103 protein-coding genes, 7 tRNA genes, 1 pseudogene and 1 riboswitch (2 of these 112 only partly in view) are annotated in these 112,789 nt (G+C 60.5%); of the genes and pseudogenes, 39 read left to right on the top strand and 72 right to left on the bottom strand.

Going from position 1 to position 112,789, the window contains the following annotated elements:
- Positions 1-1,645: the 5' portion of a YbaL family putative K(+) efflux transporter gene (ybaL, locus tag ACRAWE_RS14465; protein ID WP_025160055.1), read on the bottom strand. The gene continues 47 nt to the left of window position 1, outside the view; only the first 1,645 of its 1,692 coding nucleotides appear in the window; it begins with the start codon at positions 1,643-1,645; its stop codon lies beyond the left edge, outside the window.
- Between the two features lie 246 nt (positions 1,646-1,891).
- On the bottom strand, positions 1,892-3,112 hold the full coding sequence (locus tag ACRAWE_RS14460) for an MFS transporter (RefSeq protein WP_063918853.1): 1,221 nt from the start codon (positions 3,110-3,112) through the stop codon (positions 1,892-1,894).
- A gap of 178 nt (positions 3,113-3,290) precedes the next feature.
- Here ACRAWE_RS14460 and ushA point away from each other — a divergent pair, with 178 nt between their 5' ends.
- A complete protein-coding gene (gene ushA, locus ACRAWE_RS14455) occupies positions 3,291-4,943 on the top strand; it encodes a bifunctional UDP-sugar hydrolase/5'-nucleotidase UshA (protein ID WP_154747596.1) in 1,653 nt (550 codons plus the stop codon).
- A 78-nt stretch (positions 4,944-5,021) separates the two neighbouring features.
- Here ushA and ACRAWE_RS14450 read toward each other — a convergent pair whose 3' ends face one another.
- Entirely contained in the window at positions 5,022-5,789 is a 768-nt protein-coding gene (locus ACRAWE_RS14450) for an AraC family transcriptional regulator (RefSeq protein WP_432525515.1), read from the bottom strand.
- A gap of 100 nt (positions 5,790-5,889) precedes the next feature.
- On the opposite strand from ACRAWE_RS14450, the gene ACRAWE_RS14445 reads away from it, so the two are divergent.
- The gene (locus ACRAWE_RS14445; RefSeq protein ID WP_154747598.1) at positions 5,890-7,053 is read left to right on the top strand and encodes an MFS transporter; all 1,164 of its coding nucleotides are present in this window, start codon (positions 5,890-5,892) and stop codon (positions 7,051-7,053) included.
- A gap of 85 nt (positions 7,054-7,138) precedes the next feature.
- Positions 7,139-8,605 carry a D-alanyl-D-alanine carboxypeptidase/D-alanyl-D-alanine endopeptidase gene (dacB, locus tag ACRAWE_RS14440; protein WP_432525513.1) on the top strand — a complete coding sequence of 489 codons (1,467 nt, stop codon included), beginning with the start codon at positions 7,139-7,141 and terminating at the stop codon, positions 8,603-8,605.
- Positions 8,606-8,615: 10 nt separating this feature from the next.
- On the opposite strand, the gene ybaK is transcribed toward dacB, so the two are convergent.
- The 3 genes from ybaK to copA form a co-directional block, all read right to left on the bottom strand.
- Positions 8,616-9,095 carry a Cys-tRNA(Pro)/Cys-tRNA(Cys) deacylase YbaK gene (gene ybaK, locus ACRAWE_RS14435; protein ID WP_019454152.1) on the bottom strand — a complete coding sequence of 160 codons (480 nt, stop codon included), beginning with the start codon at positions 9,093-9,095 and terminating at the stop codon, positions 8,616-8,618.
- Positions 9,096-9,323: 228 nt separating this feature from the next.
- Positions 9,324-10,130: a TraB/GumN family protein gene (locus ACRAWE_RS14430; RefSeq protein WP_063918857.1), complete on the bottom strand. Its 807-nt coding sequence runs from the start codon at positions 10,128-10,130 to the stop codon at positions 9,324-9,326.
- Between the two features lie 131 nt (positions 10,131-10,261).
- Positions 10,262-12,973, bottom strand: coding sequence for a copper-exporting P-type ATPase CopA (copA, locus tag ACRAWE_RS14425; protein ID WP_432525511.1), 2,712 nt, complete (start codon positions 12,971-12,973; stop codon positions 10,262-10,264).
- A gap of 107 nt (positions 12,974-13,080) precedes the next feature.
- On the opposite strand from copA, the gene cueR reads away from it, so the two are divergent.
- Positions 13,081-13,482, top strand: coding sequence for a Cu(I)-responsive transcriptional regulator (gene cueR, locus ACRAWE_RS14420; protein WP_019454137.1), 402 nt, complete (start codon positions 13,081-13,083; stop codon positions 13,480-13,482).
- On the opposite strand, the gene ACRAWE_RS14415 is transcribed toward cueR, so the two are convergent.
- The 3 genes from ACRAWE_RS14415 to allS all read right to left on the bottom strand — a co-directional run bounded on the left by ACRAWE_RS14415 (position 13,479) and on the right by allS (position 15,835).
- A complete protein-coding gene (locus tag ACRAWE_RS14415) occupies positions 13,479-13,940 on the bottom strand; it encodes an NfeD family protein (RefSeq protein WP_197667193.1) in 462 nt (153 codons plus the stop codon). The genes cueR and ACRAWE_RS14415 overlap by 4 nt on opposite strands.
- A gap of 2 nt (positions 13,941-13,942) precedes the next feature.
- Positions 13,943-14,848 carry an SPFH domain-containing protein gene (locus ACRAWE_RS14410; protein ID WP_004940203.1) on the bottom strand — a complete coding sequence of 302 codons (906 nt, stop codon included), beginning with the start codon at positions 14,846-14,848 and terminating at the stop codon, positions 13,943-13,945.
- Positions 14,849-14,920: 72 nt separating this feature from the next.
- Complete coding sequence (gene allS / locus ACRAWE_RS14405) at positions 14,921-15,835, bottom strand: HTH-type transcriptional activator AllS (RefSeq protein WP_019454135.1); 915 nt, start codon at positions 15,833-15,835, stop codon at positions 14,921-14,923.
- A gap of 354 nt (positions 15,836-16,189) precedes the next feature.
- On the opposite strand from allS, the gene ACRAWE_RS14400 reads away from it, so the two are divergent.
- The 7 genes from ACRAWE_RS14400 to ACRAWE_RS14370 all read left to right on the top strand — a co-directional run bounded on the left by ACRAWE_RS14400 (position 16,190) and on the right by ACRAWE_RS14370 (position 23,924).
- Positions 16,190-16,675 carry an ureidoglycolate lyase gene (locus ACRAWE_RS14400; RefSeq protein ID WP_063918865.1) on the top strand — a complete coding sequence of 162 codons (486 nt, stop codon included), beginning with the start codon at positions 16,190-16,192 and terminating at the stop codon, positions 16,673-16,675.
- A 70-nt stretch (positions 16,676-16,745) separates the two neighbouring features.
- Positions 16,746-17,561 (top strand): HTH-type transcriptional repressor AllR, encoded by an 816-nt coding sequence (allR, locus tag ACRAWE_RS14395; RefSeq protein WP_015376892.1) that lies wholly within the window; start codon positions 16,746-16,748, stop codon positions 17,559-17,561.
- Between the two features lie 119 nt (positions 17,562-17,680).
- Positions 17,681-19,462: a glyoxylate carboligase gene (gene gcl, locus ACRAWE_RS14390; protein ID WP_019454134.1), complete on the top strand. Its 1,782-nt coding sequence runs from the start codon at positions 17,681-17,683 to the stop codon at positions 19,460-19,462.
- An 11-nt stretch (positions 19,463-19,473) separates the two neighbouring features.
- Positions 19,474-20,253, top strand: coding sequence for a hydroxypyruvate isomerase (hyi, locus tag ACRAWE_RS14385; RefSeq protein ID WP_154747871.1), 780 nt, complete (start codon positions 19,474-19,476; stop codon positions 20,251-20,253).
- 10 nt (positions 20,254-20,263) lie between these two features.
- Positions 20,264-21,145 carry a 2-hydroxy-3-oxopropionate reductase gene (glxR, locus tag ACRAWE_RS14380; RefSeq protein ID WP_063918867.1) on the top strand — a complete coding sequence of 294 codons (882 nt, stop codon included), beginning with the start codon at positions 20,264-20,266 and terminating at the stop codon, positions 21,143-21,145.
- Positions 21,146-21,399: 254 nt separating this feature from the next.
- Positions 21,400-22,653: an MFS transporter gene (locus ACRAWE_RS14375; protein WP_232094001.1), complete on the top strand. Its 1,254-nt coding sequence runs from the start codon at positions 21,400-21,402 to the stop codon at positions 22,651-22,653.
- Between the two features lie 128 nt (positions 22,654-22,781).
- Positions 22,782-23,924 carry a glycerate kinase gene (locus tag ACRAWE_RS14370; RefSeq protein ID WP_019454130.1) on the top strand — a complete coding sequence of 381 codons (1,143 nt, stop codon included), beginning with the start codon at positions 22,782-22,784 and terminating at the stop codon, positions 23,922-23,924.
- Positions 23,925-23,977: 53 nt separating this feature from the next.
- Here the strand turns inward: ACRAWE_RS14370 and allE are convergent, their stop codons facing one another.
- From allE to allD, 4 genes are all read right to left on the bottom strand, one after another.
- Positions 23,978-24,763 (bottom strand): (S)-ureidoglycine aminohydrolase, encoded by a 786-nt coding sequence (allE, locus tag ACRAWE_RS14365; RefSeq protein ID WP_019454129.1) that lies wholly within the window; start codon positions 24,761-24,763, stop codon positions 23,978-23,980.
- A gap of 57 nt (positions 24,764-24,820) precedes the next feature.
- On the bottom strand, positions 24,821-26,080 hold the full coding sequence (locus ACRAWE_RS14360; protein ID WP_019454128.1) for an MFS transporter: 1,260 nt from the start codon (positions 26,078-26,080) through the stop codon (positions 24,821-24,823).
- Positions 26,077-27,324: an allantoate deiminase gene (allC, locus tag ACRAWE_RS14355; protein ID WP_432525510.1), complete on the bottom strand. Its 1,248-nt coding sequence runs from the start codon at positions 27,322-27,324 to the stop codon at positions 26,077-26,079. The genes ACRAWE_RS14360 and allC overlap by 4 nt, the downstream gene beginning before the upstream one ends.
- A 172-nt stretch (positions 27,325-27,496) precedes the next feature.
- Complete coding sequence (allD, locus tag ACRAWE_RS14350) at positions 27,497-28,546, bottom strand: ureidoglycolate dehydrogenase (RefSeq protein WP_019454126.1); 1,050 nt, start codon at positions 28,544-28,546, stop codon at positions 27,497-27,499.
- A 359-nt stretch (positions 28,547-28,905) separates the two neighbouring features.
- Between allD and ACRAWE_RS14345 the strand changes: the two genes are divergently transcribed.
- The 5 genes from ACRAWE_RS14345 to cfa all read left to right on the top strand — a co-directional run bounded on the left by ACRAWE_RS14345 (position 28,906) and on the right by cfa (position 35,005).
- Entirely contained in the window at positions 28,906-30,573 is a 1,668-nt protein-coding gene (locus ACRAWE_RS14345; protein ID WP_154747867.1) for an acyl-CoA synthetase FdrA, read from the top strand.
- A gap of 9 nt (positions 30,574-30,582) precedes the next feature.
- Positions 30,583-31,848, top strand: a complete 1,266-nt coding sequence (locus tag ACRAWE_RS14340) for a DUF1116 domain-containing protein (protein WP_015376903.1) — start codon at positions 30,583-30,585, stop codon at positions 31,846-31,848.
- Between the two features lie 16 nt (positions 31,849-31,864).
- Positions 31,865-32,734, top strand: coding sequence for a DUF2877 domain-containing protein (locus ACRAWE_RS14335; protein ID WP_432525509.1), 870 nt, complete (start codon positions 31,865-31,867; stop codon positions 32,732-32,734).
- Between the two features lie 21 nt (positions 32,735-32,755).
- Positions 32,756-33,658 carry a carbamate kinase gene (locus ACRAWE_RS14330; RefSeq protein ID WP_019454123.1) on the top strand — a complete coding sequence of 301 codons (903 nt, stop codon included), beginning with the start codon at positions 32,756-32,758 and terminating at the stop codon, positions 33,656-33,658.
- Positions 33,659-33,853: 195 nt separating this feature from the next.
- A complete protein-coding gene (gene cfa, locus ACRAWE_RS14325) occupies positions 33,854-35,005 on the top strand; it encodes a cyclopropane fatty acyl phospholipid synthase (RefSeq protein ID WP_019454122.1) in 1,152 nt (383 codons plus the stop codon).
- A 110-nt stretch (positions 35,006-35,115) separates the two neighbouring features.
- Here the strand turns inward: cfa and ACRAWE_RS14320 are convergent, their stop codons facing one another.
- The 3 genes from ACRAWE_RS14320 to tesA all read right to left on the bottom strand — a co-directional run bounded on the left by ACRAWE_RS14320 (position 35,116) and on the right by tesA (position 37,490).
- Positions 35,116-35,970: a co-chaperone YbbN gene (locus tag ACRAWE_RS14320; protein ID WP_025160052.1), complete on the bottom strand. Its 855-nt coding sequence runs from the start codon at positions 35,968-35,970 to the stop codon at positions 35,116-35,118.
- Between the two features lie 78 nt (positions 35,971-36,048).
- A complete protein-coding gene (locus ACRAWE_RS14315) occupies positions 36,049-36,825 on the bottom strand; it encodes an SDR family oxidoreductase (protein ID WP_063918872.1) in 777 nt (258 codons plus the stop codon).
- A gap of 26 nt (positions 36,826-36,851) precedes the next feature.
- Positions 36,852-37,490 carry a multifunctional acyl-CoA thioesterase I/protease I/lysophospholipase L1 gene (tesA, locus tag ACRAWE_RS14310; protein ID WP_177342846.1) on the bottom strand — a complete coding sequence of 213 codons (639 nt, stop codon included), beginning with the start codon at positions 37,488-37,490 and terminating at the stop codon, positions 36,852-36,854.
- Here tesA and ybbA point away from each other — a divergent pair.
- Together ybbA and ybbP are read left to right on the top strand one after the other, a co-directional pair.
- On the top strand, positions 37,461-38,147 hold the full coding sequence (ybbA, locus tag ACRAWE_RS14305) for a putative ABC transporter ATP-binding protein YbbA (protein WP_004940192.1): 687 nt from the start codon (positions 37,461-37,463) through the stop codon (positions 38,145-38,147). The genes tesA and ybbA overlap by 30 nt on opposite strands.
- Positions 38,144-40,576 carry a putative ABC transporter permease subunit YbbP gene (ybbP, locus tag ACRAWE_RS14300; protein WP_019454119.1) on the top strand — a complete coding sequence of 811 codons (2,433 nt, stop codon included), beginning with the start codon at positions 38,144-38,146 and terminating at the stop codon, positions 40,574-40,576. Before ybbA ends, ybbP begins: the two co-directional genes overlap by 4 nt.
- A 69-nt stretch (positions 40,577-40,645) precedes the next feature.
- Here the strand turns inward: ybbP and purK are convergent, their stop codons facing one another.
- The 4 genes from purK to ppiB form a co-directional block, all read right to left on the bottom strand.
- Positions 40,646-41,713, bottom strand: coding sequence for a 5-(carboxyamino)imidazole ribonucleotide synthase (gene purK, locus ACRAWE_RS14295; RefSeq protein ID WP_063918874.1), 1,068 nt, complete (start codon positions 41,711-41,713; stop codon positions 40,646-40,648).
- On the bottom strand, positions 41,710-42,234 hold the full coding sequence (purE, locus tag ACRAWE_RS14290; RefSeq protein ID WP_019454117.1) for a 5-(carboxyamino)imidazole ribonucleotide mutase: 525 nt from the start codon (positions 42,232-42,234) through the stop codon (positions 41,710-41,712). The genes purK and purE overlap by 4 nt, the downstream gene beginning before the upstream one ends.
- 149 nt (positions 42,235-42,383) lie before the next feature.
- A complete protein-coding gene (locus tag ACRAWE_RS14285; protein ID WP_019454116.1) occupies positions 42,384-43,106 on the bottom strand; it encodes a UDP-2,3-diacylglucosamine diphosphatase in 723 nt (240 codons plus the stop codon).
- A 10-nt stretch (positions 43,107-43,116) separates the two neighbouring features.
- A complete protein-coding gene (ppiB, locus tag ACRAWE_RS14280; protein WP_004940183.1) occupies positions 43,117-43,611 on the bottom strand; it encodes a peptidylprolyl isomerase B in 495 nt (164 codons plus the stop codon).
- A 309-nt stretch (positions 43,612-43,920) separates the two neighbouring features.
- Between ppiB and cysS the strand changes: the two genes are divergently transcribed.
- Positions 43,921-45,306, top strand: coding sequence for a cysteine--tRNA ligase (cysS, locus tag ACRAWE_RS14275; protein ID WP_432525508.1), 1,386 nt, complete (start codon positions 43,921-43,923; stop codon positions 45,304-45,306).
- Positions 45,307-45,372: 66 nt separating this feature from the next.
- Here the strand turns inward: cysS and ybcJ are convergent, their stop codons facing one another.
- Positions 45,373-45,585: a ribosome-associated protein YbcJ gene (gene ybcJ, locus ACRAWE_RS14270; protein WP_019454114.1), complete on the bottom strand. Its 213-nt coding sequence runs from the start codon at positions 45,583-45,585 to the stop codon at positions 45,373-45,375.
- 10 nt (positions 45,586-45,595) lie between these two features.
- The gene (gene folD, locus ACRAWE_RS14265; protein WP_004940177.1) at positions 45,596-46,462 is read right to left on the bottom strand and encodes a bifunctional methylenetetrahydrofolate dehydrogenase/methenyltetrahydrofolate cyclohydrolase FolD; all 867 of its coding nucleotides are present in this window, start codon (positions 46,460-46,462) and stop codon (positions 45,596-45,598) included.
- A 206-nt stretch (positions 46,463-46,668) separates the two neighbouring features.
- Between folD and ACRAWE_RS14260 the strand changes: the two genes are divergently transcribed.
- The 6 genes from ACRAWE_RS14260 to ACRAWE_RS14235 all read left to right on the top strand — a co-directional run bounded on the left by ACRAWE_RS14260 (position 46,669) and on the right by ACRAWE_RS14235 (position 49,703).
- Positions 46,669-46,878, top strand: coding sequence for a hypothetical protein (locus ACRAWE_RS14260; RefSeq protein WP_025160050.1), 210 nt, complete (start codon positions 46,669-46,671; stop codon positions 46,876-46,878).
- Entirely contained in the window at positions 46,857-47,183 is a 327-nt protein-coding gene (locus ACRAWE_RS14255) for a hypothetical protein (protein WP_432525507.1), read from the top strand. The genes ACRAWE_RS14260 and ACRAWE_RS14255 overlap by 22 nt, the downstream gene beginning before the upstream one ends.
- Positions 47,184-47,281: 98 nt before the next feature.
- Positions 47,282-47,358, top strand: a tRNA-Arg gene (locus ACRAWE_RS14250).
- A gap of 133 nt (positions 47,359-47,491) precedes the next feature.
- Positions 47,492-47,818: a gamma-glutamylcyclotransferase family protein gene (locus ACRAWE_RS14245; protein ID WP_025160048.1), complete on the top strand. Its 327-nt coding sequence runs from the start codon at positions 47,492-47,494 to the stop codon at positions 47,816-47,818.
- 82 nt (positions 47,819-47,900) lie between these two features.
- Positions 47,901-48,044 carry a hypothetical protein gene (locus ACRAWE_RS14240; RefSeq protein ID WP_015376917.1) on the top strand — a complete coding sequence of 48 codons (144 nt, stop codon included), beginning with the start codon at positions 47,901-47,903 and terminating at the stop codon, positions 48,042-48,044.
- A 126-nt stretch (positions 48,045-48,170) separates the two neighbouring features.
- Entirely contained in the window at positions 48,171-49,703 is a 1,533-nt protein-coding gene (locus tag ACRAWE_RS14235) for a glycosyltransferase family 39 protein (protein WP_432525506.1), read from the top strand.
- Positions 49,704-49,883: 180 nt separating this feature from the next.
- On the opposite strand, the gene ACRAWE_RS14230 is transcribed toward ACRAWE_RS14235, so the two are convergent.
- Positions 49,884-50,948 (bottom strand): aldo/keto reductase, encoded by a 1,065-nt coding sequence (locus ACRAWE_RS14230; RefSeq protein WP_432525505.1) that lies wholly within the window; start codon positions 50,946-50,948, stop codon positions 49,884-49,886.
- A gap of 97 nt (positions 50,949-51,045) precedes the next feature.
- On the opposite strand from ACRAWE_RS14230, the gene ACRAWE_RS14225 reads away from it, so the two are divergent.
- The 3 genes from ACRAWE_RS14225 to ACRAWE_RS14215 all read left to right on the top strand — a co-directional run bounded on the left by ACRAWE_RS14225 (position 51,046) and on the right by ACRAWE_RS14215 (position 54,704).
- The gene (locus ACRAWE_RS14225) at positions 51,046-51,951 is read left to right on the top strand and encodes a LysR family transcriptional regulator (RefSeq protein WP_432525504.1); all 906 of its coding nucleotides are present in this window, start codon (positions 51,046-51,048) and stop codon (positions 51,949-51,951) included.
- A 118-nt stretch (positions 51,952-52,069) separates the two neighbouring features.
- Positions 52,070-52,621, top strand: a complete 552-nt coding sequence (locus ACRAWE_RS14220; protein ID WP_019454105.1) for a flavodoxin family protein — start codon at positions 52,070-52,072, stop codon at positions 52,619-52,621.
- 634 nt (positions 52,622-53,255) lie between these two features.
- Positions 53,256-54,704, top strand: a complete 1,449-nt coding sequence (locus ACRAWE_RS14215; protein WP_211129992.1) for a GGDEF domain-containing protein — start codon at positions 53,256-53,258, stop codon at positions 54,702-54,704.
- A gap of 23 nt (positions 54,705-54,727) precedes the next feature.
- Here the strand turns inward: ACRAWE_RS14215 and ACRAWE_RS14210 are convergent, their stop codons facing one another.
- Positions 54,728-55,207, bottom strand: coding sequence for a cold-shock protein (locus ACRAWE_RS14210; RefSeq protein ID WP_019454102.1), 480 nt, complete (start codon positions 55,205-55,207; stop codon positions 54,728-54,730).
- Positions 55,208-55,372: 165 nt separating this feature from the next.
- On the opposite strand from ACRAWE_RS14210, the gene ACRAWE_RS14205 reads away from it, so the two are divergent.
- The gene (locus tag ACRAWE_RS14205; RefSeq protein ID WP_019454101.1) at positions 55,373-55,882 is read left to right on the top strand and encodes a VOC family protein; all 510 of its coding nucleotides are present in this window, start codon (positions 55,373-55,375) and stop codon (positions 55,880-55,882) included.
- Between the two features lie 33 nt (positions 55,883-55,915).
- Here ACRAWE_RS14205 and ACRAWE_RS14200 read toward each other — a convergent pair whose 3' ends face one another.
- From ACRAWE_RS14200 to ACRAWE_RS14175, 6 genes and pseudogenes are all read right to left on the bottom strand, one after another.
- Positions 55,916-56,743, bottom strand: coding sequence for an amino acid ABC transporter ATP-binding protein (locus ACRAWE_RS14200; protein ID WP_019454100.1), 828 nt, complete (start codon positions 56,741-56,743; stop codon positions 55,916-55,918).
- Between the two features lie 9 nt (positions 56,744-56,752).
- Complete coding sequence (locus tag ACRAWE_RS14195; RefSeq protein WP_149571638.1) at positions 56,753-57,640, bottom strand: amino acid ABC transporter permease; 888 nt, start codon at positions 57,638-57,640, stop codon at positions 56,753-56,755.
- 30 nt (positions 57,641-57,670) lie between these two features.
- Positions 57,671-58,198 (bottom strand): GNAT family N-acetyltransferase, encoded by a 528-nt coding sequence (locus ACRAWE_RS14190; protein WP_432525501.1) that lies wholly within the window; start codon positions 58,196-58,198, stop codon positions 57,671-57,673.
- Positions 58,199-58,207: 9 nt separating this feature from the next.
- A complete protein-coding gene (locus ACRAWE_RS14185; protein WP_211129991.1) occupies positions 58,208-59,128 on the bottom strand; it encodes an ABC transporter substrate-binding protein in 921 nt (306 codons plus the stop codon).
- Positions 59,113-60,480 (bottom strand): annotated as a pseudogene (locus ACRAWE_RS14180) (LLM class flavin-dependent oxidoreductase); the annotation flags it as partial. The pseudogene ACRAWE_RS14180 and the gene ACRAWE_RS14185, both read right to left, overlap by 16 nt.
- A gap of 189 nt (positions 60,481-60,669) precedes the next feature.
- Complete coding sequence (locus ACRAWE_RS14175) at positions 60,670-61,833, bottom strand: M20 peptidase aminoacylase family protein (RefSeq protein WP_063918884.1); 1,164 nt, start codon at positions 61,831-61,833, stop codon at positions 60,670-60,672.
- Between the two features lie 345 nt (positions 61,834-62,178).
- Between ACRAWE_RS14175 and cspE the strand changes: the two genes are divergently transcribed.
- Complete coding sequence (gene cspE, locus ACRAWE_RS14170; protein WP_004940030.1) at positions 62,179-62,388, top strand: transcription antiterminator/RNA stability regulator CspE; 210 nt, start codon at positions 62,179-62,181, stop codon at positions 62,386-62,388.
- A 57-nt stretch (positions 62,389-62,445) separates the two neighbouring features.
- Here cspE and ACRAWE_RS14165 read toward each other — a convergent pair whose 3' ends face one another.
- From ACRAWE_RS14165 to crcB, 3 genes are all read right to left on the bottom strand, one after another.
- Complete coding sequence (locus ACRAWE_RS14165) at positions 62,446-63,636, bottom strand: multidrug effflux MFS transporter (protein ID WP_019454094.1); 1,191 nt, start codon at positions 63,634-63,636, stop codon at positions 62,446-62,448.
- A 6-nt stretch (positions 63,637-63,642) separates the two neighbouring features.
- Positions 63,643-64,239 carry a TetR/AcrR family transcriptional regulator gene (locus ACRAWE_RS14160; protein ID WP_063918885.1) on the bottom strand — a complete coding sequence of 199 codons (597 nt, stop codon included), beginning with the start codon at positions 64,237-64,239 and terminating at the stop codon, positions 63,643-63,645.
- Positions 64,240-64,527: 288 nt separating this feature from the next.
- Positions 64,528-64,911 (bottom strand): fluoride efflux transporter CrcB, encoded by a 384-nt coding sequence (gene crcB, locus ACRAWE_RS14155; RefSeq protein ID WP_019454092.1) that lies wholly within the window; start codon positions 64,909-64,911, stop codon positions 64,528-64,530.
- A gap of 79 nt (positions 64,912-64,990) precedes the next feature.
- Positions 64,991-65,053, bottom strand: a riboswitch (Fluoride riboswitch).
- A gap of 83 nt (positions 65,054-65,136) precedes the next feature.
- Here crcB and ACRAWE_RS14150 point away from each other — a divergent pair.
- Complete coding sequence (locus tag ACRAWE_RS14150; RefSeq protein WP_025160047.1) at positions 65,137-65,565, top strand: GNAT family N-acetyltransferase; 429 nt, start codon at positions 65,137-65,139, stop codon at positions 65,563-65,565.
- A 1-nt stretch (position 65,566) separates the two neighbouring features.
- Here ACRAWE_RS14150 and ACRAWE_RS14145 read toward each other — a convergent pair whose 3' ends face one another.
- Positions 65,567-66,634, bottom strand: coding sequence for a diguanylate cyclase (locus tag ACRAWE_RS14145; RefSeq protein ID WP_019454090.1), 1,068 nt, complete (start codon positions 66,632-66,634; stop codon positions 65,567-65,569).
- Between the two features lie 218 nt (positions 66,635-66,852).
- Here ACRAWE_RS14145 and tatA point away from each other — a divergent pair, with 218 nt between their 5' ends.
- A complete protein-coding gene (gene tatA, locus ACRAWE_RS14140; RefSeq protein WP_019454089.1) occupies positions 66,853-67,071 on the top strand; it encodes a Sec-independent protein translocase subunit TatA in 219 nt (72 codons plus the stop codon).
- 94 nt (positions 67,072-67,165) lie between these two features.
- Here the strand turns inward: tatA and lipA are convergent, their stop codons facing one another.
- From lipA to leuS, 13 genes are all read right to left on the bottom strand, one after another.
- The gene (gene lipA / locus ACRAWE_RS14135; RefSeq protein WP_025301835.1) at positions 67,166-68,131 is read right to left on the bottom strand and encodes a lipoyl synthase; all 966 of its coding nucleotides are present in this window, start codon (positions 68,129-68,131) and stop codon (positions 67,166-67,168) included.
- Entirely contained in the window at positions 68,124-68,792 is a 669-nt protein-coding gene (lipB, locus tag ACRAWE_RS14130) for a lipoyl(octanoyl) transferase LipB (protein WP_025160045.1), read from the bottom strand. Before lipB ends, lipA begins: the two co-directional genes overlap by 8 nt.
- Before the next feature lie 134 nt (positions 68,793-68,926).
- A complete protein-coding gene (ybeD, locus tag ACRAWE_RS14125) occupies positions 68,927-69,193 on the bottom strand; it encodes a DUF493 family protein YbeD (protein ID WP_004940012.1) in 267 nt (88 codons plus the stop codon).
- A gap of 104 nt (positions 69,194-69,297) precedes the next feature.
- Entirely contained in the window at positions 69,298-70,509 is a 1,212-nt protein-coding gene (gene dacA, locus ACRAWE_RS14120; protein WP_019454086.1) for a D-alanyl-D-alanine carboxypeptidase DacA, read from the bottom strand.
- A gap of 180 nt (positions 70,510-70,689) precedes the next feature.
- The gene (gene rlpA, locus ACRAWE_RS14115; RefSeq protein ID WP_019454085.1) at positions 70,690-71,775 is read right to left on the bottom strand and encodes an endolytic peptidoglycan transglycosylase RlpA; all 1,086 of its coding nucleotides are present in this window, start codon (positions 71,773-71,775) and stop codon (positions 70,690-70,692) included.
- 10 nt (positions 71,776-71,785) lie between these two features.
- Positions 71,786-72,898, bottom strand: coding sequence for a peptidoglycan glycosyltransferase MrdB (gene mrdB, locus ACRAWE_RS14110; RefSeq protein WP_004940006.1), 1,113 nt, complete (start codon positions 72,896-72,898; stop codon positions 71,786-71,788).
- Between the two features lie 8 nt (positions 72,899-72,906).
- Complete coding sequence (mrdA, locus tag ACRAWE_RS14105; protein ID WP_019454084.1) at positions 72,907-74,802, bottom strand: peptidoglycan DD-transpeptidase MrdA; 1,896 nt, start codon at positions 74,800-74,802, stop codon at positions 72,907-72,909.
- Positions 74,803-74,840: 38 nt separating this feature from the next.
- Positions 74,841-75,311: a 23S rRNA (pseudouridine(1915)-N(3))-methyltransferase RlmH gene (gene rlmH / locus ACRAWE_RS14100; protein ID WP_004940002.1), complete on the bottom strand. Its 471-nt coding sequence runs from the start codon at positions 75,309-75,311 to the stop codon at positions 74,841-74,843.
- Positions 75,312-75,314: 3 nt separating this feature from the next.
- On the bottom strand, positions 75,315-75,632 hold the full coding sequence (gene rsfS / locus ACRAWE_RS14095; RefSeq protein ID WP_016928774.1) for a ribosome silencing factor: 318 nt from the start codon (positions 75,630-75,632) through the stop codon (positions 75,315-75,317).
- Between the two features lie 194 nt (positions 75,633-75,826).
- Positions 75,827-76,489, bottom strand: coding sequence for a nicotinate-nucleotide adenylyltransferase (nadD, locus tag ACRAWE_RS14090; RefSeq protein ID WP_432525498.1), 663 nt, complete (start codon positions 76,487-76,489; stop codon positions 75,827-75,829).
- Positions 76,479-77,513, bottom strand: a complete 1,035-nt coding sequence (gene holA, locus ACRAWE_RS14085) for a DNA polymerase III subunit delta (protein ID WP_019454082.1) — start codon at positions 77,511-77,513, stop codon at positions 76,479-76,481. Before holA ends, nadD begins: the two co-directional genes overlap by 11 nt.
- A complete protein-coding gene (lptE, locus tag ACRAWE_RS14080) occupies positions 77,510-78,070 on the bottom strand; it encodes an LPS assembly lipoprotein LptE (protein WP_060440523.1) in 561 nt (186 codons plus the stop codon). Before lptE ends, holA begins: the two co-directional genes overlap by 4 nt.
- A gap of 14 nt (positions 78,071-78,084) precedes the next feature.
- On the bottom strand, positions 78,085-80,667 hold the full coding sequence (gene leuS, locus ACRAWE_RS14075; protein ID WP_432525497.1) for a leucine--tRNA ligase: 2,583 nt from the start codon (positions 80,665-80,667) through the stop codon (positions 78,085-78,087).
- 285 nt (positions 80,668-80,952) lie between these two features.
- On the opposite strand from leuS, the gene ACRAWE_RS14070 reads away from it, so the two are divergent.
- Complete coding sequence (locus ACRAWE_RS14070; RefSeq protein ID WP_019454079.1) at positions 80,953-81,435, top strand: zinc ribbon-containing protein; 483 nt, start codon at positions 80,953-80,955, stop codon at positions 81,433-81,435.
- A gap of 40 nt (positions 81,436-81,475) precedes the next feature.
- Here ACRAWE_RS14070 and ACRAWE_RS14065 read toward each other — a convergent pair whose 3' ends face one another.
- The 12 genes from ACRAWE_RS14065 to miaB form a co-directional block, all read right to left on the bottom strand.
- A complete protein-coding gene (locus ACRAWE_RS14065) occupies positions 81,476-82,180 on the bottom strand; it encodes an FMN-dependent NADH-azoreductase (RefSeq protein WP_063918891.1) in 705 nt (234 codons plus the stop codon).
- 148 nt (positions 82,181-82,328) lie between these two features.
- Positions 82,329-83,261, bottom strand: a complete 933-nt coding sequence (gene rihA / locus ACRAWE_RS14060; RefSeq protein ID WP_309530980.1) for a pyrimidine-specific ribonucleoside hydrolase RihA — start codon at positions 83,259-83,261, stop codon at positions 82,329-82,331.
- 113 nt (positions 83,262-83,374) lie between these two features.
- Positions 83,375-84,100, bottom strand: coding sequence for an amino acid ABC transporter ATP-binding protein (locus tag ACRAWE_RS14055; protein WP_019454076.1), 726 nt, complete (start codon positions 84,098-84,100; stop codon positions 83,375-83,377).
- Positions 84,100-84,774 carry a glutamate/aspartate ABC transporter permease GltK gene (gene gltK / locus ACRAWE_RS14050; RefSeq protein WP_019454075.1) on the bottom strand — a complete coding sequence of 225 codons (675 nt, stop codon included), beginning with the start codon at positions 84,772-84,774 and terminating at the stop codon, positions 84,100-84,102. Before gltK ends, ACRAWE_RS14055 begins: the two co-directional genes overlap by 1 nt.
- Positions 84,774-85,514: an amino acid ABC transporter permease gene (locus ACRAWE_RS14045; RefSeq protein WP_019454074.1), complete on the bottom strand. Its 741-nt coding sequence runs from the start codon at positions 85,512-85,514 to the stop codon at positions 84,774-84,776. The genes gltK and ACRAWE_RS14045 overlap by 1 nt, the downstream gene beginning before the upstream one ends.
- 213 nt (positions 85,515-85,727) lie before the next feature.
- Positions 85,728-86,624, bottom strand: coding sequence for an amino acid ABC transporter substrate-binding protein (locus ACRAWE_RS14040; protein ID WP_019454073.1), 897 nt, complete (start codon positions 86,622-86,624; stop codon positions 85,728-85,730).
- A 391-nt stretch (positions 86,625-87,015) separates the two neighbouring features.
- Positions 87,016-88,545 (bottom strand): apolipoprotein N-acyltransferase, encoded by a 1,530-nt coding sequence (lnt, locus tag ACRAWE_RS14035; RefSeq protein ID WP_019454072.1) that lies wholly within the window; start codon positions 88,543-88,545, stop codon positions 87,016-87,018.
- 7 nt (positions 88,546-88,552) lie between these two features.
- Positions 88,553-89,431, bottom strand: coding sequence for a CNNM family magnesium/cobalt transport protein CorC (gene corC, locus ACRAWE_RS14030; protein ID WP_004939973.1), 879 nt, complete (start codon positions 89,429-89,431; stop codon positions 88,553-88,555).
- An 84-nt stretch (positions 89,432-89,515) separates the two neighbouring features.
- Positions 89,516-89,989 (bottom strand): rRNA maturation RNase YbeY, encoded by a 474-nt coding sequence (gene ybeY, locus ACRAWE_RS14025; protein ID WP_004939970.1) that lies wholly within the window; start codon positions 89,987-89,989, stop codon positions 89,516-89,518.
- Complete coding sequence (locus ACRAWE_RS14020; protein WP_004939969.1) at positions 89,986-91,041, bottom strand: PhoH family protein; 1,056 nt, start codon at positions 91,039-91,041, stop codon at positions 89,986-89,988. The genes ybeY and ACRAWE_RS14020 overlap by 4 nt, the downstream gene beginning before the upstream one ends.
- 234 nt (positions 91,042-91,275) lie before the next feature.
- Positions 91,276-91,611 carry a zinc ribbon domain-containing protein YjdM gene (locus tag ACRAWE_RS14015; protein ID WP_004939967.1) on the bottom strand — a complete coding sequence of 112 codons (336 nt, stop codon included), beginning with the start codon at positions 91,609-91,611 and terminating at the stop codon, positions 91,276-91,278.
- 120 nt (positions 91,612-91,731) lie between these two features.
- Positions 91,732-93,156: a tRNA (N6-isopentenyl adenosine(37)-C2)-methylthiotransferase MiaB gene (gene miaB / locus ACRAWE_RS14010; protein WP_038877474.1), complete on the bottom strand. Its 1,425-nt coding sequence runs from the start codon at positions 93,154-93,156 to the stop codon at positions 91,732-91,734.
- Between the two features lie 197 nt (positions 93,157-93,353).
- Between miaB and ubiF the strand changes: the two genes are divergently transcribed.
- Positions 93,354-94,535, top strand: a complete 1,182-nt coding sequence (gene ubiF, locus ACRAWE_RS14005; RefSeq protein WP_432525496.1) for a 3-demethoxyubiquinol 3-hydroxylase — start codon at positions 93,354-93,356, stop codon at positions 94,533-94,535.
- Positions 94,536-94,622: 87 nt separating this feature from the next.
- Here ubiF and ACRAWE_RS14000 read toward each other — a convergent pair.
- The 12 genes from ACRAWE_RS14000 to nagB form a co-directional block, all read right to left on the bottom strand.
- Positions 94,623-94,697 (bottom strand) — tRNA-Gln (locus ACRAWE_RS14000).
- A 4-nt stretch (positions 94,698-94,701) separates the two neighbouring features.
- Positions 94,702-94,778, bottom strand: a tRNA-Met gene (locus ACRAWE_RS13995).
- A gap of 41 nt (positions 94,779-94,819) precedes the next feature.
- Positions 94,820-94,894, bottom strand: a tRNA-Gln gene (locus ACRAWE_RS13990).
- Between the two features lie 44 nt (positions 94,895-94,938).
- Positions 94,939-95,013 (bottom strand) — tRNA-Gln (locus tag ACRAWE_RS13985).
- 30 nt (positions 95,014-95,043) lie between these two features.
- Positions 95,044-95,128: transfer RNA gene (locus ACRAWE_RS13980), tRNA-Leu, on the bottom strand.
- Between the two features lie 16 nt (positions 95,129-95,144).
- Positions 95,145-95,221, bottom strand: a tRNA-Met gene (locus tag ACRAWE_RS13975).
- 218 nt (positions 95,222-95,439) lie between these two features.
- Positions 95,440-97,104, bottom strand: coding sequence for an asparagine synthase B (asnB, locus tag ACRAWE_RS13970; RefSeq protein WP_019454068.1), 1,665 nt, complete (start codon positions 97,102-97,104; stop codon positions 95,440-95,442).
- Positions 97,105-97,388: 284 nt separating this feature from the next.
- Positions 97,389-98,831: a carbohydrate-binding protein gene (locus tag ACRAWE_RS13965; RefSeq protein WP_063918896.1), complete on the bottom strand. Its 1,443-nt coding sequence runs from the start codon at positions 98,829-98,831 to the stop codon at positions 97,389-97,391.
- Positions 98,832-99,020: 189 nt separating this feature from the next.
- The gene (locus ACRAWE_RS13960; RefSeq protein ID WP_019454065.1) at positions 99,021-99,773 is read right to left on the bottom strand and encodes an HAD-IIA family hydrolase; all 753 of its coding nucleotides are present in this window, start codon (positions 99,771-99,773) and stop codon (positions 99,021-99,023) included.
- A 67-nt stretch (positions 99,774-99,840) separates the two neighbouring features.
- Positions 99,841-101,061: a DNA-binding transcriptional regulator NagC gene (nagC, locus tag ACRAWE_RS13955; protein WP_019454064.1), complete on the bottom strand. Its 1,221-nt coding sequence runs from the start codon at positions 101,059-101,061 to the stop codon at positions 99,841-99,843.
- Between the two features lie 27 nt (positions 101,062-101,088).
- Positions 101,089-102,228 carry an N-acetylglucosamine-6-phosphate deacetylase gene (gene nagA, locus ACRAWE_RS13950; RefSeq protein ID WP_432525495.1) on the bottom strand — a complete coding sequence of 380 codons (1,140 nt, stop codon included), beginning with the start codon at positions 102,226-102,228 and terminating at the stop codon, positions 101,089-101,091.
- A gap of 18 nt (positions 102,229-102,246) precedes the next feature.
- Positions 102,247-103,047 carry a glucosamine-6-phosphate deaminase gene (nagB, locus tag ACRAWE_RS13945; RefSeq protein ID WP_004939952.1) on the bottom strand — a complete coding sequence of 267 codons (801 nt, stop codon included), beginning with the start codon at positions 103,045-103,047 and terminating at the stop codon, positions 102,247-102,249.
- A 334-nt stretch (positions 103,048-103,381) separates the two neighbouring features.
- On the opposite strand from nagB, the gene nagE reads away from it, so the two are divergent.
- From nagE to ACRAWE_RS13920, 5 genes are all read left to right on the top strand, one after another.
- Complete coding sequence (gene nagE, locus ACRAWE_RS13940; RefSeq protein ID WP_025160040.1) at positions 103,382-105,418, top strand: N-acetylglucosamine-specific PTS transporter subunit IIBC; 2,037 nt, start codon at positions 103,382-103,384, stop codon at positions 105,416-105,418.
- 240 nt (positions 105,419-105,658) lie between these two features.
- Entirely contained in the window at positions 105,659-107,323 is a 1,665-nt protein-coding gene (gene glnS / locus ACRAWE_RS13935) for a glutamine--tRNA ligase (protein WP_019454061.1), read from the top strand.
- Positions 107,324-107,899: 576 nt separating this feature from the next.
- A complete protein-coding gene (gene chiP / locus ACRAWE_RS13930; RefSeq protein WP_019454060.1) occupies positions 107,900-109,303 on the top strand; it encodes a chitoporin ChiP in 1,404 nt (467 codons plus the stop codon).
- A gap of 46 nt (positions 109,304-109,349) precedes the next feature.
- Positions 109,350-109,676, top strand: coding sequence for a ChiQ/YbfN family lipoprotein (gene chiQ, locus ACRAWE_RS13925; RefSeq protein WP_004939944.1), 327 nt, complete (start codon positions 109,350-109,352; stop codon positions 109,674-109,676).
- Between the two features lie 13 nt (positions 109,677-109,689).
- On the top strand, positions 109,690-112,347 hold the full coding sequence (locus ACRAWE_RS13920) for a beta-N-acetylhexosaminidase (RefSeq protein ID WP_019454059.1): 2,658 nt from the start codon (positions 109,690-109,692) through the stop codon (positions 112,345-112,347).
- A 248-nt stretch (positions 112,348-112,595) separates the two neighbouring features.
- Here the strand turns inward: ACRAWE_RS13920 and fur are convergent, their stop codons facing one another.
- On the bottom strand, positions 112,596-112,789 hold the final stretch of the coding sequence (gene fur, locus ACRAWE_RS13915) for a ferric iron uptake transcriptional regulator (RefSeq protein WP_019454058.1). It continues 253 nt past the right edge of the window; the window shows 194 of its 447 coding nt (coding positions 254-447); the start codon falls outside the window, past its right edge; it ends in the stop codon at positions 112,596-112,598.

Here is a 112,789-nt window from a genome sequence, read left to right as displayed (position 1 = left end):
GCTGCAGGATGTTCAGCATGCTGTTGGCGATCTCGCGTTCGCCCATCACCACCTGATTGGCGCCGCGATCGGTGATGTAGGCCACCTCGTCGTCGTAGTGGGCGCGGGCGATGATCTCGATGTTCGGCCGCTTGGCGCGCGCCGAGGCGACGATCTCGCCGGCCTCATAGCCGTTCGGGATGGTCAGCAGCAGCCAGCGTGCACAGTCGAGCCGCGCCAGATCCATCACTTCCGGATTGGCGGCGTTGCCCAACACCGTCTTTATGCCCTGCTCGCGCAGCGCTTCCACCCGCGGGCGGGAGTTCTCGATCACCACCAGCGGGATGCCCGCCTCGGCCAGTTTTCCGCCCAGCAGACTGCCGACGCGGCCATAGCCGACCACCAGCGCATGGTTGCACATGTCCACCGGGATCTGCTTCTCTTCTTCCACCGCCTCTTCGAGGATTTGCTCTTCGATGGTTTCGGTCTTGGCCAGATAGCGCTCCAGCAGGGTGAACAACAGTGGGTTGAGCATGATGGACAGGATCGCGCCGGCCAGCACCAGGTTGCGGCCATGTTCCGACATCATGCCCAGCGCGATGCCGAGGCCCGCCAGAATAAAGGCGAACTCGCCGATCTGCGCCAGGCTGGCGGAAATGGTCAGCGCGGTGCGCTTGGAGTGGCCGAACATTTTCACCAGCAGGAACGCGGCGGCGGATTTGCCGAACACGATAATCGCCAGCGTCGCCAGCACCGCCAGCGGCTCGTTAATCACGATCATCGGATCGAACAGCATGCCGACCGAGACGAAGAACAGCACCGCGAACGCGTCGCGCAGCGGCAGGGTGTCGTGCGCTGCGCGGTGGCTCAGTTCGGACTCGTTCAGCACCATGCCGGCGAAGAAGGCGCCCAGCGCGAAGGAAACGTCGAACAGCTTCACCGCGCCATAGGCGATGCCGAGCGCCAGCGCCAATACCGCCAGGGTAAACAGCTCGCGTGAGCCGGTGCTGGCGGTTTTCGACAGGATCCACGGCACCAGGCGGCGGCCGACCACGATCATCAGCGCGATGAAGGCGATGACCTTACCGATGGTCAGCGCCAGCTCCATCAGCAGCTGACCGCTGCTGGCGTTGTCGTTGCCCAGCATGTTGCCGAAGGCCGGCAGCAACACCAGCGTCAGCACCATCGCCAAATCTTCGACGATCAGCCAGCCGATAGCGATTTGCCCGCGTTGGCTGTCGATCAGTTGCCGTTCCTCCAACGCGCGCAGCAATACCACGGTACTGGCGGTAGAGAGGCAGAGGCCAAACACCAGACCGGAGATCAGATCCCAGCCGAGCAGCTTGGACAACCCCATGCCGAGCAGCGTGGCGACGGCTATCTGCGCTACGGCGCCGGGAATGGCGATAGATTTTACTGCGAGAAGGTCTTTCAGGGAGAAGTGCAGGCCAACACCGAACATCAACAGGATAACGCCGATTTCCGCCAGTTCCGGCGCCAGTGAGGTATCGGCGACGAAACCGGGGGTGAACGGGCCGGCGAGCACCCCTGCGGCCAGATATCCCACCAAAGGGGAGATGCGCAGGCGGTTCGCCAGCATACCGAGGAGGAAGGCGAGTACTAACCCTCCGACGATGGTGGTGATGAGCGGTGTTGAATTATGCATCCATACTCCTTCTGGCTATGCATCGCGGCACGGGAGAAACGCAACAAAGTTACGAAAAGATACATTTAGTTTATTGCATTTGTTCGCGGCTTGCTTGGCTAATTTGGCCTTTTTTGTAAAAAAGCAGAGGATTTCGCTTAAGGTACGGCAATGAGGGGATTTTATGCCAGATAAACCAAATAACATTGATTTATCCGTAGGATAAACCCGGATGAATAAATGGTTTCATCCGGGCCGTTCGCGGGGTTATTGCGTTTTATGCTCCATATTGGGCAGTAACGCGGTGATAATGCCGATCAGCGGCAGGAAAGCACAGATTTGGTAGACCAGTTCAATACTGGTCAAATCAGCGACATAACCAAGAACTGCCGCGCCTAATCCGCCCATACCGAAAGCAAAACCGAAGAATAACCCGGAAACCATACCGACTTTTCCGGGGATAAGCTCCTGCGCGTAAACCAGAATGGCGGAGAACGCCGAGGCGAGAATTACCCCGATAATTACCGTCAAAATGCCGGTCCAGTACAGTGATGCATAGGGTAAAACAAGCGTAAATGGCGCCGCACCGAGGATGGAGCCCCAAATAACATATTTACGCCCTATCTTGTCACCTAGAGGCCCGCCGATAATGGTGCCGGCCGCCACCGCAAACAAGAAGGCGAACAGATGAATTTGCGCGTTCTGCACCGAAATGCCGAACTTATGTATCAAATAAAAGGTGTAATAGCTGCTGATGCTGGCCAGATAGAAATATTTAGAGAAAATCAGCACCAGCAGAATGCCCATCGAGTAGGCGACGGTACGTTTTGGCAGCGGTTTCAGCATTGACGGGCTTTTGGGTTGCCCTTTAGCCACCCGATGCTGATGTTGGTACCATTTGCTGACCTGCAGCAACACCACGATCGCCAGCAGGGCCGCCAGCGAAAACCAGGCGACGTTGCCTTTGCCGTAAGGCGCGATGATCAGCGCGGCCAGCAGTGGGCCAAGCGAGCTGCCGAAGTTGCCGCCGACCTGGAACAGCGACTGCGCCAGACCGTGCCGCCCGCCGGAAGCCATGCGCGCCACGCGCGAGGACTCCGGGTGGAACACCGATGAACCGGTGCCCACCAACGCCGCCGCCAGCAGCACCAGCGGGAAGGTGTTCGCCACCGACAGCAGCAGCAGGCCGGTCAGGGTAAAGCCCATGCCGATCGGCAGAGAATAAGGCTGCGGGTGTTTATCGGTGTAATACCCAATCAGCGGTTGCAGCAGGGAGGCCGTCAGCTGATAGGTCAGGGTGATCATGCCGATCTGCACGAAGCTGAGGTGGAAATCGGCTTGCAGGATCGGGTAAATCGCCAGGATCAGCGACTGGATCATATCGTTGAGCAGGTGAGACACGCTGATGGCGCCGAGGATGGAGAAAGCGGTCCCCTTTACCGTACTGCCCTTGGCGGGCGGCATCGCGCTTTGGCTACTGTCGGTCATATTATTATTAGCCTGATAAGGTGTTGAGCACAGAGATGACATCTTAGGCAGCCCGCTCAGTTTTTACCATATCTGAAATAATCAGACTCACCTCGCAAAAATTTGAAATCAACTGTCATTGATTCGCGCTACAATTTCGCCCTCATCATAAAAGCCATTTAATACACGGAGATCCGCCATGCGTTTTTCGCTGAAGACCACCGCATGCGCGTTGGCCGTTTCCCTGACCTTGCTGTCGGGGGCCGCCAGTGCCTGGGAAAAGGATAAGACCTACGCCATCACCATTCTGCATACCAACGACCATCACGGTCACTTCTGGCAGAACGATCACGGCGAATACGGCCTGGGCGCGCAGAAAACGCTGGTGGACGGTATCCGTCAGGAAGTGGCGGCGCAGGGCGGCAGCCTGCTGCTGCTGTCCGGCGGCGATATCAATACCGGCGTGCCGGAATCGGATCTGCAGGACGCCGAGCCGGACTTCCGCGGCATGAACCTGGTGGGTTACGACGCGATGGCGATCGGCAACCACGAATTCGACAACCCGCTGAGCGTGCTGCGCCAGCAGGAGAAATGGGCGACCTTCCCGCTGCTCTCCGCCAACATCTACCAGAAAAGCACCGGCCAGCGGCTGTTCAAGCCTTACGCCTTGTTCGACAAGCAGGGCATCAAGATTGCGGTCATCGGCCTGACGACCGACGACACGGCCAAAATGGGCAACCCGGAGTATTTTACCGACATTGAATTCCGCGTGCCGGCGCCGGAAGCGAAGCGGGTGGTGGAGCAATTGCGCCAGGACGAAAAGCCGGACGTGATCATCGCCGCCACCCACATGGGGCACTACGATAACGGCCAGCACGGCTCCAACGCGCCGGGCGATGTGGAGATGGCGCGCAGCCTGCCGGCCGGGTATCTCGATATGATCGTCGGCGGCCACTCGCAGGATCCGGTGTGCATGGCCAGCGACAACCGTAAACAGGTGGATTACGTGCCGGGCACGCCATGCGCGCCGGATCGCCAGAACGGCACCTGGATTGTGCAGGCGCACGAATGGGGCAAATACGTGGGTCGCGCCGATTTTGAATTCCGCAACGGTGAGCTGAAGCTGGTGCATTATCAGCTGATCCCGGTGAACCTGAAGAAAAAGGTGGAGAAGGCGGACGGCACCAGCGAGCGGGTGTACTACACCCAGCAGATCGCCGAAGATCCGACCATGATGAAATTACTGACGCCGTTCCAGGAGAAGGGCAAAGAACAGCTGAGCGTGAAAATCGGCAGCGTTAACGGCAAGCTGGAGGGCGACCGCAGCAAAGTGCGCTTCGTGCAGACCAACCTGGCGCGGGTGATGCTGGCCGCGCAGATGGAGCGCGCCGATGCCGATTTCGCCGTGATGAGCGGCGGCGGGGTGCGTGATTCCATTGAGAGCGGCGATATCACTTACAAGAACGTGCTCAAGGTCCAGCCGTTCGGCAACACCCTGGTGCATGTCGATATGAAAGGCAGCGAGATTGAGCAGTACCTGGCGGTAGTGGCCAACATGCAGCCGGATTCCGGCGCCTACGCCCAGTTCGCCAACGTCAGCCTGGTCGCGGACGGCAAGGGCGTCAGCGAGGTGAAGATCAACGGCCAGCCGCTGCAGGCGGATAAAACCTACCGCATGGCGACGCTGAACTTCAACGCGCTGGGCGGTGACGGCTATCCGAAGCTGGATGGGCTGCCGAGCTACGTCAACACCGGCTTTATCGACGCCGAGGTGCTGAAGCAATACATCGAGAAACACTCGCCGCTGGATGCGGCGGCCTATGAGCCAAAGGGCGAGATCGTGTATCAATAACGGCGTATCGACGCGGCGCTTCCCAAGGCAAACGGGAAGCGCCGTTCGCCACGCTCCGCATCAAACCTTCTCACCGATTTATTTTCTTCTTGCCATATACGCCCTCGGCGGGCAGCCCACCCTATTCTTGAAGAAAGTGGCGAAGGCGCTGTCGCTGGAAAACGCCAGCCGGCTGGCGACGTCGGATTGACTCAGCCCTGCGGCCAGCATCTCGATAGCCTTGATCAATCGCCATTGCTGGCGCCACTGCTGGTAACCGAGGCCGGTTTCACGGCGGAAGATCCGGCTGATGGTTTTCTCTGAAGCGCCGCTATAGCGCGCCAGCTGATGCAACGGCGGAAGCATGTCCCGATCGGCGAGGTGGCGCAGGCGCCGGTCACAAGGCAGCGGCAGCAACGTCAACTCGCGCGGCGCGGCGGCGATTTCATCCAGACAGACCGCCAGAATATTGGCGTAGGGCCCATGTTGCCAGTCGGTGTCGAAGGCGGCGAACGCGATACGTTCCAACACCTCGCGCAGCAGCGGTGAGGCTGTCAGTACGGCAAGCTGTGCGGGCAGGCAGGGGTAGCGACCGGCGTCGAGATAAAGCGAACGGTAACCGACCACGCCATTGACCTGAACGCGATGCGCCACCCGCGGCGGGATCCAGGCAACTCTGGCCGGCGGCAGCATGCAGATGCTTTGGTTGAGCGTGATGCGCATGCTGCCTTGCTGGCAAAACAGCAACTGCCCCTTCTCATGCCAATGCGTGCCCGAGTCGTGCTGCGCCAGTTCGGCGGCGATCCCGAGCACGCTATTGTCGAGCGCATCCGGATTAAAGCTGTCCTGCGCCTGAAGCCACGCCATAGGATGTCCGATTTTGTAAATTTATTGTCTTTTATATTGTAATCGTCGCCGGGGAGCAGATGCTACCTTGTGCAGCTTATTCTTGGCTGCGGGATCTGTTATGCAACGTAAACTGACGCTGACCTTGGCGACGTCGATGATGATGTTTCCCCTGGTGGTGGAGACCATCTACAGCCCGGCATTGACGCACATTGCTCACGGTTTCCGGGTCAGTGCGGAGATGGCGGCGCAAACGCTCTCTTGTTACTTTTTCGCCTTTGCGCTCGGCGTGGTGGTATGGGGACGGATGTGCGACGTCATCGGACGCCGTCCCGCCATTTTGGCCGGGCTGATGCTCTATCTGCTGGCTTCGATCGTCGCGCTGTTCAGCGGCAGTTTCAGCGTGCTGCTGGCGGCGCGGGGGCTGGCCGCCTTTGGCGCGGCGGTCGGTTCGGTCGGGACGCAAACGGCGATTCGCGATCGCTTCGACGGTTATGAGTTGGCGCGGGTGTTCTCGGTGATGGGGATCGCCATGGCGATCGGCCCAGCGGTTGGCGTGTTGAGCGGCGCCGTGCTGACTCACTATTGGGGTTATCAAGGCGTGTTTGGCGGTTTGGCGCTGCTGGCGGCGCTGTTGCTGGGCTATGCCGGTTGGCAACTGCCGGAAACGCGTCCGCAACAGGTGGTGAAGAATTCATTTTTCGGCACGCTGGGGCGGATGATCAAGGACGGGGATGTTTGGCTCAGTGCGCTGTTGGTGGCGTTGTTCAATATTTGCATGTTCAGCTATTACCAGCTGGCACCATTCCACTTCTCGGCGTTGGCACTGCCGGCGCAGTGGTTCGGTTATACCGGTTTGGTGTTGGCGGCCGGGGTCGGTATCGGCGCGACGATCAACAAGCTTTTGATCGGCAAGCACTGGCTGTTCCCCGCGCTGTTGATGCTGGCCTGCGCGCTGTCGCTGACCGGCGGCTTGCTGGTACTGCTGCTGGAAGGGACCTTGTGGTTCGTTCTGCCGATGATGCTGGTGGTGATGGCGTACGGCATCGCCATTCCCAATATTCTGGCGCGCGCGTTGCGCCATTATAAAGACTGCATGGGCACCGCCGGCGCCATCCTTGGCCTGATGTATTATCTGATGCTAGGCGGTGGCCTGGTGCTGGCCGGGTTGTCGCAGCACTTGGGCGCCGTGCTGTCGCTCTGCAGCCTTGGCGCGCTGCTGTTGGCGTGGCGAGTGGCGTACAGCGAGCGTCGTCTGGTGTTGCCGAGCGTATCTGAGCGATAAGCACGTCGGACATTCTCGCCACCGCCGCCTTCCAATGATAGCCTGAGCGACAATTTGGTTTTGATAACGCAAACAGGAAGATGACATGTTGAAAACCGCAGGCTGGCTGCTGCCCGCCATCGTGGCGCTGGCGGGGTGTTCGTCATCCGGCGAACGCCATGGACAAAACCTCGGCCAGGCGCTGGCGGCCATCGGCCAGGACAAGGCGTTGGTCGGGGCGTCGAGTGGCGTGATGGTGCGCGACGTCGATAGCGGCAAGGTGCTGTATCAGGCGCACGCGGATCAGCGTCTGGCGCCGGCGTCCAACATGAAGATGTTCACCTCTCTGGCGGCGTTCGGCGTGCTGGGCGCCGATTACCGCTTTGAAACCCGGCTGCTGACCAACGGCAAACAGCGCGGCGATACGTTGCACGGGGATCTCTATCTGCAGGGCAGCGGTGATCCTACGCTGCACCCGGACGATCTCGATACCTTCGCCGCCACCTTGGCGCAGCGCGGCATTCGTCATATCCAGGGGCGGCTGATCCTGGACGCCAGCGCCTTTGATCAGACACCATTCGGCCCCGGCTGGAGCTGGGACGATGAACCCTTCGCTTTCGCCGCGCCGATTTCGGCGCTGAACTACGCCTTTACCCCCGGCGGCGATATCAACGTGGTGCAGGTGGCGGTGCGGCCGGGCGCCCGCGCCGGTGCGCCGGGGCAGGTGAGCTTCTATCCCGCCAATGGCGCGGTGACGCTGGTCAATCGCACCACCACCGGCGGTGATACCGCGCTGACGTTCGATCGCCAGCCTGGCGGCAACCGGATCGTGGTCAGCGGCACCATCGCCGCGCAGGCGGAGGCCAGCTCGCGATTGATCACCGTCGATCAACCGGCCATCGTCGTCGGCGCCTTGTTGCAAAATGCCCTGCGCGCGCACGGCATCACTCTGCGCGGTGCCGCTGAAGAGGGCGTGACGCCTGTGGGCGCTCGTCTGCTGGCCGAAAAAACCTCGCCGCCGCTTTCCCGTCTGGTCGTCACCTTCCTGAAAGTGTCCAACAACGGCTACGGCGAGATATTGACCAAAGCGATGGGCCGCAAGACGCAGAGTAAAGGGGATTGGGCCGCCGGCCTGCAGGCGATAAGCCGGTTTGTGCAAAGCCAGGGCATCGAGGCCGGCGCGTACCGCCAGGTGGACGGTTCCGGGCTGTCGCGCATGAACCAGATCACGCCGCAGCAGCTGACGACGCTGTTGCTGGCGGCCAGAAAACAGCCGTGGTTCGCCGATTGGTATCACGCCTTGCCCGTCGCGGGCGAGCCGGGGTTGCTGGTGGGTGGCACGCTGCGAAGCCGCATGGTGAAAAGCCCGGCGGCGGGGCGCGCCCACGCCAAGAGCGGTTCCATGACCGGGGTATCGTCGCTCAGCGGCTATGTCGACTCGGCGACCGGGCGGCCGCTGGCGTTCGCCATCATCAGCAACAACTATCTGGTGCCCGGCGCGCAGGTGAAGGCGCTGGAGGACCGCCTGGTGGAGACGCTGGCGGCCTGTGACGCCACGGTGGTGTGCCGCTAGGAGTGCGGCGTCAGTCGCGTTTGGCGATGTCGGCGAAGCTGCCGGCCAGCAGGCGGCACAGATCGGCGGCGGCCAGCTCGATGTCCAGCCCGCGTTTGCCGCCGGAAACGTAGATGGTGGCGAACGCCTGCGCCGGGCTGTCGATCACCGTCGGCAGCCGTTTTTTCTGCCCTAATGGGCTGATGCCGCCGACCAGATAACCGGTAACGCGCTGCGCCAGCTGCGGATCGGCCATTTCGGCTTTTTTGGCGCCGAGGGCGCGGGCGACCTTTTTCAGATCCAGCTGGGTGGCGACCGGCGTGACCGCCACCGCCAGGTGTTTGGCGTCGCCGTTCAGCGCCACCAGCAGCGTTTTGTAAACCCGATCGGCATCCAGCCCCAGCTTTTTCACCGCTTCGTCGCCGAAGTTGGTTTCGTCGCTGTCGTGGTGGTACGGATGAAGGGTAAAGGCGACCTTTTGTTTCTCAAGCAGAACGACTGCGGGCGTCATGATATGTTGTCCAAAATGTCCCCAGCGGGGAAAGGGTGATAATCAGCCTTAAAAATACAAAAATCCAACCTGCCCGGCAACCTGAGCGGCTGTTACATAAAGCGGGTTGCCAAGATATTCACCGGGTTGCTACCCTGTTTACTGTAACCGTTAACACGGTTGCTATGCGTATAACTAGAATACAAGAAATTCCTCTTTGACTGGCCAATAGCGATATTGGCCTCTTTTTTAACCCTGCGGCTGCAGCATCGCCGGCAGGTTATCCTCGCCATACAGGTGCAACGCGCCGACCGCCACCACATAGTCACCGGCCGGCAGCGCCTCCAGCTGACGCCGCCAGTCGCGATTGCGCTGATGCATCAGCACGTCGTACAGCCCGGCGCTGAAGGTGGCGGGCAGGGTGTCCAGCGCGCCGCGCGGTTTGGCGTTCAGCCACCAGCTCACCATGGTTTGCAGCAGCCGCGCGTTGGTATGCCAGTGCTCCAGGGTATCGCGCAGCAGCGCGATGCCGCCTTCCGGCAATTGTTCCAGCATCGCCAGCTGCTGCTGCGCTCCTTCCAGTTCGATCACCGGTTTGGCCTGTGCCCGGGCGGCCTGCAGCAGCTGATAGTCCACGCCATATTCCGCGCGCAGCCCCAAACGCTGGGCCTGGCGCGCCTGCATCATCAGCGCCACCTGCCAGCCGGGTAGAGTGGTGAAGGTGTGCGGGTCGGCGCCCAGCTCATGGCACAGCGCCAACAACTGTTGATATTCTTCGGCGGACAGGCGCTGTTCCAGCTCCGGCTGCAGTTCGGCGTGGTCGAAGGGCGAGGCGGCGCCGGTGATATCGGCTTCGACGATCAGCGCGTCGGCCTGTTGCAGCCGGGCGGCCAACCGCGCCGGCAACGGCGACATATCGACGGTACCCATATGGATGCTGCCTACCAGATGCAGCCGACGATCGCCCGGCAGGGTGATGTCCAGCGCCGGATAAGCGTAACTCTGGGGCGAGATCAGGCCGAGAAAGGCGGCGAGGCGGCGTAACAATTGACCCATACGGCGTGGCTCCTGAATAACGGGTGCGCGTTTTGCGTGAAAGGCGAGGGAAATCGCCATTCATGCTAAACGCTATCCGCCGCGCAGGAAAGCCCGGAAAACAGCGGGGCGCCATGACGGCGCCCCGGCGATCACTTCCTGGGTTTAAAACGCAGCAGCCGGTTGGCGTTGCTGACCACGGTAATGGACGACAGCGCCATCGCCGCGCCCGCCACCACCGGGCTGAGCAGCGTGCCGGTCAGCGGGTAGAGCACGCCGGCGGCGATCGGAATGCCCAGCGTATTGTAGATAAAGGCGCCGAACAGGTTCTGCTTCATGTTGCGCAGCGTGGCCTTCGACAGCTCCACCGCATCCGCCACGCCGTGCAGGCTGTGGCGCATCAGGGTGATGGCGGCAGTCTCGATGGCGATATCGCTGCCGCCGCCCATCGCGATGCCCACGTCGGCCTGCGCCAGCGCCGGGGCGTCGTTGATGCCGTCGCCGACCATCGCCACGCGTTGGCCCTGTGCCTGCAGCTGCTTGATCGCTGCCGCTTTGCCGTCCGGCAGCACCCCGGCAATCACCCGATCGATACCGGCCTCTTTGGCGATGGCGTTGGCGGTCACCGGGTTGTCGCCGGTCAGCATTACCAACTGATACCCCTGCTGGTGCAGGCGCTGCAGCGCCGCAACGCTGTCCTCGCGCAGCGGATCGCGAATGGCGAACAGCGCGGCCGGTTTCCCGTTAACGGCCAGCAGCACCGGCGTTACGCCGCGCTCGGCCTGGGCGCGCATCGGCGCTTCCAGTTCGGCGGTCGCAACCTGATGCTGCTCCAGCAGCGCGGCATTGCCCAGCAGCACCTGCACGCCGTCGATCTCTCCGCTGACGCCGGCGCCGCGCAGGGTGCGGAACTGCGCGACCTGCGGCAACGTTTGCCCGGCGGCGCGTTCCATGATGGCGCGCGCCAGCGGGTGGTTGGAGCCTTGTTCCAGCGCGGCGGCCCAGCCGATCGCCTGCTGTTCGCTGACCTGATTGAAGGTCAGGATCTCCACCACCTGCGGTTTCCCTTCGGTCAGGGTGCCGGTTTTGTCGAATACCAGGGTGTCCAACTGGCTGGCCTGCTGCAGGGCGTCGGCGTCGCGCACCAGCACGCCGAACTCCGCCGCGCGGCCGACGCCGGAGATGATCGACATCGGCGTCGCCAGGCCCAGGGCGCACGGACAGGCGATGATCAGCACCGTGGTGGCGATCACCAGCGTATAGACCAGCTGCGGCTGCGGGCCAAAGAAGTACCATATCGCTGCGCTGAACAGGGCGATCGCCACTACCGCCGGCACGAACACCGCCGAGACGCGGTCAGCCAGCTGGCCAATAGCCGGTTTGCTGCTCTGCGCCTGACGCACCAGTTTGATGATGCGCGCCAGCGTGGTTTGGCTGCCGATGGCGGCGGCGCGGAACAGCACGCTGCCGTCGTCGACCACCGTCCCGGCATGCACCGTGTCGCCGGCGCCTTTCTGCTGCGGCACCGCTTCGCCGGTCAGCATCGCTTCATCAAGCCAGACTTCACCCTGTACGATTTCGCCGTCGACCGGCACGCGATCGCCGGTAGTCAGCCGCAGCGTCATGCCGAGCTGCACCTCCGCCAGCGGGATATCGCGTTCGCCGTCGTCAGTCACCAGCCGGGCGGTGGGCGGCGTTAGATCCAACAGGCGCTCCAGCGCCTGCGAAGAACGCTGGCGAGCGCGCTGCTCCAGCGCATGGCCGAGGTTGATCAAACCGATGATCATCGCGCTGGCCTCGTAATAGAGGTGGCGCGCTTCCATCGGGAAGAAATCGGGCCAAATGTTGACGGCGATAGAGTAGAGCCAGGCGGCACCGGTGCCGAGCGCCACCAGAGTATCCATGGTGGCGCTGCCGTTCATCAGCGCGCGCCAGGCGTTGCGGTAGAAGTGCCCGCCGGCGAATACCATCACCGCCAGGGTGATGACGCCGACCAGCAGCCAGGGGCGCTGGGTTTCCGGCGTCAGCGTCATGCTGCCGCCGAACAGCCCCCAGGCCATCAGCGGGATCCCCAGCGCCAGACCGAGCGCCGCCTGCCAGCTAAAGCGCTTCATGTTGGCGCGAGCGGTCTGCTGTTGCCGTTCGCGACGTTCGGTTTCGTCCTGGATCATCTCGGCGCCGTAGCCGGCTTTTTCCACCGCCGCCACCAGCGCCTGCGCATCGGCGGCGCCGGTCACCAGCGCGCTGCGCTCTGCCAGATTGACGCGGGCGTGCTCCACGCCGGGGACGCTTTGCAGGGCCTGCTGCACTTTATTGACGCAGCTGGCGCAGGTCATGCCGCTGAGCAGCAGCTGTACGCTGTCGTCCGCGCTGTCGGTTGCCGGAAGGGAAGGTTGCGCCGCTGGCTGAACGTCCGGCAACGAAGGTGTTGCGTCAGTCAACGGCTCAGTTTTTGGGACGACGGTACCCGCCACGCTGGCGTGATAACCGGCGTGTTCTACTGCGGCGATCAGCGCCTGCGGATCGGCATCGCCGTACACTTTCGCGCTGTCGATCTCGACGTCGGCGGCGAACACGCCCGGTACCGCTTCCAGCGCCTTGCGGGTGCTGCCGACGCAGTGCATGCAGCTCAAGCCGCTCAGCTGCAGTTCGGTATCGGCGCGCGGCGCGACTTTGGCCTGATAACCGGCGGCGATCACGCTGTCGATCAGCGCGCTGTCCGGCGCTTCACCGGTCACTTTGGCGTATTGGACGTTAACCTCGGCCTGTTCGACATCGCTGCGGCTTTCCAGGGCTTTTTTCACCCGCTGCGCGCAGTTCATGCAGGACAGCCCCTGTAATGCCAGCATAGTGGTGTGTGACATGATTGGACTCCTTGCTTAAGGGCGGTGTTTAAAGGTTGACCGCCTGACCTGTTTTCACTAAGAATGGAGCTTAAACCTTCCAGCAAGGGTAAGGTCAAGGAGGGAAAATGAATATTAGCGACGTCGCGAAAAAAACCGGTTTAACCAGCAAGACGATTCGTTTTTACGAAGAGAAAGCGCTGATTACCGCCCCGATTCGCAGCGACAACGGTTACCGCCACTATTCCGCCAGGCATGTCGAAGAGCTGACGCTGCTGCGCCAGGCGCGGCAGGTGGGCTTCAACCTGGACGAGTGCCGCGAGCTGGTGGCATTATTCAACGATCCGGCTCGTCACAGCGCCGATGTGAAGGCGCGCACGCTGCAGAAGGTGGCGGAGATCGAAAAGCACATCAGCGAACTGGGTGAAATGCGCCAGCGTCTGCTTACGCTGGCGGAACAATGCCCGGGTGACGAGGGAGCCGAGTGCCCCATCATCAATAATCTGGCGGGGTGTTGCCGTTCGAATTAACGGTTGATGGCGCGGATCACCAGCGTGACGCCTTCCACTGCCACCACTTCCACCTCGGTGCCGGCGGGCAGATCTTCCGCCGCCTGCGCACGCCAACTGCTGTCACCGATATTGATGCGCCCCATGCCGTTGTGCATCGGCTCCGTCAGTGTGGCGCGGGTGCCGATCAACTGCCGGTTGCGCTGGTTGAGCACCGGCGAACCGCCGGATGCGGCCGCCGGGCGCCGGCGCAGCCAGTACCACCACAGGTAGGCGACGACGACGGTCAGGACGGCGAAGATCACGCCCTGCCATTCCCAGGTGAGCGTCGGCAGCAGCCAGATCAGGGCGCCGACCAACAGCGCCGCCACGCCGCTCCACAGCAGGTAGCCGCCGGCGCCGAGCATTTCCGCCGCCAGCAACACGCCCCCGAGGGAGAGCCAGAACCACAGCGGATTCGCCGCGATCAGTTCGAGCATGATTATTTGCCTTTGCTTTCTTTCAGCAGTTCGGTAATGCCGCCGATCGAGCCGAGCAGGCTGCTGGCGTCCAGCGGCATCATCACCACCTTGCTGTTGTTGGAGGAACCGATCTTCTGCAGCGCGTCGGTGTATTTCTGCGCCACGAAGTAGTTCACCGCCTGAATGTTGCCGCTGGCGATGGCGTCGGACACCAGCTGGGTAGCGCGCGCCTCGGCCTCGGCGGCGCGTTCACGCGCTTCCGCCTGCAGGAATGCCGATTGGCGCTCGCCTTCGGCCTTCAGGATCTGCGATTGTTTCTCCCCTTCGGCGCGCAGAATGGCCGCCTGACGCACCCCTTCTGCCTCCAGGATGTCGGCGCGCTTGGTACGCTCGGCCTTCATCTGGGCGTTCATCGAGGCGATCAGTTCCGCCGGTGGGCGCACGTCGCGGATCTCGATACGGGTGATTTTCACCCCCCACGGATTGGTCGCTTCATCGACGATGTGCAGCAGACGGCTGTTGATGCTGTCGCGCTGCGACAGCATTTCGTCCAGTTCCATCGAGCCGAGCACGGTGCGGAAGTTGGTCATGGTCAGGTTGACGATCGCCTGTTCGAGGTTGCTGACCTCGTAGGCGGCGCGCGCCGGGTCGACCACCTGGATAAAGCACACCGCATCGATGGCCACGTTGGCGTTATCGCGGGAAATCACTTCCTGCGAAGGGATGTCCAGCACCTGCTCCATCATATTGATTTTGCGGCCGATGCGGTCCATGAACGGCACCACCAGGTTCAGGCCCGGCATCAGCGTTTTGGTGTAGCGGCCGAAGCGTTCTACCGTCCATTGGAACCCCTGCGGCACAATTTTGACGCCGGCGAACACCACAATCAGTGCGACGACGATCACGATGGGAATAAAAGTAAGCATGCAAACCTCCTGTCAGACATATGTAAACAGATATTACGTCAGCGCCGGAAAAATGCCTACTGATACCGCGACTTAATCCAGGGCGCCGACAAAACCCGCGATCAGCGGATCCCGCGTCTGGAACAGGCTGATAAGGGTGCGCACCGCTTCGCCGCAGCGAGCATCGGACCAGGCCAGCGACAGGGGAGAGGGCTGGCGCGGATATCTGAGCTGCTTGGCCACCAACTCGCCGCTATCAAGATAAGTTTGGCACAGTTGACGCGGAAGGAAACCGATCCCGAGACCGCGCAGATGGCACTCCAGCTTGGTGCGCAGATCCGGCACCTTGATCTCCTGCTGGCCGGACAGCAGCCAGGCGGTGCGCTTGGCCAAATGGCGGGCGGTATCTTCGACGTTGATTGCGGCGTAAGGGCGCAGCTGCGTTTCGCTCAGCGGATCGGCGGCAGCGGCCAGCGGATGCGTCGGCGAAATGGCGAACACCCAATCGATCTTGCCGAGCGGCAGCACCTTGATGCTGTTTTCCAGCGATTCATTGCCCGCCGCGCCGATCGCCAGATGGCAATCCTCATTCAGCAGCGCGTCCCACACGCCCATGTACACCTGGCGGGAAATGTGGAATTGGGTGAACGGGTATTTGTCGTGCAGGTGAGTCAGCAGCCTGGCCACGGCGGCGGCGTCGTACAGCAGGTTGTTGATCACGATATTCACCTGATGCTCTACGCCGTCGTTGATTTGCCGCAGTTCGCCCGGCATGGCGTCCAGCCAGGTGTGCCATTGGCGGCAGCGCTCCAGCAAATACTCCCCGGCCGGCGTCAGGTTGACGGTGCGGGTGGTGCGGATAAACAGCTGCGTGCCGATGCTCTCTTCCAGCGTTTTAATGCGGTAGCTGATGGTGGCGGTGGTTTTGTGCAGCAACTCTGCCGCGCGCGAGAAGCTTTGGCACTCGGCAACTTTGATAAACGAACGAATGGTTTCGTGATCCAGCATGTGGGGTCCTTGGCTGACACCGCCTTTTCGGTTATCGGTGAGAAGAATCTACTTGATGTTGCGGCGCGATAGGCAGTGGCAAAGCCCAACCCCACGATCCCGGTCACAGAATCACCGGATAGCGATGAACATACGCAGCCCTATTATTGTCGATAGTGGATCAGGTGGTTTTTTAATTCATTGATTTCAAGCAATTAATATGGTCTGCCGATCGTGAAATGTGCGGGTGATCTTGTTATGGAAAAATTTTCCAAAAAATTGCTGTCAAATTCGCCATGCGCTGTCTAGAGTGAAGGCGTTGGGTGAAATATCGCCGTTTAATCGTCGTCTGGGTCATGCGCTTTGGAGAATCACATGGATTTAGTCATCGAAGAATTAACGCCGGCGGCCTTTGCGCCTTATGGCGACGTATTGCAGATAGAAGGCTCGCGTTTCTTTCATATCAATGACGGGAAAACCGAGCGTTATCACGATCTCGCCAAGATTGAGGTGTCGGACGGCAACCGGGTGCTGGCCAGCATCAACCGGGCAGAACCCTGCGAGCTGCCGATGACCTTTTCCCTGTTGGAAAAGCATCCGCTCTCGTCACAGGCCTTTGTGCCGATGAACGGCGAACGCTTCGTGGTGATCGTCGCCGAACCGGGCGAAACCATCCCCGTCGGCACGATGCGCGCCTTTATCACCAACGGCAAGCAGGGGATCAACTATCATCGCAACGTCTGGCATCACCCGCTGTTCGCCTATGCGAAAGTCACCGACTTTTTCACCATCGATCGTGCAGGTGCCGACAACTGCGTGGTCAGCCGCTTGCCGGAGCCGTATCGCATAGTTTTGGCATAGCGCTGGCCGCACGCCGCGCAGGGCGTTTATCATAGCGTCAACCATGCCGTCACTGACAAAGGAAGCTTGAATGACCGAATTACGCAGGAAAGGACGACCCGCCACCGAAGCCGGCGCTACCAAAGGGGCACAGGCGTTGGATCGCGGGCTGGAGATCCTCCAGTACCTGGCCAACGCCGGGGGAAGCTCGTCGGTTTCCGTGCTGTCCGAGAAGCTGGAGTTGCCGCTGTCCACCACCTTCAGATTGTTGAAAGTGTTGGAGAAATCGGAATTCGTCTTTCAGGATCCGCAGCTGGGCTGGTGGCATATCGGCATTCAGTCGTTCACCGTCGGCTCCGCCTATATGAACGATCGCGACGTGGTATCGGTGGCTGGGCCGTTCATGCGGCGGCTGATGCTGCTGTCCGGCGAGACTGCCAACCTGGCGATCCGCAACAATTTCGATGCGGTGCTGATTCGCCAATGCGAATGCCAGGCGATGGTGCGCATGTGCGCGCCGCTGGGCAGCCGCTTGCCGCTGCACGCATCGGGCGCCGGCAAGGCGTTGCTGTACCCGCTGGCGGAAGAGGAGATGCTGGATCTGATCGTGCGTTCGGGGCTGCAATCCTACACGCCGAAGACGCTGACCAGCGTGAACCTGCTGCGCAAGGATCTGCATCAGTCGCTGGAGCAGGGCTACACCATCGACGATGAAGAGCACGCGCTGGGCCTGAACTGCCTGGCTTCGGCGATTTTCGATCGCAACAACAACGTGATCGCCGCCATTTCCATTTCCGGGCCCAGTTCGCGGGTCGGCAAGGAGCGGTTCAAAGAGCTGGGTGAACTGGTGGGGGAAGTGGCCAGAGATATCAGCGCCGCGCTGGGTGAATCGCGCAGCAAGGCGTAATCGTCACGCGCCGGGGTGAGCCGGCGCGGAACAAGACTCCCCGTTTGATGAGCAGACGGGTTTTTTTGACGGTATTTTAAAGTTGGAAAAATTTTCCAATAAATTAAGGAGAGCATCACATGGCAATTATGCGAGCGGTAGACGCGGCAATGCACGTGCTGGAAAAAGAAGGGATCACCACCGCGTTCGGCGTGCCCGGCGCGGCGATTAACCCGTTCTACGATGCGATGCGGCGACACGGCGGCATCAAACACTATCTGGCGCGGCACGTGGAAGGGGCATCGCACATGGCGGAAGGCTATACCCGCGCCGCTGCCGGCAATATCGGCGTATGCATCGGCACCTCCGGCCCGGCGGGCACTGACATGATCACCGGCCTTTACTCCGCCTCCGCCGATTCGATTCCGATCCTGTGCATCACCGGCCAGGCGCCGCGCGCGCGTTTGCACAAGGAAGATTTTCAGGCGGTGGACATCGAGTCGATCGCCAAGCCGGTGACCAAGATGGCGGTCACCGTGCAGGAACCGGCGCTGGTGCCGCGGGTGCTGCAGCAGGCGTTTCACCTGATGCGCTCCGGCCGGCCGGGCCCGGTGCTGATCGACCTGCCTTTCGACGTGCAGATGGCGGAGATCGAGTTCGATCCGGATACCTACTCGTCGCTGCCCGCCTATAAGCCGGCGGCCACCCAGGCGCAGATCGACAAAGCGCTGGATCTGTTGTGCGCGGCGAAAAAGCCGCTGATCATCGCCGGCGGCGGCATTCACAACGCCGATGCGGCGGATCTGCTGCAACGGCTGGCGGAGATCTGCAATGTGCCGGTGATCCCGACGCTGATGGGCTGGGGCGCCATTCCGGACGATCACCCGCTTATGGCGGGCATGGCGGGCCTGCAAACCTCGCACCGCTACGGCAATGCCAACCTGCTGGACTCGGATCTGGTGTTCGGCATCGGCAACCGCTGGGCCAACCGCCACACCGGTTCGGTGGACAAGTACACTGCCGGGCGCAAGGTGGTGCATATCGATATCGAGCCGACGCAGATTGGCCGGGTGATCTGCCCGGATCTGGGCATCGTTTCCGACGCGCGCATCGCGCTGCAAATGCTGGTGGACACGGCGCAGCGCCGTTTCGAACGCGGCGAGTTGCCGAATCGCGACGCCTGGTGCGCCGCCTGCCTGCAGCGCAAGCAAACGCTGCTGCGCAAGACCCACTTCGACAACGTGCCGGTCAAGCCGCAGCGGGTGTATGAAGAGATGAACCGCGCCTTCGGCCGCGACGCCTGCTATGTCACCACCATCGGGCTGTCGCAGATCGCCGCCGCGCAAATGCTGCACGTTTTCGAACCGCGTCACTGGATCAATGCCGGTCAGGCCGGCCCGCTGGGTTGGACGCTGCCTGCGGCGCTGGGCGTATGCGCCGCCGATCCGCAGCGCAAGGTGGTCGCGCTGTCGGGCGACTATGATTTCCAGTTCATGATCGAAGAGCTGGCGGTCGGCGCGCAGTTCAAGCTGCCGTATATCCATGTGCTGGTGAACAACGCCTATCTGGGGCTGATCCGTCAGGCGCAGCGCGGGTTCGATATGGATTACTGCGTGCAGCTGTCGTTTGAAAACATCAACAACGCGGAGATTGGCGAGTACGGTGTCGATCATGTCAAGGTGGCGGAAGGCCTGGGTTGCAAGGCGCTGCGGGTGTTTAAGCCGGAAGAGATCGCGCCGGCGTTCCGTCAGGCCCAGGAACTGATGCAGCAGCACCGGGTGCCGGTGGTGGTGGAAATCATCCTGGAGCGCGTCACCAATATTTCCATGGGCACCGAGCTGGATAACGTCAACGAGTTCGAACCGGTGGCGGCAACGCCGGAAGACGCCCCGACCTCGGTCAACTTCTTTGATTACCGTTGAGGAACCTTACCATGCCGAAATTTTCAGCCAACCTGTCGATGCTGTTCACTGAAGTCGATTTTATGCAGCGTTTCCGCCGGGCGAAGGAGCAGGGCTTCAGCGCGGTGGAATACATGTTCCCTTACGACTATCCGATCGCGGCGCTGCGCAGCGAACTGGAGGCGCACCGTCTGAGCCAGGTGCTGTTCAACCTGCCGGCCGGCGACTGGGCGGCCGGCGAACGGGGCATCGCCTGCTTGCCGGGGCGCGAAGCGGAGTTCCGCGACGGCGTCGGGCGCGCGATCGAGTATGCGCAGGCGCTGGGCTGCGATCGCATCAACTGCCTGATCGGCAATCCGGATCCTGCCGTCAGCCGCCACACCACTGACGAACGGGTGAAGGAGAATCTGAGCTACGCCGCCGATACCCTGGCGCGGCAAAATATCCGCCTGCTGATCGAACCGATCAACCGCTACGACATGCCGCAGTTCTACCTGCAAACCTCCCGGCAGGCGATCGAACTGATCGAGGCGATCGGCAGCCCCAACCTGTATCTGCAGTACGACCTCTACCACATGCAGCGCATGGAAGGAGAGCTGACGCAGACCCTCGAGCGCCTGCTGGCGAAGATCGACCACATCCAGGTCGCCGACAACCCGGGGCGGCATGAGCCGGGCACCGGTGAAATCAACTGCGAGTTTATCTTCGCGCAGCTGGATCGTATGGGGTATCGCGGCTGGATCGGCTGCGAATACAAACCGCTTACCACCACGGAAAGCGGCCTGTCATGGATTAAAAAATACCTGTCTTGAGGAGATGAAAATGAAAGTGGGATTTATCGGTCTGGGCATCATGGGCGCGCCGATGGCGGAAAAACTGCTGGCGGGCGGGCACACGCTTTACGCCCACACCCGGCACGAGGTGCCGGCAACGTTACTGCAACAGGGGGCCATCGCCTGCCGCGATCCGCAGCAGGTGGCAGATGAGACGGACGTGATCTTCATCATGGTGCCGGATACGCCGCAGGTGGAGGAGGTGCTGTTCGGTGAACGCGGCTGCGCCGCCGGCAAGCTGAACGGCAAAGTGGTGGTGGACATGAGCTCCATTTCACCGCTGGAGACCAAAGTATTCGCGCAGCGCATCAACCAGCTGGGCGCCCAGTACCTGGACGCGCCGGTTTCCGGCGGCGAAGTGGGCGCCAAACAGGGCACGCTGACCATCATGGTGGGCGGCGAGGAAGCGACCTTCGAACGGGTGAAGCCGCTGCTGGCGCTGATGGGCAAGAACATCACGCTGATCGGCGGCAACGGCGACGGGCAAACCTGTAAGGTCGCCAATCAGATCATCGTGGCGCTGACCATTGAAGCGGTCAGTGAAGCGTTGGTGTTCGCCTCGCGCGCCGGCGCCGATCCGGCCCGGGTACGTGAAGCCCTGATGGGCGGCTTCGCCTCGTCGCGTATCCTCGAGGTGCACGGCGAGCGGATGATCAAGCGGGCGTTCGCGCCGGGGTTCCGCATCTCGCTGCACCAGAAGGATCTCAACCTGGCGCTGCAGGGCGCGAAGGCGCTGGCGCTCAGCCTGCCGAACACCGCCACCTGCCAGGAGCTGTTCAACGTCTGCGCCGCCAATGGCGACGGCGAACTGGATCACTCCGCGCTGGTGCGGGCGCTGGAAATCATGGGCAACCACCGGGTAGCCGGCTAAGGCGCCCGCCGGCATTTAATTTGCCGGCTTATCATTAGAATCAGAGATGTTCGACATTAATAACGCCCTCTTTATGATAAATAAAGAGGGTCCCCGCCAATCCAATAAAAATGATTCAGCACAATAAAAAGTAAAAAGCAGGATGCCAACCCAAGGAGACACTGAATATGGCAACCGATAATGCTGTTATTGATAAAGATATTCTTACCGCCCCTGACAAAAGTCGTTTATATCGAAAAATCGCCTGGCGCATTATGCCCATTCTATTAGTGAGCTATATCGTCGGTTATCTCGATCGGGTGGGGATTTCGTTTTCGAAATTCCAAATGATGCCCGATATTCTGAACGGCAACGTCTCGATGGCCGAAGCCGTTTACGGACTGGGGGCCGGGGTATTTTTCATCGGCTACATCATCGCCGGGGTGCCCAGCAATATTCTGCTGAGCCGCTACGGCGCCAGAAAGATTATCGCGCTGCTGATGGTGGTGTGGGGGGCGATATCGATGCTGAGCATCTTCATCACCAACCCCTGGCAATTCTACCTGGCGCGTTTTCTGCTGGGGCTGGCGGAAGCCGGCTTTTACCCCGGCGTGATCCTCTACCTGACGCTGTGGTTCCCCTCCAGCCAGCGGGCCAAGATGACGGCGCTGTTCGTGTGCGGCATCCCGGTCAGCAACATCATCGGCGGCCCGCTGTGCGGCTGGATCATCGAACACATGAACGGCCTGATGAACCTCTCCGGCTGGCAGTGGCTGTTCTTTATCAGCGGCCCGCGCGCGCTGTTGATCGCCATCGTCATTTTTTGCTTCCTGGATAATACCTATCAGAGCGCCAAGTGGCTCAGCCCGCAGGAGAAGGCGCTGATCAAGGAGGATATGGAGCAGAGCGCGCCGCGTCAGGGCGCCGCCGGCGGGCAGGAGTGGACGATGAAAAGCATGCTGAGGTCGTCCGCGTTCACCAAAATGTGGCTGATTTGCTTCTGTACGGTGATGGGGCAAGGCGGGCTGGCGTTTTGGGTGCCCACCATCATTCGCGACACCGGCGTGACCTCGGTGATGGATATCGGGCTGCTGACCATGCTGCCGTACATGCTGGCGGTGGTGGCGATGCTGGTGGCCGCGCGCAGTTCGGACAAGCATCGCGAGCGGCGCTGGCACATTATCGTGCCGTTCTGCATCGCGGCGGTGTCGCTGATCTTTATCGGCCTGTTCCCGGACAACAAGCATGTGGTGATGGCGGCGCTGTGCGTGGCGGTGGCCTCGAGCCTGGTGCCGTCGCCGCTGTTCTGGAGCTTGCCGAATGCCATCTTTACCGGCACCTGCGCCGCAGCGGGCATCGCGCTCATCAATTCCATCGCCAATATCGGCGGATTTATTTCGCCTTACATCATCGGCTATTTCAAACAGCTGACCCACAGCAATTTGGCGGCGATGTGCGTTTTGTCGGCGATGATGATCGTGGGCGCATTATTAACCTACAGCGTGCCGGCGAAATGGGTCAACAAATAACACTTTCCTTCATCTTAATTAAATAGTCGGCAACAGTTTTATTTTATTTCGCCATGCGTTTCTCCTCTGATTAATTCAGCGGGGGAAGGCATGGCCGTTTTTATTTCTGTTCGAATAAAGGATGCGTCATGAAAATTGTTATTGCACCGGATTCATTTAAAGAAAGCGTCAGCGCGGAATTGGCGGCGCGGGCGATCGCGCGCGGCTTTCACGAGGTTTATCCCGATGCCGAGTGCGTCTGCCTGCCGATCGCCGATGGCGGCGAAGGCACGGTGGACGCGCTGGTGGCCGCCACCGGCGGGCGCAAGGTGAGCGTGACCGCCACGGGCCCGCTGGGGGAACGGGTGGCGGCGTTTTACGGCGTCAGCGGCGACGGCAAGACGGCGGTGATCGAGATGGCGGCGGCCAGCGGATTGATGCTGACGCCGGCGGAACGCCGTAACCCGCTGCTGGCCACCAGCTACGGCACCGGCGAACTGATCCTGCATGCGCTGGATCAGGGCATTCGCCACCTGATCCTCGGCATCGGCGGCAGCGCCACGGTGGATGGCGGCGTCGGCATGGTGCAGGCGCTGGGCGGCCGCTTTTATCGTCCGGACGGCAGGGCCCTGCCGTGGGGCGGCGGCGAGCTGGCGACGCTGAGCGGAATCGATCTCGGCGCGCTGGATGCGCGCCTGCGGCAGTGCCGGATAGAGGTCGCCTGCGACGTAGACAATCCGCTGGTGGGGCCGCGCGGCGCGGCGGCGGTGTTCGGGCCGCAGAAGGGCGCGACGGCAGCGATGGTGGCGCAGTTGGAACAGGGCCTGACGCAGTATGCCGAGGTGATCCGCCAGAGCACCGGCCGCGACGTGCGACAGGTCGCCGGCGGCGGGGCGGCGGGCGGCATGGGGATCGCCTGCCAGGTGTTTCTCGGCGCAACGCTGAAGCCGGGTATCGAGATCGTGATGGCGGCGCTGGGCCTGGAGCAGGCGCTGGAGGAGGCCGATTTGCTGATCACCGGTGAAGGGCGCATCGACAGCCAAACGCTGGGCGGCAAGGCGCTGTCCGGCGTCGCTCGTCTGGCGCGGGCGCGCGGCCTGCCGGTCATCGCGTTGGCCGGCGTGGTGGAGGACGGGGCGGAAGCGTTGCACGCGCAGGGAATCGACGCGATGTTCAGCATTCTGCCGCGCCTGAGCACGCTGGCGGTCGCGCTGTCGCAAGGGGAACTCAACCTGCAGCGCAGCGCCACCAACGTCGCCCGCGCGATGCGTATCGGCCGGCAATTGAGATAAAAAAGAAGGCCACGCTGCGCAAGCAGGTGGCCTGGGTTTTGGCGGCGAAGCGCTTACGGCTCTACGTCGCGGTTGCAGTCCTTGGAGTAGATGTAGCTGAAGGTTTCCTGGCCAACCGCATAGCCTGCCTGCTGCACATAGGCGCCCATGAAGATGTAGTCGCCTTGTTTCACCGGCATCCATTCATTGTCCAGGTTGTACACGCCTGCGCCGCTGAGAATGTAGGCGCCATGCTCCTGCACGTGGGTCTCGATATAGCCGTGGCTGGCGCCGGGGGCGAAGGAGAGGATGTGCATATTCATGTCGAAGCCCAGATCTTTCGGCAGCAGATCCTGCAGGATCACCTCGCTCATGCCCTCGTAGTGGATCTGCTCCAGGTTGGCGACGTTGTTGCTGACCACGTGCGCCTCGTAGCCCTTGATGCGCTGGTAGCGGCGCTTGTAGAGGAACAGGCGGCTGGATTGGCCGCCGTTGGCGTTTTCCAGCCGCATGGTGACGCCCGCCGGGCAGTAAAGATAGCCGCCGGCGGTCAGCGGGTAGTCGGTGGCGTCGGCGGAAGCGGTGATGGCGCCGTCGATGACGTACACGAAGGTTTCGATCTCTTCGCCGCCAAAGCCTTTGGTGTTGCGGCCGCAGTCGTGCAGCGTAACCAGATAGTCGACGAAGGTGGCGCCCAGTTTCGGCGTCGACAAGATGGTGACGTCGCAGTTTTCAAAACCGGGAATGACGTTGCGCACCAGGCCGTTCGGCGGGATCAGCGCATAGTTGCCGCGTTTGATGATGGCGCGCGTTGACAGAATGTCGGTTGGATAACCGGTTTGATTGTTGAAGTAACCCACGTTGATTCTCCTGATCGTTGAAAGGGCGCCGCGGCGGCGCCCGGTAAAAAAGCGCCGTCAGGCCTCGGTGGCCGTTCGGGTTGGCGTAGTGCGTTTCATCAAGACGTTGACGGTAAAGAAGATGGCGGTGCCCACCAGCAGGATGGCGGCGGAGATGTAAAAGCCCATCACCTTGGAGCCGGTGCTGTCGGAGATCACGCCGGTCAGGAAGGGGGCGATTACCGACGAGGACATACCAAAGAAGTTGAACACGCCGAAGCTGGTGCCATAGCCTTTCTTCGGCGCGTTGTCGGCGACGAAGGAGATCATGATCGGATCGACCGCCAGCTTACCCAGCAGCCCGTACAGGATCAGGCTTATCAGCAGCATGGTGGAGTCCGGAGAAATGACGGTGCAGACCAGCATTACCGCCGCGCACAGCTCGAGGAAAATGATCAGCTGCACTTTCTTGTTGCGGAAACGGTCGGACATGCGGCTGAAGAACAGCGCACCCGGCACCGACGCGAAGGCCACCAGGGCGGAGGAGAAGCCGATGGCCACCCCTTCAAAGCCGCGCTCTTGCTGCAGGAACGAGGGCAGCCAGGTGACTATCATGTAGTAGCCGTAGCAGGTGGCGAAGTACATCGCGTAGGCGGAGATCATGCGCAGGCTGAACAGGCCGCTGGCCTGACCGTCCTCTTCGGGCTCGAGCGCCGCCGGCGCAACGGTCTGGCTGACGGCTGCCGGCGCTTGAGGCTGCGAGCTTTTGATGACCACGGCGAACACCAGCGTCATCACTACCAGCAGGCCGGTGATGATGAACAGCATGATCTGCCAGTTCATGTTAAAGCTTTTCACCAGCAGGCTGGAGGCGATCAGGCCGATGGCCATGCCGAGCGCCGAGCCGCTGTTGATCACCGCGGTCGCCAGGCCACGGCGCTCCAGCGGGATATTCTCCGACGACAGGGAGTAAGCCGAGCCGTAATAAGAGCCGCAGCCCATGCCCGCCAGCAGGCTGCCGGCATAGACCATGGTCAGGCTGGTGGCGTTGCCGATCAGCAAGGTGGCGATGATGAACAGGCAGAAGCCCGGGATCAACACCACCTTCTTGCCGAATTTGTCCACCAGGATGCCCGCCGGGATCTGCATGCCGGTATAGGCGAAGAAGTAGAAGCTGGCGATCAGTCCCATTTCCGCATTGGAGTGCGCGCCGATGGTCTGTTGGATCTCGGGGAAGATCGGCGTCAGAACGGTGCGATAGATCCAGATCACCGCCCAGCCCAGACAGAGCACGACGACGATCTTTTTCCAGTAGCGCGGGTCGATGTCGTTGCTCATGCCTCGGCCCCCTGTTCGGTGTAGGCCAGCTGATACAGCGTCTGCGCCAGGATTTTCACCCCTTCGTTCAGATCGGCGACGGCGGTTTTTTCCGCCGGGTTATGGCTGATGCCGGCGATGCTCGGCACGAACATCATCACCGTCGGCACGCGCGGGGCGAAAATTTGCGAGTCGTGCCCGGCGCCGCTGTGCATCATGCGGTAATTCAGCCGCTGCGTTTCACACAGGCGGCTGACGCAGGCCACCAGCTGTTCGTTCATCGGGATCGGTGCTTCGTCCATCCACAGATCGATCTCGGCCTCGATGCCCATCTCGGCGCAGATGCGCTGGATATCCTGCTCGATCTCCTGCGTGAAGCGCAGCAGCGCGGCCTGATCGGTGTGGCGGCAGTCGAGGGTGAAGTGGGTGAAGCCCGGCACCACGTTGACGGTGTTCGGCTTCGGCTCCACCTTGCCGAAGGTCAGCACCAGCGGATCGCCCTCGGCGCGCGCCTTGGCGATCGATTCGCAGCAGATGCGGCTGAAGGCGTGCACGGTATCCCGGCGGTAGCTCATCGGGGTGGTGCCGGCGTGGTTGGCTTCGCCCTGCAGCCGCACGTCATAGCGCCGTTGGCCGACGATGCTGGTCACCACGCCGAGGGTTTTGCCTTCGGTTTCCAGCACTTTACCCTGCTCGATATGGATCTCGACGAAGGCCGCGATATCGCTGCGCAGCGGCTGATGCGGCGGCGGGAAATCGAAACCGGCGTCGCGCATGGCGTTGACGAAGCCGACGCCCTTGGCGTCCGTAATGTGCTGCACATCTTCCCGCCGGGCCAGGCCGACGATGTTCTTGCTGCCCCAGAACACATAGGGGAAGCGGCTGCCTTCTTCTTCCGCCAGCGCGATGACTTCCAGGCTGCGCAGCGGCGGGCCGTAGGTATCCTTGAGGTATTTGATCGCCATAAAGGCGGCTTCGATACCGAACTGGCCGTCGAGGTTGCCGCCGTTGACCACCGTGTCGATGTGCGAACCGGAGAGAATCACCTGGTCGGGGTATTTGCTGCCCTCCAGCCGCCCGAACAGGTTGCCGACCGCATCAAAATGGGTGATCAGCCCGGCGGCGTCGAAGGCGTTTTTCAACGCGTGCTGCGCCTCGATCCATTCCGGGGTATAAAGCAGACGCGTCATGCCGCCGCTGGGGTCGGCGCCGATTTTCGATAACCAGCCGGAAATATCACGGATTTCTTGTTGGAAGTCTTTCATGTTTACCTGCCCGCATGTTGTGTCTCAGCGGCGATGCGGCCAGGGCGGATGATATTCGCCGCCGGCCGACCTATTGCGCTGAGCGCGCTGATGAAGGTTTTCTTTTTTCTCCCCGGCTCTGCAATATCAACCGCGAGCCGCGGCGGAAAAAGCCCACGATAATAAGATTGCGTTAACTGGCGAAGGGGTCTTTGTGGTCGTAAGAACGCTGGTAAATATCATTTGAAATTAAGTATTGATAAATGTCGTCGACGATTTCGATACCGTTTTTCTCGCTTTCCATTTCACGCGCATGGCTGTTCTGTCCCGGGTAAAGCACTTTACTGACACCCGGCGCCGGTTTAACGGCGTTCAACTCTTTCATGACCTGGCTGATATTTTTACGGAACGCCGACTCGTTGGTGAAATAACCTGGATTCAGCACGATATGCAATTGGCCCAATTCCCGGCCGGCGCTGAGATCGTGATACATCGAGCTGACGTGTTTGCCGAACGGCAGGCCGAGCAAAATGCCCGACAGCACGTCGACCATCATCATCAGGCCGTAGCCTTTCGGCCCGGCGATCGGCAGCAGGCCGCTGACGGCGAACGGATCGGTGGTGTGCTTGCCCTCGGCGTCCACCGCCCAGGTGTCGGGAATGACGGCGTTGCGCGAGCGGGCGTCCAGCACTTTGCCCCAGGCCTGCACGGTGGTGGCCATGTCGAAGGTAATCAGCTCGTCGCCTTCACCCGGCGCGGAGAAGGCGATAGGGTTGGTGCCGTAATAGACTTCGGCGCCGCCGTACGGCACCACCATCGGATCGGATTGGCACAGCGAGATGCCGACCATGCCGGCGCGCGCCGCCTGCTGCACGAAGTACGACAGCGCGCCGCTGTGGCCGATGCGGCGAACGCCCACCACCGCAACGCCGTTCTCTTTCGCCATCTCGATGGCGCGATCCATGCTCAGCTTGGCCGCCACGTGCCCGGCGCCGTTGTCGCCGTCGAAAATGGCACTGCAGGGGCCGGTTTTTTCAAAGGTGAAATGCGGGTGATTGTTGGTGCCGCCTTTACTGATACGTTCGGAATAGTATTCGACCCTGACCGCGCCGTGGGAGTGGATGCCGCGCGCATCGGCATGAACCAGCACGTCGGCGACGATGCCGGCGTGCTCCTGGCTCAGGCCGGCGGCGTGAATTTTTTGCTGGATAAGCTGGTGTAATTGTTGTTTAGAGACCTTCATATACAGTCCTTTTATCACTACGGTTTATTTAATTCGCCTCTGCGTTGTAATGTATAAATACCGGGGGGGAATAATGTGATCCAGATGCGTTTTATTCGATTGGATTAAAAATTCGTTGAATTAAATCGTCATTGTTAGAAGTTATTTTATAAATGAATTCCTCGCGTCTGGATTAACTAATATTCAAGGGATTAAGTTATTTTTTCTAACAATGAATAAAGTGTGACCGCACTCACCTCTAGGCGTGATTTTAATTTGTAGCTTGATAATTAACCTTTTCGCTGGATTCAATGCATCGCCGTGCTGCCGGTACGGGAAATATTGCCGATATTATTAAATGCTGTCTTAAGGATATCACCATGATCCATGCTTTTATTAAAAAGGGGAGCTTTCAGGATTCCGTCAGCCTGATGTTGATCTCCCGCAAACTCAGTGAGTCTCCCAAGGTCGAGGAAATATCCGTCATGATGGGGACACCGGCCAATAAATCCTTATTGGAGGTGACCGGTTTCTGGCACCCGCAGTTTAGCGAAGCGACGCCGAACGATATTTGCGTGGCGATCAAAGCGGAGTCCGCCGACGAGACGATCGCCGAGGAGATCGGCGCGGCGCTGGAGGCGGCGCTCAAGGCGATTGCGCAGGGCAGCCAGGGCGGCAAAAAGCTGCTGCGGGCACGCAGCTGGCGCACAGCCCGGCAGAAGCTGCCGGCCGCCAATCTGGCGCTGATCTCGATCGCCGGCGAATACGCGGCGGAGTTGGCGGATCGGGCGCTGGAAGACGGCTGCAACGTGATGATGTTCTCCGACAACGTCAGCCCGGCGCAGGAAGTGGCGCTGAAAACCAAGGCGCGCGAGCGTGGGCTGATCGTGATGGGGCCGGACTGCGGCACCGCCTGCATCGCCGGCGCGCCGCTGGCGTTTGCCAACGTGGCGCCCGCCGGATCCATCGGCGTGGTCGGCGCCTCCGGCACCGGCATTCAGGAGCTGATCTCGCAAATTACCCTGGCGGGACAGGGCATCTCGCACGCTATCGGCCTGGGCGGGCGGGATCTGACGGCGGAGATCGGCGGCATCAGCGCCATCAGCGCGCTGCGCATGCTGGCGGCGGACCCGCAGAGCCAGGTGCTGGCGTTCGTGTCCAAACCGCCGGCACCCGAGGTGCGTCAGCGGGTGATCGACGAAATGAAAGCGCTCGGCAAGCCGGTGGTGGCGCTGTTCCTCGGCGCGCAGTCCGCCGTGCGTCAGGATGGCAACATCACGTTCGCCGCCACGCTGGATGAAGCGGCGCGCCTGGCGGCGATGCTGGGCTGCGTGCAGCAACAGGCGGCGCAACAGCCCGCGGTGCCCGGCGGCAAAATCGCCGGACTGTACGCCGGCGGCACGCTGGCGGCCGAATGCGCGATGTTGCTGGCGGAAAAACTGCGCTTGCCGGTGGATAGCGAGCACCCGCGCGGCGCCATGCTGGTGGCCGATGGCCATCGCATCATCGACATGGGCGATGACTTTTATACCCAGGGACGCCCGCACCCGATGATTGACCCGACCGCCCGCAATCAAGAAATCGCCCTCCTGGCGCAGCAGCCGCAGACCGGCGTGTTGCTGCTGGACGTGGTGATCGGCTTCGGCGCCCAAGACGATCCGGCGGCGTCGCTGGCGGACGAGGTGGCCAAGGTGCGCGCGGCGCGCGGCGCGGCCCAGCCGCTGGCGGCGATCGCTACCGTCACCGGCACCGAACAGGATCCGCAGCAGCGCTCGCGGCAAATCGCCACCCTGCAGGAGGCCGGCATCGCGGTGATGCCGTCGCTGCCGGCGGCGGTCGCGCTGGCGCATCAGCTGATTACCCCCGCCTTACCCGCACCTGAACGCGAACGGCCGGCCTTGCTGGACGGCGTCGCGGTGATCAACGCCGGGCTGCGCAGCTTCGCCGATGACCTGCAAACCAGCGATATTCCGGTGGTGCATTACCAGTGGGCGCCGGTGGCCGGTGGCGATCAACGATTAGCCAACATCTTGAAAAAATTAAAGTAAGGAACCGCTATGTACGCAACGATTGAGCAAGCAAACGCCGCCGTTATCGCCCGTATCCGCGAGGCGCGCCCGCACTGGCAGGATGTGGATCTGGCGCATCGGTTGATCCCGCAGCTGGCTGAAGGACGCAAGCTGTTGCACGCCGGGCCGCCGGTCACCTGGCAAGAGATGAGCGGTCCGGTACGCGGTGCCTGCATCGGCGCCTGCCTGTTCGAAGGCTGGGCGCAGGATGAGCAGCAGGCACTGGCGCTGCTGGAGCAAGGGGAAATCGAGTTTATCCCATGCCATAGCGTGAGCGCGGTGGGGCCGATGGGTGGCATTACTTCGGCCCACATGCCGATGGTGGTGGTCAGGAACACTGTCCACGGCAACTACGCCTACTGCAACATGAACGAAGGCATCGGTAAGGTGATGCGCTTCGGCGCCTATGGCGAGGATGTGCAGCAGCGCCTGCGCTGGATGCGCGACTCTTTGGCCCCGGTGCTGAAAGCGGTGCTGGCGACGCTGGAGGAGGGGATCGATCTGACCGCGCTGATGGCGCAGGCGATCAGCATGGGGGATGAGTTCCACCAGCGCAATATCGCGGCCTCGGCGCTATTGATGCGCAGGTTGGCGCCGGAGATTAGCCTGCTGCCTCGCGATAAGGCGGAGCTGGCGCAGGTGATGCAGTTCCTCAGTATCACCGATCAGTTCTTCCTCAATCTGGCGATGGCTTACTGCAAGGCGGCGATGGATGCGGGAGCGGAGATTGAGCAGGGCACCATCGTCACGGTGATGACCCGCAACGGCAAGAACTTCGGCATCAAGATCAGTGGCATGGGCGATCGTTGGTTCACCGCGCCGGTGAACACGCCGGAGGGGCTGTTCTTCTCCGGCTTCAGCCAGGCGGACGCCAACCCGGACATCGGCGACAGCGCGATCACCGAAACCTTCGGCATCGGCGGGGCGGCGATGGTGGCGGCCCCGGGCGTGACGCGATTCGTCGGGGCTTCCGGCGGCATGAGCGCCGCCACCGACATCTCCGAGGAAATGGCGGAGATCTATCTTGAGCGCAACATGATGCTGCAGATCCCGACCTGGGACTTCCAGGGCGCCTGCCTGGGGCTGGATGCACGCCGGGTAGTGGAAACCGGCATCACGCCGCTGATCAACACCGGCATAGCCCACCGCGAAGCCGGGGTCGGGCAGATCGGCGCCGGCACGGTGCGCGCGCCGCTCGGTTGTTTCGAGAAGGCGATCGAAGCGCTGGCCGATAAGCTCGGCATCACGGCGTAAGCGAACGGAGGGGCGTATGGACATTGTCGCGCTGGCCGGCAGCCGCCATGTGACGCAGGACTATGGCGCGCTGCGCTGCGTCGGCAGCTTCAACAACGCGATCAATTTCCTGACGGAAAATGCGCGGTTGCTGACGCTGCACCGCGCCGGCAGCGGCCTGAGCCCGATGGGGTGGCAGCTTGGCGCGCGGGATTTCGACCGCGTGCGTCATGCGATGCCGTCCGTACGGCACTGCGCTTTCTCCACCACTGGCATCTTGCTGGATGCGCTTCGTGTCCGGCCCGCCGCGATGGTGCGGGATCTGGCGCTGGCGCAGCGGGCGGCCATTGCCGATCGGCCGCTGACGGCGGTGTTGCAGCACAGCACCGCGCTGTGCGGATTGCACGGCGAAATTGGTCGGCTGGTGAAGCGGCCGTTAACGCCGGAGCCGGCCGGGCTGGCGCGGGATTTCTCTCGTTGGCTGCGGGGCGGCGCGGTCGACTGGCGCCATACGCTGGGCAAAGGGCCGGGGCTGACGCCGAGCAACGACGACACCTTGCTCGGTCTGTTACTGAGCGCGCACCTCGACAGCCGCATCCAGGTCGCCAGGCTGACGCCGTTTTTCGCCCAGACGCCACCGCTGGAAGCGCTGACCACGCTGGTGAGCGCGCACTACCTGCATTACGCCGAGCAGGGCGTGTTCGCCACGCCGCTGCATACGCTGGCGCAGGGGCTGCAGGTGCCTGAAGACGTATCGGCGGCGGTGGCGGCGGTGCTGAGCCTGGGGCATTTCTCGGGGGCGGACACGCTGCTGGGCGTGTGGCTGGGGGTGACGACGATTAACGCACTGTGCGGCGCGCGGTGTGAACACGAGGGCCGGATCGCGGATTCGGCCGGGACGGTATGATTTCAACTACGGGTGCAAACCATGAAAACCTTGGTCATTGCGTTGGGCGGCAACGCCCTGTTGCAGCGCGGAGCCGTGCTCTCTGCGGAAAATCAATATAAGAGCATCGCCCTCATCGCCGACGCCATCGGCAAGCTGGCGCAGAAGTACCGCATCGCCATCGTGCACGGCAACGGCCCGCAGGTGGGGCTGCTGGCGTTGCAAAACCTGGCGTACCGCGATGTGCCTCCCTATCCGCTGGATATTCTGGTGGCGGAAAGCCAGGGCATGATCGGTTATATGCTGACGCAACAGCTGAATGCCAGCCATCCGCAGCAGCCGGTGTCCACGCTGCTGACGCGGGTGCTGGTGGATGCGCAGGATGCGGATTACCAGGCGCCGAGCAAGTTCATCGGGCCGGTGTATGCGCCGGAACAGCGGCAGGCGCTGGAGGCCAGGTTCGGCTGGACGCTGAAGGCGGACGGTAACTACATTCGCCGGGTGGTGCCTTCGCCGGCGCCGCAGAAGATCCTCGACATCGAGGCGATCACCTTGCTGCTGTCGCAGCGGCATATCGTGATCTGCAACGGCGGCGGCGGCATCCCGATGATTGCCGGCGAGGATGGGCTGACGGGCAGCGAAGCGGTGATCGATAAAGATCTGGCGGCGGCGCTGTTGGCGGAACAGGTGGGCGCCGATCATCTGGTGATCCTCACCGACGCCGACGCGGTGTACCAGGAGTGGGGCACGCCACGCCAGCGCGCCATTCGTCGCGCCACCACGCAGGAGCTGGCGCCGATGGCGGTGGCGGACGGCGCCATGGGGCCGAAGATCATGGCGGTCAGCCGCTTCGTCGATCGCACCGGGCGGACGGCGCATATCGGTGGCCTGCAGGATATCGACGCGGTGCTGGCGGGCCAGGCCGGCACCGCCATTTTGCCTTAGTTGCCGTCGGTTTATCCGCGCCCGCGTTGGCGCGGATAAGTATGCCAAAACGGCATGATTTCAATAATTTTTATTCATTTCATGATGTTGCTCACCTTGGCTAGAGTAAAAACACCCCCTGTGTTTAACGTCAAAAATTTGTCATTTTTATTTGCGACTATGCTTTTTGAAATGACATTTCGGCCAAGGATTGTTATGGATTCGCTCAGTGTTGATGAACTCGCCCAGAAGAACGACCGCTGGTATCGCATTGTAGAGGAGATGCTGGCCGAAGCCGGCGTCGCCATCAATGGCCCGCGCGCCTGGGATATTCGGGTGCACAACCCGGCGCTGTTCAAACGCATTTTGCAGGAAGGCTCGCTCGGCTTCGGCGAAGGTTATATGGACGGTTGGTGGGAGTGCGAACGGCTGGACGTGTTGTTTACCCGCATTCTGCAGGCCGGCGTCGACGAGCGGCTGCCGAAAAGCCTGAGCGACATCGCGCGCATCGCCTATGCCCGGCTGTTCAACCGCCAATCGCGCAAGCGCGCCTGGCAGGTGGGCAAAGAGCACTACGACATCGGCAACGATCTGTTCCGGGCGATGCTCGATCCTTACATGCAATACTCCTGCGGCTACTGGAAAGAGGCGCAGACGCTGGAGCAGGCGCAGCAGGCCAAGCTCAGGATGATCTGCGAAAAGCTGCAGCTGAAACCGGGCATGACGTTGCTGGATATCGGCTGCGGCTGGGGCGGGTTGGCGCAGTTTGCGGCGCAAAACTACGGCGTCTCGGTGCACGGCGTGACCATTTCTGCCGAGCAGCAGAAGCTGGCGCAGGAACGTTGCGCCGGGCTGGACGTCGAGATTTTACTGCAGGACTATCGCGATCTGGACCGCCAGTTCGACCGCATCGTGTCGGTCGGCATGTTCGAGCACGTCGGGCCGAAGAACTACGATACCTATTTCAGCGTCGCGGCGCGCAACCTGAAGCCGGACGGCCTGTTTTTGCTGCACACTATCGGTTCCAATCAAACCGACCTTAACGTCGACGCCTGGATAGACAAATACATCTTCCCCAACGGCTGCCTGCCTTCGGTGCGGCATATCGCCGAGGCCAGCGAAGGGCGTTTCGTGATGGAGGATTGGCATAACTTCGGTGCCGATTACGATCGCACGCTGATGGCCTGGCTGGAGAATTTCAAACGGGCGTGGCCGGAATTGGCGGGCGGTTATTCCGAGCGCTTCGAACGGATGTTCACTTATTACCTGAACGCCTGCGCCGGCGCGTTTCGTTCGCGCAACATTCAGCTGTGGCAGGTGTTGTTCAGCCCGGCGGGCGTAGAGGGCGGGGTGCGGGTCTATCGCTAATCCCCGTCATATTTCAATCTGACTGCACGTTCGAGCCCTGGTCGCTTAGTTATCTAAGCTCCCAGGGCTTCACGTTTGCCACCTGGATGCAGCTTCAGGGATGACGGATATCAGTACAGCAGGGAGTACAGCTGGCGGCGATATTTAGCGGCCAGCGCGTCGCCGGTGCCGAGTGCGGCCAGAATATCCATCAGGGTCTTGCGCGCGTTGCCGTTGGCGGCGGCCAGATCTTTCTTCAGATGCCCCATCAGCAGTTCCAGCGCTTCTTCGTTACGCCCGACCTGATGCAGCTGCAGCGCCAGCTGCACCGCCAGCTCGACGTTGTCCGGCTGCTGCTGTACCTGCTGTTGCAGCTGTTGGATTTCCGGCGTGTCCGCCGCCTGCTTCAACAATTCAATCTGCGCCACCAGGCCTTGATAGCGAGTATCGCGATCCTGCAGTGGGATGGTTGCCAGCACCGCTTCGGCGTCTTCACTGCGGCTGAGCGCGATCTGGGTTTCGGCCAGGGTCAGGCCGATGTCGCTGCGCTGCTGGCTGCTCTGCCAGGCGTCTTTCAGCAGCGGCAGCGCTTCGGCGGCGTTGCCGGCGGCCAGCAGTTCCTGCGCCTGCGCCAGTTTCAGATCTTCTTCCTTCGGCAGGAAACGCTGCAGCAGGTCGCGGATCGCTTCTTCCGGCTGCGGGCCCTGGAAGCCGTCGACCGGCTGGCCGTCTTTGAACAGATAAACCGTCGGGATAGAACGCAGCCCGAACTGGGAGGCGATCATCTGCTCGGCGTCGCAGTCCACCTTGGCCAGAATGAACTGACCGGCGTATTCCGCCGCCAGCTTGTCCAGCACCGGCGTGAGCTGCAGGCAGTGTTGGCTGCGCTCGGACCAGAAGTAGAACAGCACCGGAATGGACATCGACTGTTCCAGCGTCTGGTGCAGGTTAGTTTCGTTAATATCAACAACAGCTTGAGCTAGCATCTCTTTTTCTCTCTGATCGTGCGGAGCCATGGGGTGTAGATGGGGGCGCGCCGCCATTCTTCAACCCCGACGGGCGAATTAAGCGTTGCTGCGCAGCAGCCAATCCAGGCAGCGGCCCGGCAAAATGCGGCGCAGCACGCTCATCGCGTGCGCCAGCAGGGTCACCGGGTAGCGCAATTTGGCGCGCGGGCTTTCCAGCGCGTGGCGCAATTTGGGCAGAATGGCCTCCGGCGTCAGCGTCAGGCGTTTGGCGATGCCGGGGTTGTGCACCGGCTTGTCGCTCTGCGCCTGATTGACGTTCTGGCTAAAGTGGGTGGAGATCGGCCCCGGCTCGATCAGGCTGACCTGAATGCCACTGCCGTGCAGCTCCATGCGCAGCGCGTCCGACCAGGCTTCCAGCGCGAACTTGCTGGCGGCATAGGCGCCGCGCCCGGCGCTGGAAACCAGGCCCATCACCGAACTGGTCTGAATGATGCGCCCTTCACCGTGCGGCAACATCGCCGGCAACAGCAGCTGGGTCAGTTGGTGGGTGCCGAACAGGTTGGTGGAGAACTGCCGCTCCAGCTGGCTGCGCGAAATGCGGCTGAGCGGGCCGTAAACGCCGAACCCGCCATTGTTGAACAGGCCGTACAGGCGGCCGCCGGTCAGCGCGATCACTTCGGCGGCGGCGCGCTCGACGCTGGCGCTGTCGTCCAGATCCAGCTCGATGCCTTCCAGCCCGAGCTGGCGCATGTTTTCCACGTCCTGCGGTTTGCGGCAGGCGGCCAGCACCCGATAGCCGCGGTTGCGCAGATCCTGCGCCGCAATCAATCCAATCCCGCTGGAACAGCCGGTTATCAATACCGCTTTTTGCATAACTTTACCTAGTGTACGACCCTAATTTAGTTAGACTCATGTTTTACTAGCGGTTCCAGACGCTCCGCCATCCAGGTGGCGATAAACGGCTGGGCGTCCCCATTGGGGTGCAATCCGTCATCCTGCATCCATTCCGGCTTCACCACCACCTGTTCCATATAGAACGGCAGCAGCGGAATGTTGAACTGTTTGGCCAACGCCGGATAGACGGCGCTGAACGCCTCAGTATAGCGGCGGCCGTAGTTCGGCGGGATGCGGATCTGCATCAGCAGCGGCTGTGCGCCGGCCTGCTGCACCCGTGTGATGATTTGGCCGAGATCGCGCTGTACGTCCTGCGCCGGGAAACCGCGCAGGCCGTCGTTGGCGCCCAGCTCGATCAGCACCCAGCGCGGCCGATGTTGTTTCAGCAGCGCGGGCAGGCGTGCCAGCCCCTGCGCGGCGGTGTCACCGCTGATGCTGGCGTTGACCAGCTGTGGCGCGCCCGGCTTTTTTTGCCACTGTTCGGCCAACAGCGTCGGCCAGGCCCGCTCGATCGGCAGGCGGTAGCCGGCGCTTAAACTGTCGCCCAAAATCAACAAGGTATCGGCGGCGGCAGCGCGTAAACTGAATAATCCCAACAGCAAAAGGAAGGGAAGATGCCAGCGGAAAACGTTCTTGAAGTTCATCATCTTAGTAAACACGTTGGTCAGGGTGAGCATCAGCTCACCATCCTTACCGGAGTCGAGCTGCTTGTCAAACCCGCGCAGACGATCGCCCTGATCGGGGAATCCGGCTCGGGCAAGTCGACCTTACTGGGCATATTGGCCGGGCTGGATGACGGCAGCGAAGGCGAAGTGCGTTTGCTGGGCGAGTCGCTGACCGCGCTGGACGAAGAGGGGCGTGCCGCGTTGCGCGCCAGAAATGTCGGCTTCGTGTTTCAGTCGTTCATGCTGGTGCCGACGCTGAACGCGCTGGAGAACGTGCAGCTGCCGGCGCTGCTGCGCGGCGAGAGCGACAGGCAGAGCCGCGAGCAGGCGGTGCAGCTGCTCGAGCAGTTGGGGCTGGGCAAGCGGCTCGATCACCTGCCGGCGCAGCTGTCCGGCGGCGAGCAGCAGCGTGTGGCGCTGGCGCGCGCCTTCAGCGGCCGGCCGCGGGTGCTGTTCGCCGATGAGCCGACCGGTAACCTCGATCGTCAAACCGGCGATCGCATCGCCGATTTGCTGTTCTCTCTCAACCGCGATTTCGACACCACCCTGATCCTGGTGACCCACGACGAAACCCTGGCGGCGCGCTGCCAGCGGCGGCTGCGGCTGCGCGAAGGCAAGCTGTGGGAGGAAGCATGATCTGGCGTTGGTTCTGGCGCGAATGGCGCTCGCCGTCGCTGCTGATCGTTTGGCTGGCGTTGACGCTCTCCGTGGCCTGCGTGCTGGCGCTGGGCAGCATCAGCGATCGCATGGACAAAGGGCTCAGCCAGCAGAGCCGCGACTTTATCGCCGGCGATCGGGTGCTGCGCAGCGCGCATCCGGTGCCGGAAGGCTGGTTGCTGGACGCGCAGCAGCAGGGGCTGAAGGTGAGCCGCCAGCTGTCGTTCACCACCATGACCTATGCCGGCGATCGGCCGCAGTTGGCGGACGTGAAAGCCACCGATCTGGTCTATCCGCTGTACGGCAAGCTGGAAACGCGCCCGGCCAACATCAAGCCTGAACCGGGCAGCGTGCTGGTGGCGCCGCGCTTGCTGGCGCTGCTGAACGTGAAAGTCGGGGATTCGCTCGAGGTGGGTGACACCACGCTGCGCATCGCCGGTGAAATCATTCAGGAGCCGGACGCCGGCTTCAATCCGTTCCAGACCGCGCCGCGCATCATGATCAACCTGGCGGACGTCGATAAGACCGGCGCGGTGCAGCCGGGCAGTCGCCTGACCTACCGTTATATGTTCGCCGGCGCGGAGCCGGATATTCAGCGTTACGAAGCGCGGCTGACGCCGCAGTTGACGCCGGACCAGCGCTGGTTCGGGCTGCAGGAGTCCGGCAGCGCGCTCGGCAAGTCGTTGCAGCGATCTCAACAGTTCCTGCTGCTGTCGGCCTTGTTGACGCTGCTGTTGTCGATCGCCGCCGTGGCGGTGGCGATGAGCCACTATTGCCGCAGCCGTTACGATCTGATCGCGGTGCTGAAAACCCTCGGCGCCGGGCGCGGCGCGCTGCGTAAGCTGATCGTCGGCCAGTGGCTGGCAGTGATGGCGCTGGCGGCGGTATGTGGCGGGGCGATCGGGCTGGCGTTCGAAGCGCTGCTGATCCGCCTGCTGAAGCCGGTGTTGCCGGCCGCGTTGCCCGCCGCCGGCGCCTGGCCGTGGCTGTGGGCGCTCGGCGCGCTGGTGCTGATTTCGCTGCTGGTCGGGCTGCGGCCGTATCGCCAGCTGCTGGCGACCCAGCCGCTGCGGGTGCTGCGCCGCGACGTGACGGCCAACGTCTGGCCACTGCGCTACTTCCTGCCGGTGACGGCGGCGATCGTGGTGGCGCTGTTGGTGGTGCTGATGGGGGCCAGTACGCTGCTGTGGGCTATTTTGGCCGGTATGGCGGTGCTGGCGTTGCTGTTGGGCGGCATGGGTTGGGGCAGCCTGCTGCTGCTGCGCCGCATCACGCTCAAGAGCCTGGCGCTGCGGCTGGCGGTCAATCGCCTGCTGCATCAGCCGTGGGTGACCATCAGCCAGCTGGCGGCGTTCTCGCTGTCGTTCATGCTGTTGGCGCTGTTGCTGGTGCTGCGCGGCGATCTGCTCGAACGCTGGCAGCAACAGCTGCCGCCGGACAGCCCGAACTTTTTCCTGCTCAATATGACCGAGGCGCAGGTGCCGCAGGTGAAAACCTTCCTGCAGCAGCACCAGATCAAGCCGGAAACCTATTACCCGATCGTTCGGGTGCGTCTGACCGAGATAAACCAGCAGGTGGCGACAGAACGGGTGCATGAAGACGATCCGGGCGGCGAGGCGGTGAACCGTGAACTGAACCTGACCTGGCTGGCAGCGCTGCCGGATCATAATCCGCTGGTGGCGGGCAGCTGGCCGCCGAAAACCGGCGAGGTTTCGATGGATGAAGGCATTGCCGGGCGGCTGAAGATCAAGCTGGGCGACACGCTGACCTTCAGCGGCGATACCCAGGCGTTCAGCGCCAAAGTTACCAGCCTGCGCCAGGTGGATTGGGAGAGCCTGAAGCCGAACTTTTACTTTATCTTCCCGCCGGGCGCATTGGACGGCCAGCCGCAGACCTGGCTCACCAGCTTCCGCTACGACGGCGACGGCCAGATGCTGACCCAACTCAACCGTCAGTTCCCGACGCTCAGTCTGCTGGACATCGGCGCGATCCTGAAACAGGTTGGCGGCGTGCTGCAGCAGGTCAGCCGCGCGCTGGAGGTGATGGTGGTGCTGGTGGTGCTGTGTGGCGGCCTATTGCTGCTGGCGCAGGTGCAGGTCGGCATGCGTCAACGCCGCCAGGAGCTGGTGGTGTACCGTACGCTGGGGGCCGGCAAACGGCTGCTGCGCCGCACGCTGTGGTGCGAGTTCGCCCTGCTGGGGCTGGTGGCGGGCATCGCGGCGGCGGTGGGCGCCGAGGCGGCGCTGTGGCTGTTGCAGAGCCGGGTGTTCGACTTCCCGTGGACGCCGACGCCGGTGCTGTGGTGGGCGCTGCCGCTGGCCAGTGCGCTGCTGCTGTCGCTGTGCGGCGGCTGGCTGGGCGTGCGCCTGCTGCGCGGCCGGGCGCTGTTCCGCAGTTATGAGGGGTGATGTTGGCTTAGCTCGATGAAAAAAGGGGTTAGCTTAAGGCTAACCCCTTTTACTTTCGCCGGCGGCGCCTTAGGCCAGCTTCTGCTGTGCCCAGGCCAGCCCGCTTTGGTATTCGCCCGGCAGCAGCGGCGCCAGCGTCTGCAGCGCTTGGCGCAGATCGGCGGCGCTCGGGTCGTTCAGATTGAGGTGGCCGACCTTGCGGCCAGGGCGCACCTCTTTCTCATACCAGTGCAGGTGCACCAGCGGCAGCGACAGCCACTGTTCGTTGACGGCGGTGCCGATCAGGTTGACCATCACCGACGGCGTGCTCACTACCGGCTGCGGCAGCGGCAGGCCGAGGATGGCGCGCAGGTGCAGCTCGAACTGGCTGATGGACGCGCCGTTTTGCGTCCAGTGGCCGCTGTTGTGTACGCGCGGTGCCAGTTCGTTGATCAGCAGCCGATCGCCGACGATAAAGCACTCCATCGCCATCACGCCGACGTAGTTCAGTTCGTTCAGGATCGCCGCCAGCATCCGCTCGGCCTGTTGCTGCAGCACCGGGTTGGGCTGCGGCAGCGCCACGCTGGTGCGCAGGATGCCGTCTTCATGCAGGTTATGGGTCAGCGGGTAGAATACCGAACGCCCGTCGTGGCCGCGCGCGCCTACCAGCGACACTTCGCCGGAGAAATTGATGCCTTGCTCGACGATGCACTCGCCATAGGCGTCGGCCGGCAGTTCGGCTTCCTGGCCCGGACGCAAGCGCCATTGGCCGCGGCCGTCATAGCCACCGACTCGGCGTTTGACGATCGCCAGCTCGCCCAGCGAAGCGAACACCTGCGGCCATTCGGCGGCGCTCGCCAGCAGCTGCCACGGCGCGGTCGCCAGGCCGAGCTGGTCGAGCAGCTGTTTTTGCGTCAGGCGATCCGCCAGACGCGGGAAGATGTCGCGGTTGACGAAGGCGCTGTGGGTCGCCAGTTCGCGCGTCAGCGCAGTTTCCGGCCAGCGTTCGATCTCGGCAGTAATGACGCTGTTCTGATACGGCACCGCCTCGGGCTCGGCATCGATACCGACGGGGTAAACGGCGATGCCCAGCGGTTCGCCGGCCTGGCGCAGCATGCGCCCCAGCTGGCCGTTGCCCAGTACGCAAACCGGCTTCATGCGTCCTCCCGCGGATCGGGGTGGTTCAAGACGTCGTCGGTCTGCGCCTGACGCCAGTTCGCCAAACGCTGCGCCAGCGCGGCGTCGTGCAGCGCCAGGATCTGCATCGCCAGCAGCCCGGCGTTGGCGGCGCCGGCTTTGCCGATCGCCAACGTGCCGACCGGGATGCCGCGCGGCATTTGCACGATGGAGTAGAGGCTGTCCACGCCGCTCAGCGCGGCGCTTTGCACCGGCACGCCCAGCACCGGCACCAGGGTTTTCGCCGCCAGCATGCCCGGCAGGTGCGCCGCACCGCCGGCACCGGCGATGATCACGTCAAAGCCGTTGGCGGCAGCCTGCTCGGCGAAGCTGAACAGCTTGTCCGGCGTGCGGTGAGCGGAAACGACTTCGACATGGAAGGGGACATCGAGCTGGGTCAGGACTTCTGCGGCGAACTGCATGGTGGCCCAGTCACTTTTCGATCCCATTACAATTGCGATTTTAGCCCCGATATTGGCGGCTGAAGCGGCGTTGGCTCCCATGGGTGTAAGGCTCCTGTGGTTTGTCTGGCGTCGGCTGAGGGCCGAATGAGGGCGTAGAGCATACCATGAGCGCACGGCGAGGAAAACGGTTGCGTCACCGGTTTTCACCGGCGAAAGCGCGAATTTTCACTCGCGCGCCAGTCCGGAACTCAGAATGGGAATTGAATCAGCTCGACGGCGTCGGCGCTGACTTTGATCATCGATCCTTCGACGTGCCAGGCGCCCAGCACCGCGCGATGGGCTTCGCCGTTGCTCAACGCCAGCCGGTGCACCGCCGGGCGATGGGTATGGCCGTGGATCATCCAGTGCACGTCGTGGCGCAGCATCGTTTGCTCGACCGCCTGCGGGTTGACGTCCATGATGGCTTCCGACTTGTACTGGTTGGATTGTTGGCTGCGGGCGCGCATTTTAGCGGCGATCTTCAGTCGCCAGCGCAGCGGCAGCGCCAGGAACAGTTTTTGAATCAGCGGGTTGTGCACCTTGCGGCGGAATTGCTGATAGGCCTGATCGTCGGTGCACAGCGTGTCGCCGTGCAGGATCAGGATCCTGCGGCCGTACAGCTCCAGCACTTTTTCTTCCGGCAGCAACTGCATGCCGCTGGCGCGGGCAAAGCGTTTGCCGAGCAGAAAATCACGGTTGCCGTGGATGAAATAGCAGGGCACGCCGGCCTGTTGCAGCGCCTTCAGCGCCGCGGCGATCTCCGCGTGCAGCGGCTCGGGATCGTCGTCGCCGATCCAGGCTTCAAACAGGTCGCCGAGGATGTACAGCGCGTCGGCGTGAATCGCTTCGCGCCGTAAAAAACGCAGAAAACCGGCAGTGATTGCCGGTTCCTGTGCGCACAAGTGCAGATCTGCGATGAACAGCGTACTCATGCAGCCGCGATTACTCGCTGACGGTCACGCTGTTGATCACAACGTCTTCTACCGGTACGTCCTGGTGCATGCCGCTGCGGCCGGTTTTCACGCCTTTGATCTTGTTGACCACGTCCATGCCTTCAACCACTTCAGCAAACACGCAGTAGCCCCAGCCCTGCACGTTTTCGCCGCGGAAGTTCAGGAAGTCGTTGTCGGCCACGTTGATGAAGAACTGTGCGGTGGCGGAGTGCGGATCGTTGGTGCGCGCCATTGCCAGGGTGCCGATGGTGTTTTTCAGACCGTTGTTGGCTTCGTTCTTGATGGTCGCGTTGGTCGCTTTCTGGTTCATGCCTGGTTCAAAGCCGCCGCCCTGGATCATGAAGCCGTTGATCACACGGTGGAAGATGGTGTTGTCGTAGAAACCGGCGCGGCAGTAGTTCAGGAAGTTTTCAACGGTAACCGGCGCTTTGTCAGCAAAGGTCTTGATAACGATATCGCCGTGATTGGTGTGGAAAGTAACCATAGTTTTAATCCTAACAAGGTGAAGTGAGACGTCACGTAAAGCGAGTGAACATTCAGACCGCCCTTATAACATATCCGCCCCAGCGAGTCAGCAGCGGCTCAACCGCGCACTGTCTGTGGTAATTGCACTTGTGTTATATTATAACAATTATGCCAACTGCCGAATTTTGCGCATTTTATTCGCGTGAAGCCAGCAAAGCATGGCCTTAACCTTGCAATAGATCAGGCTTCAGGTTTCAATACGCTACCGGGCGGAAAACCTGAGGCCCGGTTATCTTTTTTGTTATCACGCACACCACGGAATCTCCCGATGCTAAAGATTTTTAATACCCTGAGTCGTCAAAAAGAGGAATTCAAACCCATTCATGCCGGGAAAGTGGGCATGTACGTGTGCGGGGTAACCATCTATGACCTGTGTCACATCGGCCACGGTCGTACCTTTGTCGCTTTCGACGTGGTGGCGCGTTACCTGCGCTATCTCGGCTATTCGCTGAACTACGTGCGCAACGTCACCGACGTGGACGACAAAATCATTCGCCGCGCGGCGGAAAATCATGAGACCTGCGACCAGCTGACCGAACGCATGCTGGCGGAAATGCACGCCGACTTTGACGCGCTGCTGATCGACCGCCCGGACAGTGAACCGCGCGCGACCCAGCATATCGCCGAGATCATCGAGATCACCCAGCGCCTGATCGATCGCGATCACGCCTACGTGGCCAGCAACGGCGACGTGATGTTCTCCATCGACAGCGATCCGCAATACGGGCTGCTGTCGCGCCAGGATCTGGATCAACTGCAGGCCGGCGCGCGTGTGGAGATCGACGACGTGAAGCGCAACCCGATGGACTTCGTGCTGTGGAAGATGTCCAAGCCGGGCGAGCCGAGCTGGCAGTCGCCGTGGGGGCCGGGCCGCCCGGGCTGGCATATCGAATGCTCCGCCATGAACTGCAAACAGCTGGGCACCCACTTTGACATCCACGGCGGCGGCTCCGATCTGATGTTCCCGCACCACGAGAACGAGATCGCGCAGTCGAGCTGCGCCCACGATGGCCCGTACGTCAATTACTGGATGCACTCCGGCATGGTGATGATCGACAAAGAGAAGATGTCCAAATCGCTGGATAACTTCTTCACCATCCGCGACGTGCTCGGGCATTACGATGCGGAGACGGTGCGTTACTTCCTGATGTCCGGCCACTATCGCAGCCAGCTGAACTACAGCGAAGAGAACCTCAAGCAGGCGCGTACTGCGCTGGAGCGTCTCTATACCGCGCTGCGCGGCACCGACGCCAATGCCGCGCCGGCCGGCGGCGAAGCGTTGGAAGCCCGCTTCCGCGAAGCGATGGACGACGACTTCAACACCCCGGAAGCCTACTCGGCGCTGTTCGATCTGGCGCGCGAAGTGAACCGCCTGAAAGGGGAAGACATGGCGGCGGCCAACGGCATGGCGGCGGAATTGCGCAAGCTGGCGAACGTACTCGGCCTGCTGCAGCAGGAGCCAGAGCAGTTCCTGCAAGGGGGCGCTCAGGTTGACGACGGCGAAGTGGCGGAGATCGAAGCGCTGATCAAGCAGCGTAACGAAGCGCGTGCCGCCAAGGACTGGGCGCTGGCGGATACCGCTCGCGATCGCTTGAACGAGATGAACATTGTGCTGGAAGACGGCCCGCAGGGCACCACCTGGCGTCGCAAGTAATCCGGCCGCAGGAAAAACAAAAAAGGCGCTGAATTCAGCGCCTTTTTCTATTGCGACAACCGAGGGTTATGGCTTGACCACGACCTTGCCGCCGTCGAACTCCACCACCTGATCGGCGACGATCTTGCAGCGTTTGCGGGTTTCGACCTTGCCGTCGACTTTCACCCGCCCTTCGGCGATGACTTCTTTGGCGGCGCCGCCGCTTTCACACCAGCCCTGGAACTTCAGCAGATCGCACAGTTCGACGTGGGGATGATTGTCCAGATTGAAAATTTCCATACTGCCTTACTTATTTAGGTTGAACGTCGTGATATTCCTCGCAGGCCTGCAAGGTATTTTGGATCAGTGTAGCAACGGTCATCGGGCCAACGCCACCCGGCACCGGGGTGATGTAGGCGGCGCGCTCGCTGGCGGCGTCGAAGTCGACATCGCCCACCACTTTACCGCTTTCCAGGCGGTTGATGCCGACGTCCACCACGATGGCGCCCGGTTTGATCCAGTCGCCCGGAATGAAGCCCGGCTTACCGACCGCCACCACCAGCAGATCGGCGTTCTCGACGTGATGACGCAGATTTTTGGTGAAGCGGTGGGTGACGGTAGTGGTGCAGCCGGCCAGCAGCAGTTCCATGCTCATCGGGCGGCCGACGATGTTGGACGCGCCGACCACCACGGCATTCAGGCCGTAGGTATCGATGTTATAACGCTCCAGCAGGGTAACGATGCCGCGCGGGGTACACGGACGCAGCTTAGGCGCGCGCTGGCACAGGCGGCCGACGTTGTAGGGGTGGAAGCCGTCGACGTCTTTATCCGGATGGATGCGCTCCAGCACCTTGACGTTATCGATGCCGGCCGGCAGCGGCAGCTGCACCAGAATGCCGTCGATTTCCTCATCGGCGTTCAGCTGGTCGATCAGCGCCAGCAGTTCGGCCTCACTGGTGGCAGCGGGCAGATCGTAGGAGCGGGAAAGGAAGCCGACTTCATCGCAGGCGCGGCGCTTGCTGGCGACGTAAATTTGCGAAGCCGGGTTCTCGCCGACCAGCACAACCGCCAGCCCTGGGGCGCGTTTGCCGGCCGCCAGACGTTGTTTCACTTGCTCAGCCACTTCGTTTCTAACCTGCTGCGCAATCGTTTTACCATCAATAATCTTTGCTGACATCAGTGTGGAAATCCATCAATTAAGAAAAGCGGGGGATGCCGCTATTCTGGCAGAAGCTGAGCGCGCTGTCAGGCGCAGAATCACCCTCGCCGCCGTTGCCGAGACCGATTTACGCTTTTTTTATGCCGACTTCAGGAACCTCTACGCCATTTTTACCTGCATTTGGATACGCTGAGGCCGTTCACAGGGCGAAAGAGGGCAGGATCATGAGAGCGATAACCCGGCTTTATCCGTTGCATCACCAGCCTGACCAGCAACCGGCGGAGCTTAAACACGTGGGAGAAACGGTGTTCGATTCTTCACTGCATCCGGCGGACAGCGCGCAGCTGATTGCGCTGCATCAGCTTGGCCAACACCCGCTGGCGCCGTCGTGGCGGGCGCGCCTGAGCGCGCTGTGGCGGAAGCTGTGCGCATGAACGGCAATACGTTGATGATCTGCGTCTTGCTGCTTGGCTGGGCGCCGTGGAGTCAGGCCTCTTTGAACAGCACGCCCCCCGACACCGCGCTGGCGGCGAGACTGGCGGCGACCTGCAACACGCAGGCGGTTGAGCATGCCGACTGGAGCGATATCACGGCGGTCGTTCAGTCCGCACGCGTTTGCCTGCAGCGAGACACCGCGCGGCAGCGTTCTGAACGCTCGCCGGGCGACACCGCTGTTGGCCTGGTTCAACGCAGCGTTGCCAGGGCCGCTGTGCGGGTGCTGGCGGAAAAAACGCCATAAAGCACGGCCGCGCCGCCGTAACGTCATGAAAAGGCATTGACTCGCTAACCTCTGACCGTATAATCCCAACCCGCAGCCGCAGGTTGCCGCATCTCAATGCGCCCTTAGCTCAGTTGGATAGAGCAACGGCCTTCTAAGCCGTAGGTCATAGGTTCGAATCCTATAGGGCGTGCCATTAATTCTCTCTGATTTTTTCCCCATATTCTTTCCCGCGAAAATTCGATCGTGTAACCCATACTCCCGTTGGCTCGCCGCTGAGCGACATGTTATGTTCGTTCGCTAACTTTCAGTCAGTGGCAGAGAGAAAAATGCAAAGCTTATTCGTTTACGGCACCCTAGGGCCGGGCAGACCCAACGCGCACGTGATGGAAGCTATCGGCGGCAGCTGGGAAGAAGGCAGCGTTGGCGGATCGTTGCTTAACCAAGGCTGGGGTGCCGAGATGGGCTACCCGGGCATCGTGCTGGATAACAGCGGCAATCGGGTGAACGGTTTTCTGTTCCGCTCCGCCAACCTCGTCAATCATTGGCCTGCCCTCGACGCCTTCGAAGGTGACGGTTATGAACGGGTGGCGGTCAGCGTCACCACCGCCGGCGGTGAAACCGTCGATTCGTTTATCTACATGCTGAAAAAATGACCTTTAGACGCTTCGCCGGCAATTGAACCTTCGTTTAGTTTGTCGCGTTACAATAGGCGAAAATTTCCCCATGGAGCCTATCGTGCGCAAATCCAGATTCTTTCTCGTGACCTTGCTGTGTCTGTGTGCCGCCGCCGTGCTGTACGTCATGGCATACCGGGCGCTGGGGCATTACCTCAGCGACGGCGAGAAGGCCTACCCGGATATCAGCGTTGAAATTCGCTGAGGGCCGGTCGGCGCGGCGGTGATCGCGCCGACTTTATTTGCACTGATTTACCCGCCATTTACCCGCCGTCGGCAATGATGACGCAGCGTCTCCACATTGTGTGGTTCTCTTGGGCGGAATGCGGTTATGTCACTGCAACAGGTTTCGAATGTCTCGTTGAGCAACAACGGCTTAAAGGGCATCGGTTATAAACATTACGCGTTGGCGATCGTGGCGTTTGCGGCGGTCGTGCGGTTTATTTCCTTAACGGACAGGTATTTTTGGTGCGATGAGGCCTCCAGCGTGCTGACCAGCCGCTATGACGTGGGCGCTTTGCTGTACCACGCTTCCTTCGATGTTCACCCGCCGCTGTATTACCTGTTGCTGCATGGCTGGATGGTGCTGTTTGGCGACAGCATCATGGCCGCCCGTTCGCTGAGCCTGGTGCTCGGCGTGGCGACGGTGGCGCTGGCGATGCGCTTTACGCGTTGGCTGGCCAACGAGCGGGCGGCGCTGATAGCTGGCTGGCTGATGGCGATCATGCCGATGGCGGTGCGTTACAGCCAGGAGGCGCGCATGTATGCGCTGATGGGGCTGCTGGCGATCGCCGCCGCCATGGCGTTGGCGAAGTGGCTGAAAACGCCGGATAACCGCCGCTATCTGGCGCTGTATGCGCTGTTGATGACGCTGAGCTTTTATACCCATTACTTCACGATTTTTACCCTGATCGCGCATTGGCTGGTGGTGTTGGCGCTGTCGTGCCGCCGCGAAGGCGAGTGTTATATCAAGCAACCGGCGTGGTGGCTGGCCAATGCGGCGATCGGGGTGGCCTATATTCCCTGGCTGCTGGTGCTGTTCAATCTGCTGGCGCATATCGCCGAGCTGCGGGTCGGCGGCGACGTCGGTTGGATCCCTCAGGTTTCCTGGAGCGATCTGCCGGCGATGTTCTGGCGTTTTCTCACGGGCCATGATGGCAGCAACTATCCCACGATCATTCTCTGGCTGTTGCCGGCGATGTTTGTCGCTTTATGTTCACTGCTGCTGTGGCGGCGCCAGATGCCGAGAAAATACGCTCTGCTGCTGCTCGGCGGCATGCTGATCCCGGTAATGTTGGTATTCGCCATTTCCTGGCGCTCGCCGCTGTTTGTCGATCGCTATCTCTATTCCGCCGCGCTCGGTATTCCGCTGGTGTTGGGCGTGCTGATCGCCGGAACGAAAAACCGGGTGCGCGAGATCTCTTTGCTACTGTTCTTCAGCCTGCTGTTCGGCTGCGGCGTGCGTAACGACTACCCGGTCGAAAAAGATGAGTTCAAGGTGATGGTGCACTATATCAACAGCCACTATCAGCCTAACGATGCGGTGGTGGTCAGCAACATGTTCAACTACCTGAGCTATGTGTATTACAACAAACAGGGCTATCGCGCCTTGCTGTATACCCCCGCCAGGCCCAACGGCATTTCGGGCAAGCCCAACGCCTATGGCTTCGGCACCTTTTTCCACGATCGGGCGGCGCAGACCTACGTCGATAAGCTCAGCGTTTTATCGAAAACCCACCGCCGAGTCTGGCTGGTCAGCGGCGGGGATTTCAATCAGGACTTCGGCCGTTCGCCGCCGGGGTGGGTCAATACCGGCACCTTCAAGAGCGGTGGTTTCGAATCGCGCCTGTTCGTGGTGCATTGAGCGAAATGTCATATTTCCCATTCGGCGTTACATCTGGCCGAGCAAACTTACGCGGGGATGACAGTTCTATACATTGGGATTGGTACTGTAGCTCTACCCGATGATGTTGTGTGTTATCCATTCCCTGTAGTGTATTACCCCATCCCTGTTAAGTTTATCCCGCCTTGCGCGGGATTTTTTTTACCTGCGCCGGGCGAGATGCAGGCCGCCGCTCATGATGCTGCGGGTGGTCGGCAGGGCGAGAAAATCGTGCGGGAATCCCAGCTCGATGGCGCTGAGATCGTCCAACCGCCGCCAATGTTCTTGCGCCAATGTCACGTTCAATGCACCGAGGTTATCTTCCAGTTGCGCCAGAGTGCGGGCGCCGACGATCGGCGCGGTGACCGTCGGGTGGCGCAGCGTCCAGGCCAGCGCGATTTGCGCTGGGGTATATCCCGTTCCATGAGCTATCTGGTTGACGGCGTCGGCGATATCGAGATTGCGCGCGTTCAGCATCCCCTTGGCGCGCACGGTTTCACGCCGAGTGCCCGCTTCATCGGGCGACGGCTGCAGATCCTGCCGCCGATATTTGCCGCTGAGTACGCCGCCGGCCAGCGGCGACCATGGGATCACGCCCAGCCCCAATTCTTGCGCCATCGGCATCAGTTCGCGTTCGACGGTGCGTTCCAGCAGGCTGTATTCGATTTGCAGCGCGATCAGCGGCGACCAGCCGCGCAATTCCGCCAGCATTTGCATTCTCGACGCCTGCCAGGCGGGGAGGTCCGATACCGCCACATACAGCACTTTCCCGGCGCGCACCAGGTCGTCCATGGCGCGCATGATCTCTTCCACCGGCGTGGTGAAATCCCAGGCGTGCAAATAGAGCAGGTCGATGTAATCGGTATTGAGCCGTTGCAGGCTGGCTTCAACCGATCGCAGCATGCTTTTGCGATGATTGCCGCCGGAATTGGGGTCGTCCGGCTGCATCGGCAGGGTGTACTTGGTGGCGATCACCAGCCGATCGCGGCGTCCGGCGGCGAATTCCCCGACGAAACGTTCGGCGCTGCCTTCGGTATAGCGGTTGGCGGTATCGATAAAATTGCCGCCGCGTTCGACGTAGACGTCGAACAGCCGGCGGGCTTCAGCCAGCTCGGCTCCCCAACCCCAGTCGGCGCCGAAGGTCATGGTGCCGAGCGCCAGCGGTGAAACGCGCAGGCCGGAACGGCCCAGCAGACGATAGTGATCCAGCGACAGTGATGTGTTCATAGGCATTCTCCCGTGTAGATGGCGTTTACGATAGCGCCCGCAGTCTGTTTAAAGAATGCACTATAATCTTCATGAATTATTAAGGAGGATGAGCATAATGAGAGGCAGTGATTTTGCCGAGTTGCGCGCCTTTGCCGCCATCGTCGAACACGGCGGTTTCGCGCGCGCCGCCGCGCATTTGGGCATGTCCGCTTCGGCGCTCAGTCAAACGCTGCGCAACCTGGAGACGCGGCTGGGCGTGCGTTTATTGAATCGCACGACGCGCAGCGTGGCGCCCACCGAAGCCGGCGCGCAGATGCTGGCGCGTTTGTTACCGGCCATGGAGGAGATCGACGCGGCGGTGGCGCAGGCGGTCGCGCGGCGACAAAATCCGTCAGGTCGGTTGCGATTAAACGTTACGCGCGTGGCGGCGCTGCATTATTTGGCGCCATTGATCGCACCGTTTCATCGGCAATACCCGGATATCGTTCTCGATCTCAGCATTGAAGAGAGGCTGGTGGATATTGTCGCCGGCGGCTTCGATGCCGGTGTGCGGCTGCATGAGAAGCTGGCGAAAGATATGGTGGCGGTCACGCTGGGCGGGGAGGTGCGGATGCGCGTGGTCGCCTCGCCGGCGTATTTGGCTCGCTACGGCCGACCGCTGACCCCGGACGATCTGCGGCAGCATCGCTGCTTGAACTACCGCTGGCCGACCAACGGCAATCTGTATCGCTGGGAGTTTGAATGTGACGGAGTGAAGCGGGACATCGCCGTGGAAGGGCCGGTGATCGTCGATGAACCGGAAGTGTTGGTGCGGGCGGCGTTGGATGGCGCCGGCATCGCCTATCTGTTCGAGCAGCAGATCGCCACCGGCTTGGCCGACGGCAGGCTATTGCCGTTGCTCGATGCCTGGACGCCGCCGTTTCCCGGTTTTTATCTGTACTATCCGGCGAACCGCCAAACGCCGCGCCCGCTGCGCGCTTTTATCGATTTTGCCCGCCAATGGGCGGAACAAGGCGCGTAGCGCGATTTTTTTGAATAACACCGTCAGTTTTATTCAGTATTCAGCCGTGGCGCGCTTGATTAGATTGAACGCGAGAGGGGCGCCGCCGGCGCCTCTGAGCAATGAGTGGAGAATTTCTATGGCGAAGACAGTAGTGGTGTTTCATTCCGGCTACGGCCATACCGAGCGTTTGGCGAAAGTGGTGGCGGAAGGGGCCGGGGCGGAACTGATCGCCATCGATCAGGAAGGCGATATCAGCGATGAGGCCTGGCAGGCGCTGGATGAGGCGGACGCCATCATCTTTGGTTCGCCGACCTATATGGGCGGCCCGTCCTGGCAGTTCAAAAAATTCGCCGACGCCAGCTCCAAGGCCTGGTTCGGCCGCAAGTGGCAGGACAAAGTGTTCGGTGGCTTTACCAACAGCGCCAGCCTGAACGGCGACAAGCAGGTGACGCTGATCGCGCTGCAGACGCTGGCTTCGCAACATGGTGGCCTGTGGGTCAGCCTGGGGCTGCTGCCGGCCAACACCAAATCGGCGCAGCGCACCGACGTCAACAATCTGGGCGGTTCGGTGGGGCTGCTGGTGCAAACGCCGGCGGATGCCAGCGTGGATGAGATGCTGTCGGGCGATCTGGCGACCGCCAAGCTCTACGGTCAGCGCGTGGCGGGTTTTGCCGCCAAACTGGCGTAAGGCCTGACCTCGTTCAGAAGGGATTGGGGCGAGGCGAAATCCGCGTCGCGTTCATTTTCTCTGCACAATTGGCGCGTAAGCTGCGAAATGTTATTAGCCTGCTTGGGCTAACACTGCATTTCGTACAAATATTCCCGGTTCCTAGGCCGGGTTTTTTGTTGCTAAGGTCGGCTTAAGCTTTCACCGCTATACTGCGCGACGGCACAGGCAGGCAATGCATGGCTGTGTCGTAACTGTCGATTTGCTGTTGTTCAAGCAAGCCCGCTTCACGCGGGCTTTTTTTGGCTTGTTATTGCACGGGCGGCTCAGTTGCAGGAAAATAACCGCGCAGTTATTCCAATATCATTCAACGACCAATAACCATAAACTTATTAATGTCATTAACGCCTTCACGGGTATATTGCGGTTTTGCGCTATGCTGACAGCTGGGATGGGTATAATTTCCCGGCGGTTTACCGTGGCTGCAACCGATGCCGCATTAGGTTAAGAAAAGTCTGCTAATTAAATGTTAATGTTTTTCATTGTTGATTTGTCTGGCTTTTTTGGTTGAAATCCGGGTTAACTATCCCTCACTGGCCGGGCGAGAGCGTATGCACATTATTATTCTGGTTATTAGCAATATACGGGCGAGGCGATGAGCGCCAGAATAAACGCCAGGCATGGCCTGCCGCTTACGGTTCAGCTGATCAATCTTTTCATGCTGGCCTTTTTACTTTCCCTGGTGGGTATTCTTAGCCGGCCGATTGGCTCGCTTTCTTTATTTTGGCCGGTCAACGCGATTCTGCTCGGGCTGCTGCTGCGCAAACCCGTTTACGCTACGCCGCTCGGCTGGCTCACCACTTATCTGGGCATGGTCGCCGCCGATCTCAGTACCGGCGAGGGCTGGTCCCTGGCGCTGTGGCTGAACGCCTGCAACATGTCGCTGATCGCCGTCGGTTACGGCATCATGCTGATGCTGCCGCAATCTCAACGGCGCATGGGAAAACCCCAGGCGATACTCTATATGTTCAGCGCCAGTCTGGCCGGATCGGCAGTGGCGTCGACGCTGTCGGTGCTGCGCAACGACAGCCTGTACAACAATACGGTGGTCGTCGCCTGGTTGGCCTGGTTCAGTGAGCAGTTCTCGACGACGTTGCTGCTGTTACCGGTGCTGATGGCGGCGCCGCGGTTGAAACAGCTGTTTCGCATGCAGGTACGTTGGCGCCTGAAAGGCTGCCTGCCGCTATTGGCGCTGCTGCTGTCGCTGGCGTTCAGCGTCTATATCGGCGGGCCGGGCGCCATCGCTTTTCCGATCCCTGCGCTGCTGTGGTGCGCCGTGCGCTACCAGTTGTTCCCCGTTACGCTGCTGACGTTGTTGACCGGCATGACCGAGATCAGCAACATTTCAGCCAACCTGGTGCTGTATGAAACGCCGAACAATCACAACGCCTTCCTCGATACCCTGATGTCCGCCCGCTTGGGCATCGCCATGCTGGTGATGGGGCCGCTGATCCTCGCCAGCTCTATCGCCGCCAATCGCAAGCTGATGCGGCGTCTGGAGCACAGCGCCAACCACGATTTCCTGACCGGGGTGCTGGCGCGCAGCGCGATGACGCGCAAAGCGGGCGAGCTGCTGGAGCATAAGCACCGTTCAAAGGAGGCGGTGTCGTTATTGCTGATCGACATCGACCATTTCAAACAGATCAACGATACGCATGGCCACAGCGCCGGCGATCAGGTGTTGGCGTCGTTCGCGCACATCGTGCGGCGCGAGCTGCGGCACGATCAGCTGTTCGGCCGTTTGGGCGGGGAAGAGTTCGCCATCATGCTGCCGCGCGCGCTGGCGGCGCAGGGCGTGGCGTTGGGGGAACATCTTCGTCGGCTGGTGGAGCAGACGGAGCTGCAGGCAGATGGCAAGCAGGCCTTGAAAATCACCATTAGCGTCGGCGTCGCCAGCCTGGCGATGAACGAGGTGAAATCGCTGGAGCAGCTGATGAATATGGCGGATATCGCGCTGTATCGCGCCAAATCGCAGGGGCGGAATCGGGTGGAGTCGTTCAACGTGGTGAACGGCAACAGCGTCGAGCATATTCTGTTCCGTTAAGCTCGACGCTGGGTGAGCAGCGTTTACAGGCTTTTCAGCGCCTTGATGGTCTCATCCATATCGATCTCGTGCTCGGAGAAGGTATGGGTGGTGTTCTGGAAGGTGGTGATAGTCAACATGCGCAGCGTTTGCATGGCCTGCGCTTGATCTTCCGACTGCGGGCGAATGCGGTTCATCAACAAACCGACCGACAGCACGGTGTTCTCCTTATCCACGTCGGCTTTGACCGGTACGTCCTTGGTGAAGGTGTTGAAAGACTTGATGCTGGTGATCTTGATTCTTTCATTGGCGATGATGATGTATTTGCTGGGTGCCAACACTTTGACCGCATAAGCCGACGGACCTTTGGTGTTGTTGGTCGGCTCGAAGGTCACCGCCGCGTTTTTCTTAATCAGCTCCGGGTTTTGCACTTTAATCACGTGAAAATAACGATTTTCTCCGTTCTCGTCGGTAATAAAGCCGAAGCCTTTGTCTTCAAAAAAAGTCGTTATCTTGCCGTTCATCGCTATTCTCACAAAAGGGTTCTATACAGCGCTTATGATAGCGCGGAATGCCTGGCAGCGACAGATTGCGCGCGCGGCATTTAGTCATGCGATAACGGCATTTAGCGGCTTTCCGCCCACATGCTATGTTCATGCTGACTTCATTCACTGCGAAAAGGAATATCGATGGGCATCAAACGTCTCAATCACGCCGTACTGTATGTGAGCGACGTGCGGCAGAGCGCCGACTTTTATCATCAGGTGTTGGGCTTCAAGCTCAAGCCGTCCGACAGCCCCGATAGGGCGGTATTCACCCAGGCCGCCGATTCGGACAACGATCACGATTTGGCGCTGTTCAGCAAGAACCTGGGCCAGCAGCGCGCTGGGGTGTTTCGCGCCAACGGCGAGCCGCCGGCGGAGCATGAGCCAGCGGCCGGGCTGTACCATCTGGCCTGGGAAGTGGACAGCCTGGAAGAGCTGGAGCGTATTCGTCACCAGTTGGCCGAACGCGGTATTCTCGGGTTGGAAGAGGATCACGGCGTGCACAAAAGCATTTATGGCCACGATCCGGACGGGCTGCTGTTCGAGGTGACCTGGTTTATTCCCCCGGCGTTGCTGACCGAAGAGGACAAAAACCAGCAGGATATTCGTCCGCTGGATTTCGCCGCCGAGAAGCGACGTTTCGCCGGCCGGTAAGCGGCCATGCGGGGCGCTGCGGCGCCCCGACCATCACAATACCTTGTTGAGGAAATTGACGGTGCGCGGATGCTGCGGCTGGGCTAGCACCTGCCTGGCGTCGCCTTGCTCGACGATCTGGCCGTCGACCATAAACACCACCCGATCCGCCGCTTCGCGCGCAAAGCCGATTTCATGCGTCACCACCACCAGCGTGACCCCCAGATCGGCCAACCCCTTAATCACATCCAGCACTTCGCCGACCAATTCGGGATCGAGCGCGGAGGTCGGTTCATCGAACAGGATCACCTTCGGGTTCAGCGCCAGCGCGCGGGCGATGGCGATGCGCTGCTGTTGGCCGCCGGAGAGGTGGCGCGGGTAGGCGTCCGCCTTGTGACGCAGCCCGACGGTGTCCAAAAGCTCATAGGCCACCGCCTTCGCCCGCTCGCGGGAATGAATCTTGTGCACCACCGGCGCTTCGATGATGTTTTCCAGCACCGTCAGATGCGGGAACAGATTGAAGTTTTGGAACACATAGCCGACGTTGATGCGTTGCCGCAGAATGGCCTTTTCCTTCAGCTCGTACAGCCGGTTGCCCTTGCGGCGGTAGCCGACGTAGTCGCCGTCGATGCGGATAAAGCCCTCATCGACGCGCTCCAGGTGGTTGATTGCCCGCAGCAGCGTCGATTTGCCGGAGCCGGAAGGGCCGAGGATCACGGTGACGGTGCCCGGTTGCAGCGTCAGGCTGACGTCGTCCAGCGCCTTGTGCTTGCCGAAGAACTTGCTGACGTTGCTGATTTCGATCAGGCCGCGTGCCGGCACCGGGGTGAGGTTACGTGTCGGCTGCTCGGACAAGGCGTAATAATCAATAGCTTCAGACATGCGGGGCTCCTAACGTTTTAACCAGCCGGCCAGTTTCTGCCAGGGTGTCGGCGGCAGTTCGCGCACCGCGCCGCGGGCGAAATAGCGCTCGATGTAGTATTGGATCACCGACAGCGCGGTGGTGATGAACAGATACCAGACGGTGGCGACCATCAGCAGCGGTATCACCTGCTGGGTGCGGTTATAGATCACCTGAATGGTGTAAAACAGCTCCGGCAGCGCCAGCACATAAACGATAGAAGTACCTTTCGCCAGGCTGATGATCTCGTTGAAGCCGGTCGGAATAATGGAGCGCAGCGCCTGCGGCAGAATGATGCGGAAGGTGCGGCGGTAACCCGGCAGGCCCAGCGCTGCCGCCGCTTCGTGCTGGCCGTAATCCACGCCCAAAATGCCGCCGCGGATGATCTCGGCGGTGTAGGCGGACTGCACCAGCGTCAGGCCCAGCACCGCCACCGCGAACTGGCCGAGAATGTCGATGGTGGGAAAGCTGGCGAACACCACGGAGGTGAAGGGAATGCCCAGCGAGATGGCGTCATACAGATAGGAGAAGTTGTACAGGATGATCAGTACCAGGATCAGCGGCAGCGAGCGAAACAGCCAGATATAGCCCCAGGCCAGCGACGCCAGCAGGTAGGAGCGCGACAGCCGCGCCAGCGCCAGCAGGGTGCCGAACAGGATGCTGAACAGCGTGCCGAGCAGCGTCAGCAGCAGGGTTTGCCCCAGCCCCGCCAACACCGCCGGCGCGAAGAACCACTCGGCGAACACGCCCCATTCCCAGCGCGCGTTGCCCGCCACCGATTGCACGATGGCGGCCAGAATAAACAGCGAAAACAGCGCGCCGATCAGCCGCAGCGGATAGCGGGCGGGCACGACTTTCAAGACGTCTTGTTTGGACATGTCATGTCTCCTGATACAGATAAGGGGGCCTTAGGCGATTTTCCTTTCCGACGCGCAACAACACACGTCCTCTGCAATCAGGCTTTTGCGGAACGGCAGGCGGCCATCGTAGGGCGGGCGGCTGTAAACCTCGCTGTCGACGGTGGGATCGAACTGCGGCTGATAGCCGTTGTTCAGATATAGGCCCACCGCTTCGGGCTGGCGAAAGCCGGTGGTCAGATAGAGCCGGCGATATCCCTGCGCCAGCGCCAGCGTTTCCAACTGTTGCAACACCCGCTGCGCCAGGCCCTGGCGGCGCAGGTCGCCCCGCGTCCAGATCCGTTTCAGCTCGGCGGTCTGTGCGTCATAGCGTTTGAAGGCGCCCATGGCGATCGGCGCACCGGCGCGCAGCAGCACGATGAAGGCCCCTTGCGGCGGCGCGTACAGATCCAGCGCTTCCGGTTCCTGGTCACCAAAATAGTCGCCGTAACGCTGGCGATATTCGCCGAACAGCCCCTCGATCACCGGGGCGATCAGCGGGTCGGTCGGCAGCGTCTGAATGAAGGTGTCTTGCGTCATCGCGCGCTCCTAATCGCCCAGGCCGGGCGGGTTGATTTCCGACTGTGCAAGGCGTTCGACGCTCTCGCCCCAGCGGTTGAGCACCCGATCGTACTGCCCGCCGCGGATCGCGCCGTTCAGTGCTTCGTTCACCGCCTGCACCAGGCCGTTGCCTTTACGGGTGGTGACGGCGATGTGTGCCGCCTTGGGCCAACCGCCTTCCACCGTGCCCGCCAGCCGAGTACGGCCATTCAGCGCCGCTTTATAGGCGCCGAGCACGTTCGGCCCAAAGTAGGCGTCGGCCCGGCCGGACTGGATCGCCAGCGTGGCGGCCGCATCATCGGTCACGTAGATCGGTTGGAAGGGTTTGAGCCCCTGCTGCCGGTTCTGTTTATCCCACGCCAGCAGGATCGCTTCCTGATTGGTGCCGGAGCCGACGATAATTTTTAATCCGGCGATATCGGCAGGCTGTTTGATCGTCGCGATCTTGCCGCCGGTTTTGACATAAAAGCCGAGCGAATCGATGCGGTAGGTGGCGAAATCGAAGCGGGTTTTGCGCTCTTTAGTGACGGTAACGTTGGTGATGGCCGCGTCATACTTGCCGGAGACCACCCCCAGCGGCCAGTCTTCCCACGAGGTTTGCACCACGTTAAGCGTTAGGCCCAGGCTGTCGGCCACCAGCTGCGCGATATCCACTTCGCTGCCGATAAGCCGCCGGTTGTCGGCGGCGAACAGCGCCAGCGGCGGCGTGTTGAGCGCGGCGATCGCGACGGTGAACTGCCCCGGCTTTACGAAGTGGAAATCGGCCGGCAGTTTGGCGATCGCCTGCGGGTTTTTCGGCGCGTGGATCGGGGTTTCATTGGCCTGTAAATCGATGCCGGTGTCCGCCTGCGCGGCGCCGGTCAGGCTCAACAAGGCCGCCACGAGGGCGGCGGTAACGGTTTTCTGCATAGCGGGTATCCCTGAAAGCGATCTTATTATTGGGTGAATCTGTTCAACGGGCGTTTCAGGCCAAGGTGTTCGCGCAGCGTGTCGCCGCGGTACGCCTGGCGGAACAGGCCGCGCCGCTGCAGGACGGGCACCACCCGCTCGACGAAGTGACCGAAAGCGTTGGGCGTACCGCCGCTGATGATGAAGCCATCGGCGGCTTCGCTGTCGAACCAGCGCTGCAGGCCGTCGGCCACCGCTTCCGGCGTGCCGCTGAACACCGGGCGCGGCGAGGCGGCTTCCAGCGCCACCTGGCGCAGCGTGAGGTTACGCTCACGGGCGTTGCGCTTGATCGCGTCGGTGGTGCTGCGGAAGCTGTTTTGCCCCAAATCGCCGATGTCCGGGAACGGGGCATCCAGCGGATGGCGAGCGAAGTCGTAATGTTCGAAGTAGCGGCCAAGATAGTTGAGGGCGTTTTCGATGCTTACCAGGCGAGCGGTCTCCTGATACTGGCGCTCGACGTCCGCGTCGTCGTCGCCGACGATCACGCTGACGCCCTGGAAGATACGCAGATCGTCCGGTTCGCGCCCTTGTTCCACCAGTTGCCGTTTCACGTCCTGATAGAAATCCTGCGCCTGTTCCAGCGTGTCGTGATGGGTGAAAATCGCATCGGCGTGCCTGGCCGCCAGGCGTTTGCCGTCTTCAGAAGCGCCGGCCTGGAACAGAATCGGGCGGCCCTGCGGCGTGCGGCCGATGTTCAGCGGCCCTTGTACCGAGAAGAACTCACCCTGGTGGTTGAGGGTGTGCAGTTTCCCGGCGCGAAAGAATTCGCCGCTGGCTTTGTTGCGCACGAAGGCGTCCTCTTCCCAGGAGTCCCACAGTCCTTTGGCGACGTCAAGAAACTCATCGGCGATGCGGTAACGCAGGCTGTGCTCCGGGTGTTCGGCGCGCGAGAAGTTTTTGGCTGAGCCTTCCAACGGCGAGGTCACCACGTTCCAGCCGGCGCGGCCGTTGCTCAGGTGATCGAGGCTGGCGAACTGACGGGCGACGGTGAACGGATCGCTGTAGGAGGTGGAGAGGGTGCCCACCAGGCCAATTTTGTCGGTGGCGGCGGACAGCGCGGCCAATAGGGTCAACGGTTCGAAGCGATTAAGAAAATGCGGAATGGATTTTTCGTTGATATATAAGCCATCGGCGACAAACACGAAATCGAATTTTCCCTGCTCGGCTTTTTTCGCCGTGGCGATATTAAATTCGAGGTTGATGCTGGCGTCGGCAGTAGCGTCCGGGTGGCGCCAGGCGGACATATTTCCCGACGCGCCATGCAGAATGGCGCCCAGCCGTAATTGACGTTGATTATTCGCGCTGTTGCTCATCGTGATTATCCCATCATGCGCCGCAGAGGCGCGCAGTGTCTGATGAGTCCACTATTGATGAGCGGCGGCGGGATGTAAAACAACAAAACAGCATATTCAAATGTTGAAAACGGCAAATATCACGGTAGGCGAAAATAATAATCCCCGGCGCGGCATCAGCAGCGTTGGGGAAATAATATTTGTTGTTATTCAGGCGTTGCTGAGGGTTTTTTCCGGCGCGGTGGTTAATTGTTGCAGCGTGCGTTCCGCCAGCAGCGTGAAATATTGCGCCGCCGGGAACAGAGCGCGTTCATCGGGATTGAAACGCGGATGATGCAAGCCGAACTCGCTGGCGGATCCGATGCTGACAAACACGCCTGGAACATGGTGCAGATAAAGCGCGAAATCTTCGCCGCCCATCTGCAGTTCCGCCTCTTCAACCCGGTAACCGGCCTCGGCGGCGACGGTTTTGCTGAATGCCGCCCAATGCGCGTCGTTGATCACCGCCGGTGGCCCCGGCTGCCAGTGCAGTTCGGCCTGGGCGCCCAGCGCGGCGGCGACGCCGTCGATCACCTGACGAATCTTGTCCGGCACCTGGCGGCGCACCGCGTCGCTGTGGGTGCGCACCGTGCCTTCCAGCTCCACGGTTTGCGGCAGTACGTTCCAGGTATTGCCGCCTTCGATGCGCGTCACGCTCACCACCAGCGATTCCAGCGAGCTGAAGCTGCGGCTGGGCAGCGTCTGCAGTGCGCCGACGATCTGGCTGGCGGTGACGATGGTGTCGACGCCCTGTTCCGGTTTGGCGGCGTGGGCACCTTTGCCGGTGATCTGGATCTGGAAACGATCGACGTTGGCGTAAAACGGCCCGGCGCGGGTGGCGAAGGTGCCGGTGGGCAGTTCCGGCGCATTGTGCAGGCCAAACACCGCCGCGACGTTATCCAGCGCGCCGGCGTCGATCAGGTGCCGGGCGCCGTTGAAGGTCTCTTCCGCCGGCTGGAAGAAGATGCGCACCGTGCCGGGTAGCTCGGCCTCGCGCGCTTTCAGCAGGTGTGCGGCGCCGAGCATCACCGAAGTGTGAAAGTCGTGGCCGCAGGCGTGCATCACGCCGCGGTTTTGCGAACTGAAGGGCACATCGGCGATCTCGTCGATCGGCAGCGCGTCAATGTCGCCGCGCAGCGCGATGATCGGCCCTTTGCCGCTGCCTATCTCCGCCACGACGCCGGTTTTCAGCGCCAACGGCAGCAGGCGAATACCCGCCTCTTGCAGCCAGCAAGTCAGCCGGGTGGTGGTGGCGAATTCGTGATTGGAAAGCTCGGGGTTTTGGTGCAGCTCACGCCGATAGGCGATAATTTTGTCTGCCAACTGGCTGGTCATAGGCTTGGCTCACAGTGGGAAATAAACCCTAACCCTAGTGCAGCGGGCGCCGAAGCAAAAAGACCATCTGGTTATATTTCATAGCGATTGCGTCTGCACGGGGGCGTCAACGATGGAGAAATGGGCAAGTTTGGGCGTTCGCTCGTTGTTTGCCGACGCCTGAAGAGGATTGACCTGAAACGGTAACTTATCGCAACCGGTGCAATCAATTTACACCGGGCAACACGGATTTTTTCACTCTTTATCGGATTTCTGTGATCGCGGTGGTGGACAAAATCCTGCCTGCTTGCTGTACTGTGATCGACACAGGTTTTGTGTCTTTCATTCACGTTAAAGGTAAGTTTGATGTCTAAGATTAAAGGTAGCGTTAAGTGGTTTAATGAATCCAAAGGCTTCGGTTTCATTACTCCGGAAGATGGTAGCAAGGACGTTTTCGTTCACTTCTCTGCCATCGTTAGCAACGGTTTCAAAACGCTTGCTGAAGGCCAGCGTGTAGAATTTGAAATCACGAACGGTGCCAAAGGCCCATCTGCCGCTAACGTTACTGCTATCTAAGCTGCGTAGCTGAATTTCTTAAAACCCGCTCATTGAGCGGGTTTTTTATTGGGCGCATTATGCTTCGCTGCGGCGGGCCAACAGGCTGAATAGCAGGATGGCGACGGCGTAGCAGCCGACGATGGTCAGCGCCATCGACAGGCTCGAGGTGCCGCCCAGCCCGGTGAGCGGCACGGCGCAGGCGCCGAGCGCGAACATGCACACGCCGATCAAGGCTGAGGCGCTGCCCGCTTTGTCACCCTGGCTTTGCATCGCCAGCGAAGAGGCGGTCGGGCCGACGATGCCGATCACCGCCACCGAGAAGAACAGCGGCACCAGCAGCAATACCAGCGGCGCGTGCAGCGCGGCGGCCAACAGCAGCAACAGCGACGCGACGGCTGCCAGCGTCAGCCCGCTCTTCAACACCCGGCGCTCACCCCAACGAGAACTGAGGCGGCTGGCCAGCTGCGCCGCAATGATCAGCCCGACGCCGTTAATGGCGAAGCACAGGCTGAACATCTGCGGGCTGAGGCCGTAGATCTGCTGCAAGACGAAAGGCGAGGCGCCGATATAGGCGAACATGCCGGCCATCACGAAGCCCTGCGTCAGGCACAGTCCCATGAAATAGCGCTGGGTCAACAGACTGCCCAGCGACATCAGCATCGCCAGGATGCCGCCCTGGCTGCGGCGCTCGACCGGCAGGGATTCGCGTAGCTTCAGCGCCGACAGGCTGAACAGCAGCACCGCGATGGCCGCCAGCACGCCGAAGATGCCGCGCCAGTTCATCACCTGCAGCATGACGCCGCCCAGCACCGGCGCGACGATCGGCGCCAGGCCGTTGACCAGCATCAGCAAGGCGAAGAAGCGGGTCAGCTCATGCCCGGCATACAGATCGCGGGCGATGGCGCGGGAAATCACCGCCCCACCGGCGCCGGCGATGCCCTGCAGCAGGCGGGCGATCAGCAACTGGTCGATGGTGGGCGCCAGCGCGCACCACAGCGAAGCGCCCAGCAGCAGGATCAGCGACAGCAGCAGCGGGCGCATGCGGCCCAGTTTGTCGCTGTAAGGGCCGAAAATCAGCTGGCCGACGCCCAGACCGAGCAGCCCGGTGGTCAGGCTGAGCTGCGCGGCGGCGGTGGAGGTATTCAGCTCGCCTGCCATCTCCGGCAGGGCGGGCAGGTAGAGATCGGTGCACAGCGGCCCCAGCGCGGCCAACAGGCCAAGCACGACGGCGTACACCAGACGTTGTCTGGCTAAGTGTTTGGTCATGAGAGATTAGGATTTCCTGAACAGATGAGAAATGGCCTGCTGATACAGATCGCGCAGCAGGGACGCATCGGCTTTTTGCGTGGTAAGGATCCGGTAACCGGTGCCTTCGCTCATGACGGCGATAAACTCCACCCGCGCGGCGATCTCTTCCGCGCTGAAATGGGGATACAGCCGCTGCAGGTTGTGGCACACGTGGCGAAACAGCCGCGCTTCAGCGTCGCTGAGCATTTTGGCCACCACCGGATTGCGCGTGGCCTCGGCGGTCACTTCCAGCATCAGCATGTGGTCGGTTTCGCTCTCGCCCGGCTGCTGGAACAGCGTGCGCGCCGCCAGCACGCCGGCGATCAGATTGATGTGATCGCCAAGGTTTTCCAGGCGCTGCATCTTGTTGGCGATGATGCGGTTGACGATCTCCTCGATAATCGCGTCTTTATTGGCGAAATAGCGATAGATTTGGCCGACGCTGAGCTGTGAGCCCTGAGCGATTTCCGCCATGCTGGCGGCGTGGAAACCGTGGCGGCGGAAGCTGATTTTCGCCGCTTCGACGATCTGATCGCGGCGCGCCTGCACCTTGGCCTGTTTAGTGTCGTTGGGGGAGAGCATCTGCCCGATCCTTTGCTACGCGTGAGCCGGGTTCACATTTTTGGGTGTGAACGTTCATTCTCAATTGTAGTGCAACCGACGGGAAGGGTGCAAGATGAACGCGTGCTGCGGGAAAAGGCGTTTAAGCGAACAGGTAAGATTTGATAAAGGCGGCGACGATCAGCACGCACAGCGCAACGGCGATCGCTTCGGCGGCGGTTTTCGGCAGGCTAAACATAGCGGTTTCTCATCCAGTCAGGGGTACTGGATGAGATTATGCGCATGCAAGATTAAGGAAACATTAAGGACTTAGCGCCCGTTGACCCACATGACCAGCATGAAAGCCAGCAGCGTCATCGCCAGCGAACCGGCCAGGTTGAGCAGCATATTGGCCAATGCCCAGCCGAAGCGGCCATCCTGCATCAGGTACACCACCTCCAGCGAAAAGGTAGAGAAGGTGGTCAAGCCGCCGCAAAACCCGGTGGTGATCAGCAATTTCCAGGTGGGATCCAGGTGCGTCATGCGGGTGAAAATCGCCATCGCCAGGCCGATGATAAAACCGCCGACCAGATTGACCATCAGCGTACCGAGCGGAATGTGGGCGTTCAACGGATTCATTTTCATGCTTACCGCCCAGCGCAGTACGCTGCCGACGCCGCCGCCGATAAATACGGCCAGTAAAGAGCTCAACATGGGGCAACTACCTTTCAATCAGAGAAATTCACGGGACTCGGAAAGGGACAGGCGTAACGCTACGCGCCTCTCTCCGAGAGGTTACGTAGACATCATCAGCCTGTGAAGGCGGTTAGGGAGGAATGTCATCTCCAGCGTGCCGCACGGCCTTTTTTGCCGTACCCGTTGGATGTTACACCTAAAGCCGCCTATTTTGTAGTATCGACACTCTGCGAGGTAAAACGGATGGAAATCAGAACGGCGCGTCTGAGCGACCGACATGCTATCGCCGAATTAATGACGGCGCTGGATTATCCCGGCACCGAGGCGTTTCTGACGCAGCGAATGCAGCAACTGTTGGCGCATCCGGATGAGGCGCTGCTGGTGGCGGTTGAGGAGGAGCAAGTGCTGGGCGTGTTGTCGCTGCATTTTCTGCCTCAGCTGGCGTTGGCCGGCGATATTGCCCGCATCAGCTATTTTTGCGTCGACGATCGGGCGCGCGGCGCGGGCGTAGGGCGGTTGCTGTTGGCGGAGGGCGAGGCGCTGGCGCACCGTCGCGGCTGCGATCGGTTGGAAGTTCATTGCCACAGCCGCCGTGAGCGGGCCCATGCGTTTTATCGGCGCGAAGGCTTTGTCGAAGCGCCAAAGTATTTTGCCAAGCTATTAAGTCAGTAAGCTAGCCACCCGTCGGCGTCGCCGTTTCCAGCCGGTTGCGGCCGTTTTGCTTCGCCCGGTAGAGCGCGCCGTCGGCGGCTTTCAGCCAGTCCAGATAACCGCCCAACTCAGGGTGGTAGTTGGCGATGCCTGCGCTGATCTGCAGCCGTAGCTGAGGCGCCTCTTTGAAGCTGACGGCGTCCAGCCGTTGCTGAATGCGCTGCAGGACGGTTGTCGCCTGTTCGGCGTTGGTGTTCGGCAGTACCGCGCCAAATTCGTCCCCGCCGTAACGCCCGACGATATCCACGTTGCGTAAGCCGATCAGCAGCTCTTCCGCCAGCGCCGCCAGGGCTTCGTCCCCCAGCGCATGGCCGAAGGTGTCGTTGATGGTTTTGAAGCGATCGATGTCCATCAGAATCAGCGTGGCGCTGTCCTGATAGCGGCGGCAGCTGTCGAACTGGCGATGCAGCAGATGCTCCCAGTGGCGGCGATTGTACAAACCGGTCAGCCCATCGCGGGTGCTGATACGCTGCAGCTCCTGTTTCTTTTCCGCCAGCCGCTTGGCGGTGCGGTAGGTCACCAAACCAAGCAGCGTTGGATACAGATAGATCATCGGCAGGCACAGATAGATTTGCAGCGGGGTGCTTTGCGGGTGAAACGGGAAACCGAGCAGCGCGCCGGCGATCGCCGCGGCGGCCAGCTGAATCATCAATCCTTTCACAAACAGCGTTTTGCCGGCCGAGGCGATGTTGTTCATGCTCATCATCGACAGGATGACAATCGCAGGCAGCGCATTGAACGCCATCATCGCCGCCCAGACGCCGCCGAAGGCGGAGTCGATCAACAGGTTACGAATTTCGGCTTTGAACGGATCTTTGGCGCGGCAGGCCAGGCGGTAGGCGAGATGCGGCCAGAGAAAGCCGTGAAAGGCCAGTAAGAGCCAGACTGCCGTTGGCGGAGCCAGCGGGTAGAGCGCGGCGCAGACGCAGATAAAGCCAAGTCCCAAACCGGCCACGCGGGGCAGATAGGTGCGTTTGGCGAAGCTGAGGCCGGATTTTCGGGCATCGAAAATGGGTGGGGCAATATACATCCGGCATCTCCCTGATGAGTATCACAGCAGCGTATCATGCGGGTGATAAACTAAGAATAGTCTGGTATTCACGCCGTGAAGCCGTGTGGCATTCCTGCGATGGATCTCACTCTGTTACATGTTGCGGTTGTGCGAGCCGGGGGAAAGTCGCTAAATATTCGCAGGCAAGGTCAGTTTTTCTCGCTGTTCACGCAGCGCTCTATGATAAGAAGGTGAGTATGGAAGGTATCAGCATTACCAAACTTCTGGTGATTGCGGTGTTGGTGATTTTACTGTTCGGCACCAGCAAACTGCGCACGCTCGGCGCCGATCTTGGCGCGGCGCTGAAAGGCTTTAAAAAAGCCGTGGGCGATGACAGCACGCCACCGCCGGCCGCCGGCAACAACGCCGCCGAGAGCCAATCCGCTCAGCAGAGCGTCGAAAAGAAAGACGTTTAATCCCGTCTGATGGCGCGCAATAAAAAAACGGATGCCTTGCGGACATCCGTTTTTTGGCGTTTCCGCCGTCTTTAGCGTAACAAACTATTACGCGTTATTTCACTTCCATCCCTTTGGCCTGCAGATCGGCGTGGTAAGACGAACGCACGAACGGACCGCAGGCGGCGTGGGTGAAGCCCATCGCCATCGCTTCTTCTTTCATCTCGTCAAACTCGGCCGGGCTGACGTAGCGTTGCACCGGCAGGTGGTGACGGCTTGGCTGCAGGTATTGACCCAGCGTCAGCATGGTCACGCCGTGGCGACGCAGATCGCGCATCACTTCGACGATTTCCGCGTTGGTTTCCCCAAGGCCGACCATCAGGCCGGACTTGGTCGGGATATCCGGGTGCGCTTCTTTAAAGCGTTCGAGCAGCTTCAGCGACCACTCGTAGTTGGCGCCCGGGCGCACCTGGCGGTATACGCGTGGCACGTTTTCCAGGTTGTGGTTGAATACGTCCGGCGGCGTGGCGGTGAGGATCTCTAGCGCGCGGTCCATACGGCCGCGGAAGTCCGGCACCAGCGTTTCGATTTTGATGTTCGGGCTCTTGGCGCGGATGGCCGAGATGCAGTCGGCAAAGTGCTGAGCGCCGCCGTCGCGCAGATCGTCGCGGTCAACCGAGGTGATCACCACGTAACGCAGCGCCATGTCGGCGATGGTTTGCGCCAGCTTTTCCGGCTCGTTGGCGTCCGGCGCGATCGGGCGGCCGTGGGCCACGTCGCAGAACGGGCAGCGGCGGGTACAGATGGCGCCGAGGATCATAAAGGTGGCGGTGCCGTGGTTGAAGCACTCGGACAGGTTAGGGCACGAGGCTTCCTCACAGACGGAGTGCAGGCCGTTCTTGCGCATCGCGGCTTTGATGCCCTGAATGCGCGTTGAGTCGGCAGGCAGTTTGATCTTCATCCACTCGGGTTTACGCAACAGCTCCTGCCGTTCGGTGACCACCGTTTTGACCGGGATCAGCGCCATTTTGTCAGCATCGCGGTATTTGACGCCGCGTTCCATCTGAATTGGTTTACTCATAATCGTGCAGGTTCCAGTTACGAAGCTCGACCGTCTGGTAGCCGAGTAAATGAACAAATTCCTGTACCAGGATTGGGTGTATGTCTTCAATGCCAACGCCGGGCGCCAGCGCGCTGACCTGCGTCATCTGCATGCCGGCGTAACCGCAAGGGTTGATGCGTTGGAAAGGGCTGAGATCCATCGCCACATTCAGGGCTAGGCCGTGGAATGAGCTGCCTTTACGGATCCGCAAACCCAACGAACAGATTTTCTGCTCCCCCACGTACACGCCCGGCGCATCCGGACGGGCGCGCGATTCGAGACGGAAGTGGGCGAGGGTGTTGATAACCGTATCTTCTATCGCCGTGACCAATTGGCGTACGCCGACCTTGCTGCGTTTCAGATCGACCATCACGTACATCACCTGCTGGCCCGGCCCGTGATAGGTCACCTGGCCGCCGCGATCGCTCTGGACAACCGGGATATCGCCGGGCATCAGTACGTGCTCGGCTTTGCCGGCCTGGCCCTGGGTGAACACCGGGTGATGCTGCACCAGCCACAGTTCGTCCGGCGTGCTCTCGGTACGACCGTCGGTGAAGTTATGCATGGCTTGGGATACAGGCGCGTAGGGCTGCAACCCCAGCTGACGCAAAATGATCTTGTCTGGTTGCAAAAGAGTCATCGTCAGGTTACAGAAGTGGTAAAGCCATTATACCGGGCGCTCCGGCCTGCGACCAGCCTTTCGCTGACCAAAAATGCGCAACCCGGGAAGACGCTGCGCCATCCCGGGTTGATAAGCAGGGGTTTATGCTGGAATTACAGCACCATGCGAACAATTTCAATGTTGCCCAACTCTTCGTACAGGGTTTCGACCTGCTCGATGTGAGTGGCGTTGATGGTGATGGAGACGGAGTGGTAGTTGCCTTTGCTGCTTGGCTTAACCTGCGGGTTGTAATCGCCCGGTGCATGGCGCTGCACCACTTCAACTACCTGGTCAACCAGCTCAGGCTGCGCCAGGCCCATCACCTTGTAGGTAAACGAGCAAGGGAATTCGAGCAGTTCGTTCAGTTTAGTTTTTTGCATGTGCGTGCGCTCCAGAGTGCTAGCTAATCTATAAATTATAACTCCCGCCGGGGCGGGAGTTAATGTTATTCAGTATATGGGGGCAATTTTGCCCGTTTCAACCGTTAACCGAACCAGTGGTGGAACATCAGTTTGATATAGTCCACGATGCGGCTGAAGAAACCACCTTCTTTCACTTCGTTCATCACCACCAGCGGACGCTGATCGATGGTTTTGCCGTCCAGTTGGAAGTTGATGGTGCCGACCACCTGATTTTTCGCCAGCGGCGCGTGAATTTCCGGCGTGTTCAGCACATAGCTGGCCTTCAGATCTTTCATGCGGCCACGCGGGATGGTCAGGTAGACGTCTTTGTCCACGCCCAGCTCAACGCGATCGGCGTCGCCGAACCAGACCGGCTCGGAGGCGAACTCTTTACCGACTTTCAGTGGCGCCACGGTTTCAAAGAAGCGGAAGCCCCAGGTCAGCAGTTTCTTGCTCTCGGTTTCACGGCCTTTGTAGGTGCGGCCACCCAGCACAGCGGAGATCAGACGCATCTGGCCTTCGGTCGCCGAAGCCACCAAGTTGTAACCCGCCGCGTCGGTGTGGCCGGTTTTGATGCCGTCGACGTTCAGGCTGGTGTCCCACAGCAGACCGTTACGGTTCATCTGGCGGATATTGTTGAAGGTGAACTCTTTCTCTTTATAAATCGCGTATTCGTCCGGCACGTCGCGGATCAGCGCCTGGCCGATCAACGCCATGTCGCGCGCCGAGCTGTATTGCCCTTGGGCATCCAGGCCGTGCACCGTCTGGAAGTGGGTATTCTGCAGGCCCAGCTTGTTGACGTAGGTGTTCATCAGGTTGACGAACGCGTCCTGGCTGCCGGCGACGTAGTCGGCCATCGCCACGCAGGCGTCGTTACCGGACTGCAGGTTGATGCCGCGGGTCAGTTTGGAGACCGGCACGCGATCGCCTGGCTTCAGGAACATCAGCGAGGAGCCTTTGAACACCGGGTTGCCGGTTGCCCAGGCGTCCTGGCCGACGGTCACCATGTCGTCCTGGCCGATTTTGCCGGCTTTCAGCGCCTGGCCGATGACGTAGCTGGTCATCATTTTGGTCAGGCTGGCCGGATCGCGACGCGCGTCGGCGTTCATCTCGGCCAGCACTTTGCCGGAGTTGTAATCAATCAGGATGTACGCTTCCGCATCGATCTGCGGGACACCTGGGATCATGGTTTTGAGGTTAACGTCATCGGCATGCGCGACGGAGGCTGCGCCCATTGCGATAACGGTGCCGAATGCGATGCTCTTGATTAAGCGAAAAGAAGTTACTTGTTTCATGATCGGGACTACAACATCCGTGAAAGTAAAGTTAAAAAACGAGCCACACTATAGCAGATGCGATCCCGGCAGGCATTACCCATTCATCTGCCTAATTGCGGTTAGTGCACTTTTAGCTGCAAGAAAATGTTTCAGCTAAATAACCGCTTATCGGCCGTGAATGCCCGCCGGGCTTAATGCTCAGGGTGCAGCAGTAACGAAAGACTGTTGTTGCGCTTCGCTGGCCAGGCGTTGTTGCAGCTGGGCCGCCTGCTGACGGCTGCTGAATGGGCCGAGCTGAACGCGATAAACGTTGCCGTTGGCCGCCACTTTGCCTGGGACGCCAAACTGCTGGCTCAGGCTTTGCTGCCAGCTTTGGGCGCGCTCGGCGCTGCTCAGCGCGCCGACCTGCACCACGTAACCGCCTGAGGAAGAGGCGGCAGCCATGCCGGCAGCGGCGGTGGCGCCGGCCGCAACCGGTGCGGCCACCGAAGCGGCTTCAGGCTCGGAGCCTTCCAGCACGCCGGCCGGCACTGCGCTTGGCGCGCCGAGGAAACCACCGCGGCCGTTTGCGGCGTTGCCGCCGGCGGCTGGGGCATTGTCGTCGGTGCGCAGAGTGCTGTTATCGATCGGGCGCACCGCCGCGCCGCTGGCGACCGGCACGTCCTGCTGGATCGGGGTGCCCATGCCGCTGGAGCCGAGATCCGGGCGCGCCGGCAGGGCGTAGCTCTGTTTCGCCACGATGGTGCCGATGGTGCCAGGGCCGCTCAGCGTGCCATCCGGCGCCACGTTGATGAAATCTACCTTGACCTTGGTGTTGTTGGACAGGTTGAGGCGGTCGGCGGCGGCTTTCGACAGATCGATGATGCGGCCTTTGGTATAAGGCCCGCGATCGTTGACGCGTACCACCAGCTGACGGCCGTTGGCCAGGTTGGTGACGCGCACATAGCTAGGGATCGGCAGGGTCGGGTGCGCCGCGGTCAGGCCGTTAGGATCGAACTGCTCGCCCAGCGCCGTGGTGTTGCCGTTGGCTTCTTCGCCGTACCAGGCCGCCAGGCCGGTCTGCGAGAAGTTCTGCGGATCTTTTACGATGCGGTAAGTATCGCCATTAACCTTATAATCCTGCATGTTATTAGGGTTATAGGGTTCATATTGAGGCTCGACGCCACCGATTTCCACCACCGGGCCGTTGTACGGCTGCTGTGGCGCCTGCTGTTCCGTGGTCGGGGCGGTACAGGCGGAGAGCAACACCGCCGCGACGCCGATCCAAAGCCATTCCTTACGCATTACTCACCTCTTATAAACTTTTAGACAGCATTTTCCGATGCGTGTGGATCGACATGATGATGCCGAAACCGGCCATCAACACTATCAGCGCCGAACCCCCGTAACTGACCAGAGGCAAAGGTACGCCAACTACCGGCAAAATGCCACTGACCATACCGATGTTAACAAAGACATAAACGAACAAAATCAGCATCAAGCCGCCGACCATCACGCGGCCGAAGGTGGTTTGCGCCTTGGCGGCGATCATCAGCCCGCGAATGATCACCAGCAGGTAGAGCGCCAGCAGCACCAACACCCCGATCAACCCCAGCTCTTCGGCCAGAACGGCGAAGATAAAGTCGGTATGGCGCTCCGGCAGGAACTCCAGCTGCGACTGGGTGCCGTGCAGCCAACCCTTGCCGGACAGGCCGCCGGAGCCGATGGCGATCTTCGATTGAATAATGTGGTATCCGGCGCCGAGCGGGTCGCTCTCCGGATCGAGCAGCATCATTACGCGGTCGCGTTGATAGCCGTGCATCAGGAAGAACCACAGCACCGGGATAAAGGCTGCCAGCGCGACGGCGGCGACGGCGATCAGCTTCCAGCTCATGCCGGACAGGAACAACACGAACAGGCCGGAGGCGGCGATCAGGATAGACGTGCCCAGATCCGGCTGCGCGGCCACCAGCAGCGTCGGCAGGAAGATCAGCACCAGCGCGATGGCGGTGTTTTTCAGTGAAGGCGGGCAGACGTCGCGGTTCATAAAGCGCGCCACCATCAGCGGCACGGCGATCTTGGCGATTTCCGACGGCTGGAAGCGCACCACGCCGAGATCCAGCCAGCGTTGGGCGCCTTTACTGATCTGCCCGAAGGCGTCCACCAGGATCAGCAAAATCACGCAGAAGATATACAGATAGGGCGCCCAGCTTTCGTAGACGCGCGGCGGGATCTGCGCCATGACGGCCATCACGATCAGCCCCATGACGATCTGCCCGATCTTGCGCTCCATCATGCCGATGTCCTGGCCGCTGGCGCTCCACATCACGAAGGCGCTGTAGACCAGCAGGGCCAGGATCAACAGCAGGAACGTCGGGTCGATGTGGATTTTGGTCCAGATCGAGCCTTTTTGTTGGCTTTCAGTCATGTTCTACCTTAGTCACCTTCTACGCCAGGCGGCAGCGGAGCCTCGCTTGGCAATTGCGTATTGTTGTCGCCCAGCATGATGTGGTCGAGGATCTGGCGGGTGATGGTACCCACCGCCGGACCGGAGCCGCCGTTTTCCAGGATGATGGCGACCGACACCGTCGGGTTGTTGAACGGCGCGAAGGCGGTCATCAGCTTGTGATCGCGCAGGTGTTCCGCCAGTTTGTGGGCGTTGTAGGTTTCGTAACCGAAGACCTGTGCGGTGCCCGATTTCGCCGCGGCTTTATAAGGTGCGTCCGCAAAGTATTTGCGCGCCGTCCCGTTCGGACGGTTGGCCACACCGTACATGCCGTCTTTGGCGATTTCCCAGAAGCCGGAGTGAATATCGCCGATCTGCGTGTCTTCTTCCTGTTTGAACGGCACCAGCGCGCCGTTGACGCGGGTACTCTGCAGCAGGTGCGGCGTTTTGACCGTGCCATCGTTGATCAGGGTGTTCAGCGCCTTGGCCATCTGGATCGGCGTGGCGGTCCAGTAACCCTGGCCGATGCCCACCGGAATGGTGTCGCCCTGATACCACGGTTTCTTATAGCGTTTCAGCTTCCATTCGCGCGTCGGCATCAGGCCGGAGCGCTCTTCGGCCAGATCGATGCCGGTGTACTGGCCGTAACCGAATTTGGTCAGCCAGCTCGACAGCCGATCGATCCCCATGTCATAGGCGACCTGATAGAAGTAGGTATCTGCGGATTCTTCCAGCGCCTTGGTGACGTTCAGGCGGCCGTGGCCCCATTTTTTCCAGTCGCGGAAGCGTTTTTCCGAGCCGGGCAGCTGCCACCAGCCGGGATCGAACACCACGGTATTCTTGGTGATCACTCCGGCGCTCAGCGCCGACACCGCGATGTAAGGTTTCACCGTCGAGGCGGGTGGGTAGACCCCTTGCGTAGCGCGGTTGATCAGCGGGCGATTCGGATCGTTCAGCAGCCCCTGATAGTCCTTGCTGGAAATGCCGTCGACGAACAGGTTCGGATCGTAGCTCGGGTTAGACACCATCGCCAGGATGGCGCCGGTGCGCGGATCGCTCACCACCACGGCGGCGCGGCTGCCGACCAGCAGCTGTTCGATATAGCGCTGCAGGTTGAGATCGAGCGTCAGGTAAACGTCCTGACCGGCGGAAGGCGGCTGCTCGTGCAGCTGGCGGATCACCCGGCCGCGGTTGTTGACCTCGACCTCTTCATAGCCGGTTTTGCCGTGCAGCGTGTCTTCGTAGTAGCGTTCGATGCCCAGCTTGCCGATATCGTGGGTGGCGGCGTAGTTGGCCAGCTTGCCGTCTTTGTCCAGGCGCTCGACGTCACGGTCGTTGATCTTCGACACGTAGCCGGTAACGTGGGTGAGGGCGGAACCGTAAGGGTAGTAGCGGCGCTGGTAGCCTTTCACTTCCACGCCGGGAAAGCGGAATTGATTGACCGCAAAGCGGGCGACCTGTACTTCGGTCAGCGCGGTTTTCACCGGAATCGAGACGAAACGGCGCGAGCGCTTGCGCTCTTTTTCGAAATTGGTGATGTCGTCGTCGGTCAGATCGACCACCGGGCGCAGCGCCTGCAGCGTGGCTTTGAGATCGTCGACTTTTTCAGGCATCAGCTCCAGCTGGTAAATGGTGCGGTTGAGCGCCAGCGGGGTGCCGTTGCGATCGTAGATAATGCCGCGGCTGGGCGCGATGGGCACCAGCTTGATGCGGTTTTCGTTGGAGCGGGTGCGGTAATCCTCGACGCGGACCACTTGCAGATTATACAGGTTGGCGATCAGGATGCCGGACAGCACCAGGATGACCAAGAACGCCACCAGGGCGCGGCGTACAAACAGGGCGGATTCAGCCGTATAGTCGCGAAAAGGGTTACGTTCTATTTTCATCCCGCTGCTTTATTTCACTCTGTCACGGTCACCACCGGCTATTCCCGGTGGTAAGGATGATTTGTAGTAATACTCCAGGCGCGGTAGAGGCTTTCGGCCACCAGAACGCGCACCAAAGGATGCGGCAGTGTCAACGGAGAAAGTGACCAGCTCTGCTCGGCAGCGGCTTTGCAGGCGGGCGCCAGCCCTTCCGGGCCACCGATCAGCAAGCTGACGTTGCGGCCATCCTGCTTCCAGCGTTCAAGCTGTTGCGCCAGCTGCGGCGTTTCCCACGGCGTGCCTGGGATATCCAGCGTAACGATGCGGTTGCCTTTGCCCACCGCCGCCAGCATCTGTTCGCCTTCCTTGTCCAGAATGCGTTTGATGTCGGCGTTTTTGCCGCGTTTGCCCGCCGGGATCTCGGTCAGCTCAAACGGCATATCTTTGGGAAAGCGGTGCAGGTAATCCATAAAGCCGGTTTGCACCCAGTCTGGCATTTTGGTGCCGACCGCCACCAATTGCAGTTTCACCGCTTAGCTCCAGAGTTTTTCCAGCTCGTACAGGCGACGGCTCTCTTCTTGCATCACGTGCACGATCACTTCGCCCAGATCGACCACGATCCAGTCGGAGGCTTCCTGGCCTTTCATGCCGTACAGTTCCATGCCTGCGGCGCGGGATTCCTGCACCACGTGGCTGGCGATCGACATTACGTGACGCGTCGAGGTGCCGGTGCAGATGATCATGCAATCGGTGATGCTGGATTTGCCCTGTACGTCCAGAGCGATAATGTCTTGGCCTTTCAGGTCATCGATTTTATCGATGACGAAATCTTGGAGCGCTTTACCTTGCAAAGGTTCCCCCTCGGGTGTGTTCTGTTCAGTCGGCTGCGGCGGGCAAAATGCGCGCGCTGCGGCGTAACCGGATAATGGTTTCGGCAGGCTGCCGCTGAAAGCCAGCTAACTGGTGACTGCCCGGCCAGCTAAGGTTTCCGGGGTTTTCAGCGGATACCTGAAAAATAGCGGCGCAGTATATCACGCACCTTTCGCTAGCGATATAAACCCTGCAACTCGATATAGCGCTGCACCGAGCGGGGCAGCAGGTCGTCGCAGTTGAGGCCCTGATGGCGGCGCTGGCGGATCTCGGTGGCGGAAATTTCCAGCTCCGGCGTATCGGCCAGGTAGATATGGCCGTGCGGGCGGCGGCTGAGCAGCGCCGGGTCGGCGGTGCGGTGGCGTTCCAGCCACTGCTGCAGCTCCGGCGTGTCCATGCGATCGTTATAGCCTGGGCGCGTCAGCACCAGCAAATGACAGACGTCCAGCAGCGCCTGCCAGCGGTGCCATTTATGCAGCGTCAGCAGCGAGTCCTGGCCAATAATAAACGCCAGCGGCTGGGCGGCGCCACGCTCTTTACGAATCGTTTCCAACGTCTCGATGGTGTAGGAGGGGGTGGTGCGGTGCAGTTCGCGATCGTCGACCGCAAACAGCGGGTTGCCGGCGATCGCCAACTCGACCATCTTCAGGCGCTGCTGCGCATTGGCCTCCGGCTGCGGGCGGTGCGGCGGCACGTGGTTAGGCAGCAGCGTGACGCGATTCAGGCCCACTTCGGCGGCCAGCGCCTCAACCGGCCGCAGATGGCCATAGTGGATCGGGTCAAAGGTGCCGCCGAACAGCGCGTGCAATACGGTGGGGTGTTCCGGATTAGTGGGCATCGGTAAAACTCGTGGCCAGGGGTTTGCCGCACAGCAGCATCGACAGGGTTTCCAGTTCCGGCCAGACCGACTGGCCATAGTCCTGCTTGAGCGTCAGCTCGATTTGCGTCAGCAGCTGTACCGCCTGCTGCAACTGGGGGCCGGACAGGCGTTGCAACGCCTGGGTCACCAGCGGGCGGCGGTTCTGCCAGACCTTGTGCTGATCGAACAGCGTGCGCAGCGGCGCAGACGCCATGCGGCGCTGCAGCGTCAGCAACAGCAGCAGTTCGCGCTGCAGAGTGCGTAGCAGGATCACCGGCTCCACGTCCTCTTGCTGCAGCTGCTGCAGAATATGCCAGGCGCGCTTGCTCTTGCCGGCCAGCAGGGCGTCCAGCCAGTGGAACGGCGTGAAGTGGGCGGCGTCGTTCACCGCCTGTTCGACGCGCGGCAGCGTGAGCTTGCCGTCCGGGTGCAGCAGCGACAGCCGCTCCAACGCCTGCGACAGCGCCAGCAGGTTACCTTCGTAGCAGTAGCACAGCAGCTGATTGGCGGCGTCGTCCAACTCCAGCTTCATCGCTTTGGCGCGTGCGGCGACCCAGCGCGGCAGCTGCGCCTGTTCCGGCGTCTGGCAACTGACGAGGGCGCCGTGCGGGCTGAGCGCCTTGAACCAGGCACTGTTTTCCTGCGCTTTGGTGAGGCGCGGGCCGCGCAGGATCAGCAAAATATCGTCGTGCAGCAGCGTGGCGAGTTTGCTCAACTGCTCACCGATCGGCGCCGTCGGGCCGTTTTCCGGGAAGATCAGCAGCAGCGTCTGGCGGCTGGCGAACAGGCTCATCGCCTGGCAGATGCCGAAGATGGCGTCCCAGTCGGTATGGGCGTCGAGGGAAATGCTGTAGTGCTCGCTGAACTGCTGCTGTTGCGCGGCCTGCCGGAGTAAATCCTGGCTTTCCTGCAGCAGCAGCGGTTCATTGCCGCTCAATAAATAACAAGCGCGCAGCCCCTCTCGGAGCTGCGCGGCAAGTTGTTCCGGGTAAATGCGGATCATTGTGCGGTTTGGCTTGCCGCTCGTTCGCCGGCGGCAGCGGCTTTCTGCCGGTTCTCTTCTTCCGCCGCATGCACGGTCAGCAGTTTGCGCACCAGTTGTTGCGCCGCCTGCTCACGCATTTCCTGGCGAATGATCTCCTGTTCGGAGTCCTTGGCCAGCGCGGTCAGCGGGTTGTCGAAGAACGAACGGAACACTTTCACCGACAGCGGATACAGGTCATGCCCCGGGATCAGCACCTGGGCCTGTACGGTCAGCACCAGCTGGTACTCGGCGGTTTTACCGTCCTGGAAGATCGAGGCGGTATCCTGGCTTTCCGTCGCGCCGAGGATGCGCAGAGAAGGCACGTCTTTACGCTTCGGATCGCTGACGATAGTCACGTCGTTCAGGCGCAGCTGCTCACGCACCGCACGCGTCAACGGGCCGTAAGGGTCGGCGCTGTCCAGGATCAGCGTTTTCATTTCATTAGGCACCTGCGTGGTGCCACGCAGGTGAAAACCGCAGCCGGCGGTGACCAGCACCGCCAACCCCAGCAACAGCGTCAGAATACGTTGTCGCACAACTCCTCCTTGTGTTAACCCACAACCAGGTTAAGCAGTTTGCCCGGAACGTAGATCACTTTGCGAATCGTGACGCCGTCCAGATATTTAGCCACCAGATGCTCTTCGGCAGCGCGCGCGCGCACTTGCTCTTCGGTCGCATCGGCAGATACGGTGATTTTAGCGCGAACCTTGCCGTTCACCTGCACCACCACCAGCTTGGAGTCTTCGACCATCGCCTGCTCGTCGGCAACCGGCCATGGCGCGGTGTCCACGTCGCCTTCGCCGCCCAGCGCCTGCCACAGGGTGAAGCACACGTGCGGGGTGAACGGATACAGCATGCGAACTACGGCCAGCAGCGCTTCCTGCAGCAGCGCGCGATCCTGCTCGCTCTCCTGCGGCGCGCGGGCCAGTTTGTTCATCAGCTCCATCACGGCGGCGATCGCGGTGTTGAAGGTCTGACGGCGGCCGATATCGTCGGTCACCTTGGCGATGGTTTTGTGCAGATCGCGGCGCAGCGCTTTCTGATCTTCGTTCAGCGCCGCCACGTCCAGCGGCTGTACCGCGCCTTTTTCCACGTGATCGTAGGCCAGTTTCCACACGCGTTTCAGGAAGCGGTTCGCCCCTTCCACGCCGGATTCCTGCCACTCCAGCGTCATTTCTGCCGGTGAAGCGAACATCATGAACAGACGCACGGTGTCCGCGCCGTATTTTTCCACCATCTCCTGCGGGTCGATGCCGTTGTTCTTCGACTTCGACATTTTGCTCATGCCAGCATAGACCAGTTCACGGCCTTGCGGATCGGTGGCCTTGGTGATGCGGCCCTTGTCGTCGCGCTCGACGGTGGCGTCAACCGGGGATACCCAGACGCGCTCGCCGCTGTTGCCGGTGTAGTAGAAGGCGTCGGCCAGCACCATGCCCTGACACAGCAGGCGTTTGGCCGGCTCGTCCGAATCCACCAGGCCCGCATCGCGCATCAGCTTGTGGAAGAAGCGGAAGTACATCAGGTGCATGATGGCGTGTTCGATGCCGCCGATATATTGATCGACCGGCAGCCAGTAGTTGGCGGCGGCCGGATCCAGCATGCCCTGGTCATACTGCGGGCAGGTGTAGCGCGCGTAGTACCAGGAGGACTCCATAAAGGTGTCGAAGGTGTCGGTTTCGCGCAGCGCCGGCTGGCCGTTGACGGTGGTTTTCGCCCACTCAGGGTCGGCCTTGATCGGGCTGGTGATGCCGTCCATGACCACGTCTTCCGGCAGGATCACCGGCAGCTGGTCTTCCGGCGTCGGCATTACGGTGCCGTCTTCCAGCGTCACCATCGGGATTGGCGCACCCCAGTAACGCTGACGGGAAACGCCCCAGTCGCGCAGACGGTAGTTGACCTTACGCTGGCCCACGCCCTTGGCGACCAGTTTGTCGGCGATGGCGTTGAAGCCCGCTTCATTATCCAGGCCGTCGAACTCGCCTGAATTGAACAGCGCGCCTTTGTCGGTCATCGCTTCGGCGCTCACGTCAGGCTGGCTGCCGTCGAGGTTCAGGATCACCGGCTTGATCGGCAGATCGTATTTGGTGGCGAATTCCCAGTCGCGCTGGTCGTGCGCCGGTACCGCCATCACGGCGCCGGTGCCGTATTCCATCAGCACGAAGTTGGCGACCCACACCGGCAGCTTCTCGCCGCTCAGCGGATGGACAACGAACAGGCCGGTCGGCATGCCTTTCTTCTCCATCGTCGCCATTTCGGCTTCGGCGACTTTGGTGTTGCGGCATTCGTCGATGAACTCGGTCAGCGCCGGGGTGTTGCGCGCGCCCTGTTGCGCCAGCGGGTGGCCCGCGGCGACCGCCACGTAGGTGGCGCCCATGAAGGTGTCCGGGCGGGTGGTGTAAACCGTCAGCTTCTCTTCGCTGTCCGCCACGTCGAAGGTGATTTCCACGCCTTCGGAGCGGCCAATCCAGTTGCGCTGCATGGTTTTCACCTGCTCCGGCCAGCTTTCCAGCGTGTCCAGATCGTTCAGCAGCTGATCGGCGTAGGCGGTGATTTTGATGAACCACTGCGGGATCTCTTTACGCTCGACCTTGGTGTCGCAGCGCCAGCAGCAGCCGTCGATAACCTGTTCGTTGGCCAGCACGGTCAGATCGTGCGGGCACCAGTTCACCGCCGAGGTCTTCTTGTAGACCAGGCCTTTTTCATACAGCTTGGTGAAGAACCACTGTTCCCAGCGGTAGTATTCCGGCTGGCAGGTGGCGATTTCGCGATCCCAGTCATAGCCGAAGCCCAGCAGTTTCAGCTGATTCTTCATGTATTCGATGTTGTCGTAGGTCCACGGGGCCGGCGCGGTGTTGTTTTTCACCGCTGCGCCTTCCGCCGGCAGGCCGAACGCATCCCAGCCGATCGGCTGCAGTACGTTTTTGCCCAGCATGCGCTGATAGCGCGAGATCACGTCGCCGATAGTGTAGTTACGAACGTGGCCCATGTGCAGTCGGCCGGACGGGTAAGGCAGCATGGATAGGCAGTAGTACTTTTCCTTGCTGTCGTCTTCGGTAACTTTGAAAGTCTGCTTCTCTTGCCAGTGAAGCTGTACGTTCGATTCTATGTCTTCTGGACGGTATTGCTCTTGCATGGCGGCCGGTGGTCCTGTAGGTGTAAACCGTTGCCCCGGTCAGAGGCAACGCAATGAACATTTAGTATTCGTAGATCCGCATAGCATAGCTGATAAGACCTCCCGGCAACAACTCCAAGCGCCTGACTCGGCGCATTTAAAAAAAACGCCGCCATGACGCGGCTCACAACCTGCGGATCCCGCGTCTTGCCAAGTGACATCAGTCATTTACGGCTAAAATAAGAACAAGTAGCTTAGGGGTATCCCTACAGCCAAGTCCGGCGCAGCGTTTATCGAGGAGAGTCTATGAACAAGGTTGCTCAGTATTACCGCGAATTGGTGGCATCGCTGACCGAACGCCTGAAAAACGGTGAACGAGATATCGACGCCCTGGTGGCCAGCGCGGAGCGGCGGTTGAACGAGGCCGAAGGTCTGACCCGCGACGAGGTGCGGCAGGTGACGCAGGCGGTGCGGCGCGATCTGGAAGAGTTTGCCCGCAGCTACCAGGAGAGCCGGGACGAATTTACCGACAGCGTATTTATGCGGGTGATCAAAGAGAGTCTGTGGCAGGAGTTGGCGGATATCACCGACAAAACCCAGTTGGAGTGGCGCGAGGTGTTCAAGGACGTCAGCCACCACGGCGTTTACCACAGCGGTGAAGTGGTGGGGCTGGGCAATCTGGTGTGCGAGCAATGCCACTATCACCTGGCTTTTTACACCCCGGAAGTGCTGCCGCTGTGCCCGAAATGCGGCCACGACCAGTTCCAGCGCCGGCCGTTTGAACCTTGATGACGTTCCCCGTCAGGGCGGGGAACGCTAAGGCCGGCGTTTAACGGAACAGTTTCTTCAGCAGGTTGCTCAGGAAACCGCCGCTGACGGTTGCCGGGGCAGCTTTCGCCTGCGCCGGCGCGCTAGCCGCTACGGCGACGCCGGCCGGGATTTTCTGCGCGACCGCGATGCGGCTGTCCTGAGCGGCTTTTTCCGCCGCTTCCGGGCCGTAGGCAAAGCCTTCTGCCAGCACGAATTCAACGTCGGTGATGCCGATAAAGCCCAGGAACAGCTTCACGTACGGCGTGATCAGATCCGTCGGCGTGTCGGCGTGGATGCCGCCGCGGCTGGAGATGACGATCGCTTTCTTGCCCGTCACCAGCCCTTCGGCGCCGGCGGAGGTATAGCGGAACGTCTGACCGGCGCGGGCGATCAGATCGAAGTAGATCTTCAGCTGCGTCGGGATATTGAAGTTGTACATCGGCGCGCTGATGATCAGCGTGTCGTGTGATTTCAGTTCGGCAATCAGCTCGTCGGACAGCGCCAGGGTGCTTTGCTGGTGCGGCGTCAGCGGTTTGTCGCCGGCGGAAAAACCGGCCATCACTTCGCCATCCAGCTCCGGCAGCGTCGGGTTGGCCAGATCGCGCACGGTAAAGGTGTCTTCAGGGTGAGTTTCACGCCATTGTTCAACAAAAAAATCGACTAATTTTCCAGACTGGGAATATTCACCCAGAATGCTTGATTTCAGGACCAGTACGCGGCTCATTGGCTTATCTCCAGGCGAGGTTTAATCGGTAACGATGTCAGTCGGTGTAAACGCATGGTAGAGGCAAGCCATGAACAGTGATAGCGCAAAAATTCGCTGAGTTAAATCAAAAAAGTTGAATGAGGGGCGCGAGCGCGCCCCGAAGGGATTAATAACGCGCTACGCGCTCGGCCAGCAGATCGATAAAGCCTTCGCGGTTGATGCCGGTCAGCACTTCCACGTTGGCCGCTTTGCCGGTTTGCTGGAAATAGTCCACCACCGTCATGCCGACGGTGTATTCCCCTTTGGTTTCCACACCCACCCAGCGTTCTACGCCGGTAAACAGCTGCGGCGCCAGCAGCCAGGCGATGGTGCAGGGATCGTGCATCGCCGCGCCGGGCAGGCCGCGCGGATGGCTGAGGTACAGCGGCAGATAAAAATCGAGCATCTCCGCCACCGCCTGGGCGACCGGATTGTCTATCTGACGAATGCGCTCGATATCCTGCGGCAGCACCAGCGCCTGATGGGTGACGTTCAGCCCGGCCATGGTCAGCGGCACGCCGGATTTCAGCACCATTTCGGCGGCTTCGGGATCGACGAAGATATTGAATTCCGCCACCGGCGTGGTATTGCCGGCGTTCATGCCGCCGCCCATAAATACGATGCGTTCGATGCGGCTTTTCAGCTCGGCATGCTGGGCCAACAGCAGGGCGATGTTGGTCATCGGGCCGGTCACCACCAGGGTGATCGGCTGGGGGCTGGTGCGCAGCAGGTCGGCGATCAGCTCAACGGCGCCGCGGGGGGCGGGCTTGAGGGTCGGTGTCGGCAGGTGGGTGTTGCCCATGCCGGTTTTGCCGTGGACATAGTCGGCGATCACCAGCTCGCGCATCAGCGGGCCGCTGGCGCCGGCGGCGACCGGAATGTCTTCGCGCTGCATCAGGGTCAACAGACCCAGCGCGTTATGCAGGGTTTTCTCCGGCGTCTGGTTGCCGGCGGAGGTGGTGATGGCTTTGACGTCCAGCTCCGGCGAACGCAGCGCCATGGCCAGCGCGATGGCGTCGTCGAGGCCGGGATCGCAATCGATGATAATAGGGCGGGGCATGTTCTTTCTCCTCTGTTTGTTATCCTGCGAGCATCGGATCAAAACCGGGGAGAAACAAGCGCTTTTAGTGCCGGGAGAAAAGATGCGCCCCTGGCGGGGCGCATAGAGGGAACTTAGTGCAGGATCTTGGCCAGGAAGTCCTTGGCGCGCTCGGATTCGGGGTTGTTGAAGAAATCGTCTTTGTTGCGGTCTTCGACGATTTTGCCTTCGTCCATAAAGATCACCCGGTTCGCCACTTTGCGGGCGAAGCCCATTTCGTGGGTCACCACCATCATGGTCATGCCTTCGTTCGCCAGCTCGACCATCACGTCCAGCACTTCATTGATCATTTCCGGATCGAGCGCCGAGGTCGGTTCATCGAACAGCATGGCGATCGGATCCATGCACAGCGCGCGGGCGATGGCGACGCGCTGCTGCTGGCCGCCGGACAGCTGACCGGGGAACTTGTTGGCGTGGGCGGAAAGGCCGACGCGTTCCAGCAGCTTCAGCCCCTTCTCGCGTGAGGCGGTTTTGTCGCGCTTGAGCACTTTCACCTGCGCCAGTGTCAGGTTGTCGATGATCGACAGATGCGGGAACAGCTCAAAGTGTTGGAACACCATGCCGACCTTGGCGCGCAGCTGCGCCAGATTGGTTTTCTTGTCGTTGACCGGCGTGCCGTTCACCAGGATATCGCCCTGCTGGATCGGCTCAAGGCCGTTGACGGTTTTGATCAGGGTGGACTTGCCGGAACCTGAAGGACCGCAGACGACGACCACTTCGCCTTTTTTCACTTCGGTGGTGCAATCGGTCAACACCTGAAAGTGACCGTACCACTTAGAAACATTTTTCAGGGATATCATCAAACAGTCCTTTTCTTCAAATAGCTTACCAGCGCCGAGGCGGCGAGGCTGATAACAAAATAGACAAAGCCGGCGAACAGGATCATTTCAACCTGGGTGCCGTCGCGTTCGCCGATGGTCGATGCGGTGCGGAAGAAGTCGGCCAGGCTCAGAACGTAAACCAGCGACGTATCCTGGAACAGCACGATGCCCTGAGTCAGCAGCAGCGGCACCATGGCACGAAACGCCTGCGGCAGGATCACCAGCCGCATGGATTGCCAGTGGGTCATGCCCAGCGCCAGCGCGGCGGAGGATTGGCCGCGCGAGATGCTGATAATGCCGGCGCGGATGATTTCCGAGTAATAGGCTGCTTCAAACAGGGAAAAGGCTACCATAGCCGAGATCAGGCGAATATCGGTTTTCGGCGACAACCCTAGAACCTGTTGTAATAAGCTTGGAACCACCAGATAGAACCACAGCAGCACCATCACCAGCGGCACCGAGCGGAACAGGTTGACGTACAGGGTGGCGAACCAGCTGATCGGCTTGAACGGCGACAGACGCATCACCGCAAGCACGGTGCCCCACAGGATGCCGACCACGATGGCGGTCACGGTGATCTTCAGCGTGATCGCCATGCCCTGCAGCAGGAAAGGGAAGCTTGGGACGATCGACGCCCAGTCAAATTCGTACATTATTTACTCCCCAGGTTGCCAGGCAACTGCACTTTCTTTTCGACCAGACGCATAAACAGCATGATAACGGCGTTGATGCCGATATAAGCCAGCGTGATGGCGGTAAAGGATTCATAGGCGTGTGCGGAGTAATCCAACAGCTTGCCGGCCTGTGCGGCCATGTCCACCAGCCCGATGGTTGAGGCGATGGCAGAGTTTTTGACCAGGTTGAGCATCTCCGAGGTCATCGGCGGCACGATCACCCGATAGGCGTTCGGCAGCAGCACGTAGCGGTAGGTTTGCGGCAGCGTCAGGCCCATCGCCAGCCCGGCCGCTTTCTGACCGCGCGGCAGGGATTGAATGGCGGCGCGCACCTGCTCGCAAACGCGGGCGGCGGTAAACAGCCCCAGGCAGAGCATGGAGGAGACGAAGAACTGCACGTTGGGATCCAGCTCGCTTTTAAACCAGGTGCCGATATTGGCCGGCAACAGTTCGGGGATCACCAGATACCAGGTAAAGAATTGCACGATCAGCGGCACGTTGCGGAACAGTTCGACGTAACAGGTGCCGAGGGCGGAAAGAAAGCGGTTGGGTACGGTACGCAAGATACCGAACAGCGAACCGACGAAGAAAGCGATAATCCATGCACAGACGGAGAGGGCCACCGTGACCTGAAAGCCGGACCAGATCCAGCCGAGGTATGTGGTGTTCCCAAACGGGGCCTGCTGCAGGAAGATACCCCAGTTCCAATCTATTGACATAACAAACTCCGGTAAACGGGCGCAGAGCGCCGAAGATTGATGACTTGATGAGCGCCGATCGCCGCGCGGCCAGTCTGGCTGGCTTATTGTGTGCGGAGGTCGGTGATGCGCCTTGGGGAAAATGAGGGAGGGGAACGGCCCCCCTCATACCTGTCTGTCCCAGTCATCAACTGGGCCGGTTTGGCCTGGCGGCCGCTCCGGCTGTCATTCTATTTAGTTCAATGCCTTGTCGTTAGGTTCTTTGAACAGCTGCTTCATGTCGTCCGACAGTTCGAAGTTCATGTTGAGGTTTTTCGGTGGAATAGGCTGCTTGAACCATTTATCAAACCACTTGGCCGCTTCGCCGGAGGTTTGCGCCTGGACGATGGTGTCATCGACCAGTTTCTTGAACGCAGGATCGTCTTTACGCAGCATGCAGCCGTAAGCTTCTTTCGACTGCGGCGTGCCGATGATTTCCCACTGATCCGGCTTCTTGGCCTTGGCGCGCTCACCCGCCAGCAGGGCGTCATCCATCATAAAGGCCACCGCGCGGCCGCTTTCCAGGGTGCGGAAGGAGTCGCCGTGGTCTTTGGCGCTGATGATGCGCATGTTCATTTTGTCGCTGTCGTTCAGCTTGTTCAGCAGCACTTCGGAGGTGGTGCCGGAGGTAACGACCACCGGTTTGCCGGCCAGGTCTTTAAAGTCTTTGATGTCGGAGCCTTTCTTCACCAGCAAGCGGGTGCCGACCACGAAAATGGTGTCGGAGAAGGCGGCCTGTTTCTGGCGCTCGAGGTTATTGGTGGTGGAGCCGCACTCGAAGTCATAGGTGCCGTTTTGCAGCAGCGGAATGCGGTTCTGCGAGGTAATCGGCAGCATTTTCACCTGCAGATTCGGTGCATTAAGCTTTTTCTTAACAGCTTCAACGATTTGGTTGGAGTAGTCCTGAGAGTAGCCCACAACTTTTTGTTGGTTGTCGTAGTAGGAAAAGGGCACTGACGATTCGCGGTGGCCGACAACGATCACGCCATTGTCTTTGATTTTCTTCAGCGTACCGGTCAGGTCTTCCGCGTGCGCCACGCTACCTGCCGCACCGAGCAGCAGTAACGATAACGCCAATTTACGCATTTGCATGGTCCAACTCCTTTGCTGTTGTGGTGGCTCTGACTAAAGAGCGTCAGGTTAAATCGACTATTTATTGCTCAAATTATAAAGATAGTCTTAGAACAGATAGCCGTTAAAAAATAACCGATTGTGAATACCTTGAAACTAAAATGTTTCATTTTTTGAGACGCCGCGCGCACCAAATCAATGCAACAAAACCCTGAAGCACCCGTGCGGTGCGTCATATGCACCCAAAATGTGCACGGGTGCGACAAAACGTCAGCAAAAATAAACCGGCGCGAGAGGTCGCCATAGATAAAGCAAGGAGTGTGCCAGCCGCGTTGATTTAACGGCGTTTTCTAACCGGGGAGGAATATTGACGGGAACGCGGGGCGCGGCGGGCGCGCCCCGGCGAAGAGGACTATTTGCGGCGCAGGCCCAGCATCAACGCCCAACCGCCCAGCAGCAGGGTGATCACCCACAGCGGCGTGCCGCCGAAACGCGCGTAAGGCGTGACGCCGGTGGTCGGCGTGACCTTCACTTCGAGCACCTTGCGGGTGAACTGCGGGATTTCGGCGATCACCTCGCCGTTGGCGTCCACCGCGGCGGTAACGCCGTTATTGGTGCTGCGCAGCAGCGGCCGGCCGAGCTCCAACGCGCGCATGCGCGCCATCTGGAAGTGTTGCCACGGACCGATGGAGTGGCCGAACCAGGCGTCGTTGGAGATGGTCAGCAGGAAGTTGGTGTCCGGGCGGAAGTTATCGCGCACCTGCTGGCCCAGCACGATCTCGTAGCAGATCGCCGCCGTCAGGTTGTAACCGCGCACGCTGAGCTGCGGCTGTACATAGTCGCCGCGGCTGAAACCGGACATCGGCAGATTGAAGAACGGTGCGATAGGGCGCAGCAGCTCACCCAGTGGCACGAATTCGCCAAACGGCACCAGGTGGTGCTTGTTGTAGCGATCTTTGGCCGGGTAGCTGTACGGCGTCGGTTCGCCGAGCACGATGGCGCTGTTGTATTCCTGCACGCCTTGCGGGGTGGCGCGCGCATCGACAATCCCCGTGATCAGGCTGCTGTTCTTCGCCCGCATCAGGTCATCCATCATGGTCAGGAAGCCGTTCTGACGCGGCTCGAAGTCAGGGATGGCGGATTCTGGCCAGATGATGATCGGCGCTTTGCCCATATAAGGGCGCGTTTCATCCAGATAGGTTTGCAGCGTGCTGAGCAGAATGCTCGGATCCCACTTCATCGACTGGGGAATGTTGCCCTGCACCATGGCGACGTTCACCGCTTTATCCGGCTGCGGAGTAAACCAATGCAGCTGGCGCAGCGGCCACGGCAACAGCAGCAGCGCGGCGGCGATCACCGCAGCCGAGAGGCGGCGCTGATTGACGGCGTACACCAGCAGGCCGGCGATGGACATGAGCATAAAGGTGATGGCGTCGACGCCCAGCAGCGGCGCGATGCCCTTCAGCGGGCCGTTGATCTGGCTGTAGCCGAACTGCAGCCAGGGGAAGCCGGTCAGCACCCAGCCGCGCAGGAATTCGGTTACCTGCCACAGCGCCGGTGCGGCGATGGCCAGCCGCCACCAGCGGGTAGCCGGCCACAGGCGCGTCAGCAGCCCGGCGAACAGCCCGGTATACAGCGACAGGTAAGCGGCGAGCAGCACCACCAGGAAGACGTTGACGGCGAACGGCATGCCGCCGAAATCGGCGATGCTGACATACACCCAGTTGATGCCGCTGCCGAACAGCCCGAAGCCCCAGATAAAGCCGAGCAGGGCGGACTGTTTGGTGGTGCGATTGAGGGTAACGGCCAGCAGGCCGAATAGGGAGACGATGGCTGCAGGCCAGAAATCGTAGGGGGAGAACGCCAGCGTCCCGCCGGCGCCTGACAACAGCGCCAGCAGGGCGCGAACCCGCTGGCGTTCAAGCAATGAGGCTTTAGCCATGTTGGATTTAATCTTCCAGTTTCGGTGGTGGAGAATCGTCCGGAATTTTTACATGAACCTGGATGATACGTCGACTGTCGGCCATGGCAACTTTAAATAGGTAACCTTCGATTTCAATGGTTTCCCCGCGCGCCGGCAGGTGACCGAAGGCCTGCATCACCAAACCGCCGATGGTATCGACCTCGTCGTCGCTGAAATGGGTGCCGAAGGCTTCGTTGAAGTCTTCGATCGGCGCCAACGCCCGCACGGTATACATGTGGCGGCTGAGCTGGCGGATATCCAGATCGTCTTCGTCGTCGTATTCGTCTTCGATCTCGCCGACGATCAGTTCCAGAATATCTTCGATGGTGACCAGGCCGGACACGCCGCCGAATTCGTCAATGACAATCGCCATGTGGTAGCGCTGGGAGCGGAACTCTTTCAGCATGCGGTCGACGCGCTTGCTTTCCGGCACCACCACCGCGGTGCGCAGCACCTTGTCGATGCTGAACGGCTCGGAGTCTGCGCGCATGAACGGCAGCAGATCCTTGGCCATCAGGATGCCTTCGATGTGATCTTTGTCTTCGCTGATCACCGGGAAGCGCGAGTGGGCGGAGTCGATAATCACGTCCAGGCACTCTTCCAGCGTTTGGTTACGCTTGAGCGTCACCATCTGGGAGCGGGGGATCATGATGTCGCGCACGCGCTGCTCGGCGATATCCATCACGCCTTCCAGCATGTCGCGGGTATCGGGATCGATCAGGTCGTTTTGTTCGGAATCACGGATCAGCTCGACCAGATCGCCACGGTTTTTGGGCTCGCCGTGGAACAGCTGGTTAAGGATAAGAGTAAAGAACCCCTTCTTGGGACTGGGGCTGTCATTGCTTTGTGAATGGTCGTCGCTCATGGCGTTTTCGTTACTGTCACTCATGTCAGAGTTAAGGGGCGTCAGCGACAGCCCCGCAGGGGGCTGTGGGATACACGGCTGACGTCAGACGGGGTCTTTTTCCGCCAGGTACGGATCAGGATAGCCCAGTCCGTGCATGATTTCGGTTTCCAAAGACTCCATTTCTTCGGCTTCATCGTCTTCGATGTGGTCATACCCTAGCAGATGAAGGCTGCCGTGGACAACCATATGCGCCCAGTGTGCCTCCAGCGCCTTGCCTTGCTCAATCGCTTCCTGTTCAACCACCTGGCGGCAGATGATCAGATCGCCGAGCAGCGGCAGCTCGATGCCCGGCGGGGCCTCGAACGGGAAAGAGAGCACGTTGGTCGGCTTGTCTTTGCCGCGGTAGGTCAGGTTCAGCTCGTGGCTTTCCGCTTCGTCTACCAGACGCACGGTCACCTCGGCTTCTTCCTGAAATTGCGGCAGCACGCCTTCCAGCCAGCGCTGGAAAGTGGCTTCATCCGGCAGGCCGTCGCTGCTTTCACAGGCAATCTGCAGATCCAAAATCACCTGACTCATGGTGTCTCCTGCTCGGAGGCAGCGAGCGCCTCGCGCTTACGTTGTTCGGCAATCGCGTCTTTGCGCTTCTGTTCGGCCGCTTCCCAGGCCTCGTAGGCGATGACCACGCGGGCCACCACCGGGTGGCGCACCACGTCTTCGCTGTGGAAGAAGTTGAAGCTCAGCTCTTCCACGTCCGACAGCACTTCCACCGCGTGGCGCAGGCCGGATTTCTGGTTGCGCGGCAGGTCGATCTGGGTGACGTCGCCGGTGATGACCGCCTTCGAGTTGAAGCCGATGCGCGTCAGGAACATCTTCATCTGTTCGATGGTGGTGTTCTGGCTCTCATCCAGAATGATAAAGGCGTCGTTAAGCGTGCGGCCGCGCATGTAGGCCAGCGGCGCGACTTCGATCACGTTGCGCTCGATGAGCTTCTCCACGCGCTCGAAGCCCAGCATTTCGAACAGGGCATCGTACAGCGGGCGCAGGTAAGGATCGACCTTCTGGCTCAGATCGCCCGGTAGGAAGCCCAGCTTTTCGCCGGCTTCGACCGCAGGGCGGGTCAGCAGAATGCGGCGAATTTCCTGACGCTCCAGCGCATCCACCGCAGCGGCGACCGCCAGGTAGGTTTTGCCGGTACCCGCCGGGCCGATGCCGAAGGTGATGTCGTGATCGAGAATGTTGGCGATGTATTGCGCCTGGTTAGGCGTGCGCGGTTTCACCATGCCGCGCTTGGTTTTGATGGTGACCGCCTTGCCGTAATCCGGCACGCTGTCGGCGACCTGTTCCAGCACCCGGCTCTCTTTGATAGCCAGATGGATTTGCTCCGGATCGATATCCGGGATCACGCCGCGAATCGGCGCGGTATCCACGTACAGATGGCGCAGGATATCGGCGGCGGCGACCACGCACAGGTTCTTGCCGACCAGCTTGAAACGGTTGTCGCGGCGATTGATTTCGATGCCCAATCGGCGCTCGAGCTGCTTGATGTTGTCATCAAACGGGCCGCACAGGCTGAGCAAACGCTGGTTGTCTGCGGGCTCTAACAAAATTTCTTGTGTTGCGACGTTCAAACTATTCCTCTAGGTCACATCGGGCCTGGTTGATGTCACATAGCGCGTCCGGGACGCGCGCGTTCAGGACGAGCCTGAATACTCTCTTTCTTGAATTATTCATGGTGCGCCGCAACGGCGCAAGTTTACCGCTGATCTATCTGTGCGCCGCCGGCGGAATTCAAGGGAAGATAAGGAAAAAACGCGGCACGGCGCAAAGCCCGCCGCGTCATCACAGAACAAGGCCGGCGGAAATCAGTTCTTTTTCACGAACTCGGATTTCAGCTTCATCGGGCCGAAGCCGTCGATTTTGCAGTCGATGTTGTGATCGCCTTCCACCAGGCGAATGTTTTTCACCTTGGTGCCGATCTTCAGCATCGAGGAGCTGCCTTTAACCTTCAGGTCCTTGATCACGGTGACCGCGTCGCCGTCCGCCAGCAGGTTGCCGTTGGCGTCTTTGACGATCAGCGCGTCCTGGTCTTCCGCCGGGGCGCTGTCGCTCCACTCGTGGGCGCACTCAGGGCAGATGAACAGGGCATTGTCCTGGTAGGTGTATTCGGAGTTGCACTTCGGGCAGTGTGGGAGTTGCATGTTATGTCGCCTCTTCAACAATAAAAAAATAAAAAAAGAAAATCACCGGGCGCGGGCGCCCGGCGGAGAAACGGTAAGGAGTAGCGCGAATGGGCGGCGATAAGGCGAGCCGCCGCGGCGTCAGGGCTGGTAAATGCCGACGCCCAGCGCGTTTTCTTTGCGGGTACGGGCGATCACCGACTGCGGGGATTCATGTACGCGCAGATCCATCTGCTGCTCGGTGCGCACCACTGCGCCACGCAGGGTGTTGGTCAGCACCTCGGTAATTTCCACGTCGACAAACTGGCCGATCATGTCGGGCGTGCCTTCGAAGTTTACCACACGGTTGCATTCGGTGCGCCCGGCCAGCTCCATCACACTTTTGCGCGAGGTGCCTTCCACCAGAATGCGCTGCACGGTGCCGAGCATGCGGCGGCTGAACTGCAGCGCCTGCTGGTTGATGCGATCCTGCAGAATGTACAGCCGCTGTTTTTTCTCTTCTTCGCTGACGTCGTCGACCATGTCCGCCGCCGGGGTGCCCGGGCGCGACGAATAGATGAAGCTGAAGCTGACGTCGAAGTTGACGTCGGCGATCAGATTCATGGTCTGTTCGAAGTCGGCCTGGCTCTCGCCCGGGAAACCGACGATGAAATCGGAGCTGAGCTGAATGGCCGGCCGCGCCTTGCGCAGCTTGCGGATAATCGCCTTGTACTCCAGCGCGGTGTGGGCGCGTTTCATCATGGTCAGGATGCGATCCGAACCGCTCTGCACCGGCAGGTGCAGGAAGCTGACCAGCTCCGGCGTGTCTTCGTACACCGCGATGATGTCGTCGGTGAACTCGATCGGGTGGCTGGTGGTGAAGCGAATGCGATCGATGCCGTCGATGGCCGCCACCAGGCGCAGCAGTTCGGCGAACGAGCAGATCTCGCCGTCATGCGTGGCGCCGCGGTAAGCGTTGACGTTTTGGCCGAGCAGGTTGACTTCGCGCACGCCCTGCGCCGCCAGCTGGGCGATTTCGAACAGCACGTCGTCGCTCGGGCGGCTCACTTCCTCGCCGCGGGTGTAAGGCACCACGCAGAAGGTACAGTATTTGTTGCAGCCTTCCATGATAGACACGAAGGCGGTCGGGCCTTCGGCGCGCGGTTCCGGCAGACGGTCGAATTTTTCGATCTCCGGGAAACTGATGTCGACCACCGGGCTGCGGGTGCCCTGGACGTGGTTGATCATTTCCGGCAGGCGGTGCAGGGTCTGCGGGCCGAATACCACGTCGACGCAAGGCGCGCGGCTGCGGATAAGCTCCCCTTCTTGCGAGGCTACGCAACCGCCGACGCCGATGATCACCGACGGGTTCTTCTCTTTCAGCAAGCGCCAGCGCCCCAGCATGGCGAAAACTTTCTCCTGCGCTTTTTCGCGGATCGAGCAGGTGTTCAGCAACAGCACGTCCGCTTCTTCGGCGTTTTCGGTCCACTCGAAGCCGTGCGTACTGTTCAACAGGTCGGCCATTTTCGATGAATCGTACTCATTCATCTGGCAGCCCCAGGTTTTGATATGTAGTTTTTTCGTCATTGACTTGCCATTACTCAGTGCGGAGCGAAAGTTGCGTTACGCGACATGCAGGGCGCGTATTGTAATCATTTGCCGCCGTTGTGACCAGCGCGGGGGAAAATGGCACGCAACCTGAAGCCGAAGCGAAAATCCGGTACACTGCACAAAACGCCATGCCGGGTGGGATGGCGAGCATTCACACAGAAAACATAGCCAATATGAAGACATCTCAAAATCGGTATGACGCGGTGGTGGTGGGCGGCGGCATGGTCGGCGCGGCGGCGGCCCTCGGGCTGGCGCAGGCGGGCTGGTCGGTGGCGTTGCTGGAACATCAGGCGCCGCAGGCGTTCGAGGCGCAAAGCCCGCCGGACCTGCGCATTTCCGCTATCGGCTGCACCTCGGTGGGGCTGCTGAAACAGCTTGGCGCCTGGCCCGCAGTGACGGCGATGCGCACGGCGCCGTATCGCCGGCTGGAGACCTGGGAATGGGAATCGTCGCGGGTGGCGTTCGATGCGCTGTCACTGGGGCTGCCGGAGCTGGGCTTCATGGTGGAAAACCGCATTCTGCAGCTGGCGCTGTGGCAGCAGTTCGCGCAGTGCGCCAATTTGACGCTGCTGTGCCCCGCCAGGCTGCAATCGCTGCAGCGGGCGGACAAGGCGTGGCAGCTGACGCTGGACAGCGGTGAAACGCTGCAGGCGCGTCTGGTTGTCGGCGCCGACGGCGCCAACTCGCAGGTGCGCAAGCTGGCGGCGATCGGCACCAACGGCTGGCAGTATCGCCAGGCGTGCATGTTGATCACCGTCGATACCGGCGCGCCGCAGCAGGATGTGACCTGGCAGCGCTTCTTCCCGTCCGGGCCGCGCGCCTTCCTGCCGCTGTACGACAGCTGGGCGTCGCTGGTGTGGTATGACAGCCCGCAGCGCATTCGCCAACTGCAGGCGATGCCGCCGGCGCAGCTGGAGCGTGAGATCGTCGCCGCCTTCCCGCCGCGGCTGGGGCCGGTCAAGGTGCACGCCGCCGGATCGTTCCCGCTGACGCGCCGCCATGCGCAGCGTTACGTGCTGCCGGGGCTGGCGCTGTTGGGGGATGCGGCGCATACCATCAATCCGCTGGCCGGGCAGGGCGTCAATCTGGGGTATCGCGACGTGGATGCCTTGCTGAACGTATTGAGCGAGGCGCGGGAGCAGGGAGAGGACTGGAGCAGCGAGGCAGTGCTGCTGCGCTATCAGCGCCGCCGCCGTACCGACAATCTGCTGATGCAGAGCGGCATGGATCTGTTTTATACCGCCTTCAGCAATAACCTGGCGCCGCTGAACGTGGCGCGCAATTTGGCGCTGATGGCCGCGCAGCGGGCGGGCAAGCTGAAAGAGCATGCGTTGAAATACGCCTTGGGATTGTAACCGGCAGGGCTCAGCGGCGGCTGAGCCCGTTAGGCTTGGCTGAACGCCAGACAGCAAAAAGCCCGCCGAAGCGGGCTTTTCTAAATATGGCTGGGGTGCCAGGATTCGAACCTGGGTATGCTGGTATCAGAAACCAGAGCCTTACCGCTTGGCGACACCCCAATTATGGTGGCTACGACGGGATTTGAACCTGTGACCCCATCATTATGAGTGATGTGCTCTAACCAGCTGAGCTACGTAGCCGATGTTACTTTTTACTTCTTTGATTTGCAAGCAGTTTGTTATGGCTGGGGTACCTGGATTCGAACCAGGGAATGCCGGTATCAAAAACCGGTGCCTTACCGCTTGGCGATACCCCACCTGCAAACAAATCTTATGTTGAAACCCCATTCCCGAAAGAATATGGCTGGGGTACCTGGATTCGAACCAGGGAATGCCGGTATCAAAAACCGGTGCCTTACCGCTTGGCGATACCCCATCAACATACTGCGCCGACGATGAAGAGAAATGGTGCGGGAGGCGAGACTTGAACTCGCACACCTTGCGGCGCCAGAACCTAAATCTGGTGCGTCTACCAATTTCGCCACTCCCGCAAATGCAAAAAAGAGATGGTGGCTACGACGGGATTCGAACCTGTGACCCCATCATTATGAGTGATGTGCTCTAACCAGCTGAGCTACGTAGCCCTCTTTTTTTGCTTTGCCTTCATCGGCGTTGCGGGGCGCATTATGCGTATATGACCGATTTGCGTCAACAAGTTTTTTCCCGAAAAAGCGCCCGGAAGCGCCGTTTGTCTGGGTTGTGAACATTATGGCGATAAAATCGGCAATTCAGGCAGTTGGCGGGCGGAAAAGGCAACAAAAAGGCGGGCCAAAAGGCCCGCCCCGGGGAGAATGCCGCGCGATTATTTATAGGCGGCCTGGTGCACGCCGACGGCGCGGCCGGAAGGATCGTCCATCTTCTTGAACGATTCATCCCATTCGATGGCCTTGGCGGACGAGCAGGCGACGGATGGGCCGCCCGGTACGCATTCGGCGGCGCTCGGCAGCGGGAACAGCTCCTCGAAGATTTCGCGGTACAGGTAGCCTTCTTTCGAGGTCGGCGTGTTGTACGGGAAGCGGAAACGCGCGGTTTCGAGCTGTTGATCGCTAATTTGCTGCGCAGCGACCTCTTTTAGCGTGTCGATCCAGCTGTAGCCGACGCCGTCGGAGAACTGCTCTTTCTGGCGCCAGGCCACGCTGGCCGGCAAATAGGACTCGAAACATTCGCGGACGATGTGCTTTTCCATTTTGCCGTTGCCGCACATTTTATCTTTCGGGTTAATGCGCATCGCCACGTCGAGGAATTTCTTGTCCAGGAATGGCACGCGGGCTTCAACGCCCCAGGCGGACATCGCCTTGTTGGCACGCGCACAGTCGAACATATGCAGCGCCAGCAGTTTGCGCACGGTTTCTTCGTGGAATTCGCGGGCGTCCGGCGCCTTATGGAAGTAAAGGTAGCCGCCGAACACTTCGTCCGCGCCTTCGCCGGACAGCACCATCTTGATGCCCATCGCCTTGATTTTGCGCGACATCAGGTACATTGGCGTCGATGCGCGAATGGTGGTGACGTCGTAGGTTTCGATGTGATAAATCACGTCGCGGATGGCATCCAGGCCTTCCTGCACGGTGAAGTGGATTTCATGGTGCACGGTGCCCAGATGGTTGGCCACCTCCTGCGCGGCGCGCAGATCCGGCGAGCCCTCCAGGCCGACGGCGAAGGAGTGCAGCTGCGGCCACCAGGCCTCGCTGCGTTCCTGATCTTCCACGCGGCGCGCGGCGTACTTCTTGGTGATCGCCGAGATGACCGAGGAATCCAGTCCGCCCGACAGCAGCACGCCGTAAGGCACGTCGGACATCAGGTGGCTTTTCACCGACTCTTCCAGCGCGGTTCGCAGGGCGGCGGCGTCGGTCACATTGTCCTTGACGCTGTCGTAATCGAACCAGTCGCGGCGATAGTATTCACGAATCTCCCCGTCCTGGCTCCACAGGTAGCTGCCGGCCGGGAATTCCTTGATGGTGCGGCATACCGGCACCAGCGCTTTCATTTCCGAGGCGACGTACAGGTTGCCGTGCTCGTCGTGGCCCATATACAGCGGGATGATGCCCAGATGATCGCGGCCGATCAGGTAGGCGTCTTTCTCGGTGTCATACAGGGCGAAGGCGAACATGCCTTGCAGATCGTCGAGGAAGTCCGGGCCCTTCTCCTGATACAGCGCCAGGATCACTTCACAGTCGGAGCCGGTCTGGAAGGCATAGCGCTCGCTCAGCTGCTGGCGCAGCGCCTGATGGTTGTAAATTTCGCCGTTGACCGCCAAAACGTGGGTGTGCGCAGCGTTGTACAGCGGTTGAGCGCCGTTGTTGACGTCGACGATCGACAGGCGTTCGTGAGCCAGAATGGCCTTATCGCTGGCGTAAACGCCGGACCAATCCGGGCCGCGATGGCGCATCAGGCGCGACAGTTCCAGCGCTTTCTTGCGCAGTTCAACGGGATCGGACTTCAGATCGAGCACACCGAAAATAGAACACATACAACTCTCCTAACGGGCTTTTATGACTGTGATGTTGTTTTTTACTGTTATGGGCAGCATTGCCGATTCATCAGCGATAACGCGGTTTTGCTGCGCTGTGGTTATGAAAATGCGCCTAAAGCTGCAGGAGATGCAAGCGTTTTAGCCCTACGCTGAGAAATAGTTGTTTGTGTGGCGATGGTTTTTGACGGATTTTCAGTTATCGGCGTTAAAAATTATCGATTATGCAATTTTTAACGCGATAGCAGGATTGCCGGCCAGTGCGACCGGCAATCGATTAGTGATTAGGCGATGAGTTGCCACAGGGTGAAGGCGACGTCCGGCGTCCAGGCGACGTTTGAGGTGTGCGCCTGAATGCAGGTGTATTTCTTGCCTTTATAGCTCACCACATCGCCGGCTTTATAGCTGTGGCTGTTCTGCCACTCGGGCGCGCCCGGATCGGGCGGCGTTCCGTCGTTGGCGGTTTTGACCGCCAACGCGCTGCTGGGCAGCGAGGTATTGCCCTGGGTATCGGTGGCGGTAACGAAGTAGCTGTATTGGGTGGCCGGGGTCAGGCCGCTGTCGGCCAGCGACAGGCCGGCGGTCTGGCCGATCGGGTTGCCGTTGCGATAGACGGTGTAGCTGGCGATCGGGAAAGCGCCGGTGGCGGCGGCCCAGCTCAGTTTCAGCGAAGTGGCGCCCAGTTCGGAGACCGTCAGCGCCGTCGGCGCATTAGGCTTTCCCGGCGGCGGGGTAACGCCACCCTGAATCAGCGGCGCATAGCGGGTTTTGAACTCCCAATTGTAGGCTACGCCGGCTTTGCTCTTGCCGTTGTCCCAGTTGATTGACCAGGTCATCAGACCCTTGATCGACAGGTTTTTGGCGTCGAGACGCGAGAAGGCGTTATACACCGCCTGTTTGTTGACCACGTAGCCGGTAGCGGCGGCGTCGTTGTTGCTCGGCAGGCCGATGACGAATTTCGCTGCCGGGATCTTCGCATAGCCGCGGGTGCCGGTGACCAGGCTTTCCGTCAGATAGTAGAGGAAGTCCTCTTTCATGGCGTCATTATTCTGCGTGATCCAGGCGTTGAGTTCATCGACCCAAATACCGTCGCCGCCCTGGTTGTAATATTGTGGCGCGATAAAGTCGTAATAGCCTTCAAGGGCGTTGATATAATCCAGATAGGTGCCGTTAGTGCGTAAATACGGGAATTCCGGCGCCATGCTGATAATAAAGTTTTTTCCCTGCGCGGCGTAATAGTCTTTTACTTTTTTCAACGCCGCAGGCAAGACGGTTTTATTATTGGCGGCGCCGATCGCCGCCTGTTCCAGATCGATATCCAGACCGTCGAAGCCATAGACTTCTACCAGGCGAATAATCTCGTCTTTCAGCTTGTCTTCGTCGCCGGCCTTCAGCTCGATGTGCGCGTCTGCGCCGCCGAGGGAGATCAGCACCGCGCGGCCCTGGCTGTTCAGCACGCCCACCTGGCGGCGGAACTCGGCGTCGGACAGGTTGTAAGGCTTGAAGGTCGGGATACCCTGGCCTTTCATAAAGGCGACGGCCACCACGTTGTACTCGGCGGGAATGTCGGTCAGGTTCATATTGGCGAACTGGCCCTGCTGATAACCGTCACTGGCGCCGGCGGCCCAGTTGTGCCAGAAACCCATCAGGATTTTTTTATTGGCGATCGTCGGCATAGTGGCCGCGTCATCGGCGGCGAGGGCATTAATACTGTTATTTGTGCTCATGGTAGCCTCATTAATCAGGGGTAAGGGTTTTCCGCTCGCCGGCAATATCCTTTATTGGCGGGGCGTAAAGTTATAATGAGGATTTTTAACGCAGGCAGGCTGAAACCTTTTACGGTCATGCGCGAATTAAATTCACGCTGGCGATAAAGAGAGGGAAATAATGGCGGCCGGGCAGCCGCCATAGCCGTATCAGAAAAGGGTAATATCGGCGACGGAAGGGTAGACGTAGCTCGGGCGGAACGGCATGGTTTCGATGTCGCTCAGCGTGGAGACGCCGGACAACACCAGCACGGTTTCCAGGCCGGCCTGGAAGCCTGCCAGAATATCGGTGCGCAGGTTGTCGCCGACGATCACCGTCTCTTCCGAGTGCGCCTGCATTTTGTTCAATGCGGCGCGAATGATCCACGGGCTGGGCTTGCCGACGTAAAACGGTTTACGGCCGGTGATCTTCTCGATGGGGGCGCACAGCGCGCCGCAGGCCGGCGAGAAGCCGTGGCCATGGCTATCCGGGTTGGTGGCGATAAAGCGCGCGCCGTTGCTGACGAAGTAGGCGGCTTTGTGCATCATTTCCCAGTTGTAAGAGCGGGTTTCCCCGACGATCACGAAGTCCGGGTTGATATCGGTGATGGTGAAGCCGGCTTTGTACAGCTCATGGATCAGGGCGCCTTCGCCGACCACGTAGGCCTTTTTGCCTTCCTGACGGCGCAGGAAATCGGCGGTGGCCATCGCCGAGGTGTAGAACGCGCTCTCCGGCACTTCCAGCCCGGCGGAGGCGAAGCGGTTCGCCAGATCCTGCGCGGTTTGCGACGGATAGTTGGTCAGCACCACCAGCGGCATGCCTTGTTCCTGGATGCGCGCCAGGAACAGGTCGGCGCCGGGTACCGGCGTATTGTCATGCAGCAGCACGCCGTCGATATCGCATATAACGTTTTTGATTTTCATTTGTCGCTGTTTCTCATGATTACGGCAGGCAAGGGGTGACGATAACACACCTGCCAGAAGCGGCGGATCAGCTTTCCAGCAATCGCTGCAAGAGCACGCCGTTGAGCATCGCGCGTTTGGCCAGGGCGAAAGCGCCGATCGCCGAGCGATGATTGAGTTCGGAGGTCACGACCGGCAAGTTTTTGCGGAAGTCCTTCAGCACCTGGGTATTGATGCAGCTCTGGATGGCCGGCAGCAGCACCTTGTCCGCTTCGGTGATCTCACCGGCGATCACCACCTTCTGCGGATTGAACAGGTTGATGGCGATGGCCACCGCCTTGCCCAGATAGCGGCCGACGTGCTCGATCACTTCGCTGGCCAGCAGATCGCCGCGGTTGGCGGCCTTGCAGATGGCATTGATGCCGCAGTCTTCCAGCGTCAGTTTGCTCGGGTAGCCCTGGCTCAGCAGCTGGCGCACGCGCTGTTCGATCGCCGCGTTGGCGGCCACCGTTTCCAGGCAGCCGAAGTTGCCGCAGTGGCAGCGTTCACCCAGCGGATCGATTTGGATATGGCCGATCTCGCCGACGTTGCCGTTGTTGCCGAGAAAAATCTGCCCGTTGACGATGATGCCGGCGCCGGTGCCGCGGTGCAGGCGCACCAGAATCGAGTCTTCGCAGTCGCGGGTGGCACCGAAGTAGTGCTCCGCCAGCGCCAGGCTGCGGATGTCGTGGCCGACGAAGCTGGTGACGTTGAAGCGCTGCTGCAGATTATCCACCAGCGCCCAGTTGCTGACGCTGATGTGCGGCATGTAGCGCACCACGCCCAGCGCCGGATCCACCAGGCCAGGCAGGATCACCGCGATGGCGATCAGCTCGCGCAGGCGGCGCTGGTTAGCGTCGATGAATTGGGCGATGGCAGCGAACAGCGCATTCTCCAGCGTTTCCTGGGTGCGTTCCGGCAGCGGATAGTGTTCTTCGCTGAGCGATTTACCGCTCATGTCATACAGGGTGATGGTGGCATCGTGACGGCCGAGACGCACCGCGACGGTATGGAAATGACGGGTTTCCGACACGATGGAGATCGCGCGGCGGCCGCCGGTGGAGGCTTGCTGATCGACTTCTTTGATCAGCCCGCGCTCCAGCAGCTGGCGAGTAATTTTGGTGACGCTGGCGGGGGCAAGCTGGCTGAGTTCGGCAATTTGAATGCGCGAGATCGGACCCTGCTGGTCGATCAGGCGGTAAACTGCCGCGCCGTTAAGTTGTTTGACTAAGTCAACGTTCCCTATTTGTGCTTGTCCGCCAGTGCTCATCAATAATGTTACTCGCTGTTCATTGAATTAAACCTCGTTACCGTTAACGAGCGTTTTGGTGATCTTGAAATCACGGGTGAAGGCGGTCAGGTTAGCCACCTTGCCGGCTTCGATGGTGCCCAGACGGTGCTCGACGCCGATGGCGCGCGCCGGGTACAGCGTCGCCATGCGCAGCGCTTCGTCCAGCGCGATGCCGATATGCTCGACGCTGTTTTGCACCGCTTCGATCATGGTCAGTGCGGAACCGCTCAGGGTACCGTTCTCATCCACGCACAGCCCGTCCCGATAGTATATTGTTTTACCGGCGAAAATAAATTGGTCAATATCTGCACCCGCCGGCGCGGTCGCGTCGGTGACCAGCACCAATTTATCACCTTTCAGGCGTTTGGCGTTACGGATACTCGCCCAAGCCACGTGATGGCCGTCGGCGATGATGCCGGTATAGACCTCCGGCGTATCGAAGATCGCGCCCATCAGCCCCGGTTCGCGGCCGGTGATATACGGCATGGCGTTGTACAGGTGGGTGGCGAAGCTGATGCCGGCGGCGAAGCCGGTGCGCGCCTGATCGTAGGTGGCGTTAGAGTGGCCGGCGGAGACCACGATGCCGGCCTCGGTCAGCTGCTTGATAAAGTGCGGCTCAACAATTTCCGGCGCCAGCGTCACCTTGGTGATCACGTCGGCGTTGGCACACAGGTAATCGATCATTTCCTGAGTTGGCTTGCGAATGAACGCCGGGTTATGGGTGCCTTTTTTCACCGGGCTGAGATACGGCCCTTCCAGGTGCAGGCCCAGCGCCTGGTTTTGGTGCTTTTTCAGATAAGCGCGCATCACGTCGACGCTGTGCTTCATGAATTCGTCGCTGCTGGTGATCAGCGTCGGCAGATAGCTGGTGCAGCCGGATTTCTCGTTGGCGCGCTGCATGATCTCCAGCGTTTCCTCCGAAATCGCTTCCAGCGAATCGTTGAACTGTACGCCGCCGCAGCCGTTCAGCTGCACGTCGATAAGCCCGGGGGCCAGGATGGCGCCACCCAGGTCGCGCGTTTCGATGCCGGCGGGCAATTCAGCCGCCGGGCAGACTCTCTCGATCAGCCCATCAGCGATAATGACTGCATGGTCATCAAGTACGTCGTGGCCGGTATAGATTCGGCCGTGGGTTAAAGCGAACATCGTAGCCCCCTGCAAAGATTAAAGACTTTTAACGCTTTCCGCTTCTAACTCGCGGAAGTATTTGACGGTTTTGACTTTCAGCTCCATGGTGGCCGGTTCGTCGCACACCACCACTGCTTTGGCGTGCAGCTGCAGGCAGCTGATGGTCCACATGTGGTTGATGTTGCCTTCCACTGCGGCTTCCAGCGCCTGCGCCTTGGCGTGGCCGGTCACCAGGATCATCACTTCTTCCGCGTCCAGCAGCGTGCCCACGCCGACGGTCAGCGCATATTTCGGCACCAGGCTGACGTCGCCGCCGAAGAAGCGCGAGTTGGCGATGCGGGTGTCTTCGGTCAGCGTTTTGATGCGGGTGCGCGAAGCCAGGGACGAAGCCGGTTCGTTGAACGCGATGTGGCCGTCGATGCCCACGCCGCCCATGAACAGGTTAATTTTGCCGTAAGACTTGATCTTCTCTTCGTACTGGCGGCACTCGGCGTCGACATCCGCGGCGTTGCCGTTCAGCAGGTTGATGTTTTCACGAGGAATATCAACGTGGTCAAAGAAGTTGCGGTACATGAAGGTGTGATAGCTTTCCGGGTGTTCCTGCGGCAGGCCAACGTACTCGTCCATGTTGAAAGTCACAACATGCTTAAAGCTTACTTCACCTGCTTTGTGCATCGCAATCAGATGTTTGTAGGCTTCCAGCGGCGTGCCTCCGGTAGGCAGGCCGAGCACAAACGGGCGCTCTGCGGTTGGCTTGAATGCGTTGATGCGTTGAACGATATGACGCGCGGCCCATTTGCCGACTTGTGCGGTATCTTTCAGTGGGATAAGTCTCATCTAACACCTCTTGGGATAAGTAAACTAAAGCTATACTGTACGGGCCTGCGGGAGTCGTAAGCGTAACCCAGCTTTATGATTCTCGCGTGAATCGTCCGTCCGGTTGATTTTTTGAATGATAAAATAAGTTTTGTGTGATGGCCAGCAATCTGGGAGGTAAAGACTACTTTTTGGTGATATTTATCACAAAAAGGGAGGTTTTAATTTGCGATACAAAATAAATTTTTTACACTCGGCATGAGTGATACGTGCCATGCGTTGTTTCTAAAAAGGTAGTGAGAGCTCCAAATAAACTACTAATAGGGTCCGTCCGCGGACAACATAGGGGGAAAAGGTGAACATTCTTAGTTATTTGCAAAAGGTGGGACGGGCGCTGATGGTGCCGGTCGCCACGCTGCCCGCCGCCGCCATCTTGATGGGCGTCGGGTACTGGATTGACCCTGTTGGTTGGGGCGGCGACAACGCGCTCGCCGCTTTCTTCATTAAATCCGGCTCCGCTATCATCGACAACATGTCGGTGCTGTTCGCTATCGGCGTGGCCTACGGCATGTCCAAAGACAAGGACGGCGCCGCCGCGTTGACCGGCTTCGTCGGCTTCCTGGTGCTGACCACCCTCTGTTCACCGGCCGCCGTGTCGATGATTCAGAAGATCCCGCTGGATCAGGTGCCTGCCGCGTTCGGCAAAATCCAGAACCAGTTCGTCGGTATTCTGGTGGGTATCATCTCCGCCGAAGTGTACAACCGCTTCAGCGGCGTCGAGCTGCCTAAGGCGCTGTCGTTCTTCAGCGGCCGCCGCCTGGTGCCGATCCTCATCTCCTTCCTGATGATCCTGGTCGCTTTCATTCTGATGTACATCTGGCCGGTGATCTTCAACGGTCTGGTGAACTTCGGTGAACACATCCAGAAAATGGGCTCGGTCGGCGCGGGCATCTATGCCTTCTTCAACCGCCTGCTGATTCCGGTTGGCCTGCACCACGCGCTGAACTCGGTGTTCTGGTTCGACGTGGCCGGCATCAACGATATCCCTAACTTCCTCGGCGGCCAGCAGTCGATCGAAGCCGGTAAAGCGGTTGTCGGCATCACCGGCCGTTATCAGGCGGGCTTCTTCCCAATCATGATGTTCGGTCTGCCGGGTGCGGCGCTGGCCATTTATCACTGCGCGCGTCCTGAGAACAAAGCCAAAGTGGCGGGCATCATGCTGGCGGCCGCTTTCGCCGCCTTCTTTACCGGTATCACCGAACCGCTGGAATTCTCCTTCATGTTCGTGGCGCCGGTGCTGTATGTAATCCACGCCGTGCTGACCGGTATCTCGGTGTTCATCGCTGCCAGCATGCACTGGATCGCCGGTTTCGGCTTCAGCGCCGGGCTGGTGGATATGGTGTTGTCGTCCCGCAACCCGCTGGCGACCCACTGGTACATGCTGATCCCGCAAGGCCTGGTGTTCTTCGTTATCTACTATGTGGTGTTCCGCTTCACCATCAATAAGTTCAACCTGATGACCCCGGGCCGCGAACTGGCGGTTGCCGGTGACGAAACCGACGGCTACGACGTCAACGTCGACAGCAACGCCGGTAAAGACGAGAACGAAACCACCACGCTCGCTCGCCGTTACGTCGGCGCGATCGGCGGTTCCGACAACCTGACCGGCATCGATGCCTGCATCACCCGTCTGCGCCTGAACGTGAAAGACTCCGCGCTGGTGAATGACGCATTGGCGAAACGCCTCGGCGCATCGGGCGTTATCCGCCTGAACAAGCAAAGCGTGCAAGTGATCGTCGGCACTCGTGCCGAACTTATCGCCAGCGCGATGCGCAACGTGATCGCGGCCGGCCCGGTAGCGGCAGCGGCGGCTCCGGCGGCTGCGCCTGCAGCGGAAGCCAAACCGCAGGCGGTGCCGAACGCGCCGAAAGCCGCGTTTGAAACGCTGGTGGCACCGGTAACCGGTGAAGTGGTGGCGCTCGATCAGGTGCCGGACGAAGCCTTCGCCAGCAAGGCGGTGGGCGACGGCCTGGCAATTCGCCCGACCGATAGCATCGTCGTGGCGCCAGCTGACGGCACCGTGGTGAAAATCTTCAACACCAACCACGCATTCTGCCTGGAAACCGACAAGGGCGCCGAGATCGTGGTGCACATGGGGATCGACACCGTCGCGCTGGAAGGACAGGGCTTCAAACGCTTGGTGGAAGAGGGCGCGGAAGTGAAAGCCGGTCAACCGATTCTGGAACTGGATCTGGATTATCTGAACGCCAACGCACGTTCGATGATAAGCCCGGTGGTGGTCAGCAACTCTGACGACTACGCCGGCCTGGCGGCACTGGCCAGCGGCTCGGTGGTCGCCGGTCAGACCAAGCTGTACGAGATCCAGAAATAAGGCTGTTTTTACCTGAGTAGTACCTGGGGCCGGTCACGCATCATGGCGGAGTTTGCCCCGACTTGGCGGGAAGAGAGCGATCTCTTCCCGCTTTTTTTATCCCGTTTCGCCCCACGACGGTGCGCTGCGCGTCGATGGTGCAATGCGCCGCATTTTTCGTGAAACAAACGGTTGTTTCCAGACGTGGCTTGTTGGATCATAGGCGGTTATGTGTAGCGCTTTGCATTGAGGAACAGTGAAATGAGTGAGGCTGAAGCCCGCCCAACCAATTTTATCCGTCAGATCGTCGATGAAGATCTGGCGTCGGGGAAACACACGTCGGTTCATACCCGCTTCCCGCCGGAGCCTAACGGCTACCTGCATATCGGTCACGCCAAGTCCATCTGCCTGAACTTCGGCATCGCCAAGGACTATCAGGGCCAGTGCAATCTTCGCTTCGATGACACCAACCCGGTGAAAGAAGACATCGAGTTCGTGGAGTCAATCAAGCATGACGTGGAGTGGCTGGGCTTTGAGTGGAGCGGCAACGTTCGTTACTCCTCAGACTATTTCGATCAGCTGCATCAATATGCGGTTGAGCTGATCACCAAGGGTCTGGCTTACGTCGACGAACTGTCGCCTGAGCAGATCCGTGAATATCGCGGCACCCTGACCGCGCCGGGCAAAGACAGCCCGTACCGCGGCCGCAGCGTGGAAGAGAACCTGGCGCTGTTCGAGAAGATGCGCAACGGCGAGTTCGCCGAGGGCGCCGCCTGCCTGCGCGCCAAGATCGATATGGCTTCGCCGTTTATCGTGATGCGCGATCCGGTGCTGTACCGCATCAAGTTCGCCGAACACCACCAGACCGGCAACAAATGGTGCATCTACCCGATGTACGATTTCACCCACTGCATTTCCGATGCGCTGGAAGGGATCACCCATTCGCTGTGCACCCTGGAATTCCAGGATAACCGCCGTCTGTATGACTGGGTGCTGGATAACATCACCATTCCTTGCCACCCGCGTCAGTACGAGTTTTCGCGTCTGAACCTCGAATACGCCATCATGTCGAAGCGCAAGCTGCACCAGCTGGTGGCCGAGAAGATCGTCGAAGGCTGGGATGACCCGCGCATGCCGACCGTTTCCGGGCTGCGTCGTCGCGGTTATACCGCCGCTTCGATTCGCGAGTTCTGCCTGCGCATCGGCGTGACCAAGCAAGACAACAACGTTGAAATGATGGCGCTGGAATCCTGCATTCGCGACGATCTGAACGAAAACGCGCCGCGCGCCATGGCGGTGCTGGATCCGGTGAAAATCGTTATCGAGAACATGGGCGACGCGGTGGAAATGGTCACCATGCCAAACCATCCGAACAAGCCGGAAATGGGCAGCCGTGATGTGCCGTTCAGCCGCGAGATCTATATCGATCGCGCCGACTTCCGCGAAGAAGCCAACAAGCAGTACAAGCGTCTGGTGTTGGGCAAGGAAGTGCGTCTGCGCAATGCGTACGTGATCAAGGCCGAGCGCGTCGAGAAAGACGAAGCGGGCGAGATCACCACCATCTTCTGCAGCTACGATGCGGAAACGCTGAGCAAGGATCCTGCCGACGGCCGCAAGGTGAAGGGCGTGATCCACTGGGTGTCTGCGGCGCACGCGCTGCCGGCGGAAATTCGCCTGTACGATCGCCTGTTCAGCGTGCCTAACCCGGGCGCGGCGGAGGATTTCCTCTCCACCATCAACCCGGAATCGCTGGTGATCAAGCACGGCTTCGTCGAGCCGAGCCTGGCGGCCGCACAGCCGGAGAAGGCCTATCAGTTCGAACGTGAAGGCTACTTCTGCGCCGACAGCCGTTACTCTTCGGCCGAACATTTGGTGTTTAACCGCACTGTCGGCCTGCGTGACACCTGGGCGAAAATCGAAGGCTAATCTTAATCGCCTCGAAAATTAATGTATCAGCGCGGCTTAGGCCGCGCTTTTTTATGCCTGCGATTGAGCAAACAACCCATTCCTCTCCCATTTTCTAGCGGGCGCTAAATTAATTACGGCGCGTTAACCAATAAGCTTCTTGATATTGGCCTTAATAGTATTAACTTTTTCTTATATATTCGTGATGCGAATTAATTTCATTTAGAGAGCGCTCTCAGATTTTATCTTCTGACTGACGAATTAGCTCAGGCTGAAACCATTAATCGTCTCTGGTTGACCTTATATCTGTGTTTATTCTGATTTAATTGAATTTTTTATTCGACACCCTCCATGATCACTGGCGTAACAAATTATCACTGATATGTGCTCCTTGTCATACTTTGACAAATCTTCCGCATTTTTCATTTGATAATTCGCGTCGCGAAAAATAGTCTGTCTGTAGCAATTAGTGCTGTGGGAATAACATCTCGTCGGCAATATTTTTTACCCGTTCGGGTTTTTTATTGGCAGTCGTGCAGGGCAGTGGTGAACACAGGCGGCTGCAACTTTTAAGTTAAGTCAAAGAGGAATTTCAATATGGGTACGCACGGTGCTCAGCGTAAAACGCTAGCGCTCGCAGTCGCGGGCGCGCTGTTGGGAACAGGGTTTGCCATGGCGCCTGAGGCGAAAGCCGCAGGGTTTATCGATGATTCCACGCTGACCGGCGGCATCTATTACTGGCAACGTGAGCGCGACCGTAAAGATCTCAATCCGGACAGCAAGGATTACAACCAATACACCACCAATCTGTCGCACTCTACCGCCAACCTGAGCCTGGATTTCGCCTCGGGCTACGCCTGGGACATGTTCGGCCTGGATGTCGGCGCCTTCACCGCCATCGAACTGGCTGAATCCAGCGCCAGCGGCCACCCGAACGAGATCGCGTTCTCCTCGAAGAACCGTACCTACGACGAAGACTACTCCGGCGACAAAGGCGGCGTCAGCCTGTACAAAGCCGCCGCCAAGTTCAAATACGGCCCGGTCTGGGCGCGCGCCGGCTACATTCAGCCGAGCGGCCAAACCCTGCTGGCACCGCACTGGAGCTTTATGCCGGGCACCTATCAGGGCGCCGAGGCCGGCGCCAAGTTCGACTACGGCGATGCCGGCGCGTTGAGCTTCTCCTACATGTGGACCGACAAATACAAAGCGCCGTGGCATATCGAGATGGACGATTTCCGTCAGAACGATAAGAAAACCCGCGTCTCTTACCTGCACTCGCTGGGCGCCAAGTACGATTTCAAAAACGATCTGGTGCTGGAAGCCGCTTTCGGCCAGGCCCAGGGTTACGTGAATCAGTACTTCACCAAGGCGTCTTACAAATTCGATGTGCTGGGCAACCCGCTGACTACCAGTTACCAGTTCTACGGTGCGGAAGACCGCATCAGCAACAAGAACGATCCGAACAGCATCTACGACGGCCTGGCCTGGCTGCAGGCCCTGACCTTCGGTTACACCACCGGTCAGTTCAACTGGCGTCTGGAAGGCACCATGGTCAAGGCGGAAGGCAATCAGGGCTTCTTCCTGCAGCGCATGACCCCGACCTACGCCTCGTCTAACGGTCGGCTGGACGTGTGGTGGGACAACCGCTCCGACTTTAACGCCAACGGCGAGAAAGCGGTGTACGCCGGCGTGATGTATGACCTCAGCAACTGGAACCTGCCGGGCATGGCGGTCGGCGGCTCTTATGTCTACGCCTGGGACGCCAAGCCGAGCACCAACCCGATCTACGATCAGAGCCAGCGCCTGAAAGAGAGCGCCTGGAGCCTGGACGCGATGTACACCATCCAGGAAGGGCGCGCCAAGGGCACGCTGATCAAGCTGCACTACACCCAGTATGACAACCACACCAACATCCCGAGCTGGGGCGGCGGTTACGGCAACATCTTCCAGGACGAGAAAGACGTCAAGTTCATGGTCATCGCGCCATTCACCATCTTCTGATGCGTTCCCCGGCCTTGCGGCCGGGGGCAGTTAAGGGAATTCAACGATGAAAAAAATCATGCTGATGTTGGCGGCCGCCGCGGCCTTGAGCGCCTGCGCGCAACCCGCCGCGCCGCCGGAAGACGCCAAATTGAAGCAGGCTTACAGCGCCTGCATCAACACCGCCGAAGGTTCGCCGGAGCGTCTGCAGCCCTGCAAGGCGGTGCTGAACGTGTTGAAACAAGAGAAGCAGCACCAGCAGTTCGCCGCGCAGGAAACGGTGCGGGTGATGGATTATCAGAACTGCATTATGGCGGTGCACAGCGGTAACGGTCAGGCTTACGACGCCAAGTGCGGCAAGCTGTGGCAAGAAATTCGCGATAACAATAATTAAGAAGGACGAGAACATGAACGCATTCAAACTGAGCGCGCTTGCCGCCTTGACGGCAACGATGGGATTCCTGGGCGGCATGGGAAACGCCATGGCCGATCAACAGCTGGTGGATCAACTGAGCCAGCTGAAGCTGAACGTGAAAATGCTGGATAACCGCGCCGGCGAAAACGGCGTGGATTGCGCGGCGCTGGGCGCCGACTGGGCCTCTTGCAACCGGGTGTTGTTCACCCTCAGCAACGACGGCCAGGCTATCGACGGCAAGGACTGGGTCATCTATTTCCACAGCCCGCGCCAGACCCTGCGGGTGGATAACGATCAGTTCAAGATAGCCCACCTCACCGGCGATCTGTACAAGCTGGAGCCGACCGCCAAATTCAGCGGTTTCCCTGCCGGCAAGGCGGTGGAAATCCCGGTGGTCGCCGAATATTGGCAGCTGTTTAGAAATGACTTCCTGCCGCGCTGGTATGCCACGTCCGGCGACGCCAAACCGAAAATGCTGGCGAATACCGACACCGAAAACCTGGACCAGTTCGTGGCGCCGTTCACCGGCGATCAGTGGAAGCGCACCAAAGACGACAAAAACATTCTGATGACGCCGGCTTCGCGCTTTGTCAGCAATGCCGAGCTGCAGACGCTGCCCGCCGGCGCGTTGCGCGGCCAGATCGTGCCGACGCCGATGCAGGTGAAGGTCCACGCGCAGGACGCCGATCTGCGCAAAGGGGTCTCGCCGGATCTGAGCACGCTGGTCAAGCCGGCGGCGGACGTCGTCAACCAGCGCTTTGCGCTGCTGGGCGTGCCGGTTCAGGCCAACGGCTATCCGATCAAGACCGATATCCAGCCGGGCAAGTTTAAAGGCGCGATGGCGGTGCCGGGCGCCTATGAGCTGAAGATCGGCAAAAAAGAGGCGCGGGTGATCGGCTTCGATCAGGCCGGGGTATTCTATGGGTTGCAGTCGATCCTGTCGTTAGTGCCGACCGACGGCAGCGGCAAGATTGCTACATTGGACGCCAGCGACGCGCCGCGCTTCCAGTATCGCGGCATTTTCCTCGACGTGGCGCGCAACTTCCATAAGAAGGATGCGGTGTTGCGTCTGCTGGATCAGATGGCGGCCTACAAGCTCAACAAATTCCACTTCCACCTGAGCGATGATGAAGGTTGGCGTATCGAGATCCCCGGTTTGCCTGAGCTGACGGAAGTCGGCGGCCAGCGCTGCCACGATCTGAGCGAAACCACCTGCCTGCTGCCGCAGTACGGCCAGGGGCCGGATGTCTACGGTGGTTTCTTCAGCCGTCAGGACTATATCGACATCATCAAATACGCCCAGGCGCGCCAGATTGAAGTGATCCCTGAGATCGACATGCCGGCGCACGCCCGCGCCGCGGTGGTGTCGATGGAGGCGCGCTATAAAAAGCTGCATGCCGCCGGAAAAGAGCAGGAGGCCAACGAATTCCGCCTGGTGGATCCGACTGATACCTCCAATACCACCTCCGTGCAGTTCTTTAACCGCCAGAGTTACCTGAACCCGTGCCTGGATTCTTCCCAGCGCTTTGTCGACAAGGTGATCGGCGAGATCGCCCAGATGCATAAAGAAGCCGGGCAGCCGATCAAAACCTGGCACTTCGGCGGCGACGAGGCGAAAAACATCCGCCTGGGCGCCGGCTATACCGACAAGGCGAAACCGGAGCCGGGTAAAGGTGTCATCGACCAGAGCAACGAAGACAAGCCGTGGGCCAAGTCGCAGGTTTGCCAGACGATGATCAAAGAAGGCAAGGTGGCCGACATGGAGCACTTACCGAGCTACTTCGGCCAGGAGGTCAGCAAGCTGGTGAAGGCGCACGGCATCGACAGAATGCAGGCCTGGCAGGACGGCCTGAAAGACGCCGAGAGCGCGAAGTCGTTCGCCACCTCGCGCGTGGGCGTCAACTTCTGGGATACCTTGTACTGGGGCGGTTTCGACAGCGTCAACGATTGGGCCAATAAAGGGTATGAAGTGGTGGTCTCCAACCCGGACTACGTCTACATGGACTTCCCTTACGAGGTGAACCCGGACGAGCGCGGTTACTACTGGGGCACTCGCTTCAGCGACGAGCGCAAGGTGTTCAGCTTCGCGCCGGACAACATGCCGCAGAACGCGGAAACCTCGGTCGATCGCGACGGCAACCACTTCAACGCCAAGAGCGACAAGCCGTGGCCGGGAGCCTACGGGTTGTCCGCTCAGCTGTGGAGCGAAACCCAGCGCACCGATCCGCAGATGGAATACATGATCTTCCCGCGCGCGCTGTCGGTGGCCGAACGCGCCTGGCACCGCGCCGGTTGGGAGCAGGACTATCGCGCCGGCCGCGAATACAAAGGCGGGGAGACCCACTTTGTCGACACCAAGGCGCTGGAGAAAGACTGGCTGCGCTTCGCCAATATCCTGGGCCAGCGTGAACTGGCCAAGCTGGACAAAGGTGGCGTCGCTTATCGTCTGCCGGTGCCCGGCGCACGCGTAGCGGGCGGCAAGCTGGAGGCGAATATCGCGCTGCCGGGATTGGGCATCGAGTACTCCACCGACGGCGGCAAGCAGTGGCAGCGTTATGACGCCAAGGCCAAGCCGGCGGTATCGGGTGAGGTGCAGGTGCGTTCGGTCAGTCCGGACGGTAAACGCTACAGCCGCGCCGAGAAGGTCTAAGCCCGGCGCATCGGCCTGTCGTCATGGCTGCGGGCCGCTTAACGAAGGGGGAATGCGTCCGCCTCTGCGCGTGTCGGCGTGAAGCGGACGTGAAAGTGAGAGCAGTACGTGGAGTCGCAGTGCCGCTGCAATTGTAGTATTTCATGACATGATCTTTCCCCGGCTGGTCCGGGGATTTTTTTGCTCACCGTTCAGCAAGCATAAAAAAACCGCCTCAGGGTGAGGCGGTTTTTCATAGCCAGTCAGGCTTATTTCTTGTCGTGCAGCGTTTCGTCTTCGCGGCAGTCACCGGTTTCACAATGGCCGTACAGGTACAGGCTGTGGTTGGTGAGCTTGATGCCGTGCTGCTTGGCGATATCACGCTGGCGCACTTCGATGGATTCGTCACTGAATTCGATCACTTTGCCGCAGTCCAGGCAAATCAGGTGATCGTGGTGATGCT

Origin of the sequence: Serratia sp. BFP-2025, assembly GCF_050880365.1 — a bacterium.
Classification (GTDB): domain Bacteria; phylum Pseudomonadota; class Gammaproteobacteria; order Enterobacterales; family Enterobacteriaceae; genus Serratia; species Serratia surfactantfaciens.
Note: the sequence above shows the minus strand (reverse complement) of the source record. Positions and strands in the feature narration are given on the sequence as shown.

Excerpts from the sequence above, each read along its gene's own strand:
- ACRAWE_RS14220 (WP_019454105.1), top strand. The coding sequence starts at position 52,070 with ATGGCGAAGACAGTAGTGGTGTTTCATTCCGGCTACGGCCATACCGAG.
- nagC (WP_019454064.1), bottom strand. The coding sequence starts at position 101,061 with ATGAGCACTGGCGGACAAGCACAAATAGGGAACGTTGACTTAGTCAAA.
- lipB (WP_025160045.1), bottom strand. The coding sequence starts at position 68,792 with ATGACTCTTTTGCAACCAGACAAGATCATTTTGCGTCAGCTGGGGTTG.
- ACRAWE_RS14370 (WP_019454130.1), top strand. The coding sequence starts at position 22,782 with ATGAAAATTGTTATTGCACCGGATTCATTTAAAGAAAGCGTCAGCGCG.
- ACRAWE_RS14215 (WP_211129992.1), top strand. The coding sequence starts at position 53,256 with ATGAGCGCCAGAATAAACGCCAGGCATGGCCTGCCGCTTACGGTTCAG.
- purE (WP_019454117.1), bottom strand. The coding sequence starts at position 42,234 with ATGGGAGCCAACGCCGCTTCAGCCGCCAATATCGGGGCTAAAATCGCA.
- ACRAWE_RS14320 (WP_025160052.1), bottom strand. The coding sequence starts at position 35,970 with ATGCTAGCTCAAGCTGTTGTTGATATTAACGAAACTAACCTGCACCAG.
- ACRAWE_RS13965 (WP_063918896.1), bottom strand. The coding sequence starts at position 98,831 with ATGAGCACAAATAACAGTATTAATGCCCTCGCCGCCGATGACGCGGCC.
- ACRAWE_RS14410 (WP_004940203.1), bottom strand. The coding sequence starts at position 14,848 with ATGCTTACTTTTATTCCCATCGTGATCGTCGTCGCACTGATTGTGGTG.
- ACRAWE_RS14150 (WP_025160047.1), top strand. The coding sequence starts at position 65,137 with ATGGAAATCAGAACGGCGCGTCTGAGCGACCGACATGCTATCGCCGAA.
- ACRAWE_RS14430 (WP_063918857.1), bottom strand. The coding sequence starts at position 10,130 with ATGGGTCAATTGTTACGCCGCCTCGCCGCCTTTCTCGGCCTGATCTCG.
- ACRAWE_RS14340 (WP_015376903.1), top strand. The coding sequence starts at position 30,583 with ATGTACGCAACGATTGAGCAAGCAAACGCCGCCGTTATCGCCCGTATC.
- ppiB (WP_004940183.1), bottom strand. The coding sequence starts at position 43,611 with ATGGTTACTTTCCACACCAATCACGGCGATATCGTTATCAAGACCTTT.
- nagB (WP_004939952.1), bottom strand. The coding sequence starts at position 103,047 with ATGAGACTTATCCCACTGAAAGATACCGCACAAGTCGGCAAATGGGCC.
- ACRAWE_RS14055 (WP_019454076.1), bottom strand. The coding sequence starts at position 84,100 with ATGATATCCCTGAAAAATGTTTCTAAGTGGTACGGTCACTTTCAGGTG.
- allS (WP_019454135.1), bottom strand. The coding sequence starts at position 15,835 with ATGCTGGATCACGAAACCATTCGTTCGTTTATCAAAGTTGCCGAGTGC.
- ACRAWE_RS14195 (WP_149571638.1), bottom strand. The coding sequence starts at position 57,640 with ATGTCCAAACAAGACGTCTTGAAAGTCGTGCCCGCCCGCTATCCGCTG.
- glxR (WP_063918867.1), top strand. The coding sequence starts at position 20,264 with ATGAAAGTGGGATTTATCGGTCTGGGCATCATGGGCGCGCCGATGGCG.
- ACRAWE_RS14460 (WP_063918853.1), bottom strand. The coding sequence starts at position 3,112 with ATGACCGACAGTAGCCAAAGCGCGATGCCGCCCGCCAAGGGCAGTACG.
- rlpA (WP_019454085.1), bottom strand. The coding sequence starts at position 71,775 with ATGCGTAAGGAATGGCTTTGGATCGGCGTCGCGGCGGTGTTGCTCTCC.
- ACRAWE_RS14330 (WP_019454123.1), top strand. The coding sequence starts at position 32,756 with ATGAAAACCTTGGTCATTGCGTTGGGCGGCAACGCCCTGTTGCAGCGC.
- ACRAWE_RS14345 (WP_154747867.1), top strand. The coding sequence starts at position 28,906 with ATGATCCATGCTTTTATTAAAAAGGGGAGCTTTCAGGATTCCGTCAGC.
- ACRAWE_RS14375 (WP_232094001.1), top strand. The coding sequence starts at position 21,400 with ATGCCCATTCTATTAGTGAGCTATATCGTCGGTTATCTCGATCGGGTG.
- tatA (WP_019454089.1), top strand. The coding sequence starts at position 66,853 with ATGGAAGGTATCAGCATTACCAAACTTCTGGTGATTGCGGTGTTGGTG.
- gltK (WP_019454075.1), bottom strand. The coding sequence starts at position 84,774 with ATGTACGAATTTGACTGGGCGTCGATCGTCCCAAGCTTCCCTTTCCTG.
- hyi (WP_154747871.1), top strand. The coding sequence starts at position 19,474 with ATGCCGAAATTTTCAGCCAACCTGTCGATGCTGTTCACTGAAGTCGAT.
- leuS (WP_432525497.1), bottom strand. The coding sequence starts at position 80,667 with ATGCAAGAGCAATACCGTCCAGAAGACATAGAATCGAACGTACAGCTT.
- ACRAWE_RS14185 (WP_211129991.1), bottom strand. The coding sequence starts at position 59,128 with ATGCAGAAAACCGTTACCGCCGCCCTCGTGGCGGCCTTGTTGAGCCTG.
- ACRAWE_RS14165 (WP_019454094.1), bottom strand. The coding sequence starts at position 63,636 with ATGACCAAACACTTAGCCAGACAACGTCTGGTGTACGCCGTCGTGCTT.
- ushA (WP_154747596.1), top strand. The coding sequence starts at position 3,291 with ATGCGTTTTTCGCTGAAGACCACCGCATGCGCGTTGGCCGTTTCCCTG.
- ACRAWE_RS13960 (WP_019454065.1), bottom strand. The coding sequence starts at position 99,773 with ATGAAAATCAAAAACGTTATATGCGATATCGACGGCGTGCTGCTGCAT.
- asnB (WP_019454068.1), bottom strand. The coding sequence starts at position 97,104 with ATGTGTTCTATTTTCGGTGTGCTCGATCTGAAGTCCGATCCCGTTGAA.
- glnS (WP_019454061.1), top strand. The coding sequence starts at position 105,659 with ATGAGTGAGGCTGAAGCCCGCCCAACCAATTTTATCCGTCAGATCGTC.
- ACRAWE_RS14285 (WP_019454116.1), bottom strand. The coding sequence starts at position 43,106 with ATGAGTACGCTGTTCATCGCAGATCTGCACTTGTGCGCACAGGAACCG.
- cfa (WP_019454122.1), top strand. The coding sequence starts at position 33,854 with ATGGATTCGCTCAGTGTTGATGAACTCGCCCAGAAGAACGACCGCTGG.
- purK (WP_063918874.1), bottom strand. The coding sequence starts at position 41,713 with ATGAAGCCGGTTTGCGTACTGGGCAACGGCCAGCTGGGGCGCATGCTG.
- ACRAWE_RS14360 (WP_019454128.1), bottom strand. The coding sequence starts at position 26,080 with ATGAGCAACGACATCGACCCGCGCTACTGGAAAAAGATCGTCGTCGTG.
- ACRAWE_RS14190 (WP_432525501.1), bottom strand. The coding sequence starts at position 58,198 with ATGACGCAAGACACCTTCATTCAGACGCTGCCGACCGACCCGCTGATC.
- nadD (WP_432525498.1), bottom strand. The coding sequence starts at position 76,489 with ATGCCCACTAATCCGGAACACCCCACCGTATTGCACGCGCTGTTCGGC.
- lipA (WP_025301835.1), bottom strand. The coding sequence starts at position 68,131 with ATGAGTAAACCAATTCAGATGGAACGCGGCGTCAAATACCGCGATGCT.
- ACRAWE_RS14160 (WP_063918885.1), bottom strand. The coding sequence starts at position 64,239 with ATGCTCTCCCCCAACGACACTAAACAGGCCAAGGTGCAGGCGCGCCGC.
- cysS (WP_432525508.1), top strand. The coding sequence starts at position 43,921 with ATGCTAAAGATTTTTAATACCCTGAGTCGTCAAAAAGAGGAATTCAAA.
- lnt (WP_019454072.1), bottom strand. The coding sequence starts at position 88,545 with ATGGCTAAAGCCTCATTGCTTGAACGCCAGCGGGTTCGCGCCCTGCTG.
- ACRAWE_RS14210 (WP_019454102.1), bottom strand. The coding sequence starts at position 55,207 with ATGAACGGCAAGATAACGACTTTTTTTGAAGACAAAGGCTTCGGCTTT.
- ACRAWE_RS13920 (WP_019454059.1), top strand. The coding sequence starts at position 109,690 with ATGAACGCATTCAAACTGAGCGCGCTTGCCGCCTTGACGGCAACGATG.
- ybbP (WP_019454119.1), top strand. The coding sequence starts at position 38,144 with ATGATCTGGCGTTGGTTCTGGCGCGAATGGCGCTCGCCGTCGCTGCTG.
- ACRAWE_RS14445 (WP_154747598.1), top strand. The coding sequence starts at position 5,890 with ATGCAACGTAAACTGACGCTGACCTTGGCGACGTCGATGATGATGTTT.
- allD (WP_019454126.1), bottom strand. The coding sequence starts at position 28,546 with ATGAAGGTCTCTAAACAACAATTACACCAGCTTATCCAGCAAAAAATT.
- ACRAWE_RS14045 (WP_019454074.1), bottom strand. The coding sequence starts at position 85,514 with ATGTCAATAGATTGGAACTGGGGTATCTTCCTGCAGCAGGCCCCGTTT.
- mrdA (WP_019454084.1), bottom strand. The coding sequence starts at position 74,802 with ATGAAAATAGAACGTAACCCTTTTCGCGACTATACGGCTGAATCCGCC.
- ACRAWE_RS14070 (WP_019454079.1), top strand. The coding sequence starts at position 80,953 with ATGAACAAGGTTGCTCAGTATTACCGCGAATTGGTGGCATCGCTGACC.
- ACRAWE_RS14400 (WP_063918865.1), top strand. The coding sequence starts at position 16,190 with ATGGATTTAGTCATCGAAGAATTAACGCCGGCGGCCTTTGCGCCTTAT.
- ACRAWE_RS14040 (WP_019454073.1), bottom strand. The coding sequence starts at position 86,624 with ATGCAAATGCGTAAATTGGCGTTATCGTTACTGCTGCTCGGTGCGGCA.
- ACRAWE_RS14230 (WP_432525505.1), bottom strand. The coding sequence starts at position 50,948 with ATGAACACATCACTGTCGCTGGATCACTATCGTCTGCTGGGCCGTTCC.
- ybaK (WP_019454152.1), bottom strand. The coding sequence starts at position 9,095 with ATGACGCCCGCAGTCGTTCTGCTTGAGAAACAAAAGGTCGCCTTTACC.
- folD (WP_004940177.1), bottom strand. The coding sequence starts at position 46,462 with ATGTCAGCAAAGATTATTGATGGTAAAACGATTGCGCAGCAGGTTAGA.
- chiP (WP_019454060.1), top strand. The coding sequence starts at position 107,900 with ATGGGTACGCACGGTGCTCAGCGTAAAACGCTAGCGCTCGCAGTCGCG.
- crcB (WP_019454092.1), bottom strand. The coding sequence starts at position 64,911 with ATGTTGAGCTCTTTACTGGCCGTATTTATCGGCGGCGGCGTCGGCAGC.
- ACRAWE_RS14235 (WP_432525506.1), top strand. The coding sequence starts at position 48,171 with ATGTCACTGCAACAGGTTTCGAATGTCTCGTTGAGCAACAACGGCTTA.
- ACRAWE_RS14205 (WP_019454101.1), top strand. The coding sequence starts at position 55,373 with ATGGGCATCAAACGTCTCAATCACGCCGTACTGTATGTGAGCGACGTG.
- dacA (WP_019454086.1), bottom strand. The coding sequence starts at position 70,509 with ATGAAACAAGTAACTTCTTTTCGCTTAATCAAGAGCATCGCATTCGGC.
- ACRAWE_RS14175 (WP_063918884.1), bottom strand. The coding sequence starts at position 61,833 with ATGACCAGCCAGTTGGCAGACAAAATTATCGCCTATCGGCGTGAGCTG.
- ybeY (WP_004939970.1), bottom strand. The coding sequence starts at position 89,989 with ATGAGTCAGGTGATTTTGGATCTGCAGATTGCCTGTGAAAGCAGCGAC.
- gcl (WP_019454134.1), top strand. The coding sequence starts at position 17,681 with ATGGCAATTATGCGAGCGGTAGACGCGGCAATGCACGTGCTGGAAAAA.
- rihA (WP_309530980.1), bottom strand. The coding sequence starts at position 83,261 with ATGCCCCGCCCTATTATCATCGATTGCGATCCCGGCCTCGACGACGCC.
- ACRAWE_RS14335 (WP_432525509.1), top strand. The coding sequence starts at position 31,865 with ATGGACATTGTCGCGCTGGCCGGCAGCCGCCATGTGACGCAGGACTAT.
- ACRAWE_RS14450 (WP_432525515.1), bottom strand. The coding sequence starts at position 5,789 with ATGGCGTGGCTTCAGGCGCAGGACAGCTTTAATCCGGATGCGCTCGAC.
- ybeD (WP_004940012.1), bottom strand. The coding sequence starts at position 69,193 with ATGCAAAAAACTAAACTGAACGAACTGCTCGAATTCCCTTGCTCGTTT.
- ACRAWE_RS14200 (WP_019454100.1), bottom strand. The coding sequence starts at position 56,743 with ATGTCTGAAGCTATTGATTATTACGCCTTGTCCGAGCAGCCGACACGT.
- ACRAWE_RS14225 (WP_432525504.1), top strand. The coding sequence starts at position 51,046 with ATGAGAGGCAGTGATTTTGCCGAGTTGCGCGCCTTTGCCGCCATCGTC.
- dacB (WP_432525513.1), top strand. The coding sequence starts at position 7,139 with ATGTTGAAAACCGCAGGCTGGCTGCTGCCCGCCATCGTGGCGCTGGCG.
- ACRAWE_RS14260 (WP_025160050.1), top strand. The coding sequence starts at position 46,669 with ATGAGAGCGATAACCCGGCTTTATCCGTTGCATCACCAGCCTGACCAG.
- corC (WP_004939973.1), bottom strand. The coding sequence starts at position 89,431 with ATGAGCGACGACCATTCACAAAGCAATGACAGCCCCAGTCCCAAGAAG.
- ybbA (WP_004940192.1), top strand. The coding sequence starts at position 37,461 with ATGCCAGCGGAAAACGTTCTTGAAGTTCATCATCTTAGTAAACACGTT.
- allR (WP_015376892.1), top strand. The coding sequence starts at position 16,746 with ATGACCGAATTACGCAGGAAAGGACGACCCGCCACCGAAGCCGGCGCT.
- ubiF (WP_432525496.1), top strand. The coding sequence starts at position 93,354 with ATGAAGACATCTCAAAATCGGTATGACGCGGTGGTGGTGGGCGGCGGC.
- holA (WP_019454082.1), bottom strand. The coding sequence starts at position 77,513 with ATGATCCGCATTTACCCGGAACAACTTGCCGCGCAGCTCCGAGAGGGG.
- nagA (WP_432525495.1), bottom strand. The coding sequence starts at position 102,228 with ATGTTCGCTTTAACCCACGGCCGAATCTATACCGGCCACGACGTACTT.
- ybcJ (WP_019454114.1), bottom strand. The coding sequence starts at position 45,585 with ATGGAAATTTTCAATCTGGACAATCATCCCCACGTCGAACTGTGCGAT.
- ACRAWE_RS14145 (WP_019454090.1), bottom strand. The coding sequence starts at position 66,634 with ATGTATATTGCCCCACCCATTTTCGATGCCCGAAAATCCGGCCTCAGC.
- ACRAWE_RS14315 (WP_063918872.1), bottom strand. The coding sequence starts at position 36,825 with ATGCAAAAAGCGGTATTGATAACCGGCTGTTCCAGCGGGATTGGATTG.
- ACRAWE_RS14065 (WP_063918891.1), bottom strand. The coding sequence starts at position 82,180 with ATGAGCCGCGTACTGGTCCTGAAATCAAGCATTCTGGGTGAATATTCC.
- ACRAWE_RS14245 (WP_025160048.1), top strand. The coding sequence starts at position 47,492 with ATGCAAAGCTTATTCGTTTACGGCACCCTAGGGCCGGGCAGACCCAAC.
- ACRAWE_RS14015 (WP_004939967.1), bottom strand. The coding sequence starts at position 91,611 with ATGCAACTCCCACACTGCCCGAAGTGCAACTCCGAATACACCTACCAG.
- allC (WP_432525510.1), bottom strand. The coding sequence starts at position 27,324 with ATGAAAGACTTCCAACAAGAAATCCGTGATATTTCCGGCTGGTTATCG.
- miaB (WP_038877474.1), bottom strand. The coding sequence starts at position 93,156 with ATGACGAAAAAACTACATATCAAAACCTGGGGCTGCCAGATGAATGAG.
- mrdB (WP_004940006.1), bottom strand. The coding sequence starts at position 72,898 with ATGACTGAAAGCCAACAAAAAGGCTCGATCTGGACCAAAATCCACATC.
- cspE (WP_004940030.1), top strand. The coding sequence starts at position 62,179 with ATGTCTAAGATTAAAGGTAGCGTTAAGTGGTTTAATGAATCCAAAGGC.
- cueR (WP_019454137.1), top strand. The coding sequence starts at position 13,081 with ATGAATATTAGCGACGTCGCGAAAAAAACCGGTTTAACCAGCAAGACG.
- chiQ (WP_004939944.1), top strand. The coding sequence starts at position 109,350 with ATGAAAAAAATCATGCTGATGTTGGCGGCCGCCGCGGCCTTGAGCGCC.
- copA (WP_432525511.1), bottom strand. The coding sequence starts at position 12,973 with ATGTCACACACCACTATGCTGGCATTACAGGGGCTGTCCTGCATGAAC.
- tesA (WP_177342846.1), bottom strand. The coding sequence starts at position 37,490 with ATGAACTTCAAGAACGTTTTCCGCTGGCATCTTCCCTTCCTTTTGCTG.
- ACRAWE_RS14415 (WP_197667193.1), bottom strand. The coding sequence starts at position 13,940 with ATGCTCGAACTGATCGCGGCGAATCCGCTGTGGTTCTGGCTCTCCCTC.